This is a genomic window from Streptomyces sp. NPDC058335, assembly GCF_042723915.1.
GTDB lineage: Bacteria > Actinomycetota > Actinomycetes > Streptomycetales > Streptomycetaceae > Streptomyces.
This window is the reverse complement of the sequence record NZ_JBHXHX010000020.1, coordinates 57,672-158,241: the sequence shown is the minus strand read 5'-3', so window position 1 is coordinate 158,241 and position 100,570 is coordinate 57,672. Positions and strand designations below refer to the sequence as shown.

General features: G+C 70.5%; 74 protein-coding genes, 4 tRNA genes and 1 pseudogene (1 of these 79 running past the window's edge). 61 read left to right on the top strand and 18 right to left on the bottom strand.

All coding sequences use genetic code 11. From position 1 onward, the window contains the following. Positions 1 to 135 precede the first annotated feature (135 nt). A complete protein-coding gene (locus ACFWJX_RS32440) occupies positions 136 to 861 on the bottom strand; it encodes a hypothetical protein (RefSeq protein WP_383249898.1) in 726 nt (241 codons plus the stop codon). A 332-nt stretch (positions 862 to 1,193) separates the two neighbouring features. On the opposite strand from ACFWJX_RS32440, the gene ACFWJX_RS32435 reads away from it, so the two are divergent. Continuing rightward, a complete protein-coding gene (locus tag ACFWJX_RS32435) occupies positions 1,194 to 2,657 on the top strand; it encodes a serine/threonine-protein kinase (RefSeq protein ID WP_383249897.1) in 1,464 nt (487 codons plus the stop codon). A 77-nt stretch (positions 2,658 to 2,734) separates the two neighbouring features. Here ACFWJX_RS32435 and ACFWJX_RS32430 read toward each other — a convergent pair whose 3' ends face one another. After that, on the bottom strand, positions 2,735 to 4,177 hold the full coding sequence (locus tag ACFWJX_RS32430) for an amino acid permease (protein ID WP_383249891.1): 1,443 nt from the start codon (positions 4,175 to 4,177) through the stop codon (positions 2,735 to 2,737). Positions 4,178 to 4,404: 227 nt separating this feature from the next. Between ACFWJX_RS32430 and ACFWJX_RS32425 the strand changes: the two genes are divergently transcribed. Together ACFWJX_RS32425 and ACFWJX_RS32420 are read left to right on the top strand one after the other, a co-directional pair. After that, complete coding sequence (locus tag ACFWJX_RS32425) at positions 4,405 to 4,890, top strand: ribose-5-phosphate isomerase (RefSeq protein ID WP_383249890.1); 486 nt, start codon at positions 4,405 to 4,407, stop codon at positions 4,888 to 4,890. A 409-nt stretch (positions 4,891 to 5,299) separates the two neighbouring features. Next, a complete protein-coding gene (locus ACFWJX_RS32420; protein WP_383249889.1) occupies positions 5,300 to 6,118 on the top strand; it encodes an Fpg/Nei family DNA glycosylase in 819 nt (272 codons plus the stop codon). Between the two features lie 16 nt (positions 6,119 to 6,134). Here the strand turns inward: ACFWJX_RS32420 and ACFWJX_RS32415 are convergent, their stop codons facing one another. Beyond that, entirely contained in the window at positions 6,135 to 7,400 is a 1,266-nt protein-coding gene (locus tag ACFWJX_RS32415; protein ID WP_383249888.1) for a GNAT family N-acetyltransferase, read from the bottom strand. 163 nt (positions 7,401 to 7,563) lie between these two features. Between ACFWJX_RS32415 and ACFWJX_RS32410 the strand changes: the two genes are divergently transcribed. Together ACFWJX_RS32410 and ACFWJX_RS32405 are read left to right on the top strand one after the other, a co-directional pair. Then, entirely contained in the window at positions 7,564 to 8,748 is a 1,185-nt protein-coding gene (locus tag ACFWJX_RS32410) for a PP2C family protein-serine/threonine phosphatase (RefSeq protein WP_383249887.1), read from the top strand. A gap of 34 nt (positions 8,749 to 8,782) precedes the next feature. Next, positions 8,783 to 9,226: an HD domain-containing protein gene (locus ACFWJX_RS32405; RefSeq protein WP_383249886.1), complete on the top strand. Its 444-nt coding sequence runs from the start codon at positions 8,783 to 8,785 to the stop codon at positions 9,224 to 9,226. Positions 9,227 to 9,239: 13 nt separating this feature from the next. Here the strand turns inward: ACFWJX_RS32405 and ACFWJX_RS32400 are convergent, their stop codons facing one another. Beyond that, on the bottom strand, positions 9,240 to 10,394 hold the full coding sequence (locus ACFWJX_RS32400; protein WP_383249885.1) for an acyltransferase family protein: 1,155 nt from the start codon (positions 10,392 to 10,394) through the stop codon (positions 9,240 to 9,242). A 411-nt stretch (positions 10,395 to 10,805) separates the two neighbouring features. Here ACFWJX_RS32400 and ACFWJX_RS32395 point away from each other — a divergent pair, with 411 nt between their 5' ends. Beyond that, positions 10,806 to 11,000, top strand: a complete 195-nt coding sequence (locus ACFWJX_RS32395; protein ID WP_073491582.1) for a hypothetical protein — start codon at positions 10,806 to 10,808, stop codon at positions 10,998 to 11,000. A 21-nt stretch (positions 11,001 to 11,021) separates the two neighbouring features. Here ACFWJX_RS32395 and ACFWJX_RS32390 read toward each other — a convergent pair whose 3' ends face one another. Both ACFWJX_RS32390 and ACFWJX_RS32385 read right to left on the bottom strand, forming a co-directional pair. Then, a complete protein-coding gene (locus ACFWJX_RS32390; RefSeq protein ID WP_383249884.1) occupies positions 11,022 to 11,228 on the bottom strand; it encodes a hypothetical protein in 207 nt (68 codons plus the stop codon). Positions 11,229 to 11,337: 109 nt separating this feature from the next. Continuing rightward, positions 11,338 to 11,408, bottom strand: a tRNA-Gly gene (locus ACFWJX_RS32385). 166 nt (positions 11,409 to 11,574) lie between these two features. Here ACFWJX_RS32385 and ACFWJX_RS32380 point away from each other — a divergent pair. The 5 genes from ACFWJX_RS32380 (at position 11,575) to clpX (ending at position 16,427) form a co-directional block, all read left to right on the top strand. Beyond that, a tRNA-Pro gene (locus tag ACFWJX_RS32380) sits at positions 11,575 to 11,651 on the top strand. Positions 11,652 to 11,858: 207 nt separating this feature from the next. Continuing rightward, complete coding sequence (gene tig, locus ACFWJX_RS32375; protein WP_383249883.1) at positions 11,859 to 13,250, top strand: trigger factor; 1,392 nt, start codon at positions 11,859 to 11,861, stop codon at positions 13,248 to 13,250. Positions 13,251 to 13,548: 298 nt separating this feature from the next. Next, positions 13,549 to 14,157: an ATP-dependent Clp protease proteolytic subunit gene (locus ACFWJX_RS32370; protein WP_383249896.1), complete on the top strand. Its 609-nt coding sequence runs from the start codon at positions 13,549 to 13,551 to the stop codon at positions 14,155 to 14,157. Between the two features lie 114 nt (positions 14,158 to 14,271). Then, complete coding sequence (locus tag ACFWJX_RS32365) at positions 14,272 to 14,952, top strand: ATP-dependent Clp protease proteolytic subunit (RefSeq protein WP_383249882.1); 681 nt, start codon at positions 14,272 to 14,274, stop codon at positions 14,950 to 14,952. Between the two features lie 185 nt (positions 14,953 to 15,137). Then, positions 15,138 to 16,427: an ATP-dependent Clp protease ATP-binding subunit ClpX gene (clpX, locus tag ACFWJX_RS32360; protein ID WP_383249881.1), complete on the top strand. Its 1,290-nt coding sequence runs from the start codon at positions 15,138 to 15,140 to the stop codon at positions 16,425 to 16,427. Between the two features lie 64 nt (positions 16,428 to 16,491). Here the strand turns inward: clpX and ACFWJX_RS32355 are convergent, their stop codons facing one another. Then, the gene (locus ACFWJX_RS32355) at positions 16,492 to 17,463 is read right to left on the bottom strand and encodes a hypothetical protein (protein WP_383249880.1); all 972 of its coding nucleotides are present in this window, start codon (positions 17,461 to 17,463) and stop codon (positions 16,492 to 16,494) included. 136 nt (positions 17,464 to 17,599) lie between these two features. On the opposite strand from ACFWJX_RS32355, the gene ACFWJX_RS32350 reads away from it, so the two are divergent. The 19 genes from ACFWJX_RS32350 (at position 17,600) to ACFWJX_RS32260 (ending at position 45,753) form a co-directional block, all read left to right on the top strand. Further along, positions 17,600 to 20,251, top strand: a complete 2,652-nt coding sequence (locus ACFWJX_RS32350; protein ID WP_383249879.1) for a valine--tRNA ligase — start codon at positions 17,600 to 17,602, stop codon at positions 20,249 to 20,251. 95 nt (positions 20,252 to 20,346) lie between these two features. Beyond that, the gene (locus tag ACFWJX_RS32345) at positions 20,347 to 21,870 is read left to right on the top strand and encodes a bifunctional folylpolyglutamate synthase/dihydrofolate synthase (protein ID WP_383249878.1); all 1,524 of its coding nucleotides are present in this window, start codon (positions 20,347 to 20,349) and stop codon (positions 21,868 to 21,870) included. Between the two features lie 11 nt (positions 21,871 to 21,881). Further along, positions 21,882 to 22,247, top strand: a complete 366-nt coding sequence (locus ACFWJX_RS32340; protein ID WP_383249877.1) for a DUF4233 domain-containing protein — start codon at positions 21,882 to 21,884, stop codon at positions 22,245 to 22,247. Between the two features lie 64 nt (positions 22,248 to 22,311). Then, complete coding sequence (gene ndk / locus ACFWJX_RS32335; RefSeq protein ID WP_059205347.1) at positions 22,312 to 22,725, top strand: nucleoside-diphosphate kinase; 414 nt, start codon at positions 22,312 to 22,314, stop codon at positions 22,723 to 22,725. A gap of 334 nt (positions 22,726 to 23,059) precedes the next feature. Then, a complete protein-coding gene (locus ACFWJX_RS32330) occupies positions 23,060 to 24,079 on the top strand; it encodes a rod shape-determining protein (protein WP_073496790.1) in 1,020 nt (339 codons plus the stop codon). 171 nt (positions 24,080 to 24,250) lie between these two features. Beyond that, positions 24,251 to 25,192 (top strand): rod shape-determining protein MreC, encoded by a 942-nt coding sequence (gene mreC / locus ACFWJX_RS32325; protein ID WP_383249876.1) that lies wholly within the window; start codon positions 24,251 to 24,253, stop codon positions 25,190 to 25,192. A gap of 15 nt (positions 25,193 to 25,207) precedes the next feature. Then, entirely contained in the window at positions 25,208 to 25,879 is a 672-nt protein-coding gene (gene mreD, locus ACFWJX_RS32320) for a rod shape-determining protein MreD (RefSeq protein ID WP_383249875.1), read from the top strand. Positions 25,880 to 26,088: 209 nt separating this feature from the next. Continuing rightward, on the top strand, positions 26,089 to 28,347 hold the full coding sequence (mrdA, locus tag ACFWJX_RS32315; protein WP_383249874.1) for a penicillin-binding protein 2: 2,259 nt from the start codon (positions 26,089 to 26,091) through the stop codon (positions 28,345 to 28,347). Then, the gene (gene rodA, locus ACFWJX_RS32310) at positions 28,344 to 29,543 is read left to right on the top strand and encodes a rod shape-determining protein RodA (protein ID WP_383249873.1); all 1,200 of its coding nucleotides are present in this window, start codon (positions 28,344 to 28,346) and stop codon (positions 29,541 to 29,543) included. The genes mrdA and rodA overlap by 4 nt, the downstream gene beginning before the upstream one ends. A gap of 108 nt (positions 29,544 to 29,651) precedes the next feature. Continuing rightward, positions 29,652 to 31,196: a CHAD domain-containing protein gene (locus tag ACFWJX_RS32305; RefSeq protein ID WP_383249872.1), complete on the top strand. Its 1,545-nt coding sequence runs from the start codon at positions 29,652 to 29,654 to the stop codon at positions 31,194 to 31,196. An 89-nt stretch (positions 31,197 to 31,285) separates the two neighbouring features. Continuing rightward, positions 31,286 to 33,211, top strand: coding sequence for a TIGR03960 family B12-binding radical SAM protein (locus ACFWJX_RS32300; RefSeq protein WP_383249871.1), 1,926 nt, complete (start codon positions 31,286 to 31,288; stop codon positions 33,209 to 33,211). A gap of 415 nt (positions 33,212 to 33,626) precedes the next feature. After that, positions 33,627 to 33,839 (top strand): hypothetical protein, encoded by a 213-nt coding sequence (locus ACFWJX_RS32295; RefSeq protein ID WP_383249870.1) that lies wholly within the window; start codon positions 33,627 to 33,629, stop codon positions 33,837 to 33,839. Positions 33,840 to 33,891: 52 nt separating this feature from the next. After that, positions 33,892 to 34,926 carry a hypothetical protein gene (locus tag ACFWJX_RS32290; protein ID WP_383249869.1) on the top strand — a complete coding sequence of 345 codons (1,035 nt, stop codon included), beginning with the start codon at positions 33,892 to 33,894 and terminating at the stop codon, positions 34,924 to 34,926. A 48-nt stretch (positions 34,927 to 34,974) separates the two neighbouring features. Then, positions 34,975 to 35,739: a TIGR03936 family radical SAM-associated protein gene (locus ACFWJX_RS32285; RefSeq protein WP_383249868.1), complete on the top strand. Its 765-nt coding sequence runs from the start codon at positions 34,975 to 34,977 to the stop codon at positions 35,737 to 35,739. 277 nt (positions 35,740 to 36,016) lie between these two features. Further along, positions 36,017 to 40,069, top strand: a complete 4,053-nt coding sequence (locus ACFWJX_RS32280) for an Rne/Rng family ribonuclease (protein WP_383249867.1) — start codon at positions 36,017 to 36,019, stop codon at positions 40,067 to 40,069. A gap of 469 nt (positions 40,070 to 40,538) precedes the next feature. Then, positions 40,539 to 41,654 carry a DegT/DnrJ/EryC1/StrS family aminotransferase gene (locus ACFWJX_RS32275; protein WP_383249866.1) on the top strand — a complete coding sequence of 372 codons (1,116 nt, stop codon included), beginning with the start codon at positions 40,539 to 40,541 and terminating at the stop codon, positions 41,652 to 41,654. Continuing rightward, positions 41,651 to 42,670 (top strand): Gfo/Idh/MocA family protein, encoded by a 1,020-nt coding sequence (locus ACFWJX_RS32270; RefSeq protein ID WP_383249865.1) that lies wholly within the window; start codon positions 41,651 to 41,653, stop codon positions 42,668 to 42,670. Before ACFWJX_RS32275 ends, ACFWJX_RS32270 begins: the two co-directional genes overlap by 4 nt. Positions 42,671 to 42,780: 110 nt before the next feature. After that, positions 42,781 to 44,460: a glycosyltransferase family 2 protein gene (locus ACFWJX_RS32265; protein ID WP_383249864.1), complete on the top strand. Its 1,680-nt coding sequence runs from the start codon at positions 42,781 to 42,783 to the stop codon at positions 44,458 to 44,460. 9 nt (positions 44,461 to 44,469) lie between these two features. Continuing rightward, positions 44,470 to 45,753, top strand: coding sequence for a nucleotide sugar dehydrogenase (locus ACFWJX_RS32260; RefSeq protein ID WP_383249863.1), 1,284 nt, complete (start codon positions 44,470 to 44,472; stop codon positions 45,751 to 45,753). 68 nt (positions 45,754 to 45,821) lie between these two features. Here ACFWJX_RS32260 and ACFWJX_RS32255 read toward each other — a convergent pair whose 3' ends face one another. The 4 genes from ACFWJX_RS32255 to wecB all read right to left on the bottom strand — a co-directional run bounded on the left by ACFWJX_RS32255 (position 45,822) and on the right by wecB (position 51,156). Beyond that, on the bottom strand, positions 45,822 to 46,952 hold the full coding sequence (locus ACFWJX_RS32255; protein WP_383249862.1) for an acyltransferase family protein: 1,131 nt from the start codon (positions 46,950 to 46,952) through the stop codon (positions 45,822 to 45,824). Positions 46,953 to 46,963: 11 nt separating this feature from the next. After that, complete coding sequence (locus ACFWJX_RS32250; RefSeq protein ID WP_383249861.1) at positions 46,964 to 48,610, bottom strand: hypothetical protein; 1,647 nt, start codon at positions 48,608 to 48,610, stop codon at positions 46,964 to 46,966. Further along, positions 48,607 to 49,932, bottom strand: a complete 1,326-nt coding sequence (locus ACFWJX_RS32245) for a glycosyltransferase (protein WP_383249895.1) — start codon at positions 49,930 to 49,932, stop codon at positions 48,607 to 48,609. Before ACFWJX_RS32245 ends, ACFWJX_RS32250 begins: the two co-directional genes overlap by 4 nt. Positions 49,933 to 50,079: 147 nt before the next feature. Beyond that, a complete protein-coding gene (wecB, locus tag ACFWJX_RS32240) occupies positions 50,080 to 51,156 on the bottom strand; it encodes a non-hydrolyzing UDP-N-acetylglucosamine 2-epimerase (RefSeq protein WP_383249860.1) in 1,077 nt (358 codons plus the stop codon). Between the two features lie 343 nt (positions 51,157 to 51,499). Here wecB and ACFWJX_RS32235 point away from each other — a divergent pair, with 343 nt between their 5' ends. After that, positions 51,500 to 53,089, top strand: coding sequence for a glycosyltransferase family 4 protein (locus ACFWJX_RS32235; protein ID WP_383249894.1), 1,590 nt, complete (start codon positions 51,500 to 51,502; stop codon positions 53,087 to 53,089). A 134-nt stretch (positions 53,090 to 53,223) separates the two neighbouring features. Beyond that, entirely contained in the window at positions 53,224 to 55,365 is a 2,142-nt protein-coding gene (locus ACFWJX_RS32230; protein WP_383249859.1) for a glycosyltransferase, read from the top strand. 72 nt (positions 55,366 to 55,437) lie between these two features. Here the strand turns inward: ACFWJX_RS32230 and ACFWJX_RS32225 are convergent, their stop codons facing one another. Both ACFWJX_RS32225 and ACFWJX_RS32220 read right to left on the bottom strand, forming a co-directional pair. Beyond that, positions 55,438 to 56,040: an acyltransferase gene (locus tag ACFWJX_RS32225; protein WP_383249858.1), complete on the bottom strand. Its 603-nt coding sequence runs from the start codon at positions 56,038 to 56,040 to the stop codon at positions 55,438 to 55,440. A 68-nt stretch (positions 56,041 to 56,108) separates the two neighbouring features. After that, positions 56,109 to 56,240: a hypothetical protein gene (locus ACFWJX_RS32220; protein WP_383249857.1), complete on the bottom strand. Its 132-nt coding sequence runs from the start codon at positions 56,238 to 56,240 to the stop codon at positions 56,109 to 56,111. Between the two features lie 1,092 nt (positions 56,241 to 57,332). Between ACFWJX_RS32220 and ACFWJX_RS32215 the strand changes: the two genes are divergently transcribed. From ACFWJX_RS32215 to ACFWJX_RS32155, 13 genes are all read left to right on the top strand, one after another. After that, positions 57,333 to 58,835, top strand: coding sequence for a VCBS repeat-containing protein (locus tag ACFWJX_RS32215; RefSeq protein ID WP_383249856.1), 1,503 nt, complete (start codon positions 57,333 to 57,335; stop codon positions 58,833 to 58,835). A 41-nt stretch (positions 58,836 to 58,876) separates the two neighbouring features. After that, entirely contained in the window at positions 58,877 to 60,469 is a 1,593-nt protein-coding gene (locus ACFWJX_RS32210; RefSeq protein WP_383249855.1) for a VCBS repeat-containing protein, read from the top strand. A gap of 74 nt (positions 60,470 to 60,543) precedes the next feature. Next, positions 60,544 to 64,185, top strand: coding sequence for a LamG domain-containing protein (locus tag ACFWJX_RS32205; protein ID WP_383249854.1), 3,642 nt, complete (start codon positions 60,544 to 60,546; stop codon positions 64,183 to 64,185). Between the two features lie 136 nt (positions 64,186 to 64,321). Next, the gene (locus ACFWJX_RS32200; protein WP_383249853.1) at positions 64,322 to 71,188 is read left to right on the top strand and encodes a polymorphic toxin-type HINT domain-containing protein; all 6,867 of its coding nucleotides are present in this window, start codon (positions 64,322 to 64,324) and stop codon (positions 71,186 to 71,188) included. 1 nt (position 71,189) lies between these two features. Further along, entirely contained in the window at positions 71,190 to 71,414 is a 225-nt protein-coding gene (locus ACFWJX_RS32195; RefSeq protein WP_383249852.1) for a hypothetical protein, read from the top strand. A gap of 208 nt (positions 71,415 to 71,622) precedes the next feature. Further along, the gene (gene rplU, locus ACFWJX_RS32190; RefSeq protein ID WP_007381993.1) at positions 71,623 to 71,943 is read left to right on the top strand and encodes a 50S ribosomal protein L21; all 321 of its coding nucleotides are present in this window, start codon (positions 71,623 to 71,625) and stop codon (positions 71,941 to 71,943) included. 14 nt (positions 71,944 to 71,957) lie between these two features. Then, positions 71,958 to 72,212 (top strand): 50S ribosomal protein L27, encoded by a 255-nt coding sequence (gene rpmA / locus ACFWJX_RS32185; protein WP_040253648.1) that lies wholly within the window; start codon positions 71,958 to 71,960, stop codon positions 72,210 to 72,212. Between the two features lie 138 nt (positions 72,213 to 72,350). Continuing rightward, entirely contained in the window at positions 72,351 to 73,787 is a 1,437-nt protein-coding gene (gene obgE, locus ACFWJX_RS32180; RefSeq protein ID WP_383249851.1) for a GTPase ObgE, read from the top strand. A gap of 188 nt (positions 73,788 to 73,975) precedes the next feature. Then, positions 73,976 to 75,538 carry an alkaline phosphatase D family protein gene (locus tag ACFWJX_RS32175; protein ID WP_383249850.1) on the top strand — a complete coding sequence of 521 codons (1,563 nt, stop codon included), beginning with the start codon at positions 73,976 to 73,978 and terminating at the stop codon, positions 75,536 to 75,538. Between the two features lie 102 nt (positions 75,539 to 75,640). Then, a complete protein-coding gene (locus tag ACFWJX_RS32170; RefSeq protein ID WP_383249849.1) occupies positions 75,641 to 76,813 on the top strand; it encodes a hypothetical protein in 1,173 nt (390 codons plus the stop codon). 242 nt (positions 76,814 to 77,055) lie between these two features. After that, positions 77,056 to 78,555 carry an SDR family NAD(P)-dependent oxidoreductase gene (locus ACFWJX_RS32165; RefSeq protein ID WP_383249848.1) on the top strand — a complete coding sequence of 500 codons (1,500 nt, stop codon included), beginning with the start codon at positions 77,056 to 77,058 and terminating at the stop codon, positions 78,553 to 78,555. Positions 78,556 to 78,741: 186 nt separating this feature from the next. Then, entirely contained in the window at positions 78,742 to 80,781 is a 2,040-nt protein-coding gene (locus tag ACFWJX_RS32160) for a hypothetical protein (RefSeq protein ID WP_383249893.1), read from the top strand. A gap of 218 nt (positions 80,782 to 80,999) precedes the next feature. Continuing rightward, positions 81,000 to 82,202: a glycosyltransferase family 2 protein gene (locus tag ACFWJX_RS32155; protein WP_383249847.1), complete on the top strand. Its 1,203-nt coding sequence runs from the start codon at positions 81,000 to 81,002 to the stop codon at positions 82,200 to 82,202. Positions 82,203 to 82,244: 42 nt separating this feature from the next. Here ACFWJX_RS32155 and ACFWJX_RS32150 read toward each other — a convergent pair whose 3' ends face one another. Next, complete coding sequence (locus ACFWJX_RS32150) at positions 82,245 to 83,639, bottom strand: polysaccharide pyruvyl transferase family protein (protein ID WP_383249846.1); 1,395 nt, start codon at positions 83,637 to 83,639, stop codon at positions 82,245 to 82,247. A gap of 238 nt (positions 83,640 to 83,877) precedes the next feature. Between ACFWJX_RS32150 and proB the strand changes: the two genes are divergently transcribed. The 5 genes from proB to ACFWJX_RS32125 all read left to right on the top strand — a co-directional run bounded on the left by proB (position 83,878) and on the right by ACFWJX_RS32125 (position 88,936). Next, positions 83,878 to 84,984, top strand: coding sequence for a glutamate 5-kinase (gene proB, locus ACFWJX_RS32145; RefSeq protein WP_383249892.1), 1,107 nt, complete (start codon positions 83,878 to 83,880; stop codon positions 84,982 to 84,984). Between the two features lie 166 nt (positions 84,985 to 85,150). Next, positions 85,151 to 85,663 carry a hypothetical protein gene (locus ACFWJX_RS32140; protein ID WP_383249845.1) on the top strand — a complete coding sequence of 171 codons (513 nt, stop codon included), beginning with the start codon at positions 85,151 to 85,153 and terminating at the stop codon, positions 85,661 to 85,663. Positions 85,664 to 85,788: 125 nt separating this feature from the next. Continuing rightward, on the top strand, positions 85,789 to 87,075 hold the full coding sequence (locus ACFWJX_RS32135; RefSeq protein ID WP_383249844.1) for a glutamate-5-semialdehyde dehydrogenase: 1,287 nt from the start codon (positions 85,789 to 85,791) through the stop codon (positions 87,073 to 87,075). A 90-nt stretch (positions 87,076 to 87,165) separates the two neighbouring features. Further along, complete coding sequence (locus ACFWJX_RS32130; RefSeq protein ID WP_383249843.1) at positions 87,166 to 87,774, top strand: hypothetical protein; 609 nt, start codon at positions 87,166 to 87,168, stop codon at positions 87,772 to 87,774. Between the two features lie 88 nt (positions 87,775 to 87,862). After that, a complete protein-coding gene (locus ACFWJX_RS32125; protein ID WP_383249842.1) occupies positions 87,863 to 88,936 on the top strand; it encodes a hypothetical protein in 1,074 nt (357 codons plus the stop codon). A gap of 82 nt (positions 88,937 to 89,018) precedes the next feature. Here ACFWJX_RS32125 and ACFWJX_RS32120 read toward each other — a convergent pair whose 3' ends face one another. After that, a complete protein-coding gene (locus tag ACFWJX_RS32120) occupies positions 89,019 to 90,125 on the bottom strand; it encodes a M48 family metallopeptidase (protein WP_383249841.1) in 1,107 nt (368 codons plus the stop codon). Between the two features lie 140 nt (positions 90,126 to 90,265). Here ACFWJX_RS32120 and ACFWJX_RS32115 point away from each other — a divergent pair, with 140 nt between their 5' ends. The 7 genes from ACFWJX_RS32115 to ACFWJX_RS32085 all read left to right on the top strand — a co-directional run bounded on the left by ACFWJX_RS32115 (position 90,266) and on the right by ACFWJX_RS32085 (position 94,758). Then, positions 90,266 to 90,427 carry a hypothetical protein gene (locus ACFWJX_RS32115; protein WP_383249840.1) on the top strand — a complete coding sequence of 54 codons (162 nt, stop codon included), beginning with the start codon at positions 90,266 to 90,268 and terminating at the stop codon, positions 90,425 to 90,427. Between the two features lie 134 nt (positions 90,428 to 90,561). Continuing rightward, positions 90,562 to 90,726 carry a hypothetical protein gene (locus ACFWJX_RS32110; protein WP_383249839.1) on the top strand — a complete coding sequence of 55 codons (165 nt, stop codon included), beginning with the start codon at positions 90,562 to 90,564 and terminating at the stop codon, positions 90,724 to 90,726. Between the two features lie 79 nt (positions 90,727 to 90,805). After that, complete coding sequence (nadD, locus tag ACFWJX_RS32105) at positions 90,806 to 91,444, top strand: nicotinate-nucleotide adenylyltransferase (RefSeq protein WP_266456678.1); 639 nt, start codon at positions 90,806 to 90,808, stop codon at positions 91,442 to 91,444. A 16-nt stretch (positions 91,445 to 91,460) separates the two neighbouring features. Next, positions 91,461 to 93,329: a LytR C-terminal domain-containing protein gene (locus ACFWJX_RS32100; RefSeq protein WP_383249838.1), complete on the top strand. Its 1,869-nt coding sequence runs from the start codon at positions 91,461 to 91,463 to the stop codon at positions 93,327 to 93,329. A 112-nt stretch (positions 93,330 to 93,441) separates the two neighbouring features. Further along, positions 93,442 to 93,885, top strand: a complete 444-nt coding sequence (gene rsfS / locus ACFWJX_RS32095) for a ribosome silencing factor (RefSeq protein WP_383249837.1) — start codon at positions 93,442 to 93,444, stop codon at positions 93,883 to 93,885. After that, a complete protein-coding gene (locus ACFWJX_RS32090) occupies positions 93,885 to 94,568 on the top strand; it encodes a histidine phosphatase family protein (RefSeq protein WP_383249836.1) in 684 nt (227 codons plus the stop codon). Before rsfS ends, ACFWJX_RS32090 begins: the two co-directional genes overlap by 1 nt. A 117-nt stretch (positions 94,569 to 94,685) precedes the next feature. Beyond that, positions 94,686 to 94,758: transfer RNA gene (locus ACFWJX_RS32085), tRNA-Ala, on the top strand. 72 nt (positions 94,759 to 94,830) lie between these two features. Here the strand turns inward: ACFWJX_RS32085 and ACFWJX_RS32080 are convergent. Next, a complete protein-coding gene (locus tag ACFWJX_RS32080) occupies positions 94,831 to 95,172 on the bottom strand; it encodes a hypothetical protein (protein WP_383249835.1) in 342 nt (113 codons plus the stop codon). A gap of 37 nt (positions 95,173 to 95,209) precedes the next feature. Between ACFWJX_RS32080 and ACFWJX_RS32075 the strand changes: the two are divergent. From ACFWJX_RS32075 to ACFWJX_RS32065, 3 genes and pseudogenes are all read left to right on the top strand, one after another. Then, a pseudogene (locus ACFWJX_RS32075) lies at positions 95,210 to 96,005 on the top strand (MFS transporter); the annotation flags it as partial. Positions 96,006 to 96,251: 246 nt separating this feature from the next. Further along, on the top strand, positions 96,252 to 96,485 hold the full coding sequence (locus ACFWJX_RS32070; RefSeq protein WP_003976229.1) for a hypothetical protein: 234 nt from the start codon (positions 96,252 to 96,254) through the stop codon (positions 96,483 to 96,485). A 116-nt stretch (positions 96,486 to 96,601) separates the two neighbouring features. Then, positions 96,602 to 96,674 (top strand) — tRNA-Ala (locus ACFWJX_RS32065). A 123-nt stretch (positions 96,675 to 96,797) separates the two neighbouring features. On the opposite strand, the gene ACFWJX_RS32060 is transcribed toward ACFWJX_RS32065, so the two are convergent. Both ACFWJX_RS32060 and ACFWJX_RS32055 read right to left on the bottom strand, forming a co-directional pair. Further along, positions 96,798 to 98,408, bottom strand: a complete 1,611-nt coding sequence (locus tag ACFWJX_RS32060; RefSeq protein ID WP_383249834.1) for an NADH-ubiquinone oxidoreductase-F iron-sulfur binding region domain-containing protein — start codon at positions 98,406 to 98,408, stop codon at positions 96,798 to 96,800. Continuing rightward, positions 98,405 to 99,697 carry a cytochrome b/b6 domain-containing protein gene (locus ACFWJX_RS32055; protein ID WP_383249833.1) on the bottom strand — a complete coding sequence of 431 codons (1,293 nt, stop codon included), beginning with the start codon at positions 99,695 to 99,697 and terminating at the stop codon, positions 98,405 to 98,407. Before ACFWJX_RS32055 ends, ACFWJX_RS32060 begins: the two co-directional genes overlap by 4 nt. Positions 99,698 to 100,110: 413 nt before the next feature. Here ACFWJX_RS32055 and leuS point away from each other — a divergent pair, with 413 nt between their 5' ends. Further along, positions 100,111 to 100,570 carry the 5' end (the start) of a leucine--tRNA ligase gene (gene leuS / locus ACFWJX_RS32050; protein WP_383249832.1) on the top strand. 2,417 nt of this gene lie beyond the right edge of the window, so the window shows 460 of its 2,877 coding nt (coding positions 1-460); it begins with the start codon at positions 100,111 to 100,113; its stop codon lies off the right edge, out of view.

Sequence of the window (100,570 nt, the reverse complement as noted above, 5' to 3'; positions counted from 1 at the left end):
TCGGTGGTGGGCCGCGCCCCCCCGGGGGGCCTCGAGCCCCGCGGCGTGGGCGTGGTATTGGCCCGCGGCGGGCGGGCCGGGCCCCCCGGGCGGCCCCCCGGCCCCCCCTCTTCCGCGTTCGCGCCCGGTACGGCCTCAGCGTCCCTGCGGCTCCGGCCGTCGCCTGGACCACCACAACCCCGCGACGCCCGCCGTGAGCAGGGCCGCGCCGGCGGCGCCGAGCGGCAGGACGTCGCGTCCGGGAGCGCCGGTGCGGGGCAGTTCGCCGCCGTCCGGCGCCACGGGGGTGTTGTCGGTGCCGAGCAGCAGCGGGGTGGCGGGCGCGTTCGGCGACGGGTTCGTCGTACCGAAGGGCACCGGCCCCTGCTGCCAGAACGTCCTGGACCCGTCCGAGGTCTGGACGGGCAGACAGATCTTCCCGGTCCTGCCGAGATCGAAGGTCGCGTCGGCGGCGTACGACTTCGATGCCCCGGCCGCGAGATTGTCGATGGGGCAGGAGAAACCGCTGTTGGCACCCTCCGGGAGATCTCCTTCCGCGATCTGTGAACAACCCGGAACGTTTTTGACCGTCAGTCCGTCGAAACCGACGACCAAAAGCCGAATGCCGCCGGTTTCCTTGGTCCCGTCATTTTTCACGGTGGCGGTGATCGTCGTTTTCCGCGACCCGTTGTCGACCGAGATCTCCTCGGGCAGCAGCGTGGTCGGTTTCACGCCCGCGGGCGCCTGGTCGACGGCCTTTCCCCCTTTGTCGCTACCGGGTCCCGGGCCGTTCGCCACGGCAGGCACGGCAACGATCATCACCGCCGAGAAAGATGCCGTGACCAGCGATCCGGCGATGGTCGTCATGCGACGAGAACTCATGTTCGTCCCCCTTGGGTGCGTCTGAATTCGCACTACTCGAAGAGGTACCACAAGATTTCTCCGCACTATGCTGGCACGGCATCAAGTGTGACCATTGTGTGCCGGTGGAAGGGCAATGGAGGGGGTGCGGGGCGTTGCCGGGAAACAGGGGAGGAGCGGGAAATGCGGGAGACCCGGGAAATGGGGGAGACCCGAGGACCGCGGGGGCAATGGGAGTTCCGGGAACTCCGGGGTCCGGGGGAGATTCGGGCGGCGTGAGAGGTGGCGAAGGCATCCCCGGGCTGTTGGTGGCCGGGCGCTACCGGCTGGTCGAGAGCATCGGCCAGGGAGGCATGGGGCGGGTGTGGCGGGCCGTCGACGAGATGCTCGACCGGCTCGTCGCCGTGAAGGAGATGCGCATGGACGGCATCGACGCGGAGGACTCCCGCACCCGCCGCGAACGCACCCTGCGCGAGGCCCGTGCGACGGCCCGCATCGACCACCCGCACGTGGTACGCGTCTACGACGTCGTGGACGAGGGCGAACGCCTGTGGATCGTCATGGAGTTGGTGGCCGGCCGAAGCCTGGAGCGGATCACGGCCGAGACAGGCCCCCTCGGCCCGCGCGAGACGGCCCGGATCGGCCTCGGACTGATCGCGGCCCTGCGGCAGGTGCATGCCCGAGGTGTCCTGCACCGCGACATCAAACCGGGCAACGTCCTGGTGGAGGACGCCGGACAGCGCGTCGTCCTCACCGACTTCGGCATCGCCGCCATCCAGGACGCGAAGGCGCTGACGATGGTCGGCATGCTGGTCGGCTCCCCCGACTACATGGCCCCCGAGCGCATCGCCGGCCGCCCCCAGGGCCCGCCCTCCGACATCTGGTCCCTGGGCGCCACCCTCTGCGCGGCTCTGGCCGGCCACTCCCCCTTCTCCCGCGCGACGACCCTGGCGACCCTGCACGCCGTCCTCTACGAGGAGCCGCAACTCCCGGCGCGGGCAGGACCGCTGCGGGAGATCCTGGCCGCCGCCCTGGAGAAGGAGCCCGCGCTCCGGGCCGGCCTGACGGACCTGGAATCGGCCCTGCACCCGGTGGCGGACGCGCCACGGGCAGTGGCTCACCGGGAGGAATCACCGCCCCCGACCCTGATACGCGCCGCGGCCACCCCCGCCGTCCCGTCCCGCGCCGGCCTCCGCCGCCGTACGACCCTGATGGCGGCCGGGGGCGTGGTGGCCGTGGCCGCGGTCGTCGGGATCGTGCTGGCGTCGGCGCCGGGCGGAGGCGACGGGAACCGGGCGGGCTCATCACCCGCCACCTCCACGATCGCCTCGCCCCGGAAATCCGTCAGCCCCTCCGCCTCTTCGACGGTCGAGGGCACGGTCCGGCCGCCGAGTCTGCCGCCGGGGGCGCACCAGGAGGCGGGAGGGTACGCCTGGGCGACACCGAAGGGCTGGCAGCGGGACGTGCAGACCGGTGCAGAGGTGCACTACACCTCGCCCGACGGGCGGCAGGAACTCGCCGCCAAGTCCTCGCTGTCCGGCGGCGACCTGATGGAGACCTGGCGGACCTCCGAGCAGAACGCGCACCAGGGCGAGGACTACCGCAAGATCCGCCTGGAGGAGACCACGTTCGACGGCCGCCCGGCGGTGGTCTGGGAGTACACCTTCACCCTCCGGGGCGCCCCCTGGCGCGCCCGCCTCCTCGGCTTCGACGAGGGCGGGAAGACGTACCAGATCAACACCTGGTACCGGCCGGACATCGAGACGTCGGCGGTACGGACGTACGAGAAGGTGAAGGACAGCTTCACGGTGCTGTGAGGGCACGGCGGCGAAGCACGCACGGAAGAACGGAAGAGGGGACCCGTGGGCACGGGCCCCCTCTGCGGAGTCGGGAACTACACGTCGGCCCGCACCTCGTTCGGTTCCTTCAGCCTCTGCTTGACGATGGCGATGGCGATGACGACCGCGGCCACGAGCAGCGACAGCAGCACGGTGGTCCGGCCGTCGTGCTCGGTGTCGGTCAGCATGTAGCCGAGGATGAACACGATGAGCCCGGCCGTGGCCCAGGTCAGGTACGGGTACAGCCACATCCGCACGACGAGCTTCTCCGGCGCCTCGGCCTGGATGATCTTCCGCATCCGCAGCTGCGAGAAGCAGATCACCAGCCACACGAACAGGGCGACGGCGCCACTGGAGTTGACGAGGAAGAGGAAGACGGAGTCCGGGAACTCGTAGTTGAAGAAGACGGCGACGAACCCGAACACCACGGAGGCGATGATCGCGTTCTTCGGCACACCCCGCGAGGTGGTCCGCGCGAAGGCCTTCGGCGCGTCCCCGCGCTCACCGAGCGAGAACGCCATGCGGGAGGCGGTGTAGAGCCCGGAGTTGAGACAGGACAGCACCGAGGTCAGCACGATGAACTTCATGATCTCACCGGCGTTCGCGATGCCGAGCGAGTCGAGTGCGGCGACGTAGGAACCCTGCTCCTTGAGGGAGGGGTCGTTCCACGGCAGCAGGGTGACCACGACGAAGATCGACCCGAGGTAGAAGACGCCGATACGCCAGATGATGCTGTTGGTGGACTTCGTGACGGCACGCTGCGGGTTCTCCGACTCACCGGCGGCCAGCGTCGCGATCTCGCTGCCCATGAAGGAGAAGACGACGAGCAGTACGCCGGTGAGGATGGCGCCGGGCCCGTGGGGCAGGAAGCCGCCGTGGTCGACGAGGTTGCCGACGCCGGCCTTGTCGCTGTCGACGCCGGGCAGCACGCCGAACACGGCGAGCCCGCCGACGACGATGAAGGCACCGATGGCGACGACCTTGATGCCGGCGAACCAGAACTCGAACTCGCCGTAGGAGCCGACGGAGACGAGGTTGGTGGCGGTCAGCACCACCATCACGATGAGCGCCCACCCCCACTGCGGCACGGCGGGGATCCACGACTCGAGGATGGCGGCACCGGCGGTGGCCTCGACGGCCAGCACGACGACCCAGAAGAACCAGTAGAGCCAGCCGATGGAGAACCCGGCCCAGGGGCCGAGCGCGCGGTCGGCGTGCGCGGAGAACGAACCCGAGGTCGGGTTGGCGGCGGACATCTCACCCAGCATCCGCATCACCAGCACCACGAGCGTGCCGACGAGGGCGTAGGAGAGAAGGATGCCGGGGCCTGCGGTGGCGATGCCGGAGCTTGATCCGACGAACAGCCCGGCTCCGATGACTCCGCCGATGGCGATCATCGAGAGGTGACGGTTCTTGAGGCCCGCGTGGAGACCGGAGTGGGGCTCTCCGGGATCTCCGGGGCCGTTTCCGGCCTTCGTCAGGGTCGGCTGCGAAGTCATGGGACGGATTTCCTTTGCGCCGCGTGAGGGGGATCTCCCGTACGAGCGGTGTACGGGCCGTACGGGAGGCGTACGAGCCGGACCAGTGAATCTGAGGTGAATGGATTCGGGAACCTTTGATTCCGGATCGTTACTTGAGGTTTTCCTGAGCTTCCACTGCGTTGCCCCTGCTTTTCGGCGCGATACCCGGCGCTGCTACCCGGCAACACGCGTGTCACACTCATCCCATGCGCGTGTATCTCGGCTCGGACCATGCCGGCTTCGAACTCAAGAACCACCTCGTCGAATGGCTGAAGGAGGCGGGTCACGACCCGGTCGACTGCGGCCCGCACATCTACGACGCCCAGGACGACTACCCGCCCTTCTGCCTCCGCGCGGCCGAGCGGACCGCCGCCGACCCCGACGCCCTCGGCATCGTCATCGGCGGCTCCGGAAACGGCGAGCAGATCGCCGCGAACAAGGTGAAGGGCGTCCGGGCCGCCCTCGCGTGGAGCGAGGAGACGGCCTCCCTCGGCCGCCAGCACAACAACGCCAACGTCATCGCGGTGGGCGCCCGCATGCACACCCAGGACGAGGCGACGAAGTTCGTCGAGACCTTCCTGGCCACCCCGTTCTCCGGCGACGAACGCCACATCCGCCGCATCGACATGCTGACGGCCTACGAGACGACGGCGGAACTCCCCCCGATCCCGGCACACCACCCCCAGGGCTGAGCCGACCACGACGGACCGACTCGGCCGGGTCGGCGGCGCTACGCGCGTGACCGGCGGCACGCGTGGGAGGCCCCAGCCTCCGTCGCCGCGCCGAGCGCCGCCCAGCCCTCCGGGCGGAGCCGCCCCCGGGCCGGACAGGGCAAGGCCCCCGTCCGAGCGAGCCGGCGATGGGCCGGACACCAGGGCCCGGGGGTGCAGGGGGCGGAGCACCCGCCGGTGTCCGGGGCGGAGCCCGGAGACAACGCTCGCGTCTCACCCACCGAGTGAGGTGGGTCGGGTGGGCAAAGTTCCGGGGGTGCGGGGGCGGTGCCCCCGCCGGGTCGCGGGGCGGCGCCCCGGGCCGAGGGCCACCTCTCGTCCGACCGAGTCGGGCGGGTGGGCAGAAGGAACGACCGAAGGGACCTCCACCGTGCCGGAAGGGCACACCATCCACCGCCTCGCCCAGGACTACGCCCGTTTCACCGCGAGCGCACCGCGGGTGACCAGCCCCCAGGGCAAGTTCTCCGACGCCGCCGCCCTGCTCACCGGCACGGAACTCACCCACACCGAGGCCCACGGCAAGCACCTCTTCCTCGGCTTCGCCGGAGACACCTGGATCCACATCCACCTGGGCCTCTTCGGCAAGGTCACCTTCGGTGAGTCGACCCCGGACACCCCCGCACCCCCACCCACGGACACCGTCCGCCTCCGCCTCGCCGGCCCCACCGGCTACGTGGACCTCCGCGGCCCCACGACCTGCGCCCTGATCACGGACGCCGAGAAGCAGGCGATACACGACCGCCTCGGTCCCGACCCCCTCCGTGAGGACGCCGACCCGGAGCGGGCGTACCGCCGTGTCTCCCGCAGCCGTACGACGATCGCCGCCCTCCTCATGGACCAGAAGGTCGTCGCGGGCGTCGGCAACGTCTACCGCGCCGAGGTCCTCTTCCGGCACGGCATCGACCCGTACCGCGCGGGCAGGGACCTCACCCGCGCCGAGTGGACCGCGATCTGGTCGGACCTGGTGGCACTGATGCGCGAGGGCGTCCGCAACAACCGCATCGACACGGTCCGCCCGGAGCACACCCCGGAGGCGATGGGCCGCCCGCCCCGCGTCGACGACCACGGCGGCGAGGTGTACGTCTACCGCCGCACCCACCAGCCGTGCCACCTGTGCGGCGACATGGTCCGCACCGCGCCCCTGGCGGCCCGCAACCTCTTCTGGTGCCCCACCTGCCAAAAACCCTGACCTACCCCTCGGGAACTCAGAACCCGTGCGGCAGCCAGGGCTCCCCGCTCGCCGCCCCGAACCCCACCGAGACCTCCGCCAACGCCCCCGGCCGCAACTCCTGCACCCGCCCGGCCCGAGCCAGCGAGCCCAGCGAGACACCCCCGAGATACGCGGCCCCCAACTCCCGCACGGACAAGCGCAGATCGGCCGCATCCGTCGTACGCGAGCAGACGGCCCCCTTCGCGTCCCCCGACAGCCGCCAACGCCCGGCGTTCCAGGGGCAGAAGGAGTCCTCGACGTCCAGCACCACGTCCACCGGCGCCTGGTAGGTCCGCGCCTCCAGCGCGGCCCCGACGTCCACCAGCCGCACGTACAGGGAGTCCCGCACCCGCAGTTCGCACCGCCGGATGTCGGAGACGAGATGCTGCCAGGCATCGTCCAGCGGCCGCCCCCGCACCTTCAGCGAGGTCGTGAGGTCGATGCCGAACAGGAACCGCCACAACGCCGCCTCGGACACCGCGTCGACAGTGGCGAGGTCGATCAGCAGCACCTCACCGTTGTGCCCCGAGTCCGTCCACTTCGGCTTCACCCGGAACCGGGCGTACCCGGTGACCTCGCCGTCCCGCTCGGCCAGCACGCACTGCAACGGCGACGCCCCGCCCCGCTCGCTCTCCGGGTCGAGCACCCCGAGCCGCTCCCAGCCGGGCCGCCGCGCCAACATCCCGGCCCGCAGGGGCACGGTTCGCGCGTACACCGCCTCGCACACGTCGAGGACGGCCCCGGTCTCGGCGTACCGCAGCCGTACGTCGTCGGTGCCGGCCGGGACGGACAGCCGTACCCGGCCGGTGTCGATCTCGGCGTGCACTCCGAAGGTCGCCGCGCCGTACCCGAACCGTCCGTAGATGGCGGGCTCGGAGGCGGTGAGGACGGCGAGCGGCTCGCCCCACTTCCGTACGTCGTCCAGCTGTCGCCGCATCATCGAGGTCAGCACCCCGCGCCGGCGATGCGTCGCGGCCACGGCGACCATGGTCACCCCGGCCGTCGGCACGGAGGCCCCGCCGGGTACCGTCAGCCGGAAGTCGAAGGCCCCGGCCGTCCCGACCGGTTCGGTTCCGTCCCAGGCGCCGAAGGAGCGTTCGTACGGCGTGAGGTCGCGCCACAGCGCGCGTTCCTCGGCCGATTCGTCGACCCCGCCGAAGGCGCGCATCAGGGTGTCGTACCAATTGTCCCAGTCGTCCCGCCGTAAGGGCCGCAGGTCGGTTGCAGGGAGGCCCGAACGGCCCGTCGCCTCAGTCGTCATGGATCCATGCCTACCAGTGCAATGCGGGACGAGCCAGGGAATTTCTCCCTCCTGGCGGCGCGAGCGCTTTCCGTGGCGTTCACTGTGAAGTCGAGCCTCGGACGGGGGACAAGTGGGACCTCCCGTGCCAAGCGGTGGGTTGGATGGATAGGGTCCCGAACTAATGGCAGCAGGACGACAGCGGCGCGCGGAAGCCGAGACGTTGACGGCCCGGTTGAAGCACCTGGTGCACCGGGTCCGCACCGGCCTGCGCAGAAGTGCCGTGGACTACTTCCGCGGGGACGGTTCGGACTGGATCGCGCTGGCCGGTCTGCTGCTCACCGTCCCGGTGATCGCGGCCGTCACGCTCGCCGATCCGGTGTGGTGCTCACCGGCCGCCCTGGTCCTGCCGATCGTCGCCGGCGGCCTCGTGCTGCGCCCGGCGAGCCTGCTCGGTCTGTACGCGGCGGCGGCCACCGCGCTGATCGTGGAGTCGGTGCAGCTCGGCCCGTACACGGAGGGCGCGGCGCGGGTCACGCCGGGCGTGGTGCTGGTCGTCGCGGCCTGCGGTTTCATCGGTCTGCTCATCGCCCAGTTCCGCAGCCGGGTCGGCGTGCCCTGGCGGCGCGGCGGCACCATGCTGTTCGACCTGCGCGAACGCATCCGGGTGCAGAGCAAGCTGCCGACGCTGCCGCGGGGCTGGCACCGCGAGATGGCGTTGCGTCCCGCAGGCGGCCAGTCGTTCTCCGGTGACTTCGTCGTCGCGGCCCGCACCAACGGCGGCCGCACCATGGAGGTCGTCCTCACGGACGTCTCCGGCAAGGGCATGGACGCGGGCTCGCGGGCCCTGCTCCTGTCCGGCGCCTTCGGCGGCCTGCTCGGCTCCCTGCCCCCGCACGCCTTCCTCCCGGCCGCCAACGGCTACCTCCTCCGCCAGGACTGGGACGAGGGCTTCGCCACCTCCATCCACCTCGTCCTCGACCTCGACTCCGGGGACTACGAGCTGTACTCCGCGGGCCACCCGCCGGGCCTCCAGCTCAGCGCGGGCAGCGGCCGCTGGGAGGAGAAGGCCGCGGAGGGCCCGCTGCTCGGCGTGTACGAGGGCGCCCAGTTCGACCCGGTGAAGGGCTCGCTGCGCCCCGGCGACGTGCTGATGCTCTTCACCGACGGCCTGGTGGAGACCTCCGACCGCGACATCGTCGAGGGCATCGACCGCCTCACCGGCGAGGCCGACCGCTATGTCGCGGGCGGCTTCCAGGGCGCGGCCTGGCACCTGATCGAGGCGGTCGCCAAGGACGTCAACGACGACCGCGCCCTGCTCCTGATCTGCCGGGAGGGCCCGACGGCCCAGGCGGCCTCCCTGCTGTAGACCCGGGCGGTCCGGCTCCTGTAGAAGGACACCCATGCTGACCCTCACCGAGGTCGAGACCCTCGCCCGCACGGCCCACGAGGGCCAGACCGACAAGGCGGGCCGCCCCTACGCCGAGCACCTCCAGGCCGTCGCGGAGGGCGTACGGTCCCGGGGCGGCGACCCCGACCAGATCGCGGCGGCCTGGCTGCACGACGCCGTCGAGGACGACGCGCTCTCCGAGGCCTGGCTGCGCGGGGCGGCCCTGAGCGACCGCACGAAGGACGTCGTCAGGGCGGTCACCAAGCGGGCGGGAGAGACGCCTCAGGCATACGCGGGGCGCATCCTCGCCACTCCGGGCGCGCTGCTGGTGAAGGAGGCCGACCTGGCACACAACGCCGACCCGGCCCGGCTGGCCGTCCTGGACGAACCGACCCGAACCCGCCTGACCGAGAAGTACGCCCGCATGCGCGCACTCCTCGGCCTCACGGCTCCCTGACCGGGCGCCCCGGCTAGGCGTCGGCCTTCGCGCGCTCCTGCGCCGGCTCCCGCTTCAGCACGCGGACCGGCTCGGCGGTGACGTCCCGCTTCTTGAACGCCCAGTCCATCTTCGGCTCCATCACGCCCCGGAACACCCACCGGACGGGCTTGGTGCACAACAGGGTGACGGCGAGGGCGACGGCCACGGTGACGGCGATCTCACCGAGCGGGCGGTGCAGCCACTCGGGCTCGAACAAGCCGCGGTAGTCGGCACCCTTGATCAGGAAGCCGTGCAGCAGATAGCCGTAGAGGGTGCCCGCGCCGAGCGTCGTGAACCACATCGTGCGGCCCGGCACCCAGGAGAAGAAGCAGGCGGTCAGCAGCAGCGAGCAGCCGAACAGCGCCAGCTGCATGACCGGCCCCACCCACCACGGGACGCCCAGCTCCTGCGCGGAGGAGCGGTGGTAGAGCCAGCCGGTGTCCATCCGCGGCACCGCCCACCAGGAGAAGCCCAGCGCGAACACGAACACCGGCACGGCCGCGATCCGCACCGGCCACCGGCGCACCATCCGGAAGTGCTCGGGCCGCAGGCACAGGCCCAGCACGAAGTACGGCAGGAACTGAAGGACACGCGGAAGGTCCAGGTCACCGGTGATGCCCGGCGCGGCGGACGCCAGCATGGCGATGCCCAGCGCGACCGGCAGCGGATGGCGGATCGTCTTCCAGATCGGGGTGGTCAGCCGCCAGATGAACAGCGCGCACAGGAACCAGGTCAGGTAGTACGGGTCGAGGAGCGTGACGGCGGCCTGGGGATCGTGGTCGACGACCTGCTTGAACAGCGGGTAGGCCGTCTCGAAGACGACGTACGGCACGACGACACCGGTCACCAGGCGCTTCAGCCGGGCCGGACTGCCGTCGAAACTCCGCGAGAAGTAGCCGGAGATGAGGATGAAGGCCGGCATGTGGAAGGCGTACACGAACTGGTACGCGGCCTGAAGCACCCGGCTGTCGCCCTTCAGGGGCTCCCAGGAGTGACCGATGGCGACCAGCACGATCGCCAGGTACTTGGCGTTGTCGAAGAACGCGTCACGCTGCTTCGGCCGTCTGTCGGGGGACGGTCGGTGCTGATCTTTGTCGCTCTGGGATGAGCTGGGACTCGACAGGAGAGACGAAGCGGCGTGGAACATCTGAGGCACCCTAGCGTTGTCCGTGGCGGTCCGTAAAACGTTCCTCGTCAACGCGATCTCATTCCTCGCGATTTCCAACTGGTCTCCCCGTCCGGCGCCTTGGATGTCACGATTCATCCCGACTAAAAGGTGCATAACGGCGGTTGTGGCGGTGTCGGCGAAGGCTCTGTGCCCACAATTCGAATTACCTGCGCGCCAGTTGTGAATTTGTATGCGGAGTTCGTCCGTCAATTGCGGCGCGGCAGGCTTTCGCGGGCGCCGCGACCCGGTCGGACACGGACAGTTGCCGTCGAGGATGCGTCAGCGGCCGCATAGGGAGGCCGCGTTGGTGGCACGATGGTCTCTGGCGGGGTGCGCGGGGTCGCGTCCCCGGGCCGGGAGAGCGGACCGACCGAGGGTGTGTGATCAGTTGTGGCCATTTCACTGTCAGTGGTGCTGCTGTTGGCGATCGTCCTGGTCGTACTGATCAGAGGCGGGTCGATCAAGGCGGGCCCAGCCATAGTCGCGATCCTGTTCGGCTTCTTCCTCGCCTCGACGGGCATGGCCCCGTCGATCAACCGCTTCCTCAACTCCCTCGCCGAAACGATCAACTCGATCAGCTTCTAGACGACGCCGGGCCGGACGGCCCTACAGCTTCTCGTCCCGCTCCAGGATCAGGCTGATCGAGCCGTCCTCCAGGCTGACGCCGCTCTCAAGCTGCTCGTGGTAGCCGTCCCGGAGTTCGGGAGCGGCGAACGCGACGAGTCGCTCGGCCGGCTCCCGCGGCCCCGCGGCGTTGGCCGCGACAATGATCTCGGTGGCCGAGCCCTGCACCTTGATCCGGGATCCAGCCATCCGGCCACGCTACAGCGACGCCTCGCGCCCTCACCGGTCTCCGCCGGCCCGAAAACGCTCAGGGCCGGGTCGGAGGATTGATCCTCCGACCCGGCCCTGAGCCGTACAGAGCGGGCGACGGGAATCGAACCCGCGTAGCTAGTTTGGAAGACTAGGGCTCTACCATTGAGCTACGCCCGCACTCGCGCGCCGCAGGTCAGCCGACCCCGGCACTCCAGGCATCCTAGCGGGTCGACCGCCTTCGTCGCACACCCCGTTTCCGCGCCGCGCCCGGAGCCCCGGCGGACCCTCGGTGAATGCGGCGGCCGGGCGGCCTGCGGGCATGTACCCTACGTGTCGCACCAGACGGGGTGTGGCGCAGCTTGGTAGCGCGTCCGCTTTGGGAGCGGAAGGCCGTGGGTTCAAATCCCGCCACCCCGACCATCTGCGTCATCTGCGCGCCATCTGCGCGATCATGCCGGGCGCCGCACCGGAGATCGTCTTTTGGGCGGCTCAGCTGCTGCGGCTACTATGCAGACTGCGCGCCCGTGTGTCCCCGGCCCACCGGCCTCGAACTCCCCCGGGCGCTGAATCGCCGGACCTGTCAGGTTCCGGCGAAACCCAAGAAGTCAGCCACAAGGAGACCGAACCGTGAAGAGCGCCGTGGAGACCCTGAACCCGACTCGGGTTCGGCTCACTGTCGAGGTGCCCTTCGAGGAGCTCAAGGACAGCCTCGACGCGGCGTACAAGAAGATCAACCAGCAGGTCACGGTGAAGGGCTTCCGTAAGGGCAAGATCCCGGCCCGCATCATCGACCAGCGGTTCGGCCGCGGAGCCGTGCTGGAGGAGGCCGTCAACGACGCGCTTCCGAAGTTCTACACGGAGGCGGTCAACGGCGCCGAGCTGGACGTCCTGGGCCAGCCGGAGGTCGACATCACGGAGCTGAAGGACGGCGAGACGCTGAACTTCACCGCCGAGGTCGACATCCGCCCCGTCCTCGAACTCCCGGAGGACTTCTCCTCCATCGAGGTCGAGGTCGACGCCGTCGAGGTCAGCGACGAGGACATCGAGAAGTCGGTGGAGCAGCTCCGTGAGCGCTTCGCCTCGACCTCCCCGGTCGAGCGTCCGGCCGAGGACGGCGACGTCGTCACGGTCGACCTGGAGGCCAAGGTCGACGGCGAGGTCCTGGAGGACGGCGTCGCCGACGGCGTCTCCTACACGATCGGCTCCGGCGAGCTGCTCGAGGGCATCGACGACGCCGTGAAGGGCCTGGAGGCCGGTGGCGAGGCCACCTTCACCTCCGAGCTGAAGGGCGGCTCGGCTGCCGGGCAGCAGGCCGAGGTCACCGTCAAGGTCACCCAGGTCGCCGCCCGCGAACTGCCCGAGCTGGACGACGAGTTCGCGCAGCTCGCCTCCGAGTTCGACACCCTGGAGGAGCTGAAGGCCGACAGCCGCAAGCGCCTCGCCAACATGAAGCAGTACGACCAGGCCACCCAGGCCCAGGAGCGCGTCCTGGAGAAGCTCCTGGAGCTGGTCGAGGTGCCCGTCCCCGAGAAGCTGCTCGCGGACGAGATCAACACCCGCAAGCACAACCTGGAGCACCACCAGCTCGACCAGATGGGTCTGACCCTCGACAAGTACCTGGAGCTCCAGGGCAAGACCGCCGAGGAGTTCGAGACCGAGACCCGCGAGGCCGCGGTCAAGGGCATCAAGACCCAGTTCGTCCTGGACGAGCTGGTCAAGCGCGAGAAGCTGAACGTGAACCAGGAGGAGCTGACCGAGCACCTCATGCGCCGCGCCGCCTCCTCGGGCATGTCCCCCGACCAGTTCGCGCAGGCGGTCGTCGAGGGCGGTCAGGTTCCGCTCCTCGTCGGCGAGGTCGCCCGCGGCAAGGCCCTGGCCGTGGTCGTCGAGTCCGCCACGGTCAAGGACACCAACGGCGAGATCATCGACCTGGACGACGAGGAGGAGGACACCGAGGAGGCCGCCGAGGCCACCACGGAGGACACCACCGAGTCCGCCGAGGACAAGCCCGAGGCCTGAGCCTCGCGCCACTCCTGAAGCGATCGAGAGGGCCCCGGAGCACCATGCTCCGGGGCCCTCTCGGCATACGGCGGCGCAGCCCGCCCCAGGGACGCCCGGCCGTGCCGGTCTGCGGCTCCGCCCCGTGGCCCCGGCTACGCCCCCGGCGAACACCCACCTCTCCGGGATTCTCCGAAGGGACCCGCGCGTTAGGGTCCATGAATACGAGGGCAGGGGAGTCCCCGTTGCCCCCGGCAGTACACGTGAGACGGCCCGGACGCCGTCGATAAGACGAGCAGGTGGATACGTGACGAATCTGATGCCCTCCGCCGCCGGCGACCCTTCCATCGGTGGTGGCCTCGGCGACCAGGTCTACAACCGGCTGCTCGGCGAGCGGATCATCTTCCTCGGCCAGGCGGTCGACGACGACATCGCCAACAAGATCACCGCGCAGCTGCTGCTCCTTGCCGCCGACCCGGACAAGGACATCTTCCTTTACATCAACAGCCCCGGCGGCTCGATCACGGCCGGCATGGCGATCTACGACACCATGCAGTTCATCAAGAACGACGTGGTGACCATCGCGATGGGCCTCGCGGCCTCGATGGGCCAGTTCCTGCTCAGCGCCGGTACGCCCGGCAAGCGCTTCGCGCTGCCGAACGCCGAGATCCTGATCCACCAGCCCTCCGCCGGCCTGGCCGGCTCGGCCTCGGACATCAAGATCCACGCCGAGCGGCTGCTGCACACCAAGAAGCGCATGGCCGAGCTCACGGCCCAGCACACGGGCCAGACCATCGAGCAGATCACCCGGGACTCGGACCGCGACCGCTGGTTCGACGCCTTCGAGGCCAAGGCCTACGGCCTCATCGACGACGTCATCCCCACGGCCGCCGGCATGCCGGGCGGCGGCGGTACCGGGGCGGCCTAGTACGGGCTCGTCACGGCCCAGGGGGTCCCGCCGGACATCCGGCGCCCCCGAGGCCGTCAGCGTCCCTCTCAGCCCCCTTCACCCACCGCCCCAGCCTTCTCTCCAGGAGACACCGTGAACGACTTCCCCGGCAGCGGCCTCTACGCCCGCACCGAGGCCGAATACACCGGCCCCCGAGCCGAGTCCCGCTACGTCATCCCGCGCTTCGTCGAGCGCACCTCCCAGGGCGTCCGCGAGTACGACCCGTACGCGAAGCTCTTCGAGGAGCGGGTGATCTTCCTCGGCGTGCAGATCGACGACGCCTCCGCCAACGACGTCATGGCGCAGCTGCTGTGCCTGGAGTCGATGGACCCCGACCGGGACATCTCGGTCTACATCAACAGCCCCGGCGGCTCCTTCACGGCGCTGACGGCGATCTACGACACGATGCAGTTCGTGAAGCCCGACGTCCAGACGGTCTGCATGGGCCAGGCGGCCTCCGCCGCCGCGATCCTGCTCGCCGCCGGTACGCCCGGCAAGCGCATGGCGCTGCCGAACGCCCGTGTGCTGATCCACCAGCCGTACAGCGAGACCGGCCGCGGTCAGGTCTCCGACCTGGAGATCGCCGCGAACGAGATCCTGCGGATGCGTGCCCAGCTGGAGGACATGCTGGCCAAGCACTCCACCACGCCGATCGAGAAGATCCGCGAGGACATCGAGCGCGACAAGATCCTCACGGCCGAGGACGCGCTGTCGTACGGGCTGATCGACCAGATCATCTCGACCCGCAAGATGAACAACGCCGACCTGCGCTGACGCGGGTGGGGGAGTATCGTCTGCCGCCCCTTGGCATGGTGTGACACGGTCCACGTGGAAGCGAACCGTGCCAAGGGGGGCCCGAACGGGGGGCCCGGCAAGGTACCGTCGACATAAGGCAGCACCAGGAGACGCTGGACTCGAAAGATGTTCCAGTCGTTTCCCAGGCGAAGGGGAAGCACACCGTGGCACGCATCGGTGACGGCGGCGATCTGCTCAAGTGCTCGTTCTGCGGCAAGAGCCAGAAGCAGGTCAAGAAGCTCATCGCAGGGCCCGGTGTGTACATCTGCGACGAGTGCATCGACCTCTGCAACGAGATCATCGAGGAAGAACTCGCGGAGACGAGCGAGGTCCGCTGGGAGGAACTCCCGAAGCCGCGCGAGATCTACGAGTTCCTCGAGGGCTACGTGGTCGGCCAGGAGCCGGCCAAGAAGGCCCTGTCGGTCGCGGTGTACAACCACTACAAGCGGGTCCAGGCCGGTGAGCACGGCGGCGGTCAAGGCCGTGAGGACGCCATCGAGTTGGCGAAGTCCAACATCCTCCTGCTGGGCCCCACGGGCTCCGGCAAGACCCTCCTCGCGCAGACCCTGGCGCGCATGCTGAACGTCCCGTTCGCGATCGCCGACGCCACGGCGCTCACCGAGGCGGGGTATGTGGGCGAGGACGTCGAGAACATCCTGCTGAAGCTGATCCAGGCCGCCGACTACGACGTCAAGAAGGCCGAGACCGGGATCATCTACATCGACGAGATCGACAAGGTCGCGAGGAAGAGTGAAAACCCCTCGATCACCCGTGACGTCTCGGGTGAGGGCGTCCAGCAGGCCCTGCTGAAGATTCTCGAGGGCACCACGGCCTCGGTCCCGCCGCAGGGCGGACGCAAGCACCCGCACCAGGAGTTCATCCAGATCGACACGACGAACGTCCTGTTCATCGTGGGCGGTGCCTTCTCGGGCCTCGAGAAGATCATCGAGTCGCGGGCCGGCGCCAAGGGCATCGGCTTCGGGGCGACGATCCGCTCGAAGCGGGAGCTGGAGGCCAAGGACCAGTTCGAGGACGTCATGCCCGAGGACCTGGTCAAGTTCGGCATGATCCCCGAGTTCATCGGCCGCCTCCCCGTGATCACCTCGGTCCACAACCTGGACCGCGAGGCCCTGCTCCAGATCCTCATCGAGCCGCGCAACGCGCTGGTGAAGCAGTACCAGCGCCTCTTCGAACTCGACGGCGTGGAGCTGGACTTCGAGCGCGAGGCCCTGGAGGCCATCGCCGACCAGGCCATCCTCCGCCAGACCGGCGCGCGCGGCCTGCGCGCCATCATGGAGGAAGTCCTCCAGGCGGTCATGTACGAGGTCCCGTCCCGCAAGGACGTGGCCCGCGTGGTCATCACCGCGGACGTCGTCCGCTCCAACGTCAACCCCACCCTGATCCCCCGCGACGCCCGCAACGGCCGGGGACCGGGGGAGCAGAAGACGGCGTAACCGCCACCACACGCGACGAGGGGCCCCGGTCGGTCGACCGGGGCCCCTCGTCGCGTGCGGAGTGTCAGGCCTTGACGCGGATTTCCTCGCGGAGCTTGGTGGTGAGGTCGACGGCGGTGTCCTTGCCGACACCCGTGCCGTTGTTGTCACCCGGCGAGACCATGGCGACCGTGCTGTAGTCGGCCCAGGCGCAGAACCAGTCGGTGGACTCCTTCTTGGTGAGCGCGTTGGTGCTCTTCGTCGACTGGCACTTGGCCACCGCGCCGTCGATCTCGACCTCCTCCGGCTCACCGACCAGCTCGGCGTTCTGCATGGTGCCGGTGTCGCTGGTGGAGCTGTCCTTGACCTGCTTCTGGATGGAGGCGAAGAACTTGTCCAGGGTCACCTGCGGGTCGGCGATCGTTCCGTAACCGCCCACCATCGTCATGCCCTTGGCGGTCAGCAGCTCGGACTGGTCGGGCAACGAGGAGGGGTCCTCAGGGTCGTAGTTGCTGAAGTCCGCGGTCGACCACTGGCCGACGACCGCCGTACCGCCCTTGACGCCGCTCTTCTCCATGTCCTTGGCGGTGTCGGAACCGCTGACCTGATTGCCCTCGCCGACTCGCTGGTACTCACTGACCACCGTCTCCGGCGTCGTCAGCTTGTGCGCTCCGTCGTCCTCCAGGCCGCCCGCGCCCCCGCTCCCGCCGAGCACGAAGTACGCGCCCACACCGATCGCCGCGACCACCGCGACCGCGCCGATGATGATGCCCGCCTTCTTCTTGCCGCCGCCCGGGGCCGGGGGCTGGGGGACGCCGTAGGGGGGCTGGCCGTACGGGGGCTGCTGGCCGTAGGGCGGGGCGGGCGGCTGCTGGCCGTAGGGGGGCTGGGCGCCGTACGGCGGGGTCTGGGGCGGGACGGACTGCGGCGGCTGCTGGGGGTAGCCGTAGCCGGGCTGGGGGGCCTGCGGCGGCTGGCCGTACGGGCCCTGCTGGCCGTACGGTCCGGGCTGCTGCGGCTGCTGCCCGCCGTACGGGCCCGGCTGGTTGTAGCTCATGACTGGGTTCCCCTCCAGACGCTTATGTGATTTTCACATCCTGGCTCAATGTCGTTGCGGGCACGGTGGCGGGGCCCCCACCGTTACAGAACAAAGGCGTTTCGGGACGGCGTGGTGACACCCCTAAACTGGCCCCGTGACCGAGAACGCTCAGCAGCAGCCCCCAGCGCCCACGACCGAACTGCCGACCCAGTACGCGCCGGCCGACGTAGAGGCGCCGCTGTACGAGCGCTGGGTCGAGCGGGGCTACTTCGAGGCCGACGCCAAGAGCGACAAGCCGCCGTACACCGTGGTCATCCCGCCGCCGAACGTCACGGGCAGCCTGCACCTCGGGCACGCCTTCGAGCACACCCTCATCGACGCCCTCACCCGCCGCAAGCGCATGCAGGGCTTCGAGACGCTGTGGCAGCCCGGCATGGACCACGCCGGCATCGCCACGCAGAACGTCGTCGAGCGCGAGCTGGGCAAGGAGGGCAAGTCGCGGCACGACCTCGGCCGCGAGGCCTTCGTCGAGCGCGTCTGGCAGTGGAAGGGCGAGTCCGGCGGGCAGATCAGCGGCCAGATGCGGCGCCTCGGTGACGGCGTCGCGTGGTCGCGCGAGCGGTTCACCATGGACGAGGGCCTCTCGCAGGCCGTCCAGACCATCTTCAAGCGGCTCTACGACGACGAGCTGATCTACCGCGCCGAGCGCATCATCAACTGGTGTCCCCGCTGCCTCACGGCCATCTCGGACATCGAGGTCGAGTACCAGGACGACGACGGCGAACTCGTCTCCATGAAGTACGGCGAGGGGGACGACACCATCGTCGTCGCCACCACCCGCGCCGAGACGATGCTCGGTGACACGGCCGTCGCCGTCCACCCCGGGGACGAGCGGTACAAGCACCTGGTCGGCAAGCTGATCAGGCTGCCGCTGACCGACCGCTCCATCCCGGTCGTCGCCGACGAGCACGTCGACCCCGAGTTCGGCACGGGCGCCGTCAAGGTCACCCCGGCCCACGACCCGAACGACTTCGAGATCGGCCAGCGTCACGACCTGCCGTCCCTCACGATCATGGACGAGCACGCCGTCATCACGGCCCACGGCCCCTTCCAGGGCCTGGACCGGCTGGAGGCCCGCTCCGCCATCGTCGCCGCGCTGCGCGCCGAGGGCCGGATCGTCGCCGAGAAGCGGCCGTACGCCCACAGCGTCGGCCACTGCTCGCGCTGCAAGACGACCATCGAACCCCGCCTGTCCATGCAGTGGTGGGTCAAGGTCGCCCCGCTGGCGAAGGCCGCCGGTGACGCCGTCCGCGACGGCCGCGTCAAGATCCACCCGCAGGAGATGGAGAAGCGGTACTTCGACTGGGTCGACAACCTCCACGACTGGTGTATTTCACGCCAGTTGTGGTGGGGACACCGGATCCCGGTCTGGTACGGGCCGAACGGCGAGGTCGTCTGCGTCGGCCCCGACGACGAGGCCCCGGCCGGCGAGGGCTGGCACCAGGACACCGACGTCCTCGACACCTGGTTCTCCTCCGGCCTGTGGCCGTTCTCCACGCTCGGCTGGCCCGAACAGACCGAGTCGCTCGCGAAGTTCTACCCGAACTCCGTCCTGGTCACCGGCTACGACATCCTCTTCTTCTGGGTCGCCCGGATGATGATGTTCGGCCTGTACGCGATGGACGGCACCCCGCCGTTCCACACCATCGCCCTGCACGGCATGGTCCGCGACCAGTTCGGCAAGAAGATGTCCAAGTCCTTCGGAAACGCGGTCAACCCGCTGGACTGGATGGACAAGTACGGCTCCGACGCGCTGCGGTTCACCCTCGCCCGCGGCGCCAACCCGGGCGTCGACGTGCCGATCGGCGAGGACTGGGTCCAGGGCTCCCGCAACTTCGCCAACAAGATCTGGAACGCCACCCGCTTCGCGCTGATGAACGGCGCGACGGTCGAGGGCCCGCTGCCGGACGCCTCGAAGATGTCGGCGACCGACCGCTGGATCCTGTCCCGCCTCAACTCGGTGGTCTCCGAAGTCGACGCGTTCTACGACGACTTCCAGTTCGCCAAGCTCACCGACGCCCTCTTCCACTTCGCGTGGGACGAGGTGTTCGACTGGTACGTCGAGCTGTCCAAGACGACGTTCCTGGCGGGCGGCGAGCCGGCCGAGGTCAGCAAGCGCGTCCTCGGCGAGGTCCTCGACGTCACCCTGAGGCTGCTGCACCCGGTCGTCCCGTTCGTCACGGAGACCCTCTGGACGACGCTCACCGGCGGTGGGTCCGTCGTCATCGCCGACTGGCCGACCGCCGTGTCCGTTCCCGGTGCTGACGCACCGGGCGGCTTCCGGGACGCCGACGCCGAGCGCGAGATCGAGACGCTCCAGTCGGTCATCACCGAGGTCCGCCGCTTCCGCGCCGACCAGGGCCTCCAGCCCGGCCAGCGGGTCCCGGCCCGCCTGGACCTGGACGGCACCGCCCTCGCCCCGCACGAGGCCGCCATCCGCCAGCTGCTGCGGCTCCAGCCGGAGGGCGAGGACTTCTCGGCGACGGCGACCCTGCCGGTCTCGGGCGCCACGGTCGCGCTGGACCTGTCCGGCACGATCGACGTGGCCGCGGAGCGCAAGCGGCTGGCGAAGGACCTGGCCGCCGCGGAGAAGGAGAAGGCCCAGGCGCAGGGCAAGCTCGGCAACGAGGCCTTCCTGTCCAAGGCACCGGACAAGGTGGTCGACGGGATCCGCGCCCGGCTGGCCAGGGCGGACGAGGACATCGCCCGCATCAAGACGCAGCTGGACCGGTTGCCGGAGGCGTAGGCGCCCGTATGCCGTATGTGGGTGAAGGCCCCCGGAACGTACAGTTCCGGGGGCCTTCGCCGCTGTCTGTCGGTGGCCGTCCGTAGACTGGCCCCGTGAGCGAGCTCCCCCCCAACGGCAACGACGACGACCAGCCCGATGCCCTCGACCCGTTCGAGGAGATCATCGCGGCCGAGACCGACCGCGACCCCGACCTCGCGGTGATCGAGGCCGGCAGCCGCACCCTGCGCACCCTGGGCGGTCCGCCGGAGTCCGGTGTGCCCACCCGGCCGGCCGACCCCGAGGTCGACAAGGCCCTGCGCGAGGTCGAGGCGGAGCTGGCCACCCGCTGGGGCGAGACCAAGCTGGAGCCGTCCGTCAGCCGGATCGCCGCGCTGATGGACCTCCTGGGCGAGCCGCAGCGGGCGTACCCCTCGATCCACATCACGGGGACGAACGGCAAGACCACCACCGCCCGCATGGTCGAGGCCCTCCTCGGCGCCTTCGACCTGCGCACCGGGCGGTACACCTCCCCACACGTGCAGTCGATCACCGAGCGCATCAGCCTCGACGGCGCGCCCGTCCCGGCCGAGCGGTTCATCGAGACCTACCACGACGTCAAGCCGTACGTGGAGATGGTCGACGCCGCCCAGGAGTACCGGCTGTCCTTCTTCGAGGTGCTCACCGGCATGGCGTACGCCGCCTTCGCCGACGCCCCCGTGGACGTGGCCGTCGTCGAGGTGGGCATGGGCGGCTCGTGGGACGCCACCAACGTGATCGACGGGGACGTCGCCGTCGTCACCCCCATCGACCTCGACCACACCGACCGGCTCGGTGAGACGCCCGCCGCGATCGCCGTGGAGAAGGGCGGGATCATCAAGCGGGGCGCGACCGTGATCCTCGCCCAGCAGCCCGTCGACGCGGCGCAGGTCCTGCTGAAGAAGGCCGTCGAGGTGGACGCCACGGTGGCGCGCGAGGGACTGGAGTTCGGGGTCGTCGCCCGGCAGGTCGCCGTCGGCGGACAGCTGGTCACCCTGCGCGGCGTCGGCGGTGAGTACCCCGAGGTGTACCTCCCGCTGCACGGCCCCTACCAGGCGCACAACGCTGCCGTCGCGCTCGCCGCCGTCGAGGCGTTCTTCGGCGTGGGTGCCCAGCGGCCCGAGCCGCTGGACATCGACACCGTCCGCAAGGCCTTCGCGTCCGTGACGGCGCCGGGCCGCATGGAGGTCGTCCGGCGCTCCCCGACCGTCGTGCTCGACGCGGCCCACAATCCGGCCGGTGCCCGCGCCACCGCCGACGCGGTCGGCGAGGCCTTCGACTTCAGCCGTCTGATCGGCGTGGTCGGGGCCAGCGGCGACAAGAACGTGCGGGGGCTGCTCGAGGCCTTCGAGCCGATCTTCGCCGAGGTCGTCATCACCCAGAACACCAGCCACCGCGCCATGGGCGCGGACGAGCTGGCCGCGATCGCCGTCGAGGTGTTCGGCGAGGAGCGCGTCCAGGTCGAGCCGCGGCTGCCCGACGCCCTGGAGGCGGCGATCACGCTCGCCGAGGAGGAGGGCGAGTTCGCCGGCGGCGGCGTCCTGGTCACCGGTTCCGTCATCACGGTCGGGGAAGCCCGGCTGCTCCTGGGGAAGGGCTGAGTCCTCACACCATGCGTACGCTCTGTTCCTCCACCCTCATCGGCGAGTTCTTCATCATCGGCTTCGCCGGTCTGGTGGCCATGAAGGACGCCGACCTCACCACGTCCACGGTGTGGACGGTGTGCGGCATCGCGATGTTCCTCAGCCTGCTGCTGTGCGGTGTGGTCACCCGGCCCGGGGGCGTCGCCCTCGGCTGGGCGCTCCAGATCGCCCTCGTCCTCAGCGGCTTCATCGTGCCGATGATGTTCATCCTCGGCCTGCTCTTCGGCGCCCTGTGGTGGGCGTCCGTGCACTACGGCCGGGAGATCGACGAGGCCAAGGCGCGCTTCGCCGCGCAGGCCGCCGCCTCCCCCTCGGATACTGCTGACGCTGCGTAACAAGGGCTCGGACACGCCCTGTAATCTCGTCCCACCGCACACCGGCAGTAGAAGGAGTCACCCAGTGAGCCAGCGCACCCTCGTCCTCCTCAAGCCCGACGCCGTCCGTCGTGGCCTGACCGGCGAGATCATCAGCCGTATCGAGCGCAAGGCCGGCTGGCAGATCACCGCGCTGGAACTGCGCACGCTCGACCAGGACACCCTGGAGCAGCACTACGGCGAGCACAAGGGCAAGCCCTTCTACGAGCCGCTGGTGGAGTTCATGGCCTCCGGCCCGGTCGTCGCCCTGATCGTCGAGGGCGAGCGGGTCATCGAGGGCGTGCGCGCCCTGGCCGGTCCGACCGACCCGATCGCCGCCGCACCCGGCTCCATCCGCGGCGACTTCGGTGTGATCGTCCGCGAGAACCTGATCCACGCCTCCGACTCCGAGGAGTCCGCCGAGCGCGAGGTGAAGATCTTCTTCCCCGGGCGTGCCTGAGCCACGGAACGGCACCCCCGGCCTCGTCGGCCGCGGAGGTTTCGGGAATTTTTCTGAGGGGCCGTCACCTCGCCTCTTCGCCTGACCAGGGACGGCCGTACGATTTCGGCCGTCCCTCGGCATATGCGTGCCGATCGGGGGAACGCGTGCCCCCGATGGACCGTCTCCACAAGCGAGGCGCTGCGGCATCTGCTGACAATGGCGAAGACCCTCGCGCAGTGTTCGTGCAGGCGCGTTTACGATGTAAGCCTTCACGTCACAGCACCCACCTCGCCGACCTGAAAAGCCCTCACAAGCTCATGGGAAGGCCAGTCGAATCCTGATGGGGAACTCAATGTCGTTCATCGGCCGTGACATGGCTGTCGACCTCGGGACCGCCAACACGCTGGTGTACGTCAGGGGTCGCGGGATCGTACTCAACGAGCCGTCCGTCGTCGCGATCAACACCAACACCGGTGGCATCCTCGCGGTCGGCTCCGAAGCGAAGAAGATGATCGGGCGGACCCCCGGCAACATCGTGGCCGTGCGTCCGCTGAAGGACGGTGTCATCGCCGACTTCGAGATCACCGAGCGGATGCTCCGCTACTTCATTCTGAAGATCCACAAGCGGCGGTATCTGGCCAGGCCGCGGGTCGTCGTCTGTGTGCCCTCGGGCATCACGGGCGTCGAGCGCCGTGCCGTCATCGAGGCGTCGACCCAGGCCGGCGCCCGGCAGGTGCACATCATCGAGGAGCCCATGGCCGCGGCCATCGGCTCCGGCCTGCCGGTCCACGAGGCCACGGGCAACATGGTGGTGGACATCGGCGGCGGCACCACGGAGGTCGCGGTCATCTCGCTCGGCGGCATCGTCACCGCCCAGTCCATCCGCGTCGCGGGCGACGAGCTGGACAGCGCGATCATCCAGCACATCAAGAAGGAGTACAGCCTCCTTCTCGGTGAGCGGACGGCCGAGCAGATCAAGATCACGATCGGTTCGGCGTACGACCTCGACTCCGACGAGCACACCGAAATCCGCGGCCGGGACCTGGTGTCCGGGCTGCCCAAGACCGTCGTCATCTCGGCCGCCGAAGTGCGCAAGGCGATCGAGGAACCCGTCAACGCGATCATCGACGCCGTGAAGACCACCCTCGACAAGTGTCCGCCGGAGCTGTCCGGCGACATCATGGACCGAGGGATCGTTCTGACCGGCGGCGGAGCCCTGCTGCGCGGTCTGGACGAGCGGCTGCGCCGGGAGACCGGCATGCCCATCCACATCGCCGAGGACCCGCTGGACAGCGTGGCGCTCGGATCCGGCAAGTGCGTCGAGGAGTTCGAGGCGCTCCAGCAGGTTCTGGACGCGGCGCCGCGCAGATGACGTAACGCTTCGATTCCGCCGTACGAGATGATCGCCTCTCGTACGGCGGATCGTTGATATCGAGGCATAAGATCCCCAAGAACCCCCAAGCACCCCGTACCGCGCCCTCGGAATTTCCCGGGGGCTACCCGAATTCCCGTATTCCTATGAGGAAGGGCACGGCCGCCGCACGTGAGGGACACACGAGAGAGCCGGCTGCTCCTGGTGCTGCTGGTCGCCGTCGCGTTCGCGCTGATCACGGTGGACATCCGCGGCGGAGAGGACTCCCCGGTCGACGGTGCCCGGCAGGCCGCGTCCGCGGTCTTCGGCCCGATCGAGAACGGGGTGGCGTCGGCGGTGGATCCCGTCGGCAACGCGGTCTCCGCCGTACGCGACTCAGGTGAGCGCCATGACCGGCTCGCCGCGCTGGAGAAGGAGAACGCGGCGCTCGAGGCGAAACTCGGCAGCGACGACCGCAACCGCAGCCGGCTGGCGCAGCTCGACAAGATGCTGAAGACCGCCGGCGCCGGCCAGTACGGCATCAAGGGCGCCCAGGTCATCGCGATCGGAGCGGCCCAGGGCTTCTCCTGGACCGTCACCATCGACGTCGGCGCCAACGACGGCATCACCCGCGACATGACCGTCCTGAACGGGGACGGCCTGGTCGGCCGCGTGACCACCGTCGGCCCCGACACCGCCACCGTCCTGCTCGCCAGCGACCCCGACTTCACCGTCGGCACCCGCATGGAGGCCTCCGACGAACTGGGCTTCGCCTCCGGACAGGGCGACCGCCCGCTGCGCGTCGAACTCCTCAACGGCAAGGCCGAGGTGCGCAAGGGCGACCGCCTGGTCACCTTCGGCTCGCAGGCCGACAAGCCGTTCGTACCCGGCGTGCCGGTCGGCGTGGTCTCCCGCGTCGACCCGTCCGGCGGCGACCTCACCCGCACCCTCTACGTCACGCCGTACGTCAGCTTCACCAAGCTCGACATCGTCGGCGTCGTCGTCGAGGCCCCGAAGAAGGACCCGCGCGACACCGTGCTGCCCACCAAGCCCAAGCCGGTCCCCGCGCCGACGGTGACCGTCACGGTCACCCCGAACGCGAACGCACCCGTCGAAGGCCAGGAAGAGCAGTAGGAGCTGACTACCCCCATGCGCGTCAACCGGATCCTGCTCTCCGTCCCGCTGATCGTCGTCGCCCTGGTGATCCAGGTGAGCGTTCTCGCCCGCCTGCACCTCCCCGGCGCCGTCCCCGACCTGCTCCTCCTCACCGTCCTGGGCCTCGCCCTGATCTACGGCCATGTCGGCGGCGCCCTCATCGGCTTCGGCGCCGGACTGCTCGCCGACCTCGCCCCGCCCGCCGACCACGCCGCCGGCCGCTACGCGCTCGTGCTGTGCGTCATCGGCTACCTCGCCGGGCTCGTCAAACCGGAGACCGGCCGCATCAAGTCGGCCACCGGCCCGATGGTCGTGGTGGCCGCCGCCGCGATCGGCTCCACCCTGCTGTACGCCGGTGTCGGCGCCCTCGTCGGCGACACCGCCGCCCGCCACGTCGGCCTCACCGGCCTGCTGTTCTCGGCGGCCCTGTACGACCTGCTGCTCGCCCCCTTCGTCGTGCCGGGCGTGATGTTCCTGGCCCGGCGCGCCGACAACGACCCGCTCGCCGAAACGAACTCCGGCGGCAAGGCGTCCGACATCTCCTCCGGGTGGCTCTCCTCCGGCACCGGCCTGCGGATCGGCGGCCAGCGCGGCGGCCTCAAGATGAAGGCGGCCCGCTCCCGAGTGGCCCGCGCGGGGCGCATCAAGGGGGTCAAGCGGCTGTGAACACGGGGGAGTTGACATGGGGTGAGACCGGCGGCCGTGCCGGGCGCGTCCCCGGCGAAGGCGGCGCCCGAAGGTTCACTCGAACGGGGTCGCCGGGGCGGAACGAGGCCTCACGGGCCGGTCGTTCATCATTCGTACGCACAGCCACAGCCACACGCACAAGCGTCCGGGCATACACGTCCGCGCCCTGAGAGGGGGAGACAGCCGCAGTGACCAACATTCCCGAGACCGGGCGGACCCCACGGGTCCAGATCCGGCTCGTCGTGATCCAGATCCTCGTCCTCTCCCTCCTCGGCACCCTCGGCGGCCGGCTGTGGTACCTCCAGATCCGTGAGGGCGCGGAGTACGCCAAGGAGGCCTCCGGCAACCACGTCCAGCAGGTCGTCGAGCCCGCAGTGCGCGGCTCCATCCTGGACGCGCGGGGCGTCCCCCTCGCGGACAACGAGACACGGCTCGTCGTCTCCGCCTCCCGCACCGACCTGCTGAAGCAGAAGGACGACGGCAAGGCCGTCCTGGCCAAGCTCGCCGCCGTCCTCGGCATGACCGCCGAGGAGGTCGCGCAGAAGGTCCGGCTGTGCGACGCCAAGACCCCCCAGCCCTGCTGGAACGGCTCGCCCTACCAGCCGATCCCCATCACCGACGAGGCCACGCCCAAGCAGGCCCTGCAGATCCGCGAGCGCGCCGAGGACTTCCCCGGCATCACCGCCGAGCCCGAGGCGATGCGCCGCTACCCGAGCCCCGGCGCGGCCAACACCGCCCAGGTCCTCGGCTACCTCTCCCCGGTCACCGACGAGGAGATCACCAAGGCCCAGGACACCGACTCGCCCTTCCTGCGCTCCGACCAGGTCGGCCGGTCCGGCCTGGAGCGCCAGTACGACAAGGAACTGCGCGGCAAGGCCGGCGTCACCCGCTACGAGGTCGACAACCTCGGCCGGGTCATCGGCGAGGCCGAGGCCGACCCGGCACAGCCCGGCTCCAACCTCGTCACCAGCATCGACGCCCGCGTCCAGCGAGTCGCCGAGTACGAGCTGAACGAGGCGATGAAGGAAGCCCGCAAGCAGCACGACAGGAACACCAACGAGAACTACAAGGCCGACGCCGGCGCGGTCGTCGTGATGGAGTCCAGGACCGGCCGCGTGGTCGCCATGGCGTCCAACCCGAACTACGACCCGAACGCCTGGGTCGGCGGGATCTCCGCCAAGGACTACAAGAAGCTCACCGGGAAGTCCTCCAACTACCCGCTGCTCAACAGGGCCATACAGGGTCAGGCGGCACCCGGCTCCATCTTCAAGGTGGTCTCCACGGCCGCCGCGGTCCAGGCGGGCTACGACTTCGACGGGCGCTACAACTGCTCCAGCTCGTACTCGGTCGGCGGCCAGGTCTTCAAGAACTTCGAGTCCCAGAACCACGGCCCGATCAACCTGGGCCGCGCCCTGGAGGTCTCCTGCGACACCGTCTTCTACTCCCTCGCCCACCGCGAGTGGCAGAAGGACGGCGGCATCGACCCCAAGGGCAAGCCGAAGGACTACTTCTACAAGACCGCCCACCAGTTCGGCCTCGGCAAGGAGACCGGCATCGACCTCCCCAACGAGGTCACCGGCCGCGTCCCCGACCGCGAGTGGAAGCAGTCCTACTGGGACGCCAACAAGGTCGGCTGGTGCAAGACGGGCAAGAAGGACGGCAGCTACGTCGAGAAGATCGCGTACGAGAACTGCCTCGAGGGCAACAAGATGCGCGCCGGTGACGAGATCAACTACTCCATCGGCCAGGGCGACACCCTCGTGACCCCGATCCAGATGGCCACCATCTACGCGGCCATCGCCAACGGCGGCACGCTGTACGACCCGACGGTCGGCAAGGCCATCGTCAGCCCCGACGGCAAGACGGTCCAGGAGATCGCGCCGCAGGCGCACGGCAAGCTGCCCGTCACCAAGCAGACCCTGGCCCAGATGGACGACGCCCTCGCCGGCGTGGCCACCCGCGGTACGGCGGCCTGGCGCTTCGGCGGCTGGCCGCAGGACAAGATCGAGATGCACGCCAAGACCGGTACCGCCGAGGTCTACGGCAAGCAGACGACGTCCTGGTTCGCCACGTACACCAAGGACTACTCGATCGTGATGACGATCTCCCAGGGTGGTACGGGTTCCGGAGCCTCCGGTCCGGCCGTGCGGAACATATACGACGCTCTCTACGGCGTCTCGGACGACGGCGTGATCAACAAGAAGAACGCGCTGCTGCCCACCCCTCAGAAGGACCTGCCGAAGATCAAGACGGACGGCACGATCGCCTCCCCGAAGATCTCCAAGGACCCGGCGAAGGAGCAGCAGACCTACCAGAAGGCCACCGAGGAGGGCACGCCCGTCCCCGACGGGACACAACCGGCGGCGACCACCGCCTCGCCCGAGTCCACCAACCGTGACACGCGGCGGCGCGGGCGCCGGCGGGGAAGCCGGAGGAAGCGCACATGACCGGGGCGAACGGCTTCTCCGTCTCCGGGTACGGGCCCGACCGGGCCGGCTGGACGCGGCTCTTCGCCCGCGACTCGCTGGCCCGCCGGCTGGACTGGCCGATACTGCTGGCGGCCGTCGCGCTGTCACTGATCGGCGCCCTGCTGGTGTACTCGGCGACCCGCAACCGTACCGAGATCAACCAGGGCGACCCGTACTTCTTCCTGTTCCGGCACCTCGTGAACACCGGTATCGGGCTCGCCCTGATGATGGGCACGGTCTGGCTCGGCCACCGCACCCTGCGCAACGCCGTCCCGATCCTGTACGGCCTGTCGGTGCTGCTGATCCTGCTGGTGCTCACCCCGCTGGGCTCCACCGTCAACGGCGCGCACTCCTGGATCCAGCTCGGCGGCGGATTCTCGCTCCAGCCCTCGGAGTTCGTGAAGATCACGATCATCCTGGGCATGGCGATGCTGCTGGCGGCCCGGGTCGACGCGGGCGACAAGCTCTACCCCGATCAGCGCACGGTGCTCCAGTCCCTCGGTCTGGCCGCCGTACCGATGCTGATCGTCATGCTGATGCCGGACCTCGGGTCCGTCATGGTCATGGTGATCATCGTGCTGGGCGTGCTGCTGGCCTCCGGCGCCTCCAACCGGTGGGTCTTCGGGCTCCTCGGCGCGGGCGCGGCCGGTGCGATCGCCGTCTGGCAGCTGCACATCCTGGACGACTACCAGATCGCCCGCTTCGCCGCCTTCGCCAACCCCAGCCTCGACCCCGCGGGCGTCGGCTACAACACCAACCAGGCGCGCATCGCGATCGGTTCGGGCGGGCTCACCGGGTCCGGACTGTTCGAGGGCTCGCAGACGACCGGCCAGTTCGTCCCCGAACAGCAGACGGACTTCGTGTTCACGGTGGCCGGCGAGGAGCTGGGCTTCGTCGGCGGCGGCGTCATCATCGTGCTGATCGGCATCGTCCTGTGGCGGGCCTGCCGCATCGCCCGCGAGACGACCGAGCTGTACGGCACGATCGTCGCCGCCGGGATAGTCGCCTGGTTCGCCTTCCAGTCCTTCGAGAACATCGGCATGACCCTCGGCATCATGCCGGTCACCGGCCTGCCCCTGCCGTTCGTGTCCTACGGCGGCACATCGATGTTCGCGGTGTGGGTGGCGGTGGGGCTGTTGCAGTCGATCCGGGTGCAGCGGCCCATGTCGGCCTAGACCCAAGTGGTCCGAGCATCACGTCACTTGCCGTTCTCCTCGCGTTCGGCGGGAAGTCGAGCCCGGTCGGCCCTGCCGTCCCGGCTCGGCTGCCACTAGATTCGGTTCATGGCGGAGACGAAGCGCGAGATCGAGCGCAAGTACGAATCCGATGACAGCGGGCTGCCCGACCTCACGGGCGTCGCCGGGGTCGCGGCCGTCCTCGACAAGGGCGTCGCCGAACTGGACGCCACCTACTACGACACCGCCGACGCGCGGCTCTCCGCCGCCTCCGTCACCCTCCGGCGCCGCACCGGCGGCTCCGACGCGGGCTGGCACCTCAAGTTCCCGGTCGCCCCCGGAGTCCGCGACGAGCTACGGGCCCCGCTGTCCGACACGCTCCCGCGCGCCCTCGCCGGGCTGATCCGCTCCCACGTACGGGACGCCGAGGTGGCACCGGTGGTCCGGCTCCGCTCCGCCCGTGACGTACGCGATCTGGTCGACGCCGAGGGCCGGCTGCTCGCCGAGGTCAGCGTGGACGCGGTACGCGCCGACCGGCTGACCGGCGACGGAGGCTCCGCCCAGTGGACCGAGATCGAGGTGGAACTCGCCGACGGCGGCGACCCGGACTTCCTCGACAAGGTCGAGAAGCGGCTCCGCAAGGCGGGCGTACGGCCGTCCGGGTCGGCGTCGAAGCTGGCACGGGCACTCGCGGAGACCGAACCGAAGCCGAAGAAGAGGGCGAAGCCGAAGGCCCGGCAGGACGGGAAGCCGGCCGCCGAGGCGAGCGCCCCCGTCACCCCGGTGACCGCCGGGGACCACGTCCTGGCGTATCTGCGCGCCCAGCGGGACACGATCGTCGAGCTGGATCCGGCCGTCCGCCGGGACCTCCCCGACTCCGTGCACGGCATGCGCGTCGCCACCCGCCGGATGCGCAGCGCGTTCCGGTCCTACGCCAGGGTTCTCGACCGCACCGTCACCGACCCGATCGGCGAGGAGCTGAAGTGGCTCGCCGGCGAACTCGGCGTGGACCGGGACCAGGAGGTGCTCACCGACCGGCTGACGGCCGCCCTGGACGCCCTTCCGCGCCCGCTGGTCATCGGCCCCGTCCGCAACCGGCTGCGCACCTGGGCAGGGGCGCGCAGCGGCGGCTCACGCCGGCGCCTCATCGCCGTACTGGACGGCAAGCGGTATCTGGCGCTGCTCGACACGCTGGACCGGCTGGTCGGCGAACCGCCGCTGCTGACGGCCGCCGCGGGTGCTCCGGAGAAGGTGCTCGCCAAGGCCGTACGCAAGGACTTCGGGCAGGTCGCCGCGCTGGTCGAGGAGGCGCTCGCGCAGCCGTCGGGCGCCGACCGGGACCTGGCCCTGCACAATGCCCGCAAGAAGGCCAAGCGGACCCGCTACTCCGCCGAGACGGCCGCACCCGCGCTCGGCGGGCCCGCCGCCGACCTGGTCCGTCTGATGAAGTCCCTCCAGGGACTGCTCGGCGACCACCAGGACAGCGTGATGACCCGCGAGGCCCTGCGCGACCTCGCCGCCCAGGCGCACGCGGCGGGGGAGAGCGCCTTCACCTACGGCGTGCTGTACGCGAGGGAGGAGCGGCGGGCGGAGCTGGCGGAGGCGGCGCTGCCGGAGGCCTGGGAGACGATCGGCGCGGCGACGGCGGTCTGAGCCGCCGGGCACTTTCGGCGTTCGGGGACGACTCATGAGCGGGTTAGGCTAGATGGTCACCCCTGTCAGCTCACGAAGGTAACCCCGCGATGTCTGTCGAGTCGGTCTTCCCGCAGCTCGAAGCTCTGCTCCCGCACGTGCAGAAGCCGATCCAGTACGTCGGCGGTGAGCTCAACTCCACGGTCAAGCCCTGGGAGTCCTGCGACGTCCGCTGGGCGCTGATGTACCCGGACGCGTACGAGGTCGGGCTGCCCAACCAGGGCGTCATGATCCTGTACGAGGTCCTCAACGAGCAGGAGGGCGTCCTCGCCGAGCGCACGTACAGCGTGTGGCCGGACCTGGAGGCCCTGATGCGCGAGCAGCACGTCCCGCAGTTCACCGTGGACAGCCACCGCCCGGTGAAGGCCTTCGACGTGTTCGGCCTGTCCTTCTCCACCGAGCTGGGCTACACGAACATGCTGACCGCGCTGGACCTGGCGGGCATTCCGCTGGAGTCCGAAAACCGCGGGCTGGACGACCCGATCGTGCTGGCCGGCGGCCACGCGGCCTTCAACCCCGAGCCGATCGCCGACTTCATCGACGCGGCGGTCATCGGCGACGGCGAGCAGGCCGTGCTCGACATGACGAAGATCATCCGGGAGTGGAAGGCCGAGGGCCGGCCGGGCGGCCGCGAGGAGGTCCTCCTCCGCCTGGCGAAGACCGGCGGCGTGTACATCCCGCGCTTCTACGACGTCGAGTACCTGCCGGACGGCCGCATCGCCCGAGTCGTGCCGAACAGGTCGGGCGTCCCGTGGCGCGTGTCGAAGCACACGGTCATGGACCTCGACGAGTGGCCGTACCCCAAGCAGCCCCTCGTGCCGCTGGCCGAGACGGTGCACGAGCGGATGTCGGTGGAGATCTTCCGCGGCTGCACCCGCGGCTGCCGCTTCTGCCAGGCCGGCATGATCACCCGCCCGGTGCGCGAGCGCTCCATCACCGGCATCGGCGACATGGTGGAGAAGGGCCTCAAGGCGACCGGCTTCGAGGAGGTCGGCCTGCTGTCGCTGTCCTCCGCGGACCACAGCGAGATCGGCGAGGTCGCCAAGGGCCTCGCGGACCGCTACACGGAGGACAAGATCGGCCTCTCCCTGCCCTCGACCCGGGTCGACGCCTTCAACGTCGACCTGGCCAACGAGCTGACGCGCAACGGCCGCCGGTCCGGCCTCACCTTCGCCCCCGAGGGCGGCTCCGAGCGCCTGCGCAAGGTCATCAACAAGATGGTCTCGGAAGAGGACCTGATCAGGACCGTCGCCACCGCGTACGGCAACGGCTGGCGGCAGGTGAAGCTGTACTTCATGTGCGGTCTGCCGACGGAGACCGACGAGGACGTCCTCCAGATCGCCGACATGGCGACCCGCGTGATCCAGAAGGGCCGCGAGGTCTCCGGCGCCAACGACATCCGCTGCACGGTCTCCATCGGCGGCTTCGTGCCGAAGCCCCACACCCCGTTCCAGTGGGCGCCGCAGCTCTCCGCCGAGGAGACGGACGCCCGCCTGGAGAAGCTCCGCGACAAGATCCGCGGCGACAAGAAGTACGGCCGCTCGATCGGCTTCCGCTACCACGACGGCAAGCCCGGCATCGTGGAAGGCCTGCTGTCCAGGGGCGACCGCCGCATCGGCGCCGTCATCCGCGCGGTCTACGAGGACGGCGGCCGCTTCGACGGCTGGCGCGAACACTTCTCCTACGACCGCTGGATGAGCAGCGCCGACAAGGCGCTGGCCCCCTTCGGCGTGGACGTCGACTGGTACACCACCCGTGAGCGCGGCTATGAGGAGGTCCTGCCCTGGGACCACCTGGACTCCGGCCTCGACAAGGACTGGCTCTGGGAGGACTGGCAGGACTCCCTCGACGAGACAGAGGTCGAGGACTGCCGCTGGACGCCGTGCTTCGACTGCGGCGTGTGCCCGGCGATGGACACTTCCATCCAGATCGGCCCCACGGGCAAGAAGCTGCTGCCGCTGACCGTCGTGAAGTAGGGCGAGCGGAACCCGCGTGCGGGAGGGCCCGGTCGCACCGTTCGGTGCGGCCGGGCCCTCGTGCGTCAGCACAGCCTGGACGCGCTCGTCGTCGAGGACCACGCCGACGGCGGCTGCCGCGCCGACGAGTCCGCCCGCGACGCCCGTCTGCCGCGGGCCGAACTCGCCCGCGATCCGGGCAACCGCGCACCGTCTTCTACCCCGCCACCACCGAACGCGACCGCCGGGCACGCGCGCGAGGCGATCGACCTCTACGAGCGGCGTGCGGCGATGGGCGGCCGGGCGGAGGAGGCCGACTGCTCCCTGCCGGAGACCGGGTCCCTGCTCGCCGGACGGATCGAGAACCGGCCGGGCGCCGTGGACGCGTTCACGCGCGGGGGAGAGCCGCCCGCAACCCCTCGAAGCGGACCACGAGTTGTCCTCCGGGCTCCGCCTGAAGGACCGTCACCGCACCGCGTACGCCCTGCTCGCCGTTGTCGTCGGCCGCCCCGAGCCCGACGACCCGCCGTTCACCCGGTCCTGGGTCTACCGGTGGGGGCTGCTGTTCGCGTTCTCCCTCACGGGCGTCCGCTCCCGGCCGCCGCCCCCGAAGGCGGGGCGGGGCACGATGCCGGGCAGGCGGAAGTGAGAACCGCGGGTGTGGCGGGATCCGGACGGGCCGCTCCGGCGTCCTCTCAGGTATGGACCTCGACAAGCCGCCCGTCCGGCAGCCTCCGCAGCCGCAGCCCGAAGGATGTCTCGTCGTCGCGATCCGGCTGCCCGTGCGGATCGTCGCGCTCGTACTGGTCCTGCCGGCGCGGATGGCATGGGACGCGCTCGTCGTCGCCTGCCGCTTCCTGAACGACATCCTGCTGCGCCCGCTCGGCCGGGCCCTGCTGTGGCTGGGCAGGGTCCTCGTCGTCCTGCCCCTGGCGGCCGTGTGGCGGTACGTCGTCGTTCCCGTCGCCAAGGCCCTGGCCTGGCTCGGGAAGGTGCTGGTCGTCGCCCCGCTGGTCTGGTGCTACCGCTACCTCCTCACCCCCGTGGGCCACGCCCTGGCCTGGCTGTACGCGCATGTGCTGACGCCCGCCGTGATCGGCCTGGGCGCCGCCCTCGCCTGGCTGGCGCGGTACCTGGTCGTCGTACCCGCCCGTTGGCTGTACGACTGGTTCCTCGCCCCCGTCGGACGGGCGATCGCCTGGTGCGTGCTGGGCGTGGGGCGGCTGCTCGCCCTGCTGGTCACCGGGATCGGCCGGGTCCTGTACTGGATCACCCGTGTCCTCTTCGTGCTGCCCGCCCTCGCGCTGTGGCGCTGGGTCCTGGCGCCCGTCGGCCGGGTCCTCGCCCTCGTCGGACGGGAGGTGTGGGACGCGCTGCGGCACGCCTGGCGGATCGCGGGGCACATCTCGCTGGCCGTCGGACGATTCCTCGGGACCCTCTTGCGGTGGATCTTCGTGGAGCCGGTGCGCTGGGTGTACCGGAGCGTGCTGACACCGGTCGGGCACGTCGTCCGGGACGTCGTGCTGCGGCCCGCCGCCGCGGCCGCGCGCGCCGTGGGCCGTACCGTCCGGCAGTCCCTGTCCGCCGCCCGCGCATCCGTGCGGCAGGCCCGCGCCGACATGCGGCGCCTTCTGTTCGGCGGTCCCCGGCAGCCGCAGCTCGTGGCCCGGAGGGAACCTTCCGGGCGCGGGACACGTACTCTTGATAGCAGTACGACCCCTCTCACGAAGGACTGAACGACACTGGGCAAGCGACAGCCCGAAGGCCCGCCGCCCGCACCCGCGGTGCAGCGCATCCGACTGCGTTACACCAAGCGCGGCCGCCTCCGGTTCACCAGCCACCGTGACTTCCAGCGTGCCTTCGAGCGCGCGTTGCGCCGTGCCGAGGTGCCGATGGCGTACTCGGCGGGGTTCACACCGCACCCGAAGGTGTCGTACGCCAATGCCGCACCCACCGGCACGGGCAGCGAGGCGGAGTACCTGGAGATCGCGCTCACCGAGGCGCGGGACCCGCAGAAACTGCGTGAGCTGCTCGACGAGTCGTTGCCCACCGGGCTCGACATCGTCGACGCGGTGGAGGCCCGTACGTCGGGGCTCGCCGACCGGCTCACGGCCTCCGTGTGGGAGATGCGCCTGGCCGGCGTGGACCCCGCAGAGGCCGACCGCGCGGTGGCCGCGTTCAATGCGGCCGACACCGTCGAGGTCCAGCGACTGATGAAGAACGGCGTCCGCACCTTCGACGCCCGCTCCGCCGTCGTGCACCTTGAAACACAGAATCCACAGGCTGATAGGCCGACGGACCAGCCCTGTGCGATACTGCGGCTGGTTGTTCGGCACGTGACGCCTGCCGTTCGACCCGACGACGTCCTGTCCGGTCTTCGCGCCGTGGCCGACCTGGCGCCGCCGGTCCCCGCAGGGGTGACCAGGCTGGCGCAGGGGCTGTTCGATGAAGAGACCGGCGTGGTGACCGACCCGCTCGCGCCCGACCGCGAGGCAGCCGAGGCCCTTTCCACGGCCGATGTGACTGCCGCCGCGAAGACGCCGGCGTAGGGAAGGTTCCGCACAGGGACGCACGTCGTAGCGCCGCCCTCGCACTCGGGAGCCACCTGGGTCGGGCAGCGCACCGACCACAAGACTTTCGCCAGGCCGTGCACATTCGGTGTACGGAACCGGCGAGACAGGACACTAGAGAGCTCCCGTGCGGCGCCCGCGCCCCGGACGGCGGCACCGCGCACAGCGCGAGCCGCGGACGTCAACGGCGACCGATCCACCGTGATCGGCACCGGACCAGCGCGGCGCCCGGGAGCCTGACGGGAGATACGCCCGCATGCTCGAACCGACCGAATCCACAGAGTCCGTACCGGACTCCGCAACGAACAGCCCGAGCGACACCCTGCCGCCGCGTCGTCGGCGCCGTGCCGCTTCCCGACCGGCGGGTCCGCCGGTCGGTGCCGCCGAGACCCCGGCCGAGACCGTCGCGCCGGCCATACCGGCCGCCGAATCCGTCGCCGACCTGGCCGCGGAGGACATCGAGGACACCGAGAACATCGGGGAAGAGACGACGGTGGACACCGCCGTCGAGGCCGCCGCGGAGGCCGCACCCGCCGCGCGTCCGCGCCGTCGGGCCACCCGCCGGGCGTCCGCGCCCGCCGGTGCTCCGGCCGGTACGCCCGCCGCGGCCGAGGCCGCCGAGACCGTGGTGCCCGCGCCAGCCGCCGAGCCGGCCGCGGCCGTCGCCGCCGAGGAGCAGACCCCCGCCGAGGAGGCCGCTCCGCGCCGCACCCGCCGCCGGGCCACCCGCACCGTGACGGCACCCGCCGCCCCGGAGCAGACCGAGACCACGCAGACCGTCGCGGAGACCACGCAGACCGTGGCCCCCGCGGCAGCCGAGGCCGCCGTGACGGCAGAGCCCGCCGAGGCCCCGCCCGCCGAGGCCGCGCCCGCCGGGCGGACCCGCCGCAGGGCCACGCGCCGGGCGACCGCGCCCACCGGTGCGCCGCTGGCCGCCGAGACCACCGAGGTCACCGAGACCGTCGCCGAGGTCACCGAGGCGCCCGCCGTCGCCGAGCAGGCCGAGCCCGCCGAGACGCCCGCCGTCGAGGAGACCCCGCGGCGTACGCGCCGTCGGGCTGCCCGTGCCGCCGCCGCGCCCGCCGTGGCGCCGGAGGAGGCCGAGGCTCCCGTCGAGCCCGCCGTCGTGGAGGAGGAGGCGCCCGAGGCGCCCGCTCCGCAGGCCGAGGAGGAGGCCGGCACCCGCCGTGGGCGTCGGCGCGTCACCCGCAAGGCCGCCGTCGGCTTCGCCGCGCCCCCGCGCCCGGCCGGCGAGGAGGAGGACACCCCGCGTCGTCCCACCCGTCCCGCGGTCGCCGTGTTCCAGGCGCCCGTGTTCACCGAGCCGCGCTTCCAGACGCCGGAACGCGCCGCCGCCGAGGCCGCGGCCGCCGAGGTCGAGGTCGAGGAGCCCGTCGAGGAGCCCACGGCGCCGGTCGAGGTCACCGAGGAGCTTCCGGAGGAGCAGACCGGGTCACGGCGCCGCCGCAGGCGCCGCGGTGCCCACGCCGAGGAGCCTGCGGAGCCGACCAGGACCGTCGAGCCCGCCGCCGAGGACGAGGCGGAGCCGGAGGAGGCCGAGGAGGCCGCCGACGAGGCCGCCGAGGGTGACGACGACACCGACGAGGGCGCTTCGCGCCGCCGTCGCCGCCGGGGCGGCCGTCGCCGTCGTCGCGGTGACAGCGCGGACGGCGACTCCGGTGACGTCGACGCCGACGAGCTGGCCGCCGAGCAGGCCGCTCAGGACGCCGAGGACACCGCCGAGCAGGAGGACGAGGACGCCGAGGAGGGCCACGCCGACGACGAGGGAGGCTCCACCGCGGGCAGCCGTCGTCGCCGCCGCCGTCGCCGTCGCGCCGGGGACGGCGCGACCGACGCCGAGCCGGTCGACAGCGACCCGGAGCGCACCGTCGTCAAGGTCCGCGAGCCGCGCAAGGCCAGCGAGCCGTCCGACGAGGTCCAGTCCATCAAGGGATCGACCCGTCTGGAGGCGAAGAAGCAGCGCCGCCGGGAAGGCCGTGAGCAGGGCCGTCGTCGTGTCCCGATCATCACCGAGGCCGAGTTCCTGGCCCGCCGTGAGGCTGTCGAGCGCGTGATGGTCGTCCGCCAGCACGGCGACCGTACGCAGATCGGCGTCCTGGAGGACGGGGTGCTCGTCGAGCACTACGTCAACAAGGAGCAGTCGACCTCGTACGTCGGCAACGTCTACCTGGGCAAGGTCCAGAACGTGCTGCCGTCGATGGAGGCCGCCTTCATCGACATCGGCAAGGGCCGCAACGCCGTCCTGTACGCCGGTGAGGTCAACTTCGAGGCGCTCGGCATGGCCAACGGGCCGCGCCGCATCGAGTCCGCCCTGAAGTCGGGCCAGCCGGTCCTCGCGCAGGTCACCAAGGACCCGATCGGGCACAAGGGCGCCCGACTGACCAGCCAGGTCTCCCTGCCGGGCCGCTACCTCGTGTACGTCCCCGAGGGCTCGATGACCGGCATCAGCCGCAAGCTGCCCGACACCGAGCGGGCCCGGCTGAAGAGCATCCTCAAGAAGATCGTCCCCGAGGACGCGGGCGTCATCGTGCGCACCGCCGCCGAGGGAGCGAGCGAGGACGAGCTGCGCCGCGACGTCGAGCGGCTCCAGTCGCAGTGGGAGGACATCCAGAAGAAGGCCAAGAGCGGCAACGCGCCCACGCTGCTCTACGGCGAGCCGGACATGACCGTCCGGGTGGTCCGCGACATCTTCAACGAGGACTTCACCAAGGTCGTCGTCAGCGGTGACGAGGCCTGGTCGACCATCCACGGCTACGTCTCGCACGTCGCCCCGGACCTGGCCGACCGGCTGTCACGGTGGACCTCCGAGGTCGACGTCTTCGCCACCTACCGGATCGACGAGCAGCTCGCCAAGGCACTGGACCGCAAGGTCTGGCTGCCCAGCGGCGGTTCGCTGGTGATCGACCGGACCGAGGCGATGGTCGTCGTCGACGTCAACACCGGCAAGTTCACCGGCCAGGGCGGCAACCTCGAGGAGACGGTCACCAGGAACAACCTGGAGGCGGCCGAGGAGATCGTGCGTCAGCTCAGGCTGCGCGACCTCGGCGGCATCATCGTGATCGACTTCATCGACATGGTGCTGGAGCAGAACCGGGACCTGGTGCTGCGACGCCTGCTGGAGTGCCTGGGCCGGGACCGTACGAAGCACCAGGTCGCCGAGGTGACCTCGCTGGGTCTCGTGCAGATGACCCGCAAGCGTGTCGGCCAGGGCCTGCTGGAGTCGTTCTCCGAGACCTGCGTCCACTGCAACGGCCGCGGTGTCATCGTCCATCTCGACCAGCCGACGGCCCTCGGTGGCGGCGGCAAGCGCAAGAAGCGCGGCCGGGGCGGCGACGTCCAGGAGCACGACCATGAGCACGAGACGGTCGCCGCCGAGACCGTGGTGAGCGCGGGCGAGGAGGCCGAGACCGCGGCCGAGGTCGCCGCCGAGGTGGCCGAGCCGGTCGCCCTCGAGGTGCCCGAGTTCCAGCCCGACGAGGAGCTGTACAGCAGCGTCGCCGAGGCGGAGGCCGCGGCGGGCCGCGGTCGTGGCCGACGCCGGTCGAGCCGCCGGGCCTCGGCCCCCGCGGGTGCGCCGAGGAGCGGTGCGCCGAGGCGGGAGGCCGTGTCCGAGCCGGTCGCGGAGGTGCCCACGGCGCAGGACGTGTCCGCCGAGGCGGAGGTCGAACGGCCGGTGCAGCCGGCCGAGGCCGCCGTCGCGCACGCCGAGCCGGTCGCCGTGGAGGACCCGGTCGTCGAGGCCCCCGTCGCCGAGGAGGCCGCACCCCAGGGCCGTACGCGCCGCCGGGCCACCCGCAAGGTGTCCGCGCCGGCCGGTTCGCCCGCCGGAGCGGAGGCCGCCGTCGTGACGGTCGCCGAGTCCGCGCCCGCGCAGGCTCCGGCGGAGCAGCCCGAGCCGGTCGCCGAGCCGGTGGCCGAGAGCGCGGCCCCGGCCCGTCCGCGGCGCCGTGCCGTCCGCAAGGCCACCGCGCCCACCGCGGCCGAGGAGACGGCCGTCGTGGTCGTCCCGTCGGCCACGGCGGAGGCCCCGGCCCCGGCTGAGGCGGAGACCGCCGAGGCGGAGGTCGCCGAGGCGTCGGAGGAAGACGCCCCGGTCAAGAAGACGGCCGCCCGCAAGACGGCGAAGAAGGCCACGGCGAAGAAGGCAGCCACCAAGAAGACCGCGGCGAAGAAGACGGCCGCGAAGAAGACGGTGGCCAAGAAGACGACGGCCAAGAAGGCGGCGTCGAAGACGACGGCGGCGGCGCAGCAGAGCGTCTCTTCCGTCTCGGCCAACACGGAGGACTGACCTCCCGCGGGCTGTCCCGCCGGCCCTCGGGTCGGCGGGACAGTGCCGGCGTGTGACGCCCGGTCTCCATCGGGTGTCGCACGCCGCCGCTCGTGTCGTGCCGCGTCGCCCGGCGTTCACGCGAGAGTTACTCTGTCTCTTGCTTGTGATGGAGCGCACCTCAAGGCCAGGTTTCTCTGTGGTAACCCTAGGGAAAATTGCCGTCTCCGTGCTGGTAACGTGAACCGTGGTCTCGGCGGCGACAGCCATGCCCGCCGTGACCGCAGCCGACCAGCACATCCGGCCCTCCGGCTCGGATACGGCTGTATTCCCGCAAGGAACCCTCGGGGGGCGGGTCCTGTGTACAAGCCGTTCGCCCGCCCGAAGGCAGCGGTGAACACCCAGGGATGCGGCCGTGCTGAGATCGACGCGGCCCCTTCCCGAAGAAGCACGACGCGCCTTTGAGGTCGCCGTAGAGGAGGGGATGTCGATGACCGACGCCCATGAGTTCATACCGGCCGCCAAGCCTGTGATCGGCGAGGACGAGATCGAGGCCGCGGTCCGCGTGCTGCGGAGCGGCCGGGTCGTCCAGGGGCCCGAGGTAGCCGCCTTCGAGGAGGAGTTCTCGGAGCTGGTCGACGGGCGCCACTGTGTCGCGGTCAACTCCGGCACCTCGGCGCTGCACCTGACGCTGCTCGCGCTGGGCATCGGTCCGGGCGACGAGGTCGTCGTCCCCTCGTTCTCGTTCGCCGCCTCCGCCAACGCGGTGCGTCTGGTGGGCGCGGACGTGGTCTTCGCCGACATCGAGGCCGACAGCTTCGGTCTGGACCCGGCCGCCTTCGAGGCCGCGATCTCCCCGCGCACCGCCGCCGTCATGCCCGTCCACCTCTACGGCCACCCGGCCGCGATGGACCGGATCATGACGATCGCGCAGCAGCACGGGCTCGCCGTCGTCGAGGACGCCTGCCAGGCCCACTCGGCAGCGCTGCACGGCACGCCGGTCGGCGCGTTCGGCGCAGCGGGCACCTTCAGCTTCTACCCGACGAAGAACATGCACAGCCTCGAGGGCGGCATGATCTCCACGGGTGACGCGGAGACCGCGCGGACCCTGCGCCTGCTGCGCAACCAGGGCATGGAGCAGCGGTACGCCAACGAGATCGTCGGCGCCAACGTGCGGATGACGGACGTGTCCGCCGCGATCGGCCGGGTGCAGCGCGCCAAGCTCGGCGGCTGGACCGAGCAGCGCATCGCCAACGCCACCTACCTCACCGACAACATCACCGCGCCGAACGTGGTGACGCCGAAGGTCGCCGAGGGCGCGCGCCATGTGTACCACCAGTACACCGTGCGTATCCAGGGTGACCGTGACGCCGCCATGGCCAAGCTGACCGAGGCCGGCATCGGCAACGCGGTGTACTACCCGACCCCGATCCACCGGCTCAAGCCGTACTGGGAGCCGGACCAGAAGGCGGGCCGCTCCTGGGACCTGCCCGAGACGGAGCGGGCGGCCTCCGAGGTCGTCTCGCTGCCCGTGCACCCCGCGCTGTCGGCGCAGGACCTGGAGCGCATCGTGACCGCCGTGAACGCGCTGGGAGAGCAGCTGTGAGCAAGCCTCTGCGGGCCGGACTCGTCGGCCTCGGCTCGATGGGGCGTCACCACGCCCGTGTCCTGGCGGGCCTGGACGGCGTCGACTTCGTCGGCGTCGTCGACCCGATGGGCGACAAGTTCGGTGCCGCGCAGGGTGTGCCGGTCCTGAACACGGTCGAAGAACTGATCGCGCTGGGCGTGGACTACACGGTCGTGGCCTGCCCCACTCATCTGCACGAGGAGGTCGGTCTGGCGCTCGCCGCGGCCGGCGTCTGCGCGCTGATCGAGAAGCCGGTCGCCGACACCGTCGACGGTGCCCGCCGGCTCGTCGAGGCCTTCGAGTCGCGCGGCCTGGTGGCCGGCGTGGGTCACATCGAGCGGTGCAACCCGGCACTGCGCTCGCTGCGCGCCCGCCTGGAGGCCGGCGAGCTGGGTGACGTCTACCAGGTCGTCACCCGTCGCCAGGGGCCGTTCCCGCACCGCATCGCGGATGTCGGCGTGGTCAAGGACCTGGCCACGCACGACATCGACCTCACCGGCTGGGTGACGGGCCGGGAATACGTGTCCATCGCCGCGCACACCGTCTCCAAGAGCGGCCGTGAGCACGAGGACATGGTCTCCGCGGTCGGCCGCCTGGACGACGGCACCATGGTCAACCACCTGGTCAACTGGCTGAGCCCGCTCAAGGAGCGGTTCACCTCGGTCACCGGTGAGCGCGGCTGCTTCATCGCCGACACCCTCACCGCCGACCTGACCTTCCACTCCAACGCGGCGGTGACCACCGAGTGGGAGGCCCTCCAGGCCTTCCGCGGTGTCTCCGAGGGCGACATGATCCGCTACGCCATCCCGAAGCGCGAGCCGCTCCAGGTGGAGCACGAGCTGTTCCGGGACGCGGTGCTCGGCGAGCCCGCCGACATCTGCACCCTGCGGCAGGGCATGCGTACGGTGGAGGTCGCGGCGGCGGTTCTGCGTTCCGCGTCGGAGAACGTCAGCGTTTCCCTTCAGCCGGAGGACCTGGCCCTCCATGGCAGCTGAGCGTCACTCATCGGGGGAACGGTGTGTGCTCGGCGGGACTCCTATGTTCTGTGAGACCTTCCCCGCAGGACCCAGCCGGCCATCGGCTGTCGGAGACCAGGAGCCGGAGCATGAGTACTGCGCCTGACGTCAGCGTCATTGTCGCGGTCTATAACACGATGCCCTACCTGACGGAGTGCCTGAACTCGCTCCTCGGACAGAGCATCGGACGGAACCGGCTGGAGATCGTCGCCGTCGACGACGGCTCCACCGACGACAGTGGCCGCGAACTCGACCGGTTCGCGGCGCTGCACCCGGACACCGTCAAGGTGCTCCACCAGCCGAACTCAGGTGGCCCGGCCGCGCCCAGCAACAGGGCGCTGGAGGTGGCCACCGGCCGGTACGTGTACTTCATAGGCTCCGACGACTACCTCGGTGAGGAAGCCCTGGAGCGCATGGTGGAGTGCGCCGACCAGAACGACTCGGACGTCGTGGTGGGCAAGATGGTCGGCACCAACGGCCGGTACGTCCATCAGGCGCTGTACAAGGAGAACGACCCGGACGTCAGCCTGTACGACTCCGAACTGCCGTTCACCCTGGCCAACACCAAACTGTTCCGGCGGGAACTGGTCGAGAAGCACAAGCTGCGCTTCCCCGAGCACCTTCCGGTGGGCAGCGACCAGCCGTTCACCATCGAGGCGTGTGTGCGCGCCCGGAAGATCTCGGTGGTGGCCGACTACATCTGCTACTTCGCGGTCAAGCGGGGCGACGCCAGCAACATCACCTACCGCGCCGATCATCTGGCGCGGCTGCGGGCCACGGCGGAGATCATGGACTTCACCGCCGAGCTCATCGAGGCCGGTCCGAAGCGTGACGCCGTGCTGCGCCGGCACTTCACCTGGGAGCTGGCCAAGCTCGTCCAGGACGACTTCCCCGGCCTGGACCGAGAGGTGCAGCGGCAGGTCTGTGCGGGCATCGCGCGGCTCGCCGACGTCTACTTCACCGACGGCATCCGTGACGCCATGGACGTCAAGCGCCGGGTGCGCATCGCCCTGGCGCACGCGGGGGCGATCGACGAGCTGTGCGACGCGATCACCTCCGAGCAGGAGCGCGGCGCGACGTACCTCCTAGAGGGCGGTCGGGCCTTCGCCCGCTATCCCGGCTTCCGCGACCCGCGCATCGGCCTGTCCGACCGCACCTACGAGCTGCTCGGGGAGTCCGTCCCCGGTCCGCTGGCACAGGGCACCGAGCTGCTCGGCTCCGACTGGGAACAGCAGGGAGACGGCCTCACCTACACCGCGTCCGTGCGGGTGCCCGTCGTCGGTGACGTCGGCGGGGCCGTGCTGCGGTTGGTCAAGGGGGCCATGCCCAAGTCGGCGGACAAGCCAGGGGCACGCCGGCTGAAGGAGGGTCACAGCCTTCCGGCGCCGGTGGGCGACATGACGCTCAAGCCCGCCGAGAACGGCTCCGGCACCGTGCTGCACGCCCGGGTCCCGCTCGAGCAGGTCACGGCCAAGCTGGGGGTCCGGGTCTACCTGGACCTCGCGGGGCGGACGTACGAGATCCCCGTGCGCGGCAAGGGACTGCCCATGCCGCTGGCCCGTCGGTGGGGCCGGGACGCGGATCCGTACCGTGCGTCGGCCCTGGTGAACGACAAGGGCCGTGTGGTGATCGACACGGCCCGGATGTACCCACCGAAGAGGGACTTGGCCCGCGAGGCGCTGCTGCGTTTCGCCCGGAGGCTGAAGTCCCGTGCCGTCGGCTTGAAGTCGATCGGTTCCAAGAAGCCGAACGGTTCCAGAAGGAAGTAGCCACCGTCCATGAACATCTGTGTAGTAGCGCTCGGCAAGATCGGGCTTCCGCTGGCCGTGCAGTTCGCGTCCAAGGGCCACCGGGTCATCGGTGCGGACGTCAACGAGAAGGTCGTCGAGCTGGTCAACGCCGGTGTCGAGCCCTTCCCGGGTGAGTACGACCTCGACGTCAAGCTCAAGCAGGCCGTCGACGCCGGCCTGCTGAGCGCGACGACGGACACCGCGTCCGCGGTCGCCGAGTCCGAGGCCGTCGTCGTGGTCGTGCCGCTGTTCGTCGACGCCGACGGTGTGCCGGACTTCGGCTGGATGGACTCCGCGACGAAGGCGATCGCCCAGGGTCTGAAGCCGGGCACGCTCGTCTCGTACGAGACCACGCTGCCGGTCGGCACCACGCGCACCCGCTGGGCGCCGATGCTGGCCGAGGGTTCGGGTCTGACCGCCGGTGAGGACTTCCACCTGGTGTTCTCCCCGGAGCGGGTCCTGACCGGCCGGGTCTTCGCCGACCTGCGCCGCTACCCGAAGTTGGTCGGCGGCGTCGACGAGGCGTCGACGGCCCGCGGTGTGGAGTTCTACGAGCAGGTCCTCGACTTCGACGAGCGCGCCGATCTGCCGCAGGCCAACGGTGTGTGGGACCTGGGCACCGCGGAGGCCTCCGAGCTGGCCAAGCTCGCCGAGACCACCTACCGGGACGTCAACATCGGCCTGGCGAACCAGTTCGCGCGCTTCGCCGACAGCAACGGCATCGACGTCAAGAAGGTCATCGAGGCCTGCAACTCGCAGCCGTACAGCCACATCCACCAGCCCGGCATCGCCGTCGGTGGGCACTGCATCCCGATCTACCCGCGGATGTACCTGTGGAACGACCCGGCCGCGACCGTCGTGCGCTCCGCGCGTGAGGCGAACGCCGCGATGCCGGAGTACGCCGTCGACCTGCTGGCCGCCGCCTACGGCGACCTGAGCGGGGTGAACGTGCTCGTGCTGGGCGCCGCCTACCGCGGTGGCGTCAAGGAGACCGCGTTCTCGGGCGTCTTCCCGACCGTCGAGGCGCTCAGGGCGCGCGGCGCGGTCCCGTTCGTGTCGGACCCGATGTACACGGACGAGGAGCTGGCGGCGCACGGTCTGACCCCGCACGCCGGCGAGAAGGTCACGGCCGCGATCCTCCAGGCCGACCACGCCGAGTACCGCTCTCTGACCCCGGCCGACCTGCCGGACGTCACGGTCCTCGTCGACGGTCGCCGTACGACCGACCCGGAGGCCTGGAAGGGCGTCCGGCGGGTTGTCATCGGCGGCTGAACAAGCCCCGTGGGGCCACGCCTCCGGCCCCTGCCCCGTATTCGTACGGGGCAGGGGCCGGAGGCGTTTCAGTGAGCGTTCACGGGCGCGGGGGTCTCAGGCCGCCGGGTGCGGTGGACGGCGGGGCCGATCCGGCGCAGCCATCGCTCGGCGGGGTGTTCCACCCACTGGTAGGCGGCGCCGGCGGTGGCCAGGCTGGCCAGGAGGACGCCCGCCCAGAAGACGAGGGTGGCGCCGCCGGGGGCGGGCTTGCCCCAGTGGAAGACGGCGGCGCGGATCACGATCTCGTGGATGAGGTACCAGGCGAACGACCAGTGGCCCAGCCGGATCATCCACGGCCCGCCGAGGCCGGTGCGGCGGCCGTCGAGGTCGGCATGGGCGGCGGCGCAGATCAGGGCCGCGAAGATCGGCGCCGAGAGCCACTGCGAGGCGGTGTAGGGGCTGTACCAGAGGGCGTCGGGAACGGCGTGGTGCCAGGGGATCAGGGCCAGATGCCAGGCGACGACGAGCCCGACGGCCACCGGCAGGGAGACGGGGGGACGCCAGCCGCGTTTGAGGGCCAGTCCCGCCACCACGCCCAGCACGAACTGGAGCGAGCGGGTCAGTGGCAGGTAGTCCAGAGCCCAGCTACGGGTGGTGGGCTGCAGGCCGGACAGTGCGGGCCACAGGACGAGGGCGGCGCAGGTGACGGCGAGCGCGGTCCACGCCCAGGTCCTGGCGCGCCGCCCTGCCAGCAGGGCCAGCAGGGCGGGGAAGACCAGGTAGAAGAAGGCTTCGTCGGTGAGTGACCAGGCGGCCGGGTTGCCGCCGGTGAACATGACCGGCTCGGGGAACCAGGCGTGCACCAACAGCAGTGTCGCGGCCACGGCCTTGAGGGACACGGCCCGGTCCATGACGGCCCAAACGGCGACCGAAAGGGCGGTGCTGACGGCGAGGAGCGGCCAGATCCGGGCGAAGCGGCGCCACAGGAAGACCTTGGAGGGCACGTGTGCACCGTCGTAGGTCCAGGCGAGCACGAGGCCGGACAGAACGAAGAAAAACGTTACGCCACTACGGCCGTACCAGACCGCTTCGCTGAGCCCCGGGACGGTGCCGACCTGCCGTGACAGGTGGTACAGGACGACGAGGAGCGCCGCCCAGAATCGGAGCCCGGTCAGCGACGGCAGTCGGTCGCGACCGGGCGCCGGTATCGAGGTCACGGAGCGGTCCTTCAGTGGTCGGGGAGCAGTAGACGGTCGAACTCCGCGCGCACGACCGGCCAGTCCCAGGATTCCAGGGCGTACGCGGAAGCCGCCTGGGCGGCCTTTCGCCAGCCCTCGGCGGTCGAGGTGACCTCGAGGATCCGGTCGGCGGCCTCCTGAGCCGAGCCCACCACCCAGTCGGCGGGGAACAGCGTGCGGGCACCGTTGGCCTTGCCCGCGAAGAACGGCCAGTCCCGGCCCACCGGCACGGCCCCGCTCGCGGCACCCTCGACGAACCCGCAGTGGAAGCTCTCCCGCACGGAGGAGCTGAGGATCACGCCGACCTCGGTCAGCGCGGCGGGCACGTCGTCCAGCTGGCCGAGCCTGCGCAGGGCGCCCGAGGGTTCCAGTTCGGCCACGTCCCGGCGGTAGTGCCGGGCGTAGGCGCGGGACGCGGCGCTGAGCTTGGCGTCCACGTCCTCGCCGAGCAGGAACAGCCGGTAGCGAGTGTCCTGGGCGCGCAGGATCCGCAGCACCTGGATCGCCCACCGGGGATCCTTGGCCACCGACGAGATGCCGGTCAGACCGAGCGTGAACCGGGCGTCGTCCGCCTTCGGGCGGACATGGGACGCCAGGTCCATGGCGTTGGCGACGACGTGCAGCCGGGGCGCCCCGTCCGAGGACAGCTGCGGCACGGTCGCCACGGTCAGGTCCCGCAGATGGGCGCCGACGAACACCAGGTCGTCCACACGTGAGAAGTCGACCAGGTAAGGCCACGGACTGAAGGTCTCGGCGCTGTGCAGGCGTACGACGATCCGGGTGGTGCCGGGGTCCACGGAGGTGACCAGTGCCGCGGGACCGACGCACCAGTCGACGAAGACGGTGTCGGCCCAGTCCAGGTGGGGACGCAGCAGTTCCTCGGCCTGCCGGCCGAACTCCTCGTCGCCGCCCAGGCGGTGGGCCGCGATCCGGGTCAGGGAGGTGGCCAGCTTGTCGAGCGCCGGCTCGTCCCTCAGGTCCAGGGAGCGCACCTCGACATCGGGGTGGTCCTCGTAGTGGCCGCGGATCCGGTGGAGAAAGTTGTCGTTGCCGCGCGTGACGAAGAGCAGGCGCAGCGGCCGTCCGGCCGGCGCGGTGGACGGCGTGGCGCGGCCGGTCCCCTTCGTCAGCGCCCGGACGGTCGTACTGGCGCGCAGGGGAGCGGTGTACGCCCGCGGGTCGTCGGCGAGCGGCGAGCTGGTGCGGTCGAAATGCAGCACCCGGTGGAACGCGAGCTGGAGCGCCGTGACGGCGGAGGCGGCGGCCCCCCTGATGTCCGCGTCGGCCCACCGGGCGTCGGCCCAGGCGAGTTCGGCGGAGACGGCGGCGGCCAGTGCGCGCGGGGCCCGGCCACGGGCCAGTTCGACCCGCGCGGCCTCACCGAGCAGGTCGGCCCGGTGGCGCGCACCGGTCGTACGGCGGGCCGCGGAGCTGAGTGCGAGGACCGCGCCCTCGGGGCGGTTGGCCTGGTCGAGGCCGCCGCCCACCCGGCGGGCGAGCCGGGAACGCACCGCATCGGACAGTCCTGGCGCGGTCACCACGAGCCGCCAGGCGCGGGCCCCCGCATCCGTGCGCAGCACCCGTGGGTGCAGCGCCCCGCGGGCCACCGCGCGGATCCCCCGTCGGACCTTCGTCATGCCCCCGAGCCCCCGGCGAGGAGCGCCGGCCGCACAGCATGGGAGAGCTGCTCGGCGGCCGGGGCCATCAGCAGGCCACGGGTGAACCTCGCGGAGTGGGCGCGGGCCTCGGCCCGCTGCTCGGGGGTGGCCTCCACGGCCATCCTGGCCGCCTTCACGAACGAGTCCGCGATACCCTCCGCGTCCAGACCGACGGCGCCGGTCCACAGCGGGTGCCCCGCAAGCACGTGGGAAGCGTCGTGGTCCACCTCGTGGCAGGAGACCACGGGCAGCCCCGAGGCCATGAACTCGTACACCTTGCCCGAGGTGACGAACCGGCCGCCGACCAGCATCAGGACCAGCGCGTCCCAGCGGCCGTAGGTCGCCGCGACCTCCGCCTTGGCCACCGGGCCGCCGAACAGCACTCCGTCGGCCTCGGCCTGCCGGATCAGCGTCATATGGGCGTTGGCCTCACGGCTGGCGCCCGCGCCGATGTGGCCGCGGATCTCGAACCGGGAACGCGCCACGAGCGGATCGCGCTCGCGCGCGGCACGCCAGCCGTCCAGGACGGTGGCCAGGAACGCGGGCTTGAAGTTCACGGAACCCAGGTAACCGAAGGTCAGGCCCTCCTCGGCGGCAGGCTCGCCGTGCACCTCCGGAACGCTGTCCGGGTCGAAGCCGTTGCGCACGACGTGGACCCGCTCGGCCAGGTCCGGGTAGCGCTCCCGGTAGAAGTCCGCGATCGGGTCGTTGACGCACCAGATCGCGGTCGCGTCCGACAGGACGCGCTCCTCCCACTGACCGGCCTCCGAGTCCCGGGTGAAGGCCTCGCCGCCGCCGATGACGTCGACCGACCAGCCGTCCCGGAAGTCGATCGCGTAAGGGACCTTGTGGGTCTCCCACAGCTTCCAGGCGGCGGCCAGATTCACGTACGGGGCACAGCTCGCCAGCAGCATGTCGGCCGGGAACTCGCGGTGGATGTCCAGGACACCCTGCTCCAGCGCCGACCGCCAGCCGCCGAACACCGGCTCGGGGAAATGCTCCAGGTGCCGCTCCCGCTCCCGCTGCATCCACCGGATCGGGTTCAGCGCCCGGTCCTCGGTGAACAGCCGGATGTCGGTCTCCAGGTCCTCACGGGCCAGCGGGAGTTCGACGACCCGCACTCGCGGGTCCACCGGGTCGGAGAGCGTGTGGTCCAGGCCGTACTCCCGCTCCCAGGACTCCTCCGCGATGGTGAGCACGGTGACGTCCCAGCCGAGTTCGACGAACTTGTTCGCCGTCTCGCGCATGCGGTACGCACAGCTCTTCGCCGCCGGCGGGAAGCCGATGGCGAGGTAGATCATGTGCGGTCGGACGCCGTCGGGCCGCGGCCCCGTGGTCCTGGTGCCGGACGGGACCGCGCCCGGAGCCGGCGGGCTGAGGCGCTTGATCACGTTTCGCAAGGGGGTGCTCCGAGAGACTGATGAACGGTGACGGGACGGGCGGCGGGATCAGCCCTCGACGATCGCCTGCACTGCGCGCACCGCGGCGTTCCCGTCACCGTACGGCGTGCCGCGCTCGGTGTCGGGAGCGGGGCGGGTGGCCAGCTCCGTGAAGTCCTGGGTCTCGTGCGGGTTCGGCACGAGCACGTTCCAGCCGCCCTCGAGGGTCTCGACCCACTCGGTCTCCGGACGGATGGTGGTGCAGGCGCGCTCCAGCAGGAAGGCCTCCTTCTGGAGACCGCCCGAGTCGGTGACGACACCGGCGGAGCCGAGGACGGCGCCCACGAGACCGGCGTAGGGGAGCGGACGGCCGACGTGCACCGCACCCTGGTTCAGCTTCAGGCCGTGCTCCTCGGCGCGGGCCACCAGGCGCGGGTGCGCCAGCAGAGCCACCGGGACGGGCAGCGCGGCCAGTGAGCCGATGATGGCGGCGAGGCGCTCGGGGTCGTCCGTGTTGTCCGGCCGGTGCAACGTCGCCACCAGGTACGGGGCGTCCGCGTCGATGCCCTCGGGCAGCGCCGGGCGCGGGTGCTCACCGGCGAGGACGGCGTCGCGGATGCGCAGGCAGACGTCCACCATGACGTCCCCGACGAGCGTGGAGCGCTGGGCCAGGCCCTCGTTCGCGAGGTGGCGCATGGCCTCCTCGGTCGGGGCGAGCAGCAGGTCGGCGGCGTGGTCGGTGAGGACTCGGTTGTGCTCCTCGGGCATCCGCCGGTTGAAGGAGCGAAGACCGGCCTCCAGGTGGGCGACCCGGTAGTGCAGCTTCACCGCCGAGAGCGCGCCGGCGACGGTCGAGTTGGTGTCGCCGTACACCAGCACCCAGTCGGGCTTCTCCGTCTCCAGCACCTTGTCCATGGCGGCGAGCACCGCACCGGTCTGTGCGCCGTGGCCGCCCGAACCGACACCCAGGTGGACGTCGGGGTCCGGGATGCCCAGGCCGGAGAAGAAGACATCGGAGAGGTCCGCGTCGTAGTGCTGGCCCGTGTGCACGATGACGTGCTCGTGGGGTGTGTCGGCGAAAGCGGCCGCGATGGGGGCGAGCTTGACCAGCTGGGGGCGTGCCCCCACGACACTGATGACCTTCACGTGTACTGCTCCTGCCGAATAAGCGACTGACGACCGAACCCCGATCATACGGGCGTGTCCGTGATTGACGGCGCGTGCCCGGGGGCGGTAGCGGGCTGGGCAGGGGCCTGGGGCTCACTGCCGGTATGCTTTGATGCGGGCCGGGTTATGTGGCCGTGCCGTCTGCGCGTAAGTGCGATGCACGAGACGCCCGCTTTGAACGGAACTGGTGTGCGAGCTCGATCCTCCGTGCGGGCTCCTGCAACGTGCCAGAAGCTTCAGATCACGAAAGGCACACGTATATATGGAGCTCGACAGCGCTGACGGGCAGCGCCGGCCCAAGGGATCCCGAGGCCGAATCGTGATGCTCGTGGACAACGGAGTCAGGAACGACTCCCGGGTCCAGAAGTCGGCCCGGTCCGCCGCGGAAGCGGGATGGGACGTCATCCTCTTCGGCATCTCCAACACCCGTGAGATCCAGACCTGGAACATCGGTGAAGCCGAGGTCCGGCTGGTGCCCAAGCCGAGTCCGCTGTCGCACCGCAGGCAGGAACTGAAGGGGCTGCGCTACCGCAGCCCGCTCGCGTACCGGTCGTCCGACGTCGCCTCGTTCCGCAAGCAGCAGGTGAAGGCCTGGCGCGCCGACCTCCGCTTCCGTGCGGCCGCGGCCAAGGCCGACGGACCCGGCAAGCCGAGCGCCGGCGGTTCGCCGGCCCGGCTGATGGTGCCGAAGGCCGCGGCCAAGGCCACCAGCAAGTGGGTCGGTCTGCGGTCCCGTGCCACGCGCCGGGCCAAGCGCAAGCGCACGAAGTTCGACACGCCGCTCGACAAGGCGATCATCAAGTTCTGGCAGGTGTCCAAGGGCGAGCGCGCCTGGCGCAAGCTGCTGCCCTACCTGTGGGATTACGAACTCGCCTTCGCCAAGCACATCGACGAGCTCGAGCCCGACCTGATCCACGCGCACGACTTCCGCATGCTCGGCGTCGGCGCCCGTGCCGCCGTCCGGCTCCGGGCCGCCGGACACCCGGTCAAGCTGGTCTGGGACGCGCACGAGTTCGTCCCCGGCCTGCACTCCCACCACGAGCGCTGGCTCCCGGGCCACGTGGCCTGGGAGAAGGAGCACGCGGTGTTCTCCGACGCCGTGATCACCGTCTCCCCCTCGCTCGCCGAGCTGCTGGTCAAGGGCCACAAGCTCAAGGAGACGCCGTACGTCGTCCTCAACGCCCCGGTGATGCAGCCGGCGCCGGACGAGGTGGCCGACGTCGAGCCCACGCCGAACCTGCGCGAACTGTGCGGGATCGACGAGGACACCCCGCTGCTGGCCTACTGCGGCGGCATCAACCCGGTGCGCGGCGTCGAGACCATGATCGAGGGTCTCGTCAAGATGCCCGACGTGCATGTCGCGCTGGTCTCCCTGCCGCCCTCGGGCAAGCCGTTCCCCGCCACCGCCAAGATCATCGAGTTGATCGAGGAGCTGGGCGTCGGCGACCGTGTGCACGTCCTGCCGTTCGTGCCGCACTGGCAGGTGCCCGAGTTCCTGTCCACGGCGGACGCTGCGGTCAGCCCGCTGCACCACCTGCCGAACCACGAACTGGCCCTGAGCAACAAGTTCTTCGAGTACTCCCAGGCCCGGCTGCCGCTGGTGGTCAGCGACATCCGCACCATGGCGGAGATGGTCGAGAGGACCGGCCAGGGCGAGGTCTTCAAGGCCCAGGACGTCGAGGACTACGTCCGCGCCGTCAAGGCCGTGCTCGCCAACCCGGGCCGCTACCGCAAGGCCTACGAGGACCCGGAGCTGCTGGCGAAGTGGACCTGGGAGGCGCAGGCCGTCGTCCTGGACGAGATCTACAGCCGGCTGCTGCCCGGCACCGAGGCGCCGGCCGCGCCGAAGGACCGGAGCAGGCCGGCCCCGACGGCGGAGCCGGAGGGCTCCGGGTACGAGAGCACCGTCTGACGGGACGGCTGTGACCGGCCCGTCGGCCCGGTGAGGAGTGGCAGCGGGGCTCGCCCCGCGCCTCCCCACCGGGCCGACGGTCCCACGGCACGTCCCCCGGAACGGAACGCAGAACAGGTGGAGGACCTCCTCGCATGACCCATGTACTCCTGATCGCCGGCACGGCGCCGACGCTCTCGATGCTCAAAGCCGCCGTCGAGCAGTTCCGGGCTGCGGGAGCGACCGTGCACCTCGCCGGACTCTTCGACCGGGAAGCGGTGGACGGCGTCCTCGACGCGGCCGACGTGTGCTCCCTGTCCGAGGTGACCGCCGAGCGGGGTAACGCGTTCGTCAAGCGCATCGCGAAGCTTCCGCCGTCCCGCAGGACCTGGGCGAGCGCGGAGCGCAGCCGTTGGGTGCGTGGCCACGCACGCAAGGCGCAGGTCCTCGTCGCCCTGGACGCCAACGCCGTCTACACCGTCTGGCGGCTCGCCGAGCGCAACCGGCGGGCCGACGCGGTCTTCGGCGTCGCTCCCGGGCTGCGGGCGCTCCAGGCGCGCGGCGAGCACCGGATGCACTACGCGCTGCGTGACGCCGTGCGCACCGTTCCGTCCCCGGCGGTGACGCTGCGTACCACGAAGCGTTCCGTGCGGCACGGTGCCGGTGCGGTGCTGCGCCGGGCCTCTTCGCCCGCCGTGATGCGCACCTCGATCGGCGCCAAGGCCTGGCGGACCGCGGTCGTCGCACCGAAGGTGCCGGACGGCATGCGCGCCAAGCTGGCCCGCCGGGTGAGCCTGAGCATGGCGAAGGGCGGCCGCAAGACCGGCGCCACGATCGTGCTCAACCAGGCCGCCGACCGCATCGCCAACCGAAAGCTCAGCGCCGCCCTGCTCGCCGACGCCGCACGCGCCGACCTGGCCCGTGGCCACGACAACCCCGGGGTCCGGGCGAAGGCCATCGAGGCCGCGCTGAACCTCGCGGACCAGCGGTACAAGAAGAAGGACTTCTCGGCGGCGGCCGACCAGCTCTCCACCGCCTTCTCCCTCGCCTTCAACCGCGGTCTGCACTTCGACGGCACGTCCTCGCCGATGGCGAAGGACCCGGAGGGCTACCTCGCGGTCTTCCGCAAGAGCGTCGCCTTCAAGGCGCTGTCCGCGCCGCGCGGGCGAGCCCTGGCCGCCGCCCCCGCGCCGACCGGCCGCCCGCTGCGGCTGCTGGTCACGACGTACGCGAACCCCAGCTTCCTGCGGGCCATCCGGGAGCGCTACGAGAATCATCCCGAGGTCGAGATCCGCTATCTCGACGTCAACGAGGACGACACGATCCGGCCGTTGGCCAAGGGCCTCAAGCGGATCACGGAGCACGCGCTGGGCGGTCAGCCCGCGTTCCACGACAAGGTCGAGGAGGCCCTGCGGCCCCATCTCGACTGGGCGGACACGGTCTTCGTCGACTGGTGCACCAACGCGGCCGGCCTCTTCACGGTCGTCGACCCCGGCACCACGCGCGTCATCGTCCGGCTGCACAGCTACGAGGTGTTCGCCTGGTGGCCGCACGTCGTGGACTTCACCCGGGTGGACGACCTGATCCTGGTCAGCGACCACCTGCGCGAGCTGACGGAGAAGGTGGTGCCGCAGTTGGCCGGGCCCGGCACGGCCACGACGCACGTGATAGCCAACGCGATGGACCTGGCGCCGTTCCAGCGGGAGAAGGCCGACGCCGACGTCCGCTTCGTCCTCGGGCTGGTCGGCGTGAGCGCGGTGGCCAAGGACCCGCGCTGGACGCTCCAGGTGCTGAGGCTGCTGCGCGAGAAGGACGAGCGCTACCGCCTGGTCATCATCGGCGAGGGCCTCAACCGCAAGGCGAGCGCCGCCGTCCGGGCCTACGACGACCTGCTCCAGCCCGAGTTGGAGGAGCTGGAGGCGGCCGGCGCCGTGCATCGGGTCGGACAGACCGACGACGTGCCCGCGGCGCTCACCGGCGTCGGCGTCATTCTCAGCAGCTCGGTGCGCGAGAGCTTCCACTGCGGTCTGGTCGAGGGCGTGGTCAGCGGGGCACTCCCGGTGGTCCGTGACTGGCCGTTCTTCGCGTCGCTGGAGAGCGGACCGCGGACCCTCTTCCCGGCCGACTGGGTCGTCTCGACGCCGGAGGAGGCCGCGCAGCGGATCCTGGCGCTGACCCAGACCGAGGAGAACTGGCGCGCCGCCACGGAGCCCGCCGCCAAGCACGCGCTGGCGACGTGGGACTGGTCCGTGGTGGGCCTGGAGTTCGACCGGCTGCTGCTGGGGAACAAGGCGTAACAGCCCCGGACACGCGAAGGGGGCCGGCAGCGTACTCGGTACGCCGCCGGCCCCCTTTCACGTCCGCGTGTGTCAGACCGCCCGCTCGACGAGGACGCCGTCCGTCTCGTCGTACAGCTCCCCGGTCTGCGGGCACTCCCAGACGCCGTTCTCCCCGGCGCGCTCGGCCAGCCGGACACCCGCCCGGCCGACCCAGCCGACCTGGCGGGCGGGGACGCCCACGACCAGGGCGAAGTCCGGCACGTCCTTGGTGACGACGGCTCCGGCCGCGACCATGGACCAGCGGCCGATGGTGAGCGGCGCGACGCAGACGGAACGCGCCCCGATCGACGCGCCGTCGGCGATCTTCACACCCACGGCCTCCCAGTCGCCGCCCCGTTTCTGCTTGCCCTCGGGGTCCACGGAACGCGGGTTGTGGTCGTTGGTGAGGACCACGGCGGGGCCGATGAAGACACCGTCGCCCAGCTCGGCCGGCTCGTACACCAGCGCGTAGTTCTGGAGCTTGCAGTTGTCACCCATGCGCACGCCCGTGCCGACGTAGGCGCCACGGCCGATCACACAGCCCTCGCCGAGGCGGGCGCCCTCGCGGACCTGCGCGAGGTCCCAGACGCTGCTGCCGGCGCCGATCTCGGCGGTGTCGTCGACCTGAGCGCTGGGCTGGACCCTGTAGTTCACTTCGTTCTCTCGCTTCCGGGGTGGCTGCTACGCCCGGTGAGCATACGCGGCCGGACGGGCGTGGGGGACTAGTGGCCGTCGGTGAGGACCGGTCCGGCGGGTGCCCAGTAGCCGGTCAGCCCGCCCGCGGTGATGTGGACCATGGGCCGGCCGTTGACGATGGCACGCCGTGACCACTTGGTGGTGATCATGTCGGACATGTATGCCTGGTGAAAGGTGAGGGAGCGGTAAAGGGTCCGTCATGGTCGATCGACTGTGCGGGGATGGAGACTTCTGGTGTCCGGGCTGGGGCAGGGCGGCGGCGCAGGAACGTTGCCGTCGCTGCGCTGACGCTTCTCGTGTCAGGGCTGGGCCGGAATCGTTTCGGGACACGCCGAGCGTCTCCGACGCTGCTGAGGCGGGCGATCGGTTCGGCTTCTCGTCCGCTGTGTATGACGCGAACCTGGATGGTGGCAGCGGCATTGCCGTCGGGATGCCCTGATGAGGGCGTCCGCGGAGTGAAGGACGCGGGCTTGGAGCATCTCGTCTGTGGATCGGCAGTTGGTATCAGTCAGGGAACGCCGAGCCTCGGCTCCCGGCAGGGGGTCGACGGCAACATGACCGATGCCCCTGAGGGGGAGCATTGTGCCGGTTCACTCCGTGGCGGGCAGCGTCTCGGCGACCGGGAGAGGGCAGTTCGGGTTTCGCCGACATGGGGTTCGCCGCGTACGCGTACGGCTTCACGCTGGCCAACGTAGCGACGAGCTTCGCTTCGCCGGTGGATTGGTCGGCAAGCTGGCGACGAAGTGTGGGGCGCCGTGGGAGTGGAGCAAGGCGGTCGCCCTCGCCAAGGGGATCTGGGGCTTGGTCAACTGGACTGAGGAGAGGTGAAGTTCCGCCGGCGATCAGGCGTGTCCCGCAACGACCTGATGTGCCCCCTCGATGAACTCACCGGGCGCTTCTGGTACTCGACGACCTTCGGGACGGAGGCCTGGGGCACCGTGCCGGCCGCTGGTCATGCCGAGCCGGGCGGGGCTCTCCCGGCGCGGGTGGGGGGGGTGAGGTGTTCCCCGTAGCGGAGGCAAGCGCACGGCCGCCGCGGGCCCAACTGGGGTACCCCTTGGCATAGGTGACACTCGTGAAGCCAATGTGTGATTCCTGTGATTCTTGTCATGTTCTGGTGACCAAGGGAACTCTTGCATGGGCACATCACGCGCAGCGATGATCCGGTGACTTCTCTTTAGGATCTCTTTATCTGCGGGGGCAGAGCTGTGTTTACCGTGGGCAGAACATGGCGGCACAGCGCCGCCGCAGTGGTGACAGGGACGCTGCTGGCCTGGGGCCTCGGAGCCGGTGGCACACCGGCCGTCGCCGCGGTCGCGTGTCCGTCCGGGGTCGACTCGGACTTCAACGGGGATGGCATCCGGGACACGGCGATCGCCGACCCGGAGGCGACCGTCGACGGCGTGTCGAAGGCGGGTGTCGTCCACGTCGTCTACGGCGGGGGCAAGGGCGTCCTGACGGTCTCTCAGGCGCCCGACAACGTCCCCGGCGCACCCGAGCCGGGCGACCGGTACGGCTACGCGCTGGCCGTCTACGACGCCGACCTCGACGGATGCAGCGACCTCGTGATCGGCTCGCCGTACGAGGACCTGGGCACCGCGGCCGACGCCGGGTTCGTGCACCTCCTGTACGGCTCCACGAGCGGGCTGAACGCCGGCAGCAAGCCGGTGAAGGAGTTCTACCAGGGCGCCGACAAGCCCCTGGGCGGCGGAACCGAGACCGACGACTGGGTCGGCTACTCGCTCGCCGCGGGCAAGACCTCCGCCGGCGCGCCGTACCTGCTGATCGGCAACCCCGGCGAGTCCATCGGCACCGTCGAGGACGCGGGCGGCTTCTACTACGTCGGCGGCACCGCGCAGACCATCGCCTTCGTCCACCAGGACACCGAGACGGCGGGCGCCGTGCCCGGCACGGCCGAGCAGGACGACCGCTACGGCTCCACGCTCGCCGCGACCCCGACCCACTTCGCGGTCGGCACCCCCGGCGAAGCCCTCGGCGACGTTCCCTTCGCCGGCGGCGTCGGCTTCTTCAGCCACGCGCTCACCTCCAACTCGCCCAAGCCGCTCGGCGGGCTCGGCCAGGACCAGGACGTGATCGGCGGCGCCCCCGAGGTGGGCGACCAGTTCGGTGCCGCGCTCGCCATGATCCCGTACCGGGCCTCCGGTGCCACCTCCACCACCGAGTCGCTGCTCGCGGTCGGCGTGCCCGGCGAGGACCTGTTGACCACCGTCGACGCGGGCGCCGTCCAGGTGTTCAAGCTCGCCGCCAACGGCACGTTCACCCAGACCGTCTGGATCGACCAGAACACCGCCGACGTGGACCAGGAGGCCGAGGCCGGCGACTTCTTCGGCAAGCGGCTCGCCGCCGTCAACACCTCCCCGAACGCCACCTCCACGGCCACCACCACCCGCCTCGCCATCGGCGTACCGGGCGAGGAGTCGTCCGAGGAGCACGCGGAGAAGGGCGGCGTCCAGATCGTCCCGCTGGTCGGCGCGCCCGGTGCCTCCGACCAGTGGATCGACCCCGGCTACGGCGTCCCGGGCATCCCCGCCCCGCGGCAGCTCGCCGGCCTCTCCCTGGCCGCCACTCCCTCGGTGCTGTACGTCGGCATGCCCTACGGCCCCGCCGAGGCCCGCGGGGTCCACGGCTTCCCGTGGAACGTGGCCTCTGGCGGCGCACCGACGGTGACGATCAAGCCCGGCGAGGGCGGCCTCCCGGCGACGGGTGTGGCCTTCGGGGCGACCGTCCGCTGACGGCGTTCCAGACGGACAAGAAGTGATGGGGGAGGACACCCGTGTCCACAGACGGACATGAGAAGGCGGGGCACTACGCCGTGAACGACACCGCGCACCCGCCGAGAAGGAACAACGGCTGTCGGCGGGGTGCCGTCGGCGCGATCGTGGTGGCACTGATGGGGTTCGGAGTCACGGCCGGGGTCACCCCGGCCGCGGCCGCCGGGACCTGCGCCGGCGCACAGTCCGACTTCAACGGCGACGGCATACGCGATATGGCCATCGCCGACCCCGATGCCGCCGTGTCGGGTCAGGCGCGGGCAGGCCTGGTCCACGTGGTGCTCGGCGGCGGCAAGGGCGTCGTCGAGATCTCCCAGGACACGCCCAACGTGGCTGACGGCCCCGAGGCCGGGGACCGGTTCGGTTTCTCCCTGGCGGTGTACGACGCGAACAAGGACGGCTGCTCCGACCTCGCCGTCGGCATCCCGTACGAGGACGTCGGCACCGTCAAGGACGCGGGATACGTGCAGGTGATCTACGGCTCGACCACCGCGGTCGGGTCGGAGTTCAACAGCAGGGGCTTCGTCCAGGGCGAGACCCAGCCGCTGGGCGGCGGTCCAGAGCCCGAGGACTGGCTCGGCTACGCGGTCGCGGCGGGCACCTCGCCGACCGGCTTCCCGTTCCTGGTCATGGGCGTGCCGGGCGAGGACGGCGCGGCCGGGGCGGACATCGGCCTGTTCGGTTATGTCTACGGAACCGACTACCAGGCGGCGTCCGTGGGGCAGGACACGACCGGCGTATGGGAGGAAGCCGAGCCCTACGACCGGTTCGGCGCCTCGATCACCGCCACGGACCGGCACTTCGTGGTCGGTGCCCCCGGCGAGAGCATCGGCAGCGTCGCCTTCGCCGGCGGCGTCGCGGCCTTCCGGCCGTCGATCAACGCCGACGGCATTCCCGAGCCGCTCTTCGGCATGGGACAGGGCCGCACTCCGGGCCCGGACGCCGCCGCCCAGACCGACGATCGCTACGGCAGCGCGCTCGCCATGGCTCCCTACCGGCCCGCGGGCGCGGCCACGATCACCGACGCGGTGCTCGCCGTGGGCGTCCCGGGCGAGGATCTCGGCACCACCGTCGACGCCGGGGCGGTGCACGTCTACCACCTCAAGGCGGACGGCACGGTCGCCCTCCTCAACTGGATCGACCAGAACATCGACGGGGTCGAGGGCGATGCGGAGGCCGGCGACTTCTTCGGCCAGCGGGTCGCGGCGGTCAACACCACGACCAACGTGGTGAGTACGGCGGCCACGATGCGCCTCGCCGTCGGCGCGCCCGGTGAGGAGTCGACGGAGGCAGCCCCGGAGGCCGGCGGCGTCCAGATCCTCCCGGCCATCGGGGCGCCCGGCGCCTCGGACGCGTGGCTGGAGCCGGGCGCCGGCATTCCTTCCGGACCGGTGTCGCGTACGTACGCGGGCATCAGCGTCGGCAGCAGTCCGGCGCTGCTGTACGTGGGCGTCCCCTACGGCCCTGCCGACGGACGCGCCGTACACGGCTTCCCGTGGAACGCCACCACGGGCAGCGCACCGACACAGACCTGGAAGCCCGGAGAGGGCGGCATCCCCGCAGGCAGCGGTGCATTCGGAGCGACCGTCCGATGACGGCCTCCCGACCGAGCGACGCGGCCGACGGCCGCACCAGTGAGACAGACATGAACCGACGGGAGAGTGGACGCGTGTCCGCAGACAGACCCACACCGATACGGCGCGGCCTCGCGCTGCGCGCCGCCCTCGCGGCAGCCGTCACCGGCGCCGTGGTGGCCGGCGCCGCGGCGCTCCCGAACGGTGCCGGGGGACCGGACCAGGGCCCCGCCCCGGTCGCGGCCGACCAGCCGCTGGTCACCGAGCAGCAGGCCATGGCCTCCGCGAAGGACAGCGGCAAGCGGGCCGAGGTCGTCGGACTGCGCACCGAGCGCAGGGAGATCTTCGCCGAGCCCGACGGCACCTTCACGGCCCGCGAGTACACCGAGCCCGTCCGCACCGTCCAGGGCGGCAAGTGGGTCTCCGTCGACCCGGCGCTCGTCAAGCGCGCCGACGGCACCTGGGGGCCGAAGGCCGCCACCGTCGACCTGGCCTTCTCCGCCGGACAGGCGGGCAAGCCCTTCGTCACGATGCGGCGCGCGGGCCGCGAAATCGCCCTGACCTGGCCGTACGGCAAGCTGCCCGCGCCCAGCGTCGACGGCGACACCGCCACCTACGCCGAGGTCCTGCCCGGCGTCGACCTGACCGTACGGGCGGAGGCGGACGGCTTCGGCCACCTGATCGTCGTCAAGACGCCCGAGGCCGCGGCCGACCCCCGGCTGGCCCGGCTCGACCTCGGCATGACCACCGACGGCCTGAAGGTCGCCGAGGACGCCACCGGCGCGATCCTCGCGGAGGACGCCGTCGTCGGCGGCACCGTCTTCCAGGCCGGCAAGCCCACCATGTGGGACTCGGCCGCGGTCGAGGAGAGCGCCGCGCGCAAGCAGGGGCCGAAGGCGGTCGCGAAGGCGCTGAAGTCGGCGACGGCGGGCGCGGCCGACACGAGCGCCGCCACCCCCGGACCGGAGGCGGCCCCCGAGCCCGCCCTCGACGGTCCCGGCGGCGGTGGCCGCGTGGCCCCGCTGGGCGTCGAGGTCGGCAAGGACAAGCTGAGCCTCGTCCCGGACCAGAAGCTCCTCAAGGGCGAGGACACCGTCTTCCCCGTCGTCATCGACCCGATCCAGCGCACCACCTCGCGCACCGCCTGGACCGGCGTCATGTCCGGCATGCCCGGCGAGCAGGACTGGAAGTACTCGGGCAGCGCGGGCGTCGGCAAGTGTCCGACCGACTACAACCCGGTCTCCTGCAACGGGGTCGGCACCCGGCGCGTGATGTTCACGATGCCGGTGTCCTTCTACAAGGGGAAGCAGATCCTCGGCGCGACCTTCTCCGCGCGCGTCGAGCACATCTACAGCGCCTCCCCGACCGCCGAGCCCATCCAGCTCTACCGGATCGGCGGCGCGAACTACAGCCTCACCTCGTCCAGCAGCTGGTCCAACACCTCGGACGACTGGGACGACTATCTCCAGACCGTCGACAAGGCGATCTCCCCGACCTCCTGCTCCAGCCAGGCCAACCTGCACTTCGAGAGCGGTGCGACCGGCGAGCTGACCAGCGAGATCAAGACGGCCGCCGCGGGCGGCTGGAACGCGATGACGCTGGGCCTGCGCGCGGCCGACGAGTCCCGCTTCGCGGAGTGGAAGCGGATCTGCGGCAACGCGTACCTGTCGATCAAGTACAACAACCTGCCCCGGCAGATCAAGATCTCGGACATGTCCACGGACCCGGGCGGGGTGTGCAAGTGGGGCACGGGCCGTGCCACCACCGACGTGCCGCCGAAGCTCCAGGCCATCGCGAGCGACCCGGACCACGGCAACGGCCAGACCGACAAGGTGAAGGTCCAGTTCAAGGTGGAGTGGGGCGGAACCACGCCCGGCTCGTACACGTACACCACCCCGGACTGGCTCTCCCCGACGACCGGCACCAAGTTCGTGCACACCGTGAAGTCGTCGATCCCGCAGAACACCCCCATCTACTGGAGCGCGCGGGCCTACGACGGTGACGGCTACGGCCCGTGGAGCTCGGAGGGCGACACCCCGCAGCGCTGCGAGTTCACCTACGACAAGACCTGGCCCGGCAAGCCGCTCGTGCTGTCCAAGCAGTACCCCTCCGACACCGTCTACCACGACGGCGTCGGCACCTACGGCACCTTCACCTTCTCGCCGAACCCGAACGACGCCATCCCGGACAACGACGTCGTCAAGTACCAGTACTCCTTCAACGGCGCGGCGATGACCACCCTCACCCCGGCCTCGCCGGGCGGTTCGGTCTCCGTCCAGTGGCTGCCGACCCGTTCCGGGCGCCAGGTGCTGGAAGTGGTCGCCATCGACAAGGCGGCGCACGCCAGCAGCACGCCGTACGACTTCCTGGTGAGCGAGGGCAGGCCGGTCGTCGCCCAGTGGAACCTGGCCGACCAGGCCGGTGACACCGAGGCCCACGACGAGAGCGGCGAGTTCTCGGCGACCGCCGGTACCGCCGTCACCTTCGGTGCGGACGGCCCCGGCGGCAAGGTCGACAAGGCGGCCCGCTTCGACGGCAGCGCCGAGTCCTACCTCGACGCCAGCGAGACCGTGCTGGACACCGCCAAGAGCTTCAGCGTCAGCGCCTGGGTGCGGCCCACCGCCCTGGACAAGGACATGACGGTCGTCAGCCAGGACGGCACCGGCGAACCCGGCTTCACCCTCGGCTACGACGCCACCGCGAAGACCTGGAAGTTCTCCGTCCCGGTCAACGACGTGGACTCGCTCGGCGAGTGGAAGGCCGTCTCCACCGGAATCTCCGTGGTCAAGGACCAGTGGGTCCTGCTGACCGGCGTGTACGACGCGCAGAAGACCGGCGGCCCGCAGCTCCAGCTCTACATCAACAAGGACCTGAAGGGTTCGGCCACCCGGCGCTCCGTCTGGAAGTCGTACGGTCCGCTGCAGATCGGCCGCTCGACGGCCAAGAGCGGCTACCGCGACAACTTCGTCGGTGACCTCGCCGAGATCCGCGTCTTCGACCGTCTCCTGCCGGCGGCCCAGGTCGCCGAACTGATGACCATCAAGCCGGAGCGCAAGGGCTACTGGCAGCTGGACCAGGCCACCAACGGCTCGGTGACCGAGACCGGCGGCGGCCAGGCGCTGACCCTCGCGGGCAACGCCTCCATCTACCGCCCGGCCGACCCCCTGTTCGACACCGCCGCCCTGGTCGGCGACGGCAACCTCGTCCTGGACGGCGACGGTGACTACGCGTCCACCGCCACCGCCCCGGTCACCGGCAACAGCAGCTTCACCGTGACCGCCCGCGCCCAGCTCACCTCGCTGGACCCGGAGAAGTCGCAGACGGTGCTGTCCCTGCCGGGCACCAACGCCAACCGGGTCCAGGTCCGCTACCAGGCGGCCACCGGCCAGTGGGAGCTGGCTGTGGCGAAGACCGACGTGACCGCCCCCTCGGTCGTCACCTTCACCGACGACCAGGAACTGCCCGACACCGGCGGCTCCGGCCAGCACCTGGCGGTCGTCTACGACGCCTTCGCCAACTCGATCCGCCTGTACGTCGAGGGCCAGCTCGTCGCCGGCGCCTACGGCACGGACAGCACCCTGTGGTCCGCCACCGGCGGTCTGCAGGTGGGCCGTTCGCTGCGCGGGGCGAGCGAGTACTTCGCCGGCGCCATCGACGAGGTCCGGGTGTACAGCGGCGCGGCCGACCCGATCGCGGTGCAGCAGATGGCCGCGCTGACGGCCGTGACCGACATGTGACGCATTACCAGTAACCAGGTGTGCCGGGCCCCCCAAGGCCCGGCACACCTGTCCTGTCCTCACCCCGTTCACGACTTTCTCCTCAGACCAGGGAGTTGTTCGCATGTTCTTCCGTGGCCGCTCACTGAGCCGCCGCATGCCCAGACAGACGGTCGTCGCCACAGTGATCGGGCTTTCGCTCGCGCTGTCCGCGTCGTCGGTCCAGGCAGTGGCGCTCGACGACGGCGACCGGGGCCGCACCAGCCGCCCCGGCGTCCAGGACGACGGTGATCCCGCCAAGGGGCGCGATGCCAAGTCCAAGACCCGCCCCTCCGACCCGGCGCGCAAGGCCGCGGTCAAGGGCCTCGACAAGGCGGTGTGGCCGAAGCAGGGCGGCGCCGAGATAGCCGTCGGCGCGTCCGGCGCGACCGAGGCCGGTGGCCTGCCGGTCAAGGTCGCCAAGGCGAAGGCCAAGGCGGCGACGGCGGCCGACAAGGTCCGCGTCGACGTCCTCGACCCCAAGCGGGCCGCCCAGCTCGGCGCCGGCGTCCTGCTGGGCGTGGAGCGTGCCGACGGCGCGGACAAGGCGGCCAAGGTCCGCCTGACCGTGGACTACTCCGAGTTCGCCGAGGGCTTCGGCGGCTCCTACGCCTCGCGTCTCCAGCTCGTCCAGCTTCCTTCCTGCGCCACGGTCGCCGTACCGGGCAGCAAGGAGTGCCCGGAGCAGCCCAAGGTGCTGCCGACGGTCAACGACCTGAAGACGGGCACGGTCTCCGCCGACGTGACCGCGGCTGCGGCCCCGGCCGAGGGCGTGTCCACGATGGCGGGGACCGCGACCTCCCTCGTGGCCGTCGCGGCGGGCCCGTCCAGCGCCCAGGGCACCTACAAGGCCACGGCCCTGGCCCCCTCGTCGAGCTGGAGCGTCGCCACCTCCTCCGGTGCCTTCAACTGGAACTATCCCTTCCGTTCGGTGCCGACCCCGGGCGGCCTGACCCCGACCGTCGGCCTCGGCTACTCCTCCCAGTCGGCGGACGGCCGCACCTCGGCGACGAACAACCAGGGCTCCTGGATCGGCGAGGGCTTCTCCTACGACCCCGGCTACATCGAGCGCCGTTACAAGCCGTGTGCCGACGACGGCCACGACAACTCCGGTGAGCAGTGCTGGGCGTTCGAGAACGCCACGGTCATGCTCAACGGCTCCGCCGGCGAGCTGGTCAAGGACGACACCACCGGCAAGTGGCACATGTCGTCCGACGACGGCAGCAAGGTCGAGAAGCTGACCGGCGCCACCAACGGCGACAACGACGGTGAGTACTGGCGCATCACCACCTCGGACGGCACCGAGTACTACTTCGGTCAGAACCGCCTTCCGGGCTGGGCCACGGGCAACGAGGAGACCAACTCCACCTGGACCGCCCCGGTCTTCGGCGACGACTCCGGTGAGCCCTGCTACAACGCCACGTTCACCAGTGCCCACTGCCAGCAGGCCTGGCGCTGGAGCCTGGACTACGTCAAGGACAGTCACGGCAACGTGATGTCCTACTTCTACGACCGCGAGACCAACTACTACGCGCTGAACGGCAAGACGGACGTCAACGGCACCGCGTACCACCGCGGCGGCTACCTCAAGCGCATCGACTACGGCCAGCGCGACGGCCAGGTCTACGCGGCGAAGGCCCCGGCCCGGATCGTCCTGAACACCGCGGAACGCTGCCTGCCCACCGCCGACTTCGACTGCGCGGAGAGCAAGCGCACCAAGGCGAACGCGGCCAACTGGCCGGACGTCCCGGTCGACCAGGAGTGCAAGGCCAGCACGAAGTGCACCTCGCCGGTCCAGACGTTCTTCACCACCAAGCGGCTGACCTCGGTCGTCACGCAGATGCGCAAGGACGCCACGACCTACCAGGACGTGGACGCCTGGACGCTGACGCACCTGTTCACCGACAACGGTGACGACTCCAAGACGCTGTGGCTGTCGAAGATCGAGCACGAGGGCCGCGCCGGTACGGCGATCAAGCTGCCCTCCGTCGATCTCTTCGGCGAGCAGCTCGCCAACCGCGTCGACGCGATCGGCGACAACATCGCGCCGTTCCACCGCTTCCGCCTCTCGATGGTCCTCAGCGAGACCGGTGCCCAGCTCGACGTGAACTACGCGCCGACCGACTGCACCAAGGCCACACTGCCCACACCGGGCGAGTCGACCAAGCGCTGCTACCCGGTGAAGTGGGCTCCGCCGGGCTATGTCGACCCGATCACGGACTGGTTCCACAAGTACGTCGTGTCGGCGGTCATCGAGACCGACCGCACCGGCGGCAGCGACGGCATGGTCACCCGCTACGACTACCAGGGCGACGCGGCCTGGCGTAAGGCGAAGCCGGACGGCATCACCGACGCCAAGTACCTCACTTGGGGCGGCTGGCAGGGCTACGGCAAGGTCAAGGTCACCAGCGGCACCGCCGACGTGCAGAAGACCCGCGTCGACTACACGTTCATGCAGGGAATGAACGGTGACAAGGACGCGGCGGGCAACGCGCGTTCGGTGACGGTGAAGGACTCCACCGGGGCGTCGTACTCCGACGACGAGGAGTTCACGGGTCACCAGCTCGAGGTCGCCACCTACGATGGCGCCAAGCTGATCTCCAAGTCCATCCAGACCCCGTGGAAGCACTACACCGCCACCCAGGCCCAGAGCTGGGGCACCACCCGCGCGGTGATCGTGCGCTCCCAGACCGGCCGCGGCTTCAACCTGAAGGCCGACGGCACCTGGGTGGAGACGAAGTCCACCACCACGTACGACACGTCGAACGGCACCGGCCGGGTGCTGACGGTCGACGACCAGGGTGACGTCTCCACCACGAAGGACGACACCTGCACCCGCACCACGTACGCGGACAACACGGCGAAGAACCTGCTCGCACTGCCCGCGCGGAGCGAGTCGGTGTCCGTGAAGTGCGCGACCACGCCCGACCGCAAGACGCAGGTCCTGGCCGACGAGCGCACCTCCTACGACGGCGGAGCGTTCGGCGCGGCGCCCACGAAGGGTGACGCCACCAAGACCGAGCGGATGACGTCGCACAACGGCACCACGGCCACGTACCAGGTCACCGGCACCACCACCTACGACGCCTTCGGCCGCCCGCTGTCCCAGAAGAACGCCAAACAGCAGGGGACGACGGAGGAGACGAAGACCGCCTACACCGAGACCAACGGTCTGCTGACGAAGGCCACCTTCACCAACGCCGCCGGACACGTCACCACCACCGACTACGTCCCCGCCTGGGGCATGTCCACGGGCCAGACGGACCCGAACGGCAAGCGGACGGACCTCTCCTACGACGCGCTCGGTCGGCTGACCTCGGTGTGGCTGGCGGACCGCACGACGGCGCAGACGCCGAGCATCAAGTACTCCTACAACGTCCGCAAGGACAAGGTCACCTCGATCAAGACCGAAAAGATCGAGAACGACGGTTCCTACGGCGCCGAGTACCAGCTCTACGACGCCTTCCTCAGGCCCCGCCAGATCCAGACCGAGGGACTGGACGGCACCCGCATGGTGGCCGACACCTGGTACGACGGCACGGGCAACGTCCGGAAGACGAACGCCACCTACAACGCGGCCGGCGCCGCCTCGGACGAGCTGCTGATCGTCGCCAACGGTGAGGTCGGCCAGCAGAGCCTGATGGAGTACGACGGTTTGGGCCGGCCGACCGCACAGATCCTCGCCGTCGGCGGGGGCGAGCAGTGGCGGACCACGACCACCTACAACGGCGAGCTGACCAGCGTCGACCCGCCGGCCGGCGGCGTGCCCACCACCACGGTCACCGACGGCCAGGGCAACGTCTCCGAGATCCGTCACCACCGTGGCGCCTCACCGGCCGCGGGTGTGCCGTACGACTCCACCAAGTACACGTACACCGCTTCGGGCAGCCTGGAGTCCGTCACGGACGCCAAGGGCAACGTGTGGCGGTACGAGTACGACCAGCTGGGCCGCAAGAAGACGTCGATCGACCCGGACGCGGGCACTGAGCGCACGGAGTATGACGAGCTGGACCGGCCGATCGCCACGTACGACGGCCGCAACAAGAAGACGTCCACGGTCTACGACAACCTGGGCCGCGTCCTGACTACCTGGCAGGGCGACGCCGGCACCGGCACCAAGCTCACCGAGACGAGGTACGACAAGGCAGGCTGGCTGGGCCAGGCCTACGGCTTCCTCAGCTACACCTCGCCGACCGAGTACTTCGCCACGGCCATCCAGTCGATGGACGAGTTCTACCGCCCGCTGAAGACCGCCTACCAGGTCCCCGCCTCCCAGGGCACCCTGGCCGGCACCTACGTCTACTCGGCCACCTACAACAGGGACGGAACGCTCCAGACTTCGGGCATGCCGGCCATCGGCGACCTGCCGGCCGAGGTGCTGACCTACACGTACGACAGCCTTCAGCGTCCGATGACGATGACGGGCACCACCTCGTACGTCACCAACACCGTCTACTCCGGCAAGAGTCTCGTCCAGCAGCTGGAGCTGAACACCGGCAGTGGAAAGAAGGTCTGGCAGACCTACGACTACGAGAAGGGCACCGACCGGCTCACCCGTTCGATCGTCGACGTCTACGGCGCGACCGCCCCGGCCAAGGACTCCCGGTACTCCTACGACCAGGCCGGCAACGTCCTGTCCATCGCGGACACCGCGAACTCCAGCGCCCCGGACGTCCAGTGCTTCGCCTACGACACCCGTCAGCGGCTGAAGGACGCCTGGACCCCGTCGGCCACCGCGACGAGCGCGGCCGGCACCGGCACCCGCGGCTCCGCCATCCCGGTGGAGGGCTCCGGCCCGACGGCCTGTGACTCAGCCGCCGGCACCGGTTCCCTCGGCGGCCCGGCTCCGTACTGGAAGTCCTACGAGACCGACGCCATCGGCAACCGCCTCACGGACACCGTTCACGACACCGGGCTCGACGCCGCGAAGAACATCACCCGCAGCTACGAGTACGGCACCGCGGGCACGCTGGGCGACGGCCCCCACCAGGTCACCAAGATCGTCGAAAACACGCCGACCGGCGAACGCCAGTCGACGTACGAGTACGACGACGCGGGCAACACCACCAAGCGGGTCCTCGGCGGCAACACGCAGTCCTTGCTCTGGAACGACCAGGGCAAGCTCGGCGAGGCCACCGAGGCGAACGGCTCGAAGACCAGCTACATCTACGACGGCTCCGGTAACCGCCTGGTGCGCAAGGCCCCGTCGGGCACGACGGTCTACCTGCCGGGCACCGAGCTGAACCTGTCGGCCGACGGCACCAAGAAGGAGGCCACCCGCTACTACGAGTACGGCGGCCAGGCCGTTGCCGTCCGTACGGCGGGCAAGCTGTCCTTCGTCGCCTCCGACCACCACGGCACGGGTGAGGTGGCGATCGACGCCGCGACCGGCGCGATCAGCCAGCGCCGCTTCGACCCGTTCGGCGTCGACCGCGGCCAGAAGACCGGGGTCTGGCCCGGTGAGAAGGGCTACGTCGGAGGCACGATCGACGCCTCGACCGGCCTGACGCACCTGGGCGCACGGGAGTACGACTCGGCGATCGGCAAATTCATCTCGGTCGACCCGATCATCGACTACACCCAGCCGCAGCAGATCAACGGCTACGCGTACGCCAACAACTCCCCGGTCACGCACGCCGACCCCAGCGGCATGATCATCCCGGAGTGCCGGGAAGGCCTGATCGAGTGCCGCGGCGGCCAGCCGTACTTCCCGAAGAGCGACGTGGAGAAGGCGGAGTCGGAAAAGGACAAGGCGTCCTGGAACGTTACGCAGGCCCAGGGCCAGCAGTCCGCGGCCAAGCAGCGCATCAAGTCCGCGGGCAAGGCCCTGGTCAAGATCGCGCGCGACATCCTCGGTGTCGACGCGGCCCTGGACTGCATCTCCACCGGTGACGTCGGCGCCTGCGGCGAGACCCTTCTCAACATCGCCGGCAGCTTCGCGGGCGGCCTCGCGGGCAAGATCCTCGCCAAGTACGGCGCCCCGTGGAACTGGGCCAAGGGCATCAAACTCGCCAAGCGGGTCACCGGCCTGGTCGGGGACCTGATCGGCGGGGCCAAGGACCTGTGGAAGGCCAACAAGGCGGTTGGCAAGGCCCAGGCAGGGCTGGCCAAGGCCGGGGACAAGCTCAAGGACGCCAGGAAGAAGGCGGCCGAGGCCCTCAAGAAACGGAAGAAGAACGAGGAGGGCGGCTCCTGCCCGGCCAAGGGCAAGCACAGCTTCCTGCCCGGCACGAAGGTGCTGCTCGCGGGCGGCAAGACCAAGCCGATCGAGAAGGTGCGGCTCGGCGACAAGATCACCGTCACCGACCCGAAGACGGGCGGCACGACGGTCCGTGAGGTCGTCGGCACGATCGTCACCGAGGACGACAAGCACTTCGTCGACCTGACGATCAAGGGCGAGCGGGGCACGTCCGAGACCCTGGTCTCCACCACGACCCACCCGTTCTGGTCGGACTCCGAGCAGGCGTGGATCGAGGCCGGCGATCTGAAGCCGGGCATGCGCCTGCACACTGCCGCCGGCACCCCGGTCGAGCTGGCGGCCATCCGCGCCTTCGACCAGCGCCAGCGCACGCACGACCTGACGGTTGCCGACCTCCACACGTACTACGTGCACGCGGGGGCGACCCCGCTGCTGGTGCACAACTGTGGTGACGTCCGGGACGACATAATCGAGGAGACCCAGGCGACGGCGGACGGCAACGTCGGCATCGTGCACCACAAGCGCAAGGCCAGCCTCATCAGCAAGCACACGATCACCATGGAGGACGCGATGGAGACCGGTCGCGCCTTCCTCGGCGAGGGCATGCGCGACGTGGCCAAGGGCAGGGGCATCTTCCGCAGCGCGGACGGTCGCCGGGGATTCCGGATCGACCCCGATTCGCTCGCGGGAGGCCACTGGCCGGACGTGCCACACGTGCACTTCGAGATCTTCGACGAGGCGGGCAAACCATTGGCCAACAACCACGTACCCCTAGCAGGGCCATAGAGTGACGCACATCGAACTGGAGAGGTACGGACGCATCCTTTCGGGGTTCTACGAGGGTTACTTCGTGAAACTCCATGACGATTCCGACGTCACGGGCGGCTTCTACATCTACCTCGTGAACGACCTGTCCGCACCGACGGACGGCGGCGATTACTGGGTGGAGGACAGGGCGGCACTCGAAGAGTTCGCCGAGTCGTCCCAGTGGCGGATCGAGTGGCTCGACTGACGTCGAGCCCCTGAGGACGGGGCCCGGTTTGACCCCTCAAGCCGGGCCCCGTAACCTTGACCGTCGGCGTGTCGAGTGGCGCGCCACATCCCCGTAAACCTCTTCCTTCCGGACGCCGGTCTCCGGTGGCCGGGAGAGGTCGCCCGTGTTTCCTGCCCGGGTGGCTGGCCTGCGGGGGTGCCGTTCTCCGAGCGAAAGAGAGACCCGCGTGTACGCCATCGTGCGCAGCGGTGGTCGCCAGCACAAGGTTGCTGTCGGCGACATCGTTGAGGTTGACAAGATTTCCACCGCCAAGGTTGGCGACACGGTCGAGCTCTCGACCCTGCTCGTGGTCGACGGCGACGCTGTGACCAGCGACCCGTGGGTGCTGGCCGGCATCAAGGTCCAGGCCGAGGTCGTGGACCACCACAAGGGCGTCAAGATCGACATCCTTCGCTACAAGAACAAGACCGGTTACCGCCGTCGTCAGGGCCACCGCCAGCAGTACACGGCGATCAAGGTCACTGAGATCCCCGCGGCTGCGAAGTAAGGGACTGAGGAGACATGGCACACAAGAAGGGCGCATCGTCCACCCGGAACGGTCGCGACTCCAATGCCCAGCGGCTCGGCGTGAAGCGCTTCGGCGGTCAGGTCGTCAACGCGGGTGAGATCCTGGTCCGCCAGCGCGGCACCCACTTCCACCCCGGCTCCGGCGTCGGCCGCGGCGGCGACGACACGCTGTTCGCGCTCCAGCCCGGTGCGGTGGAGTTCGGTACGTTCCGCGGCCGCAAGGTCGTGAACATCGTTCCGGTCGCCTGATCTCAGGCTTACCGGGAACGCTTCGCGAGGCGGACCTCACTTCCCTTTCGGGAAGGCGGGTCCGCCTTTCGCGTGTTAACACAGGAAACACCCGTACAGCACGCACGTACATCACCTGCATCACTGGAGGCACCCACCATGACCACCTTCGTGGACCGCGTCGAGCTGCACGTCGCCGCGGGTAGCGGAGGTCACGGCTGTGCCTCCGTCCACCGTGAGAAGTTCAAGCCGCTCGGCGGCCCGGACGGCGGCAACGGCGGCCGCGGCGGGGATGTCATCCTCACCGTGGACCAGTCAGTGACCACGCTGCTCGACTACCACCACTCCCCGCACCGCAAGGCCACCAGCGGCAAGCCCGGCGAGGGCGGCAACCGCTCCGGCAAGGACGGCCAGGACCTGGTCCTGCCCGTGCCGGACGGCACCGTCGTCCTCGACAGGGCGGGCAACGTCCTCGCCGACCTGGTCGGCCACGGCACCTCCTTCGTCGCCGCCCAGGGCGGCCGCGGCGGTCTCGGCAACGCGGCGCTGGCCTCGGCCCGCCGCAAGGCGCCCGGTTTCGCGCTGCTCGGTGTGCCCGGCGACGCGCACGAGATCGTGCTGGAGCTGAAGACCGTCGCCGACGTGGCGCTGGTCGGCTACCCGAGCGCCGGGAAGTCGTCGCTGATCTCGGTGCTCTCGGCCGCGAAGCCGAAGATCGCCGACTACCCGTTCACCACCCTGGTCCCGAACCTCGGTGTCGTCACCGCCGGCTCGACCGTCTACACCATCGCCGACGTGCCGGGCCTCATCCCCGGCGCCAGCCAGGGCAGGGGCCTCGGCCTGGAGTTCCTGCGCCACGTCGAGCGGTGCAGCGTCCTCGTACATGTCCTGGACACGGCAACGCTGGAGTCCGAGCGCGACCCCGTCACCGACCTCGACACCATCGAGGAGGAGCTGCGGCAGTACGGCGGGCTCGGCAACCGCCCGCGCGTCGTCGTCCTGAACAAGATCGACGTACCGGACGGCAAGGACCTCGCGGAGATGGTGCGGCCGGATCTGGAGGCGCGCGGCTACCGCGTCTTCGAGGTGTCCGCCGTGGCGCACATGGGGCTCAAGGAGCTGTCGTTCGCGCTCGCCGACATCATCGCCAAGGCACGCGCCGCCAAGCCCAAGGAAGAGGCCACGCGGATCGTGATCCGGCCCAAGGCCGTGGACGACGCGGGCTTCACCGTCACGCGGGAGGAGGACGGCCTCTTCCGGGTCCGCGGCGAGAAGCCCGAACGCTGGGTGCGACAGACCGACTTCAGCAACGACGAGGCCGTCGGCTACCTCGCCGACCGTCTCAACCGGCTCGGTGTCGAGCAGGAGTTGATGAAGGCGGGCGCCCGCAACGGTGACGGCGTCGCCATCGGCCCCGAGGACAACGCGGTCGTGTTCGACTGGGAGCCGACCGTGACGGCCGGCGCCGAGATGCTCGGCCGCCGTGGTGAGGACCACCGCTTCGAGGCCCCGCGGCCCGCCACCACGCGCCGCCGCGACCGCCAGGCCGAACGCGACGAGGCGGCCCAGGAGTTCGAGGGCTTCGAGCCCTTCTGAGCCACCGGCTCCCCAGGGACCTGATCAGAGACCCGTCGCGGCATCCGCCGCGGCGGGTCTCTCTTTGGTCCTCTGCTTGTCATGAACGCGAGATTCTCCGTTCAGTCCCCTGACCGGGTGCCCATGCCACCTTCCTTGTGTCGAAGTCTCCGGCGACGCAAGGGAGTTCACCGATGCCTGCTGGACGGATGCCTGCTGGACCGAACGGATACGCGTCCCCCGGCCGCCGCCGCTTCCTCACCGCCGGGGCCGCCGCCGTCGGTGCCGCCGCCTCCGGCCAGTTGTGGCTGCCAGGGGCCGCACGGGCCGCCGAAGCCCCGCTCCCGGCCGGGGTGTTCAGCCTCGGCGTCGCCTCCGGGGACCCCCTGCCCGACGGCGTCGTGCTGTGGACCCGGCTGGCGCCCGAGCCGCTGGCCGGCGGCGGGATGCCCGACCGGGTGGTCCAGGTCGAGTGGGAGATCGCGCAGGACGAGCGGTTCCGCACCTCCGTACGCCGGGGCACCGCCCAGGCCCGGCCCGAGTACGGGCACAGCGTTCACGTGGATGTACGGGGCCTGCGGCCGGGCCGCGTCTACTGGTACCGCTTCCGGGCCGGCGGCCGACTCTCCCGTGTCGGCCGCACCCGCACCGCACCCCAGCCGCTCAGCTCCAGCACCCCCCTGCGCCTCGCGCTCGCCTCCTGCCAGAACTGGCAGCAGGGCTACTTCACGCCGTACGCCGACATGTACGCGCAGGACCCCGACGTGGTCCTCTTCGTCGGGGACTACATCTACGAGTCGGCACCCTCGGCGACGGCGCTGCGCCGGCACGAGGGGAGCGGGGAGCCGTACAGCCTGGCGCAGTACCGCAACCGGTACGCGCAGTACCGCAGCGACCCCGATCTCCAGCGGATGCACGCCCATGTGCCCTGGGTGGTCAGCTTCGACGACCACGAGGTCGACAACGACTTCGCGGGCGAGATCCCGCAGGACCCCGACAAGCAGGCCCACGCCGCCTTCGTGAACCGGCTGACGGCCGCCTACCAGGCGTACTACGAGCACATGCCCGTCCGGGCCACCGCGATCCCGAACGGACCGCACATCCGCATGTACCGCCGTTTCCGGTTCGGCCGGCTGGCGCGGCTCAACGTGCTGGACACCCGGCAGTACCGCAGCGACCAGGCCACCGGCCAGGCCGGCGCCCAGGACCCGTCGCTCACCATGCTCGGGGCGGAGCAGAAGCGGTGGCTGCTCGACTCGCTGCACGGCTCGGACGCCCGCTGGAACCTCGTCGCCTCACAGATCATGATGGCCGAGACCGACCTGCTGCCCGGCGTCGGCAAGAAGTGGTACTACGACGCCTGGGACGGCTACCAGGCCGAACGCAACGCCCTGCTCGCCGAGTTCCGGCGGGTCCGCAACCCCGTCGTGCTCACCGGCGACCGGCACCTCACCATGATCAGCGACCTGCGCGAGGACTTCGCCGACCCGTCCTCCGCGGCCGTCGGCGCCGAGTTCGTCGGTACGTCCGTCTCCAGCGGCGGCGACCAGGACCAGGCCGCCTTCCACGCCCAGTGGGACCCGCTGAAGGCCGACAACCCGCACTGGAAGCTGATCGACGCCCACCGCGGCTACCACCTCTTCGACATCCGGCCCGACGCCGTCGAGGCGAGGGTGCGCGTCGTGGACACCGTGCGCAAGCCGAAGGCGACGGCCCGCACCCTGGCGACGCTGCGGGTGACCGACGGCAGGCCGGGCGTACGGCGCGTGTGACACGCGGGCCGGGGAGCGGGGGAGCCCGGGACCCTGGGACTCATCGCGGTCCCAGGCTCCTCTCAGCATCGCCTCAGGAAGCTCTCCTACCGTCCTCCGACCATGGAGACGCACTGTACGAGTGACGACGACCGCGCTGCCACGGCCCCGCTGCCGCGCGGCACCCGCCTGCTGCACATCGGGCCGCACAAGACCGGCACCACCTCGGTCCAGGGCGCCCTGTTCGCCGCCAAGGACGCGCTGCCGGCGTACGGCGTGGAGTTCCCGGCGACCAGCAGGCACCCCGTGCAGGCGGTGCTGGCCGCCTGTGCCCGGCCCGGCATGATCGGCGACAGCGCGCCCACCGAGCGGCACTGGAACCAGCTGGTCGAGCGGGTGCATGCCACCGGCCCGCGCACGTCCGTGATCAGCAGCGAGTTCTTCGCCGACGCCCCCGACGACGCGACGGCCCGGCGGATCGTCGCTCGGCTCGGCGCGGACCGGGTGCACGTCCTGGTCACCCTGCGCCCGCTGGCCCGGATCATGCCCTCGCAGTGGCAGCAGTACGTGCAGAACGGCCTGCGCATGGGTTACGAGGACTGGCTGGAGCACATGCTCCGCAAGGCCCCGTACGAGAAGCCCACCCCCAGTTTCTGGGGGCGGCACCGGCACGACCGGCTGGTCGAGCGGTGGGCGGGGGCGGTCGGGGCCGACCAGGTCACCGTCGTCGTGGTGGACGACCGCGACCGGGAGGGGCTGATGCGCGCCTTCGAGGGGCTGCTCGGACTGCCGGAGCGGCTGCTGAGGGCCGTACCCGACACGGCGAATCGTTCCCTCACTCTCGCCGAGACCGAGATGCTGCGGATTCTCAATAAGGAATTCCGTGGCCACGACCTCCCCGACGAGCTGTATTCCCAGCTGGTTCGCAACGGCGCGATCATGCATATGAAGAACACGTGCAACCCCACGGCGCGGGACGTGAAGATCTCCACACCGGCCTGGGCCGCGGAGGCGGCCGCCGGGATCGGCGCCTCGGCGACCGCCCGGATCGAGGCCATGGGCGTGCGGATCCTGGGCGATCCGGGCCTGCTCTCCGCGGTGCACCAGCCTGCGCAGGCGCCTTCGGGCCGGCCCGCGATGGCTCCGGAGGTGGCGGCTCAGGCGCTGTACGGGGCGCTCGCGGCGGTGGCCGAGGCAGCCGGCCGGCGTTCCGCGCGTCCGGTGCACCGGACGTCCTCGAAGGAACTCGTGAAAGTGCTCGGCCATCGATGCCTGAAGCGGCTGCGGCGTCGGTGAGCCGCAATCCCGTCACTCTCGGCAATCCGTTACCGTCTGTGCGGTTACTCACAGGATTTAACGAGAGGATCCGAGGAAGGTGCACCCGTCAGGCCAATCACCGACACCGTAAGGTTCACCCCGCATCGCAAGGTGAATGGCAGGTAGCGCGCACATATGCACCGAACGGCGCTCGCCTTGCATCGCGGTTACCGCAAGTGGGAGCATTTCCCCGTTCCCTGTCGCCCCGAGGTAGGTCACCCGTGTCCCAGCGCATAGCCAAGCCCCGTACCACCGCAGTGATCCTGGCCGGTGGCACCGGCCAGCGGGTGGGTCTGTCGATCCCGAAGCAGTTGCTGAAGATCGCCGGCAAGGCCGTCATCGAGCACACCCTGACCACTTTCGAGCAGGCCGACTCCGTCGACGACATCATCGTCCTGATGGCGCCGGGCTATGTGCCGGACATCGAGAAGATCGTGACCAAGGCCGGGTTCAAGAAGGTCTCCCGCATCATCGAGGGCGGCACCACCCGCAACGAGACCACCGAGCGGGCCATCACCGCCCTCGGCGAGGGCCTGGCCGAGGGCGAGGACCTCAACGTCCTCTTCCACGACGCCGTACGCCCCCTGCTCTCGCAGCGCGTCATCGACGACTGCGTCGCCGCCCTGGAGCGCTACCAGGCCGTCGACGTGGCCATCCCGTCCGCCGACACCATCATCGTCACCCGCACCCACGGCGAGGACGGCGAGTTCATCACCGAGATCCCGGACCGCTCCCGGCTGCGCCGCGGGCAGACCCCGCAGGCCTTCAAGCTCTCCACCATCCGGCGGGCCTACGAGGTCGCGGCGGGCGACCCCAACTTCCAGGCCACCGACGACTGCACCGTCGTCCTGCGCTACCTGCCCGACGTGCCGATCCACGTCGTGGCGGGCGACGAGTACAACATGAAGGTGACGCAGCCCGTCGACGTCTTCATCGCCGACAAGCTGTTCCAGCTCGGCTCCACCGCCGCGCCCGAGCAGATGAGCGAGAACGCCTACCGCGAACTCCTCACCGGCAGGACGCTCGTCGTCTTCGGCGGCTCGTACGGCATCGGCAAGGACATCGCCGAACTCGCCCAGTCCTACGGCGCCACCGTCTACGCCCTCGGCCGCTCCACCACGAACACCCACGTGGAGAACCCGGAGGAGGTCGACGACGCGCTGTCCAAGGCCTACGCCGAGACGGGCCGCATCGACTACGTCGTCAACACCGCGGGCGTGCTGCGCATCGGCAAGCTCGCCGAGACGGACAACGCGACCATCGAGGAAGCGCTGAAGGTCAACTACCTGGCGCCGGTGCAGATCGCCCGTTCCGCGTACAAGTACCTCTCCGAGACCAAGGGCCAGCTGCTGCTGTACACCTCCAGCAGCTACACCCGCGGCCGCGCCGAGTACAGCCTCTACTCCTCGACCAAGGCCGCCATGGTGAACCTCACCCAGGCCCTGTCCGACGAGTGGGCGGGCGACGGCGTCCGCGTCAACTGCGTCAACCCGGAGCGCACGGCCACACCCATGCGCACCAAGGCCTTCGGCCAGGAGCCGGCCGGCAGCCTGCTCTCCTCGGAGGCCGTGGCCCGCACCTCCCTCGACGTCCTGCTGTCCGAGCTGACCGGGCACGTCATCGACGTCCGCCAGCAGGACCCGACCGCCGACGCCTCCCGCGCCTCCGGCTTCGAACAGGCCTTGGCCGGCGTGCTCGACCGACAGGACGGCGTGGCATAATCAACCGCCATTAGCCTTGAAATTCAGGCCTCTGTGGCTCCCTGTTTACGGGATATTCACAGAGGCCTGAATCCGTAAAACTCCGGAAACCTTCACAAAGTATTTTCTGGACTTTTCGGATTCACTGACCGGCCCCCTCCCAGAGCAGGTTTCTCCGTGATAACGACCGCCATTCGCGTGGCCCGGGTGGGCAGCGTGGCCGAGCTGGCCGCGGCGGCCCTCATGACGCTGGGCTTCCCCTGCCTCATGCTGGCCGCGCTCGTCCCGAGCGTCCCCGCCTTCGCCGCCGCGGCCGCAGTGACCTACCTTGCGGACCTCTACCTCCACCGCAAGGGCAGCTACCTCATCAGCCTCCTGGGCAAGGTGAGAGCCGGCCTGTCGATCCGCTTCCTGGTCAGAGAGCTGCTGCTGATCGTGCTGCTGGCCCGGCTCGAGCTGTCGGAGGAGCCGGCCTTCTACGCCGCGATCGCCTGCTTCACGGTCTTCTTCGGGCTCCAGGCCCCGCACGGCGCGCTCGTCACCCTGATCGGCAACCGCCGTCAGATGCCGGTCGTGACGCGCAACGTCGACCTGGTCTCCCGCCTGCCCATCCCCGACGCCCCGCCGCGCCTCCTGCTGCGCCGGGCCGGCGTGAAGATGCTCCACCTCGACCTCGCGGCCATGGCCGGCCTGCTCGTGTACGCCGTCACCGACAGCGAGGCCGCCGGCTTCGCCGGAGTAGGCGTCACCCTCGGCCTCGGCACCCTGTACGTCCTCGCGCTGATGCCGTACCTGCGCGCGAAGCGGGTCCCGCCGAAGGCCGACAAGGTCCTCAAGACCGTCAGCGCCTGGCTGCGCGAGTACCGCCCGGAGACGGTGCTGTACTTCTCCGGCTCCGCCGACTCCACCTACCAGGTCAACATGTGGCTGGAGACGATGGAGCAGCTGGAGTCCCGCCCGCTGATCATCCTGCGCGAGCGCGTCATCATGGAGAAGATGGCGCCCACCACGGTCCCGGTCGTCTGCGTGCCCGGGGGGGTGCACCTGATGAACATGGACCTCTCCATGGTGCGGGTCGCGTTGTACGCGGCGAACGTCGGCAAGAACATCCACCTGCTGCGCGTACCCACCATGAAGCACGTCTTCATCGGCCACGGCGACAGCGACAAGCTCGCCAGCGTCAACCCGTTCAGCAAGGTGTACGACGAGGTGTGGACCGCCGGCCGCGCGGGCCGCGACCGCTACGCCATCGCCGACGTCGGCATCCGCGACGAGGACATCGTCGAGGTCGGCCGCCCGCAGCTCGCGCCCATCGAGCCCTGGCGGGGCGCCCCGGAGGACCGGATCCCGACCGTGCTGTACGCGCCCACCTGGGAGGGCTGGGACGACGACCCGGGCAACACCTCGATCCTGCTGGCCGGCGAGAACATCGTGAGGAAGCTGGTCACGGCCGAACCCCCGGTCCGTGTCCTGTACAAGCCGCACCCCTTCACCGGCAGCCGCAGCGCCAAGGCCCGCGCCGCGCACCGCCGGATCACCGCCCTGGTCAAGAAGGCCGCCGCCGAGCGCGCCGCCGACCCCCGCTTCACCGCGGACCCGGCCGCCCAGGCGAAGGCCAAGGCCGAGCTGACCCGCCTCAAGGCCCGCCTCGACGGGCTCGCCCTCGCCTTCGACGAGAAGGCCGACGAGGCCGTGACGAGCCGCGACGGCCTCGTCGACATGCGCAAGCACCAGGAGGCCGCCCGGCTGCGCACCGACTGGAACGACGCCTACTGGCGTTCCTTCCCGTCGTACGAGCACCGCGTCATCACGGGCACCGAGCCGCGGCTGTACGACTGCTTCAACGCCTCCGAGGCGATGGTCTCGGACATCTCCAGCGTGGTCTCCGACTTCATCGCCAGCGGCAAGCCGTACGCGGTCACCGACTCCGCGGAGCTGGGCGCGGAGGAGTTCCGGCGGCAGAACACCGCGGTCCGCGCGGCCGTGATCCTCACCAACGACGCCGCCGGGGTGGAGCAGCTGCTGGACGCCGTCCGCGACCCGGCCGCCGATCCGCTGGCGGCGGACCGCAAGGAACTGAAGGAGTATCTGCTCGGCCCCGACGAGCCGACCTCCATCGAGCGGTTCGACGCCGCGATCGCCGACCTCGCGCTGAGGGCCGAGGCCCGCAACGTCGGCCAGGCGTCCCACGTCGTCGCGGCGGCCGGCGAGGCGGAACTGGCGGAGGGCGGCGTGACGGCGGTCTGACCCCGGCCCGTGTGAGGGCGCCGTGTGAAGCGGTCCGTGTGAAAGTCGGCTCGGCCCCCGGAGAGTGAATCTCCCGGGGGCCGAGCCGTTTCCGTAGGCTGTGACGCGGCACACACACAGAAGCAGAGGTAACGCGAGCAACCCCTTTCTGTAATCCCCCGTCTATCGGGTTGCTAGATGGTCGACCAGGGGGAAACCGTGCGTGGCGAGGGGGAGAAGTGACCGTGGCGGAGCCCGATGTCAGCGTGATCATCGGGGCGTACGAAGCGATGCCGTACCTGGTCGAATGTCTGGCATCGGTGGAAGCGCAGTCGCTGGACCCGGCGCGCATCGAGGTGATCGCGGTCGACGACGGTTCCACGGACGGCAGCGGCGACTGCCTGGAGGAGTTCGCCGCCCGCGCGCCCATGGCGGTCACGGTGATCCGCCAGGCGAACTCCGGCGGCCCCAGCGGTCCGCGCAACGTCGGTCTGGCCAAGGCCACCGGCCGTTACGTCTTCTTCCTCGACGCCGACGACCGGCTCGGGCCCGAGGCCCTGGAGCGCATGGTCGCCATGGCCGACCGCAACGGCACGGACGTGGTCCTCGGCCGCGTCGAGGGCGTGAACCGCAAGGCACCCCGGTCGATGTGGGGCAAGACCCTCGAACGCACGGACGTCTTCTCCTCCAACATCAAGTTCACGCTCAGCGCGCAGAAGCTGTTCCGCCGCGCGCTGCTGGAGCGGCACGGGATGCGCTTCGACGAGTCCCTGTGGACCGGCGAGGACGCGGTGTTCACCATGGAGGCCTATCTGCGGGCCGACGGCGTCTCCGTGGTCGCCGACTACACCTGCTACTACCTGGTGGGCCGCAGCGACGGCAAGCACGTGACCAAGAGCGGCAGTTACACCCTGCGCTTCGACTCCGCGCGCGCCCTCACGGAGCTGATCACCCGGATGCTGCCGCCCGGCGCCAAGCGGGACGTGCTCATGGTCCGCCCGTTCCTGGTGACCGTCCTGCCGCAGTTCGGGCCGGTCTTCCTCAGGAACGACGAGGAGATCCGGCGCACCAAACTCGAACTGGCCAAGCCGCTGATGGACGCGTACTGGAACGAGGGCGTCTCCCACCGGCTCAAGGTCCACGAGCGGCTGCGCCTGCACCTGGTCGCCGAGGGACGGGCCGACCTCCTCGCGGACGTCATCGAGTTCGTCAAGGACAGGCGGGAGCCCGACCCCGTCCTGGAGAAGCGCGGCACGCGGCTCTACCTCGCCTACCCCCACTTCCGGGACCGCGCGGCCGGCGTCCCCGACCGCGTCTACCTCGCCGAACCCCGGGAGGCCAAGGCCTTCCCGGGCTGGCGTCAGGGCCCGGCCGAGTCATTCCTCCGCAGAGCGGCCCGCAAGCTGCGGCGGCTGACGGTGCGGAGGACGGCGGCGGTGTGAGGGCGTGGGCCTCGCCCTCGGTCCCTCCCGCTGCTCCCTCGGCTACTTCGACGGCTTCAACGCCCGCCGCAGCGGCCCTCCCACAGCTCGCCGGGCACGCCGGTAGATGGACGGGGTCACCATCGCGGCCTTGGCCGCGACCTTGGCGCCCGCCCGGTTCCTGGCCAGCTCCCGCTTCAACTCCGTGTTGTGCGCGTCCAACTCGTTGATCCGCTGCTGCAACCACCCGAACCGGCTCGTCAGCGAGGCGAGGTCCGTGTCGTTCCAGGGCCGCACACCGGCCGGGAAGGACAGTGAGCGCAGCTTCTTGTCGAAGGCCGCGCCGCCGTCGCCGTGCGTGAAGGTGTTCGCCAGACCGTTCTTGTCGAGGAAGCCGGTGAACCGCTCGAAGCGCTCGCGGTGGTTGCCGGTCAGCGGCCCGAAGTCGGCCTCCTCGTAGAGGTCGGCCGGATCGAGGTCCGCGGGCACCTCGCTGAGCAGCCGGTGTGGTATCTCGAAGTAGCGGCACAGCTCCAGCGTGCGCGAGTCGAACGCCAGTACGGTAGCGGGCGTGCCCGCCAGCAGCGCCGCGATGTTGCCGTGGATCCGCGAGCCGAACGAATAGTCGAAGTCGCGGAGATCGTCCATCCAGGTGACCGGGTCCATGTACACCCGGACCTTGTCCTCCCGGTACATCGGGTGGTCGGGGTGGGTCGGCATCTGCGTCACCCGGCCGGCCGAGGAGTTCACGTCCCGCCAGTACAGCTGCTTGGCGTCGGTGAGGTTCTGGCCTATGTACCGCAGGTTCGGGTAGTGCGCGTGGGTCCGCGTGATGATCCGGTGCAGGCCCCCGCTGCGCACCGCGGTGTGCGAGCCGTTGACGGCTATCCGCGACTCCGGGGTGAGCGACTGCGCCCGCTTCTCCACGGTGAGCCGGTCGCCGTGCAGGAACATCGACGGGCAGCCGATGACCTCGACGTCCCGGAAGCCCATGTCGGTGAGGTACTTCTCGGTGAACTCGCCCCGCACGCCGATGGACGCGCTGTGCTCCAGCACCGCCGAGCAGAACGCCCGCACGGTCGGCTCCATGGCCTTCAGCCGTGCCGTGTCCTGGTCGATGCCGGCCTGCGCGCCGACGCCCAGCACCACGACCGGGATCTTCAGCTTGTTGATGAGCCGCGTCAGCCGCTGGAGCGCCGGCTCGAACGTCGGCCGGAAGGCGTTGGCGAGCGGCACGACGAAGGCGTCGTACTCCTCGTTGATGCGTCCGGCCGCGGCCACCTCGGTCCGCATGCTGTTCGAGACCACCTCGGTGTCCGGGGTGGTGAGGATCTTGTGGGCGGCATCGCTGAAGATCAGGTTGCCGGAGTTGGTGGCGATCACATCGCGGTGCAGGGCTTCCTCGACGGGGAGTACGTCGAAGGGGCTCTTCCCCGATCTCAGGAGTATGCGCTTCACAGAGCGAACTTTAGGTCACGCAAACTTCAAAGGAAATTTCGGATCTCTTCAAATTTCCTGTGGAACCTGTGCAACCTCTTTGCCGTATGCAAACAGTGAACGCGTCCTGACAGAGGGTGACCGTTCCGCCACGTGAAACCCCGGCGCGCACCGCACCCCGTTCGCGTAGATTGCCTGACGGGCAGCCATGGACCTACGCAAGGGGACGAAGAGCAAGGTGGCAGGGGCAAGGCAGGCCGTGCACGAGGCCCGCAGGATCGTCGTCAAGGTGGGTTCCTCGTCGCTGACCACCGCCACGGGCGGCCTGGACGCCGACCGGGTGGACGCGCTCGTCGACGTCCTCGCCAAGATCCGCAGCGGGGGAGAGCGGGAGATCGTGCTGGTCTCCTCCGGCGCCATCGCCGCCGGACTCGCGCCACTCGGCCTGCGCCGCCGCCCCAAGGACCTCGCCCGCCAGCAGGCCGCCGCCAGCGTCGGCCAGGGCCTCCTCGTGGCCCGCTACACCGCCTCCTTCGCCCGCTACGGCGTCCGTGTCGGCCAGGTCCTGCTGACCTCCGACGACATGAGCCGCCGCGCCCACCACCGCAACGCCTCCCGAACCCTCGACAAGCTGCTGGCGATGGGCGCCTTCCCGATCGTCAACGAGAACGACACCGTCGCCACCGACGAGATCCGCTTCGGCGACAACGACCGGCTCGCCGCCCTCGTCGCCCACCTCGTCCACGCCGACCTCCTCGTGCTCCTCTCGGACATCGACGGCGTGTACGACGGCAACCCCAGCAAACCCGGCACCTCACGGATCGCCGAGGTGCGCGAACCCGCCGACCTCGACGGCATCGAGATCGGCAGCGCCGGCAAGGCGGGCGTCGGCACCGGCGGCATGGTCACCAAGGTCGAGGCCGCCCGGATCGCGGCCGCCGCCGGCATCCCCGTCGTCCTCACCAACACCGTCCACGCGGCCGACGCCCTCTCGGGCGGCGACACCGGCACCTACTTCCACGCCACCGGCAAGCGCTCCGCCGACCGCCTGCTCTGGCTCCAGCACGCGTCCACCCCGCAAGGCTCCCTGACCCTGGACGACGGGGCCGTACGGGCGGTCGTCGAGCGCCGCACCTCTCTGCTGCCCGCCGGTATCGCCGCCGTCGAGGGCGACTTCAGCGCGGGCGACCCGGTCGAACTGCGCGACGGCTCCGGACACGCCGTGGCCCGCGGCCTCGTCAACTTCGACGCCAAGGAGATCCCCCAGTTGCTCGGCCGCTCCACCCGCGAACTGGCGCGCGAACTGGGCGCCGAGTACGAGCGGGAGGTCGTCCACCGCGACGACCTGGTGATCCTGCACCCCTGAGGCTTCCGGCCCTGCGCGCACAGTCGAACGGCCGCACCCGGCGACGCTCGAACGGTCCGTACCGGTGGGGGACGTTCCGTGAAACGGCCCCACGGAGCCGTGCGGCCTGCTCAACTTTGTGTCTGGGACATGTTCCGCAGACGAGCGCTGCGTAAAGGAGGCCGTCGTGAGACGAGTGGGCCCTGGGGTCGCAGCGGCCCGTGGGAGTGCCGGCGGGGCGAGTCCGGCGGCCTCGCGCCCGGCGGGCGAGGAGCGGGCCCTGACGAGCGTGGCGGCCGGGGAGAACTACCGGGAGCAGCAGCAGGAGGACGGCCAGGAGCGGACCCGCCCCGCGGACCTGCCCCGCCTGTGGCACGTCACCCTCAGCGTCTCCGGCGAGGAGGCCGACCTCAAAGAGGTGCGGCGCGCCCTGGAACAGCTCGCCCACGACCACCCCTTCCTCCTGACCAGCCGCTACGCCGTCGACCACGCGGAGATCCGCTACTGGGAGGAGGCCCGCGACCTGCACGACGCGGCCGCCGTCGCCCTGCGTCTGTGGGGCGAGCACCGCCAGACGGCCGGACTGCCGCCGTGGGAGATCGTCGGCCTGGAGGTCATCGACCGCCAGACCTACCACCTGCGCATCGCCGAGGGCTACGGCCCGGCCCCGGCGACCCCGGTCGGGGTCCACCCCTACTGACCGGCACCCGCCGCGCAGAGAGCTGCCCGGAACACGTCCCGGCGGGTGCCTCGGCCATGCGTCGGCCGGTCTCGCGCTGTGGAACAAGCCGTGAGCGGGCCTCCGCCGCGCACTACCCTTTCCCTATGACCACGCTCTCGCCGTACGACGCCCTCTCCCCGGTCACCCAGGCCGCCTACCGCGCCAAGGCCGCCGCCGCCGACCTCGCGCCGCTGCCCCGGGCCGCCAAGGACGACGCGCTGCTCGCCATCGCGGACGCGCTGGAGGTCCGTACGAGCGAGATCGTCGAGGCCAACGCCAGGGACATCGCCAAGGCCCGCGAGGCCGGCACCAGCGAGGCGATCGTCGACCGGCTCACCCTCACCCCGGAGCGGATCCGCGCCATCGCCTCCGACGTGCGGGACGTCGTCGCCCTGCCCGACCCCGTCGGCGAGGTCGTGCGCGGCTCCACCCTCCCCAACGGCATCGACCTGCGCCAGGTCCGCGTCCCGCTCGGCGTGGTCGGCATCGTCTACGAGGCCCGCCCGAACGTCACCGTCGACGCCGCCGCCCTCTGCCTGAAGTCCGGCAACGCGGTCCTGCTGCGCGGCTCCGGCTCCGCCTACGAGTCCAACAGAGCCCTCGTCCTGGTGATCCGCGACGCCGTCGGCGGCGCCGGGCTGCCCGCCGACGCCGTCCAGCTCGTGCCGGGGGAGAGCCGGGAGAGCGTGCGCGAGCTGATGCGCGCCCGCGGCCTCGTCGACGTACTGATCCCGCGCGGCGGCGCCTCGCTGATCCGGACGGTCGTATCGGAGTCCTCCGTTCCGGTGATCGAGACCGGCACCGGCAACTGCCACGTCTACGTCGACGCGCAGGCCGACCTCGACATGGCGGTCGAGATCCTGATCAACTCCAAGGCCCACCGGGTCAGCGTCTGCAACGCCGCCGAGACCCTCCTGGTCCACCAGGACATCGCCGCCGAGTTCCTGCCCCGCGCCCTCGACGCCCTCGCGGACGCCGGGGTCACCGTCCACGCCGACGAGCGCGTCCTGGCCTACGCCAAGGACTCCAGGGCGACCGTCGTCGAGGCCACGCCGGAGGACTGGGAGACCGAGTACCTCTCCTACGACATCGCCGCCGCCGTCGTCGACTCGCTCGACAAGGCCGTCGAGCACATCCGGCTGTGGACCTCCGGCCACACCGAGGCCATCGTGACCACCTCCCAGCAGGCCGCCCGCCGCTTCACCCAGCTGGTCGACTCCACCACGGTCGCCGTGAACGCCTCCACCCGCTTCACCGACGGCGGCCAGTTCGGCTTCGGCGCGGAGATCGGCATCTCCACCCAGAAGCTGCACGCCCGCGGCCCCATGGGCCTGCCGGAGCTGACCAGCACCAAGTACATCGTCACCGGCGACGGTCACGTACGGCGCTGACGGGCGCGCCGACGCGGGGGCGCGCGGCGCCCGCCGGGGGCGTGAGCGGCGTCTCAGCAGGCGGATGAATTTCCGTACCGTCTGCCCAAAATGACCCCCCAGGTCTACTCTGGATCCGTGCCGGAGGACGTGGGGGGCACGCCGTTCCCTGACGGCTGGGAGCCCGACGACGACCACGACCGCGGGGTGTCGGACGAAGAGTTCGCCTCCGTGGTCTTCGACGAGGCCTTCGTACAGGCGGCACCGGTGCACGAGCCGACCGCCGTCGAGCGCCTCCTGGCCGCCGCGCAGGCGAGAGCCGAGGCCTCCGAGGCGGAAGCGCGCCGCGCCCGCGGCGACCGCTACGACGATCTCTACGGCCTCGGCGAATTCGGCCATGATCCGGACCACGAGGATCTGGACGACTCCGACGATCCGGATGATCAGGACGCCTGGGACCGCCGGTACGGCGGCTTCGGACCGTACGGCAAGCAGGTCCGCTGGCACCGGCCGGTCGCCTGGATGCTCGCCGTCGTCATGGGCGTCGGCATGGTCGTACTGGCCTTCGCCGCGGTCTATCGGGGCGCCTCCTCCTCGGGCAACCGTGACCAGCTCCCCTCGCCCGCCTCGACCGGGCTGGAACAAGGAGCCGGGCCGGTTCCGTCCGGCTCCACCGATCGGTCCCGGTCACCCGTCGCGGCCGTCCCGCGCACGCCCTGAGGGAGCGCCGCCCGCCGGGTGAGAACCTGTCAGAACTTGTCGCGCAGCGGGGCGTTTACCCGGGGTCCCGGCGACCTACTCTCAAAGTATGGGCGGGCCCGGAGAGCCACCGGAGGGGGCACCCGAGGGAACTCCCGGTGGCGGCGAGGACGAGTACCGATCCGTCGTCTTCGACGAATCGTTCGTCCGCGCTGCCCGCCTCCAGGAGTACTCCGCCGAGGAGCGCATCGCCGACCACGCTCCCGCCGTACGCCGCCGCCCGCCCATGCGCCGCAGCGGCCTGCCCCGGCAGGCCCTCGCCCTCGTGCTGCTGATCGCTCTCGCCTTCGGCACCGCGATCTACATGGGCGTCCGCCACCCGTACCAGAACCCGGCCGCCCGCCGGGCCGTCGAGCCGCTGCGGACGACCGTCATCCCGCTCGCCCCGCAGGGCGCCGTGCCCGGCACCGCCGACCCCGCCTACCTGTACGCGCACAGTCCCGCCGCGCAGTACCGCATCGGGGCCGAGGGCATCCCGCTGCCGCCCTCCCGGCGCACGGCGCACTTCTCCGACAGCCAGGTCGTCACCGCCCTGACCACCGCGAAGGACTACATCGTGCGGTCCTCGCTCTACCCGGAGGTGCTCACCGGGCAGCAGGTCCGGCCCGTGCGGATGCTGCTCGATCCCGATCAGCTCGACCAGTTCGACCAGAGCTTCACCCACCCGGCCGCCGACGGACGGCACGCGCCCACCGGATGGCTCGTACGCTTCGACCCCGCCCGAGCCGAACTCGCCGACCGCGGGATCCGGGTCCAGGGCACCCTCCAGGCCTCCGAGACCGACGCGTCGACCCTCGAGGTCACCGCCGACCACACCTTCGTGTACGCCCTGCGGCCGACCGGGGCCGACGAGAAGGCCCCGGTCTCGCTGTTCACCGTCCGACGCGAGCTGCAGTTCCGCTTCGACCGCGACGCCCTGCGGCTGCGCCAGACACAGCTGATCGTCTCCTACGTCCAGGCGGGCCCGCTCTCCTGCGCCGAGGACTCCACGAACCACCTGCGCCCGCTGCTCGCCGGCCAGACCGCCGGAGCGGGCGGCCCGGCCGGCACCGACCCCTACGCCACGGGCGGCGCGACGCCGCTCTGCGGATCACTGGCGGCGAGCGCACAGCCGAGGGTCTGAGCTGCCCGGACTACCAAGTCGTCCGAGCTGGTCGAGCGGCGGCGGGGACGAGGTGCCTCACGGGACCGCGTCGTGTCGGTCCTCAGTCCTCGTCGCGCGGGGGCGCGTCCGTGGGCCGGTCCTTCGGCGGTGCGGTGCCGGGCGCGGCGCCGGTGAAGCCGTCGAAGCCGCGGCGCACCCGGCCGCCCAGGTTGCCCGCCCCGCCCGCGATGTCGGTGACCAGCCTCATCAGCGGGTCCTTGGACGTCTTGACGTGATCGGCGTAGTGCGACGCCGACTCGCGGAAGGAGTCGGAGACCGAGGTGTCCTTGTCCTCGCCACGACGCGGGTAGTGGCCGTCGAGGATCCGCTGGTAGTCGCGGGACTCGGCCCACTTCTTCAGCTCGGCCGCACGCACGGTGGTGAAGGGGTGGGAGCGAGGGAGCACATTGAGGATCTTCAGCACGGAGTCGCGCAGGTCACCGCCGGCCTCGTACTCCTCCGCCTGCTTGAGGAACGCGTCCACGTTCATCTCGTGCAGGTGGTTGCCGCCCGCGATCTTCATCAGGCCGCGCATCGAGGCCGTCAGGTCCTGCCCGACCAGCAGGCCGGCCCGGTCCGCGGACAGCTCCGACTTGCGGAACCACTCGCGCAGCGCGGTCACGATCGCCATGATCGCGATGTTGCCCAGCGGGATCCAGGCGACCTTGAGGGCGAGGCTCGTCAGGAACAGCAGGATCGTGCGGTACACGGAGTGCCCCGACAGGGCGTGGCCCACCTCGTGGCCGATGACCGCCCGCATCTCCTCCTCGTCGAGCAGCTCGACCAGGCCCGTGGTGACCACGATGATCGGCTCGTCGAGGCCGATGCACATCGCGTTGGGCTGCGGGTCCTGGTTGACGTACATCGCCGGGACCTTCTCCAGGTCCAGGATGTAGCAGGCGTCCCTCAGCATGTCGTTGAGATGCGTGAACTGCTGGTCCGAGACGCGGACCGAGTCGGACAGGAACAGCAGGCGCAGACTCCGCTCGGGCAGCAGCCCGCTGAGCGCCTTGAAGACCGTGTCGAAACCGCTCAGCTTGCGCAGCGCCACCAGGGCCGAGCGGTCGGCCGGGTGCTCGTACGCACGCGAGGAGATGCCGGGAAAGCGCTTGCGCTGCCTGCTCGGCACGTTCTCGTGACCGTTGTGCTCGTGGCCGTCGTCGGACATCCATCCCCCAAGTGCGTGTGTATGGCCCTTGTATGTGTGGTCCTTTGCGGACCTTTGTGAAGCCCTTTGCGCCCCCGAAGCAGGGCCCACCCTAGGCGGAGTTACGGTGGACGGGCACTACACCGAAGGAGTCCCGCGCCATGGAGCACACCCCCGCAGCAGCCTGGATCGCGCAGGCCGCCGGCGCCGCGCAGCAGCAAGGTTCGGGGAACCTGCTCCGGGTCGTACTGATCGTGATGGTGCTGGGTTGTGTGCTGACAGCCTGGTTCCTGTTGCGGGGCTACAAGCGGAAAGACGACTGAGCCGCCGGGAAGGTTCCCCCTCACTTCCGCACCGCCCTCCCCAACGGTGGAGTCGGCGTGTGGCGTGCCGAGGCGCCCGCTTACGATGGGCCGACATCTTTATCCCGCCCTCCATCGGATAGGTCCTGCCGAAGATGAGCTTCCACAGCGCCGCTGCCCAGTTGGTCACCCTCGCCGCCGAGGGCGAGGAGCACGGTGGCAACCACGAGAGCCTGAGCCCGCTGGTCACCGGTGGCGCCGCCTTCCTGATCCTGATGCTCCTGCTGTGGATCACGACCCGCTTCAACCGCGACCGCTGAGGGACACCGTGTTCATAGCGGGGCACTCCGGGCACGCGTCCACCGGTGCCCTCAGGACGGGCCGGTAGGGTCTGCACGCATGGGAGAGCAGGACATGCCTACCGGTCCGTCGAACGGCCCGTCGAACCCGGGCAAGCGCCGCCTGGGAGTCATGGGCGGAACGTTCGATCCGATCCACCACGGGCACCTCGTGGCGGCCAGTGAGGTCGCCGCGCAGTTCCACCTGGACGAGGTCGTGTTCGTCCCGACCGGCGAGCCGTGGCAGAAGAGTCACCGCAGGGTCTCCCTGGCCGAGGACCGGTACCTGATGACGGTCATCGCGACCGCCGAGAACCCGCAGTTCTCGGTCAGCCGCATCGACATCGACCGCGGCGGACCCACCTACACCGTGGACACCCTCCGCGACCTGCGGTCCCTCAATCCGGACACCGACCTCTTCTTCATCACCGGCGCGGACGCCCTGGGCCAGATCCTGACCTGGCGGGACAGCGAGGAGCTGTTCTCCCTCGCCCATTTCATCGGGGTCACCCGGCCCGGCCACAACCTCGCCGACCCCGGCCTCCCCGAGGGCGGCGTCTCGCTCGTGGAGGTCCCCGCACTGGCCATCTCCTCCACGGACTGCCGCGCGAGAGTCGCCAAGGGCGACCCCGTCTGGTATCTGGTGCCGGACGGAGTCGTGCGCTACATCGACAAGCGCGAGCTGTACCGCGGCGAGTGAGCCGAGAGGGGCACCGGTGAACGACCGAAACGACGCGGACTACGGGGAGGCCCCGTACGAACTCGTCGGCTACGACGAGTACGGGCAGCCTGTGTACCGCCAGGTCCCGCCCCAGCAGGCCTACGACCCGTACCGGCAGCAGCAGGGCTACGGCTACGACCCGTACGCCCAGGGCGGTCAGCAGCAACCCGCCTACCCCTCGTACGACACGGGTCAGCAGTCGCCCACGCCCGCCTACCCCTCGTACGACACGGGTCAGCAGTTGCCCACGCCCGCCTACGACCCGTACGACACCGGTCAGCAGCCGCCCACGCCCGCCTACGACCCGTACGACACCGGTCAGCAGCCGCCCACGCCCGCCTACGACCCGTACGACACCGGCCGGCAGGCTCCCGTCCAGGAGCCCTACGGCACCGGCACGCGCGTGCAGCAGGGCGGCGGGACCTCGGCCCCGTACGACCCCTACGGGCAGACCGCCACCAGCGGGCAGCAGCCCCGTGTCGCCGAGCAGACCGCCTACATCCCGCAGCAGACCGGACCGGCCCAGGCCGATGAGGCCCACCAGACCGACGAGGACACCTCCGCCTCCGCGGAGTCCCGACGGGATTACCACACCGAGCAGTTCGCGTTCGTCGAGGATCCCGACGGTGACTCCGAGGACGTCATCGACTGGCTGAACTTCACCGAGAACCGCACCGAACGCCGCGAGGAGGCCAAGCGCCGCGCCCGCAGCCGCCTGGTCGCCCTGGTCGTCGTCCTCGCGCTGACCGCGGCCGGCGGCGTGGGCTACCTCTGGTACGCCGGGAAGCTGCCCGGACTGTCGTCGTCCGACGACTCCAGGACCGGCACCACGGCCGCCCCCGCCGCCCAGAAGCGCGATGTGATCGTGGTCCACCTGCACGACACCGCCCGCGGCGGTACGTCCACGGTCCTGCTCGTCGACAACACGACCACCAAGCAGGGCACCACCGTCCTGCTGCCCAACTCGCTCGTCGTCACCACCGACGACGGCACCACGACGACCCTCGCCAAATCCGTCGACGGCGACGGCTCCGCCGGTACGCGCGAGTCGCTGGACACCGTTCTCGGCACCGAGATCCAGGGCACCTGGCGGCTGGACACCCCTTATCTGCAGAACCTCGTCGACCTCGTCGGCGCCATCGAGGTCGACACCGACACCGCCGTGCCCGACCCGGCCGCCAAGAAGAAGGGCCAGGCCCCGCTCGTGAACAAGGGCGAGGGCCAGACCCTGAGCGGCAAGATGGCCGTCGCCTACGCCACCTACCGCGCCGAGGGCGAGGCCCAGAACGCCCAGCTGAAGCGGTTCGGCCAGGTCATGCAGGCGGTGCTGCGCAAGGTGTCGTCCGACCCGCAGGGTGCCACCGTCACCGTGCAGACGCTGGCGCAGATCCTCGACCCCTCGCTCACCGACAAGGACCTCGGCGCCTTCCTCGCCGACCTCGCCGACCTCGCCAAGGGCGGCGACTACAAGACCGCCCTGCTGCCGGTCCAGGCCGACGGCACGCTCAGCGCCGAGGCCAGTGCGAGTGTGGTCAAGGACGTCCTGGGCGGCACCGCGAAGAGCCCCGCCCAGGACGCGGCGGTCAGCGTCTCCGTGCAGAACGCCAGCGGAGTCAGGGCCACCACCGAGGACGCGCGCGTGGTGCTCCTCAACGGCGGCTTCACCTTCCTGGACGGCGGCACGGCGTCGGACACCGCGTCCGCGTCCAAGGTGCTCTACGCGGACGCCGCCGACAAGGAGAACGCCACCGAGGTCGCCAAGACCCTGGGCCTCCCCGACAGCGCGGTGGCGAAGGGCACGGTCCCGGCGAACGCGGACGTGACGGTCGTCCTGGGAAAGGACTACGAGCGCTCGGCGTCCTAGCCGGGAGCCCGGTCACGTCCCCGGTCACGCCGGGCCGGGTGTATTCGCGTGGGGTGCCGTCGGCGGCCGTGAGACCCTTGAGGTCAAACGACCGCCGACGGAAAGCCATGTAGTGACCGCCACTGACCGCTCCATCGAGCTCATCCGGACCGCCGCCCAGGCGGCTGCCGACAAGCTCGCGCACGACATCATCGCCTACGACGTCAGCGACGTGCTGTCGATCACGGACGCCTTCCTCCTGGCCTCCGCTCCCAACGACCGCCAGGTCAAGTCGATCGTCGACGAGATCGAGGAGCACATCCAGAAGGAACTCGGCGTCAAGCCGGTCCGCCGCGAGGGCGACCGCGAGGCCCGCTGGGTCCTGCTCGACTACGTCGACATCGTCGTCCACGTCCAGCACAGCGAGGAGCGCGTCTTCTACGCCCTGGAGCGGCTGTGGAAGGACTGCCCCGAGCTGGACCTGCCCGCCGACGCCAAGGCGACCCGGGGCAAGGCCCAGGAACACGCCAAGCTCCAGGCCGCCGAGGACGCCGCAGAGCCGGGTGGTGATTGGTAATGACCACACCGGGTGCCGAGGCCGCACCTGCGGCCGGCCGGACGCCGGGCCGCGGCCGGCGCGTCATCCTCTGGCGACACGGCCAGACCCTGTGGAACGTGGAGCGCCGCTTCCAGGGCACCACGGATGTGCCGCTGACCGAGACCGGCGTGGCCCAGGCCCGCCGGTCCGCCCGGCTGCTGGCCTCCCTCAAGCCCGACGCGATCGTCGCCTCCGATCTTCAGCGCGCCGCGAACACGGCCGCCGAGCTGGCCGCGCTCACCGGCCTGGAGGTGAGCCACGACGAGGCCCTGCGCGAGACGTACGCGGGCGTCTGGCAAGGGCTGACGCACGAGGAGATCGTCTCCCGGTTCGGCGACGAGTACACCGCGTGGAAGCGCGGTGAGCCCGTCCGCCGCGGCGGTGGCGAACTGGAGTCGGAGGTCGCCGACCGCGCCGCCCCCGTCGTGCTGCGGCACGCCGAGAAGCTGCCCGAGGACGGCACGCTCGTCGTCGTCAGCCACGGCGGCACGATCCGCACCACCATCGGCCGCCTGCTCGGCCTGGAGGCGCACAACTGGGAGAGCCTCGGCGGCCTCTCCAACTGCTGCTGGTCCGTCCTCGGCGAGGGCGCCCGCGGCTGGCGGCTGCTCGAGCACAACGCCGGCACACTGCCGGAGCCGGTCCTCGGCGACGACGACTGAGTGCCAAGGGCGACCCGGACCCGGATTTCACTTTCCGGCAGGTCGCAGGCTAAAGTTCTTCTTGTTCGCCCCGCCGAGCGGGGCGAAACACCATGTGACTCCGGTCGCGTGGCACGAGGGGCTATAGCTCAGTTGGTAGAGCGCCTGCATGGCATGCAGGAGGTCAGGAGTTCAATTCTCCTTAGCTCCACTGGTCGACACTCTGTTGAGTTGTCAAAGATCGGTTTCGAGAAGATCCCGTCCCCCAGGGGGCGGGATTTTTTCATTGCCCGCGCAGCAACTCCGTCCGCCGTGCCGTCTCCTCGTCCTCCGGGGTGTGGACCACGATCCGGCACTCCGGCATGCCGTTGATCGACGGCGACATGGAGGTCATCCGCAGCTCGCCGACCGCGGCGTGCCGGAAGACCTTCGCCCGGCGGCCCGGCTGCGCCCCGTCACCGGACTCCCACAACCGCGCGAACAGCGGGCTCGCCGCCGACAGCGCGCGTATGAAGTCCTCCCGGACGGGCTCGCCGGCATGCACGCCGTACGCGGCCCGCATGGTCGCCACCATCACCGGCAGTTCCGCATCCCCGAACAGCAGCGGACAGTCCTCCTCGGCCACCGTGAACAGCGCCCACAGCGCGTTGGTCGGCGTCCCGGACGTGTCCGGCCTCGTCCTGCTCGACGCTGGCGTCTGCTTGGTCACCGTCCCGCTCGTGCTCGGCCAGGAGGAGGACCGGCCGCTGTGGTCCTGGCTGTCGCCGTCCGTCGGCGCGCTGCTGTTCGCCCTGCTCTGTGGCTACGAGTCCCGCCTCGCGCGGCGTGGTGGCTCCCCGTTGATCGCGCCTCGTGTGCTGCGCAACCCCGGCATGGGTCTCGCCGTGCTGCGCATCGGATCCGTCATGGCGGTCAACGGCGGCTTCCCGTTCATTCTCACCCTGCACGTCCAGGCGGGCCTCGGTTGCAGCGTGCTGCGCGCCGGTCTGACCTTCGTCCCGACCGCGGTCGTCTTCGGCGTGGTCGGTCTGACCTGGCGCAGATGGCCCGCCGCCTGGCAACGGGCGCCGGCCCCGGCCGGGTTCACGCTCACCGCGGTCTCCGTGGCGGGAGTGGGCCTCGCCCTGGAGGGCGGTGACCACGGGGCGTGGGGGTGTACCCCGCGTACGCCGGAGTGGGGTGGGGCTCGCGCCGGCGTTCAGCCCCACGCTCACCCGGGCCCCGGCCGCCGTACGTCCCGAGGACGCGGCGGACGCCGGCGGGCTGCTCGCCGCGGTCACGCAGCTCGGGCAGCTGATCGGTGTCGCGGCCTTCGGCGCACTCTTCCCGAACCGGCTTGAGTCACTCGGGGCCCTGGAGGCGTATACCTCTTCGGGAGCGCTTCTCACATGCATGTTCGCGCTCGCTGCGGCAGCCGCGCTCGGTGCCGTGTCCGGACTGGTACTGAGGCGTCGCTGACCGTATTGGCCCGGCCGTGGCAGAATCAAACGGCCGGAAGGGGGCGCGGCCCGACGGGAGGGAGTTGCGATGCCTGCGAGCATCCTCGGAGAGGGCGGTCACCTCTCCGAAGCAGCGGTGACACGGAACACGGCCACCCGGCTCAGCTGCCCTTCCTGCGGTTCCGCTTTCGTGGCCCAGGTCCTCGGTGACAACGGCGGGATTTCCTACGTGTGCACGGCCTGCGGCCACAGCTGGAGCTGATCGATGGGTGCACACAGGCGAAAGTGCGACTGGTGCGGCAGTGGCACCCCGATCGTCCGAGACATGGAGCCGGTCAATCCCGACTACCAGTACTGGTGCGAGGAATGCGCGCGGGCGCTGATCATAAAAGGCGACCCGATCGAGACGTACCGGGAACTGGAGGGCGAGCCGATCTACGGCCGGCTCCTCGAGGAGCACTGCACGCTCAAACGCTTCTACTCGTTCGTCACTGCCTGAGCGTCATTTCGGGCATAACCGGAGGGAATCGGGCAGAGCGGAAACGATTTGGTGGTGCACCCCCAGGACCGTGTAATGTTGGCGTCGCCGCCAGGGAAGCCCGGCGGACACCACGAGGGGCTATAGCTCAGTTGGTAGAGCGCCTGCATGGCATGCAGGAGGTCAGGAGTTCAATTCTCCTTAGCTCCACAGCAGATCCCGCCGGATCGAAAGATCCGGCGGGATCTTTTTGCGTGCGCACGCGCGCGTGCGGCGAGAACCGGGCGGAGGGGCCGCGCGCCGTCGGACGGCCCCTCTCGGTGGCGTACGGGATCAGCGGCCCAGGGCGCGGCGGCCGCGGCCCTGGGAGAGCACCGGAAGGTTGCGGGAGGGCTCCTTCGCGCGCGTGTCCTCCTCGATCCGCAGGGCCAGCGCCGGGCAGCGGCGCACCGCGCGCAGCGCCTTCGCCTCCGCGTAACGCGGCACCTTCGCCTGCGCGACCGTCGGGAAGCCGTCGGCGCCGAGCTGGAAGACCTCCGGGAGGATGTCCGCGCACAGACCGTGTCCCCGGCACAGGGTCCAGTCCACGAAGATCTTCTGACGGCTGTCGGCGCCGTCCTCGGGCGCTCCGCCGGCCGAGATGCCCGCGGGGGCCATGCCGCCCTCGAAGAGCGGCAGAACGCCCTCCACGGGCCGTCCGCAGCCATTGCCGAGGACATGAGCCGCCAGGTCGTCCGTGAACGCCTTGATGGTCGACTCCAGGAACATCGCGGAGCCGTCCGGGTGCGAGCAGGCACCGCGCCGCTTCACGTTCTTGGCGACCTGCTTGAGCGCTTCGAGGGCGGCCGGGCCGCCGCCGTTGATGATGTCCTCCAGGCCGCGCGCCGCGGCCGGCAGGCCGAGATAGCAGGGACCGCACTGCCCCGCGCTCTCCTCGGCCAGCCACTGGGCCACGCGCAGCGACTCGCCCAGCGGGCAGGTCTCCTGGCTGATCGGCAGGATCGCGCCGGCGCCGAGCGCGCCGCCCACCGCGTCCAGGGAGTTGCGGGAGACGACCGCCTCGTTGACCGTCGCCGCGTCGATCCACTTGCCGTGGTACCCGCCGGTCAGCACGCCCTGCGGGACCGGCGGGGCGCCGGCCAGCTGGAGGACGTAGCGCAGCGGGACGCCCGTGGGGACCTCGATCACCATGGGGCGGGCGACCGCGCCGGAGACCGTCAGCATGACGGTGCCGGGCTCGTCGTACAGGCCGGTGTTGCCGTAGCGCTCCGGGCCGATGCGGGCGCCGATGGCCAGCTGGGCGAATGTCTCGGCGTTGGACAGCAGGGTCGGGGCGCCGCCGACGCCGTTCTGCGAGGCGCTGACCTTGCGGCCGGGCGGGATTGCCGGGCCGCCGTCGATGGAGCGGACCACGGACGCGGCCGCGCCGGTGACCATGCGGATCGGATTGCGCTGGACGAACGCCTTCAGCGCCGAGCGCCGGCCGTTGCTGAGGCCGCGCTCGGCCAGGGCGGCCTCCATGGAACGCTGGGTCGATTCGCGGGTGACCGCCACCACGAGCGTGCGGGCACCCAGCGCCTCGGCGACCAGCAGCGCGCCGTCCAGGATGAGGTGCGGGGCACGGTTGATCAGGACCGTGTCCTTGCGGCAGGCCGGTTCGTCCTCGCTGCCGTTGACGACGACGACCGGCCGTACGCCGCGCTTGATCGCCGCGTCGGCGACGGAGCGCAGCTTCTTGTGGAAGGGGAAGCCCGCGCCGCCGCGGCCCTTCAGGTTGATGCGTTCGGAGAGCTGCGCGAGCTTCTCCCCGCCCATGGGTTCAAGCGGCCCGTGCACCTTCAGATGCATGGGCAGATCGAGTCTCTCGACAAGGTCGAAGCCCGACGTGAGCTGCGGAAGGCCGACCACGCGGACTTCTGGGACGTCGGGCAGGGCCTCGTTCACCTATAGCCTCCGGAAGGCGTGTTCCAAGGTTCGCCCGAACCCGGCGCGTCGAAGGACGCCCCGGGGGGTGGTTCATCGGCGGGACCGCTGTTGTACGTGTCGTTCGGGTTGTACGCGTCATACCGGGTGTTTGTCTCACCGGTGTCGTACACGTCACTCCCGCCGTATCCGCCGGTGCCCGGATTGCCATAGACCGGGATGTTGAATCCCGTGTCCTGCAGCGGGTCGTAGACGGACTGCGGGGCCTCGCCGACCGGCGGCGGGGACGGGATCGGCCAGTTGCCGGAGGTGCTGCCGCCGCTGTCCACGCGCGGGACGGCCGCGGTGGCCTGCGTGTCGAACGACAGGTCCATGCGCGCGGTCTGGTCGGCCCCGAACGACTGGTCCGCGCGCGGGGGCGTCGAGACGGCACGGTAGGCGGCCGCGAAGCCGTTCGCGGGCTCGGGCGTGGGCGGGTCGAACAGGGGCGACGACGGCGGCGCCATGCGTCCGGAACCCGCCGGGCCGGCTCCACGGGCGGGGCGGCTCTCGTAGCCCGGCAGCGACTGGGACTCGGACATCCGGGCCCGGCTCGCGTCCAGCCCGTCGCGGCCGGCCGGCTCGTCGCTGCCCAGGACCGCGGCGATGCGGTCGGCGACCTGGCGCTTGAAAGGGCGCGGCGCGGAGCGCAGCGCGAGGGCGGCCATGACGCCCAGCAGGCACAGGCTGTAGAGGATCACGAAGATCGGCTTGGCCGCGCGACCCGCGTAGAGTCCGTGGATCAGCGCTGCGCACCAGGCCGGGTAGGCCAGCATGTGCATCGCCCGCCAGCGGGCGGCCACCGGCGCCGGCGAGGCGAACCGGCTGCGCAGCGCGCCGGTGACGCCCACGAAGATCATCAGAAGTCCGGCCAGCGAGCCGAGGCCGATCAGGCCGGCGGTCCCGGTGACGCCGAGCGAGAACGGGATGACCGCGGCGATGAACTGGGTGTGGTCCAGTGCGATCTTCGTGGTGATGTGCAGCAGCAGGAACGCGATCGAGGCGACCGCCGTCGTCCGGTGCACGGCCTGGCCGATGAGCCGCTGGCGCGTGTTGAGGAAGATCCGGTCCTGGGCGACCAGGCCCCAGATCACCGAGCAGCTGAGCGAGACGAGGGACAGTACGCCCGCGCCGAAGTTCAGGAACTCGCGGAACTGGTCGCCTCCGACCAGCACGACCACGGGTATGAGAAGCAGGACGACAGCGGAGGCCACCCCATAGGCCGACCGGCCCGGCTGGGGGAGCGAGCTGTTACTACGACGAGGGTTCATGGGGGCAACTCCGAGCAGTTTCGGGAAAGCGGTCCCGATGCCGAACTCTAAGTGGGCGCCATACCGATGGGTACGAGGTTTGAGTTATTGCGTTGTTATCAAAGGACAATGTGGTCACGACGGTGTCCCTTAGTGGCTGTTACGCGAAGTAATCCCTGACCTTGGTTCAGTTGCGGCGCGGTACGTACGTGTCGACCAGGCATACGCAAGCGCGTCGCGGCTTGCTCAAGCCCTGCGGTACCCTGAGGCCATGCGTGCCGTACGCCTTCTGCTTAGCGAGCCGCGCTGATCAGTCCCGAACGCCGGAGAACCGGATGGTTCGGAATCGGCGCGGCGTCCCCTCCTGTGCGAGGGGATTTTTCGTTTCCTGAGTGGCAGCCGCTGGCAGAGACGATCGATGGAGCTTTGAGGACATGAGCGAGACGAACCCCGCTGCCACCGCCGAGGTGGCCGCGCCGCACCGGTACACGGCCGCCATGGCAGCCGACATCGAGGCACGCTGGCAGGACGCCTGGGACGCCGACGGCACCTACGCGGCGCCGAACCCGAAGGGCGACCTCGCGGGCGACCCCGCGGTCGTCGCCCGGCCCAAGAAGTTCATCATGGACATGTTCCCGTACCCCTCCGGTGCGGGCCTGCACGTCGGCCACCCCCTGGGCTACATCGCGACCGACGTCTTCGCCCGCTACCAGCGGATGACCGGCCACAACGTCCTGCACACCCTGGGCTTCGACGCCTTCGGCCTGCCCGCCGAGCAGCATGCCGTGCAGACCGGTGAGCACCCCCGGATCACCACCGAAGCCGCCATCAACAACATGAAGTCCCAGCTGCGCCGGCTGGGCCTGGGCCACGACAAGCGCCGGTCGTTCGCCA

Coding starts and splice junctions, on each gene's coding strand:
- ACFWJX_RS32440 (WP_383249898.1), bottom strand. CDS start 861: ATGAGTTCTCGTCGCATGACGACCATCGCCGGATCGCTGGTCACGGCA.
- ACFWJX_RS32435 (WP_383249897.1), top strand. CDS start 1,194: ATGGGGCGGGTGTGGCGGGCCGTCGACGAGATGCTCGACCGGCTCGTC.
- ACFWJX_RS32430 (WP_383249891.1), bottom strand. CDS start 4,177: ATGACTTCGCAGCCGACCCTGACGAAGGCCGGAAACGGCCCCGGAGAT.
- ACFWJX_RS32425 (WP_383249890.1), top strand. CDS start 4,405: ATGCGCGTGTATCTCGGCTCGGACCATGCCGGCTTCGAACTCAAGAAC.
- ACFWJX_RS32415 (WP_383249888.1), bottom strand. CDS start 7,400: ATGACGACTGAGGCGACGGGCCGTTCGGGCCTCCCTGCAACCGACCTG.
- ACFWJX_RS32410 (WP_383249887.1), top strand. CDS start 7,564: ATGGCAGCAGGACGACAGCGGCGCGCGGAAGCCGAGACGTTGACGGCC.
- ACFWJX_RS32405 (WP_383249886.1), top strand. CDS start 8,783: ATGCTGACCCTCACCGAGGTCGAGACCCTCGCCCGCACGGCCCACGAG.
- ACFWJX_RS32400 (WP_383249885.1), bottom strand. CDS start 10,394: ATGTTCCACGCCGCTTCGTCTCTCCTGTCGAGTCCCAGCTCATCCCAG.
- ACFWJX_RS32390 (WP_383249884.1), bottom strand. CDS start 11,228: ATGGCTGGATCCCGGATCAAGGTGCAGGGCTCGGCCACCGAGATCATT.
- ACFWJX_RS32370 (WP_383249896.1), top strand. CDS start 13,549: ATGCCCTCCGCCGCCGGCGACCCTTCCATCGGTGGTGGCCTCGGCGAC.
- ACFWJX_RS32355 (WP_383249880.1), bottom strand. CDS start 17,463: ATGAGCTACAACCAGCCGGGCCCGTACGGCGGGCAGCAGCCGCAGCAG.
- ACFWJX_RS32340 (WP_383249877.1), top strand. CDS start 21,882: ATGCGTACGCTCTGTTCCTCCACCCTCATCGGCGAGTTCTTCATCATC.
- ACFWJX_RS32330 (WP_073496790.1), top strand. CDS start 23,060: ATGTCGTTCATCGGCCGTGACATGGCTGTCGACCTCGGGACCGCCAAC.
- mreD (WP_383249875.1), top strand. CDS start 25,208: ATGCGCGTCAACCGGATCCTGCTCTCCGTCCCGCTGATCGTCGTCGCC.
- rodA (WP_383249873.1), top strand. CDS start 28,344: ATGACCGGGGCGAACGGCTTCTCCGTCTCCGGGTACGGGCCCGACCGG.
- ACFWJX_RS32305 (WP_383249872.1), top strand. CDS start 29,652: ATGGCGGAGACGAAGCGCGAGATCGAGCGCAAGTACGAATCCGATGAC.
- ACFWJX_RS32300 (WP_383249871.1), top strand. CDS start 31,286: ATGTCTGTCGAGTCGGTCTTCCCGCAGCTCGAAGCTCTGCTCCCGCAC.
- ACFWJX_RS32290 (WP_383249869.1), top strand. CDS start 33,892: ATGGACCTCGACAAGCCGCCCGTCCGGCAGCCTCCGCAGCCGCAGCCC.
- ACFWJX_RS32280 (WP_383249867.1), top strand. CDS start 36,017: ATGCTCGAACCGACCGAATCCACAGAGTCCGTACCGGACTCCGCAACG.
- ACFWJX_RS32275 (WP_383249866.1), top strand. CDS start 40,539: ATGACCGACGCCCATGAGTTCATACCGGCCGCCAAGCCTGTGATCGGC.
- ACFWJX_RS32265 (WP_383249864.1), top strand. CDS start 42,781: ATGAGTACTGCGCCTGACGTCAGCGTCATTGTCGCGGTCTATAACACG.
- ACFWJX_RS32260 (WP_383249863.1), top strand. CDS start 44,470: ATGAACATCTGTGTAGTAGCGCTCGGCAAGATCGGGCTTCCGCTGGCC.
- ACFWJX_RS32250 (WP_383249861.1), bottom strand. CDS start 48,610: ATGACGAAGGTCCGACGGGGGATCCGCGCGGTGGCCCGCGGGGCGCTG.
- ACFWJX_RS32245 (WP_383249895.1), bottom strand. CDS start 49,932: ATGATCTACCTCGCCATCGGCTTCCCGCCGGCGGCGAAGAGCTGTGCG.
- ACFWJX_RS32235 (WP_383249894.1), top strand. CDS start 51,500: ATGCTCGTGGACAACGGAGTCAGGAACGACTCCCGGGTCCAGAAGTCG.
- ACFWJX_RS32230 (WP_383249859.1), top strand. CDS start 53,224: ATGACCCATGTACTCCTGATCGCCGGCACGGCGCCGACGCTCTCGATG.
- ACFWJX_RS32220 (WP_383249857.1), bottom strand. CDS start 56,240: ATGTCCGACATGATCACCACCAAGTGGTCACGGCGTGCCATCGTCAAC.
- ACFWJX_RS32200 (WP_383249853.1), top strand. CDS start 64,322: ATGCCCAGACAGACGGTCGTCGCCACAGTGATCGGGCTTTCGCTCGCG.
- rpmA (WP_040253648.1), top strand. CDS start 71,958: ATGGCACACAAGAAGGGCGCATCGTCCACCCGGAACGGTCGCGACTCC.
- obgE (WP_383249851.1), top strand. CDS start 72,351: ATGACCACCTTCGTGGACCGCGTCGAGCTGCACGTCGCCGCGGGTAGC.
- ACFWJX_RS32175 (WP_383249850.1), top strand. CDS start 73,976: ATGCCTGCTGGACCGAACGGATACGCGTCCCCCGGCCGCCGCCGCTTC.
- ACFWJX_RS32170 (WP_383249849.1), top strand. CDS start 75,641: ATGGAGACGCACTGTACGAGTGACGACGACCGCGCTGCCACGGCCCCG.
- ACFWJX_RS32135 (WP_383249844.1), top strand. CDS start 85,789: ATGACCACGCTCTCGCCGTACGACGCCCTCTCCCCGGTCACCCAGGCC.
- ACFWJX_RS32130 (WP_383249843.1), top strand. CDS start 87,166: ATGACCCCCCAGGTCTACTCTGGATCCGTGCCGGAGGACGTGGGGGGC.
- ACFWJX_RS32125 (WP_383249842.1), top strand. CDS start 87,863: ATGGGCGGGCCCGGAGAGCCACCGGAGGGGGCACCCGAGGGAACTCCC.
- ACFWJX_RS32120 (WP_383249841.1), bottom strand. CDS start 90,125: ATGTCCGACGACGGCCACGAGCACAACGGTCACGAGAACGTGCCGAGC.
- ACFWJX_RS32115 (WP_383249840.1), top strand. CDS start 90,266: ATGGAGCACACCCCCGCAGCAGCCTGGATCGCGCAGGCCGCCGGCGCC.
- ACFWJX_RS32110 (WP_383249839.1), top strand. CDS start 90,562: ATGAGCTTCCACAGCGCCGCTGCCCAGTTGGTCACCCTCGCCGCCGAG.
- nadD (WP_266456678.1), top strand. CDS start 90,806: ATGGGAGAGCAGGACATGCCTACCGGTCCGTCGAACGGCCCGTCGAAC.
- ACFWJX_RS32090 (WP_383249836.1), top strand. CDS start 93,885: ATGACCACACCGGGTGCCGAGGCCGCACCTGCGGCCGGCCGGACGCCG.
- ACFWJX_RS32070 (WP_003976229.1), top strand. CDS start 96,252: ATGGGTGCACACAGGCGAAAGTGCGACTGGTGCGGCAGTGGCACCCCG.
- ACFWJX_RS32055 (WP_383249833.1), bottom strand. CDS start 99,697: ATGAACCCTCGTCGTAGTAACAGCTCGCTCCCCCAGCCGGGCCGGTCG.